Annotated in this window: 103 protein-coding genes (1 of these 103 cut by a window edge); 51 read left to right on the plus strand and 52 right to left on the minus strand. The window is 72.6% G+C overall.

All coding sequences use genetic code 11. The features are described 5' to 3' along the window. Positions 1-330 precede the first annotated feature (330 nt). The 4 genes from ACWDX6_RS09370 to ACWDX6_RS09385 all read left to right on the plus strand — a co-directional run bounded on the left by ACWDX6_RS09370 (position 331) and on the right by ACWDX6_RS09385 (position 3433). Entirely contained in the window at positions 331-1026 is a 696-nt protein-coding gene (locus ACWDX6_RS09370; protein ID WP_451484338.1) for a type 1 glutamine amidotransferase domain-containing protein, read from the plus strand. 41 nt (positions 1027-1067) lie between these two features. After that, on the plus strand, positions 1068-2036 hold the full coding sequence (locus ACWDX6_RS09375; protein WP_451484339.1) for a LysR family transcriptional regulator: 969 nt from the start codon (positions 1068-1070) through the stop codon (positions 2034-2036). 51 nt (positions 2037-2087) lie between these two features. After that, positions 2088-3098 (plus strand): DNA topoisomerase IB, encoded by a 1011-nt coding sequence (locus tag ACWDX6_RS09380; protein WP_451484340.1) that lies wholly within the window; start codon positions 2088-2090, stop codon positions 3096-3098. 149 nt (positions 3099-3247) lie between these two features. Next, positions 3248-3433, plus strand: a complete 186-nt coding sequence (locus ACWDX6_RS09385; protein WP_451484341.1) for a DUF2795 domain-containing protein — start codon at positions 3248-3250, stop codon at positions 3431-3433. Positions 3434-3522: 89 nt separating this feature from the next. On the opposite strand, the gene ACWDX6_RS09390 is transcribed toward ACWDX6_RS09385, so the two are convergent. After that, the gene (locus tag ACWDX6_RS09390; RefSeq protein WP_451484342.1) at positions 3523-4332 is read right to left on the minus strand and encodes an SDR family oxidoreductase; all 810 of its coding nucleotides are present in this window, start codon (positions 4330-4332) and stop codon (positions 3523-3525) included. 77 nt (positions 4333-4409) lie between these two features. After that, positions 4410-5156: an SDR family oxidoreductase gene (locus ACWDX6_RS09395; protein ID WP_451484343.1), complete on the minus strand. Its 747-nt coding sequence runs from the start codon at positions 5154-5156 to the stop codon at positions 4410-4412. Positions 5157-5761: 605 nt separating this feature from the next. Between ACWDX6_RS09395 and ACWDX6_RS09400 the strand changes: the two genes are divergently transcribed. Next, a complete protein-coding gene (locus ACWDX6_RS09400) occupies positions 5762-7054 on the plus strand; it encodes an MFS transporter (protein ID WP_451484475.1) in 1293 nt (430 codons plus the stop codon). A gap of 56 nt (positions 7055-7110) precedes the next feature. Here the strand turns inward: ACWDX6_RS09400 and ACWDX6_RS09405 are convergent, their stop codons facing one another. From ACWDX6_RS09405 to ACWDX6_RS09450, 10 genes are all read right to left on the minus strand, one after another. Next, complete coding sequence (locus ACWDX6_RS09405; protein ID WP_451484344.1) at positions 7111-8217, minus strand: glycosyltransferase family 9 protein; 1107 nt, start codon at positions 8215-8217, stop codon at positions 7111-7113. Between the two features lie 17 nt (positions 8218-8234). Then, positions 8235-9635, minus strand: a complete 1401-nt coding sequence (rfaE2, locus tag ACWDX6_RS09410; RefSeq protein WP_451484345.1) for a D-glycero-beta-D-manno-heptose 1-phosphate adenylyltransferase — start codon at positions 9633-9635, stop codon at positions 8235-8237. Beyond that, complete coding sequence (locus tag ACWDX6_RS09415; protein WP_451484346.1) at positions 9632-10366, minus strand: D-sedoheptulose-7-phosphate isomerase; 735 nt, start codon at positions 10364-10366, stop codon at positions 9632-9634. Before ACWDX6_RS09415 ends, rfaE2 begins: the two co-directional genes overlap by 4 nt. A 103-nt stretch (positions 10367-10469) precedes the next feature. Beyond that, complete coding sequence (locus ACWDX6_RS09420) at positions 10470-11714, minus strand: glycosyltransferase (protein WP_451484347.1); 1245 nt, start codon at positions 11712-11714, stop codon at positions 10470-10472. Continuing rightward, positions 11711-12676: a glycosyltransferase gene (locus ACWDX6_RS09425; RefSeq protein ID WP_451484348.1), complete on the minus strand. Its 966-nt coding sequence runs from the start codon at positions 12674-12676 to the stop codon at positions 11711-11713. Before ACWDX6_RS09425 ends, ACWDX6_RS09420 begins: the two co-directional genes overlap by 4 nt. Next, positions 12673-13752: a glycosyltransferase family 9 protein gene (locus ACWDX6_RS09430; RefSeq protein ID WP_451484349.1), complete on the minus strand. Its 1080-nt coding sequence runs from the start codon at positions 13750-13752 to the stop codon at positions 12673-12675. The genes ACWDX6_RS09425 and ACWDX6_RS09430 overlap by 4 nt, the downstream gene beginning before the upstream one ends. Continuing rightward, positions 13749-14495, minus strand: coding sequence for a D-glycero-alpha-D-manno-heptose-1,7-bisphosphate 7-phosphatase (locus ACWDX6_RS09435; protein WP_451484350.1), 747 nt, complete (start codon positions 14493-14495; stop codon positions 13749-13751). Before ACWDX6_RS09435 ends, ACWDX6_RS09430 begins: the two co-directional genes overlap by 4 nt. Then, positions 14492-15559 carry a glycosyltransferase family 2 protein gene (locus ACWDX6_RS09440; protein WP_451484351.1) on the minus strand — a complete coding sequence of 356 codons (1068 nt, stop codon included), beginning with the start codon at positions 15557-15559 and terminating at the stop codon, positions 14492-14494. The genes ACWDX6_RS09435 and ACWDX6_RS09440 overlap by 4 nt, the downstream gene beginning before the upstream one ends. Further along, on the minus strand, positions 15556-17220 hold the full coding sequence (locus ACWDX6_RS09445; RefSeq protein ID WP_451484352.1) for a carbamoyltransferase family protein: 1665 nt from the start codon (positions 17218-17220) through the stop codon (positions 15556-15558). The genes ACWDX6_RS09440 and ACWDX6_RS09445 overlap by 4 nt, the downstream gene beginning before the upstream one ends. A 79-nt stretch (positions 17221-17299) precedes the next feature. Then, positions 17300-18262 carry a UDP-glucuronic acid decarboxylase family protein gene (locus ACWDX6_RS09450; RefSeq protein WP_451484353.1) on the minus strand — a complete coding sequence of 321 codons (963 nt, stop codon included), beginning with the start codon at positions 18260-18262 and terminating at the stop codon, positions 17300-17302. A 325-nt stretch (positions 18263-18587) separates the two neighbouring features. Between ACWDX6_RS09450 and ACWDX6_RS09455 the strand changes: the two genes are divergently transcribed. Both ACWDX6_RS09455 and ACWDX6_RS09460 read left to right on the plus strand, forming a co-directional pair. Then, positions 18588-18788 (plus strand): hypothetical protein, encoded by a 201-nt coding sequence (locus tag ACWDX6_RS09455; RefSeq protein ID WP_451484354.1) that lies wholly within the window; start codon positions 18588-18590, stop codon positions 18786-18788. A 9-nt stretch (positions 18789-18797) separates the two neighbouring features. Next, entirely contained in the window at positions 18798-18992 is a 195-nt protein-coding gene (locus tag ACWDX6_RS09460) for a hypothetical protein (RefSeq protein ID WP_451484355.1), read from the plus strand. A 115-nt stretch (positions 18993-19107) separates the two neighbouring features. On the opposite strand, the gene ACWDX6_RS09465 is transcribed toward ACWDX6_RS09460, so the two are convergent. The 3 genes from ACWDX6_RS09465 to ACWDX6_RS09475 form a co-directional block, all read right to left on the minus strand. After that, positions 19108-19344: a DUF6480 family protein gene (locus ACWDX6_RS09465; protein ID WP_451484356.1), complete on the minus strand. Its 237-nt coding sequence runs from the start codon at positions 19342-19344 to the stop codon at positions 19108-19110. A gap of 107 nt (positions 19345-19451) precedes the next feature. Further along, positions 19452-21179, minus strand: a complete 1728-nt coding sequence (gene polX, locus ACWDX6_RS09470) for a DNA polymerase/3'-5' exonuclease PolX (RefSeq protein WP_451484357.1) — start codon at positions 21177-21179, stop codon at positions 19452-19454. A gap of 125 nt (positions 21180-21304) precedes the next feature. Next, positions 21305-22381 carry a lactonase family protein gene (locus ACWDX6_RS09475; RefSeq protein ID WP_451484358.1) on the minus strand — a complete coding sequence of 359 codons (1077 nt, stop codon included), beginning with the start codon at positions 22379-22381 and terminating at the stop codon, positions 21305-21307. 177 nt (positions 22382-22558) lie between these two features. Here ACWDX6_RS09475 and ACWDX6_RS09480 point away from each other — a divergent pair, with 177 nt between their 5' ends. After that, positions 22559-23731, plus strand: a complete 1173-nt coding sequence (locus tag ACWDX6_RS09480; protein WP_451484359.1) for a polysaccharide pyruvyl transferase family protein — start codon at positions 22559-22561, stop codon at positions 23729-23731. 32 nt (positions 23732-23763) lie between these two features. Then, the gene (locus tag ACWDX6_RS09485; RefSeq protein ID WP_451484360.1) at positions 23764-25173 is read left to right on the plus strand and encodes an FAD-dependent oxidoreductase; all 1410 of its coding nucleotides are present in this window, start codon (positions 23764-23766) and stop codon (positions 25171-25173) included. A gap of 72 nt (positions 25174-25245) precedes the next feature. Here the strand turns inward: ACWDX6_RS09485 and ACWDX6_RS09490 are convergent, their stop codons facing one another. Further along, complete coding sequence (locus ACWDX6_RS09490) at positions 25246-25899, minus strand: GntR family transcriptional regulator (protein WP_451484361.1); 654 nt, start codon at positions 25897-25899, stop codon at positions 25246-25248. 183 nt (positions 25900-26082) lie between these two features. On the opposite strand from ACWDX6_RS09490, the gene ACWDX6_RS09495 reads away from it, so the two are divergent. From ACWDX6_RS09495 to ACWDX6_RS09510, 4 genes are read left to right on the plus strand one after another with little or no spacing between them, the layout of a single operon-like run. Next, a complete protein-coding gene (locus ACWDX6_RS09495; RefSeq protein WP_451484362.1) occupies positions 26083-27324 on the plus strand; it encodes a sarcosine oxidase subunit beta family protein in 1242 nt (413 codons plus the stop codon). A 26-nt stretch (positions 27325-27350) separates the two neighbouring features. After that, complete coding sequence (locus tag ACWDX6_RS09500) at positions 27351-27677, plus strand: sarcosine oxidase subunit delta (protein ID WP_451484363.1); 327 nt, start codon at positions 27351-27353, stop codon at positions 27675-27677. Next, complete coding sequence (locus tag ACWDX6_RS09505) at positions 27674-30544, plus strand: 2Fe-2S iron-sulfur cluster-binding protein (RefSeq protein WP_451484364.1); 2871 nt, start codon at positions 27674-27676, stop codon at positions 30542-30544. The genes ACWDX6_RS09500 and ACWDX6_RS09505 overlap by 4 nt, the downstream gene beginning before the upstream one ends. Next, the gene (locus ACWDX6_RS09510) at positions 30534-31148 is read left to right on the plus strand and encodes a sarcosine oxidase subunit gamma (protein WP_451484365.1); all 615 of its coding nucleotides are present in this window, start codon (positions 30534-30536) and stop codon (positions 31146-31148) included. Before ACWDX6_RS09505 ends, ACWDX6_RS09510 begins: the two co-directional genes overlap by 11 nt. A gap of 61 nt (positions 31149-31209) precedes the next feature. Here the strand turns inward: ACWDX6_RS09510 and ACWDX6_RS09515 are convergent, their stop codons facing one another. The 5 genes from ACWDX6_RS09515 to ACWDX6_RS09535 all read right to left on the minus strand — a co-directional run bounded on the left by ACWDX6_RS09515 (position 31210) and on the right by ACWDX6_RS09535 (position 37928). Beyond that, entirely contained in the window at positions 31210-32055 is an 846-nt protein-coding gene (locus ACWDX6_RS09515) for a carbohydrate ABC transporter permease (protein ID WP_451484476.1), read from the minus strand. Positions 32056-32069: 14 nt separating this feature from the next. Beyond that, positions 32070-33434 (minus strand): carbohydrate ABC transporter permease, encoded by a 1365-nt coding sequence (locus ACWDX6_RS09520; RefSeq protein WP_451484366.1) that lies wholly within the window; start codon positions 33432-33434, stop codon positions 32070-32072. Positions 33435-33444: 10 nt separating this feature from the next. After that, complete coding sequence (locus tag ACWDX6_RS09525) at positions 33445-34770, minus strand: ABC transporter substrate-binding protein (protein WP_451484367.1); 1326 nt, start codon at positions 34768-34770, stop codon at positions 33445-33447. 2 nt (positions 34771-34772) lie between these two features. Further along, positions 34773-36422 carry a glycoside hydrolase family 13 protein gene (locus ACWDX6_RS09530; protein ID WP_451484368.1) on the minus strand — a complete coding sequence of 550 codons (1650 nt, stop codon included), beginning with the start codon at positions 36420-36422 and terminating at the stop codon, positions 34773-34775. A 231-nt stretch (positions 36423-36653) separates the two neighbouring features. Next, the gene (locus ACWDX6_RS09535) at positions 36654-37928 is read right to left on the minus strand and encodes an ABC transporter substrate-binding protein (protein WP_451484369.1); all 1275 of its coding nucleotides are present in this window, start codon (positions 37926-37928) and stop codon (positions 36654-36656) included. Positions 37929-38051: 123 nt separating this feature from the next. On the opposite strand from ACWDX6_RS09535, the gene ACWDX6_RS09540 reads away from it, so the two are divergent. From ACWDX6_RS09540 to ACWDX6_RS09550, 3 genes are read left to right on the plus strand one after another with little or no spacing between them, the layout of a single operon-like run. Then, positions 38052-38567: a PadR family transcriptional regulator gene (locus ACWDX6_RS09540; protein ID WP_451484370.1), complete on the plus strand. Its 516-nt coding sequence runs from the start codon at positions 38052-38054 to the stop codon at positions 38565-38567. After that, positions 38564-39319, plus strand: coding sequence for an ABC transporter ATP-binding protein (locus ACWDX6_RS09545; protein ID WP_451484371.1), 756 nt, complete (start codon positions 38564-38566; stop codon positions 39317-39319). Before ACWDX6_RS09540 ends, ACWDX6_RS09545 begins: the two co-directional genes overlap by 4 nt. Before the next feature lie 3 nt (positions 39320-39322). After that, complete coding sequence (locus ACWDX6_RS09550; RefSeq protein WP_451484372.1) at positions 39323-41611, plus strand: ABC transporter permease; 2289 nt, start codon at positions 39323-39325, stop codon at positions 41609-41611. A gap of 117 nt (positions 41612-41728) precedes the next feature. Here the strand turns inward: ACWDX6_RS09550 and ACWDX6_RS09555 are convergent, their stop codons facing one another. Continuing rightward, positions 41729-42946, minus strand: a complete 1218-nt coding sequence (locus ACWDX6_RS09555) for a PP2C family protein-serine/threonine phosphatase (protein WP_451484373.1) — start codon at positions 42944-42946, stop codon at positions 41729-41731. A gap of 147 nt (positions 42947-43093) precedes the next feature. Between ACWDX6_RS09555 and ACWDX6_RS09560 the strand changes: the two genes are divergently transcribed. Beyond that, a complete protein-coding gene (locus ACWDX6_RS09560) occupies positions 43094-43231 on the plus strand; it encodes a hypothetical protein (protein WP_451484374.1) in 138 nt (45 codons plus the stop codon). A 31-nt stretch (positions 43232-43262) separates the two neighbouring features. Here the strand turns inward: ACWDX6_RS09560 and ACWDX6_RS09565 are convergent, their stop codons facing one another. From ACWDX6_RS09565 to ACWDX6_RS09600, 8 genes are all read right to left on the minus strand, one after another. Then, positions 43263-43775, minus strand: a complete 513-nt coding sequence (locus ACWDX6_RS09565) for an Hsp20/alpha crystallin family protein (protein WP_451484375.1) — start codon at positions 43773-43775, stop codon at positions 43263-43265. A gap of 152 nt (positions 43776-43927) precedes the next feature. Beyond that, on the minus strand, positions 43928-45124 hold the full coding sequence (locus ACWDX6_RS09570; RefSeq protein WP_451484376.1) for a site-2 protease family protein: 1197 nt from the start codon (positions 45122-45124) through the stop codon (positions 43928-43930). Positions 45125-45199: 75 nt separating this feature from the next. Next, positions 45200-45628 (minus strand): Fur family transcriptional regulator, encoded by a 429-nt coding sequence (locus tag ACWDX6_RS09575; RefSeq protein ID WP_451484377.1) that lies wholly within the window; start codon positions 45626-45628, stop codon positions 45200-45202. Positions 45629-45782: 154 nt separating this feature from the next. Then, positions 45783-47048 carry an MFS transporter gene (locus tag ACWDX6_RS09580; RefSeq protein WP_451484378.1) on the minus strand — a complete coding sequence of 422 codons (1266 nt, stop codon included), beginning with the start codon at positions 47046-47048 and terminating at the stop codon, positions 45783-45785. Next, on the minus strand, positions 47045-47866 hold the full coding sequence (locus ACWDX6_RS09585) for a Rossmann-like domain-containing protein (RefSeq protein WP_451484379.1): 822 nt from the start codon (positions 47864-47866) through the stop codon (positions 47045-47047). Before ACWDX6_RS09585 ends, ACWDX6_RS09580 begins: the two co-directional genes overlap by 4 nt. A gap of 107 nt (positions 47867-47973) precedes the next feature. Continuing rightward, the gene (locus ACWDX6_RS09590) at positions 47974-49008 is read right to left on the minus strand and encodes a pyridoxal-phosphate dependent enzyme (protein WP_451484380.1); all 1035 of its coding nucleotides are present in this window, start codon (positions 49006-49008) and stop codon (positions 47974-47976) included. A gap of 16 nt (positions 49009-49024) precedes the next feature. Next, positions 49025-49795: a methyltransferase gene (locus tag ACWDX6_RS09595; RefSeq protein WP_451484381.1), complete on the minus strand. Its 771-nt coding sequence runs from the start codon at positions 49793-49795 to the stop codon at positions 49025-49027. Positions 49796-50024: 229 nt separating this feature from the next. Then, on the minus strand, positions 50025-50159 hold the full coding sequence (locus ACWDX6_RS09600; protein ID WP_451484382.1) for a hypothetical protein: 135 nt from the start codon (positions 50157-50159) through the stop codon (positions 50025-50027). 435 nt (positions 50160-50594) lie between these two features. Here ACWDX6_RS09600 and ACWDX6_RS09605 point away from each other — a divergent pair, with 435 nt between their 5' ends. From ACWDX6_RS09605 to ACWDX6_RS09640, 8 genes are all read left to right on the plus strand, one after another. Continuing rightward, on the plus strand, positions 50595-51491 hold the full coding sequence (locus ACWDX6_RS09605) for a class I SAM-dependent methyltransferase (RefSeq protein WP_451484383.1): 897 nt from the start codon (positions 50595-50597) through the stop codon (positions 51489-51491). Positions 51492-51778: 287 nt separating this feature from the next. Continuing rightward, entirely contained in the window at positions 51779-52798 is a 1020-nt protein-coding gene (locus tag ACWDX6_RS09610; protein WP_451484384.1) for a FecCD family ABC transporter permease, read from the plus strand. Position 52799: 1 nt separating this feature from the next. Beyond that, a complete protein-coding gene (locus ACWDX6_RS09615; RefSeq protein WP_451484385.1) occupies positions 52800-53573 on the plus strand; it encodes an ABC transporter ATP-binding protein in 774 nt (257 codons plus the stop codon). Between the two features lie 16 nt (positions 53574-53589). Beyond that, positions 53590-54600 carry an ABC transporter substrate-binding protein gene (locus tag ACWDX6_RS09620; protein WP_451484386.1) on the plus strand — a complete coding sequence of 337 codons (1011 nt, stop codon included), beginning with the start codon at positions 53590-53592 and terminating at the stop codon, positions 54598-54600. Between the two features lie 482 nt (positions 54601-55082). After that, positions 55083-56420 carry an L-fuconate dehydratase gene (locus ACWDX6_RS09625; protein ID WP_451484387.1) on the plus strand — a complete coding sequence of 446 codons (1338 nt, stop codon included), beginning with the start codon at positions 55083-55085 and terminating at the stop codon, positions 56418-56420. Further along, positions 56417-57190: an SDR family NAD(P)-dependent oxidoreductase gene (locus ACWDX6_RS09630; protein ID WP_451484388.1), complete on the plus strand. Its 774-nt coding sequence runs from the start codon at positions 56417-56419 to the stop codon at positions 57188-57190. The genes ACWDX6_RS09625 and ACWDX6_RS09630 overlap by 4 nt, the downstream gene beginning before the upstream one ends. After that, the gene (locus ACWDX6_RS09635; RefSeq protein ID WP_451484389.1) at positions 57187-58215 is read left to right on the plus strand and encodes an aldo/keto reductase; all 1029 of its coding nucleotides are present in this window, start codon (positions 57187-57189) and stop codon (positions 58213-58215) included. The genes ACWDX6_RS09630 and ACWDX6_RS09635 overlap by 4 nt, the downstream gene beginning before the upstream one ends. Next, entirely contained in the window at positions 58212-59102 is an 891-nt protein-coding gene (locus ACWDX6_RS09640; RefSeq protein ID WP_451484390.1) for an amidohydrolase family protein, read from the plus strand. Before ACWDX6_RS09635 ends, ACWDX6_RS09640 begins: the two co-directional genes overlap by 4 nt. A 34-nt stretch (positions 59103-59136) precedes the next feature. On the opposite strand, the gene ACWDX6_RS09645 is transcribed toward ACWDX6_RS09640, so the two are convergent. Beyond that, the gene (locus ACWDX6_RS09645; RefSeq protein WP_451484391.1) at positions 59137-61980 is read right to left on the minus strand and encodes a glycoside hydrolase family 3 C-terminal domain-containing protein; all 2844 of its coding nucleotides are present in this window, start codon (positions 61978-61980) and stop codon (positions 59137-59139) included. A gap of 322 nt (positions 61981-62302) precedes the next feature. On the opposite strand from ACWDX6_RS09645, the gene ACWDX6_RS09650 reads away from it, so the two are divergent. From ACWDX6_RS09650 to ACWDX6_RS09685, 8 genes are all read left to right on the plus strand, one after another. After that, the gene (locus ACWDX6_RS09650; RefSeq protein ID WP_451484392.1) at positions 62303-63976 is read left to right on the plus strand and encodes an extracellular solute-binding protein; all 1674 of its coding nucleotides are present in this window, start codon (positions 62303-62305) and stop codon (positions 63974-63976) included. Beyond that, the gene (locus ACWDX6_RS09655) at positions 63976-65040 is read left to right on the plus strand and encodes an ABC transporter permease (protein ID WP_451484393.1); all 1065 of its coding nucleotides are present in this window, start codon (positions 63976-63978) and stop codon (positions 65038-65040) included. The genes ACWDX6_RS09650 and ACWDX6_RS09655 overlap by 1 nt, the downstream gene beginning before the upstream one ends. Further along, the gene (locus tag ACWDX6_RS09660) at positions 65037-65963 is read left to right on the plus strand and encodes a carbohydrate ABC transporter permease (RefSeq protein ID WP_451484394.1); all 927 of its coding nucleotides are present in this window, start codon (positions 65037-65039) and stop codon (positions 65961-65963) included. The genes ACWDX6_RS09655 and ACWDX6_RS09660 overlap by 4 nt, the downstream gene beginning before the upstream one ends. Before the next feature lie 154 nt (positions 65964-66117). Next, entirely contained in the window at positions 66118-68340 is a 2223-nt protein-coding gene (locus ACWDX6_RS09665; RefSeq protein ID WP_451484395.1) for a 1,4-beta-glucanase, read from the plus strand. Continuing rightward, positions 68340-70307 (plus strand): beta-galactosidase, encoded by a 1968-nt coding sequence (locus ACWDX6_RS09670; RefSeq protein WP_451484396.1) that lies wholly within the window; start codon positions 68340-68342, stop codon positions 70305-70307. Before ACWDX6_RS09665 ends, ACWDX6_RS09670 begins: the two co-directional genes overlap by 1 nt. Beyond that, positions 70304-72529 (plus strand): glycosyl hydrolase family 95 catalytic domain-containing protein, encoded by a 2226-nt coding sequence (locus tag ACWDX6_RS09675; protein WP_451484397.1) that lies wholly within the window; start codon positions 70304-70306, stop codon positions 72527-72529. Before ACWDX6_RS09670 ends, ACWDX6_RS09675 begins: the two co-directional genes overlap by 4 nt. 37 nt (positions 72530-72566) lie before the next feature. Next, positions 72567-73283 (plus strand): glycoside hydrolase family 12 protein, encoded by a 717-nt coding sequence (locus ACWDX6_RS09680; protein WP_451484398.1) that lies wholly within the window; start codon positions 72567-72569, stop codon positions 73281-73283. Between the two features lie 364 nt (positions 73284-73647). Beyond that, entirely contained in the window at positions 73648-74370 is a 723-nt protein-coding gene (locus ACWDX6_RS09685; RefSeq protein ID WP_451484399.1) for a FadR/GntR family transcriptional regulator, read from the plus strand. A 58-nt stretch (positions 74371-74428) separates the two neighbouring features. On the opposite strand, the gene ACWDX6_RS09690 is transcribed toward ACWDX6_RS09685, so the two are convergent. The 9 genes from ACWDX6_RS09690 to ACWDX6_RS09730 all read right to left on the minus strand — a co-directional run bounded on the left by ACWDX6_RS09690 (position 74429) and on the right by ACWDX6_RS09730 (position 84004). Further along, a complete protein-coding gene (locus ACWDX6_RS09690) occupies positions 74429-75253 on the minus strand; it encodes a multinuclear nonheme iron-dependent oxidase (protein ID WP_451484400.1) in 825 nt (274 codons plus the stop codon). Continuing rightward, the gene (locus ACWDX6_RS09695) at positions 75250-75891 is read right to left on the minus strand and encodes a hypothetical protein (protein ID WP_451484401.1); all 642 of its coding nucleotides are present in this window, start codon (positions 75889-75891) and stop codon (positions 75250-75252) included. Before ACWDX6_RS09695 ends, ACWDX6_RS09690 begins: the two co-directional genes overlap by 4 nt. Beyond that, a complete protein-coding gene (locus tag ACWDX6_RS09700) occupies positions 75888-76781 on the minus strand; it encodes a multinuclear nonheme iron-dependent oxidase (protein WP_451484402.1) in 894 nt (297 codons plus the stop codon). The genes ACWDX6_RS09695 and ACWDX6_RS09700 overlap by 4 nt, the downstream gene beginning before the upstream one ends. After that, positions 76778-77338, minus strand: a complete 561-nt coding sequence (locus tag ACWDX6_RS09705; RefSeq protein ID WP_451484403.1) for a GNAT family N-acetyltransferase — start codon at positions 77336-77338, stop codon at positions 76778-76780. The genes ACWDX6_RS09700 and ACWDX6_RS09705 overlap by 4 nt, the downstream gene beginning before the upstream one ends. Continuing rightward, the gene (locus ACWDX6_RS09710; RefSeq protein WP_451484404.1) at positions 77335-78207 is read right to left on the minus strand and encodes an arginase family protein; all 873 of its coding nucleotides are present in this window, start codon (positions 78205-78207) and stop codon (positions 77335-77337) included. Before ACWDX6_RS09710 ends, ACWDX6_RS09705 begins: the two co-directional genes overlap by 4 nt. Further along, entirely contained in the window at positions 78200-79966 is a 1767-nt protein-coding gene (locus ACWDX6_RS09715; RefSeq protein ID WP_451484405.1) for a B12-binding domain-containing radical SAM protein, read from the minus strand. The genes ACWDX6_RS09710 and ACWDX6_RS09715 overlap by 8 nt, the downstream gene beginning before the upstream one ends. After that, positions 79963-82065 carry a B12-binding domain-containing radical SAM protein gene (locus ACWDX6_RS09720; protein WP_451484406.1) on the minus strand — a complete coding sequence of 701 codons (2103 nt, stop codon included), beginning with the start codon at positions 82063-82065 and terminating at the stop codon, positions 79963-79965. Before ACWDX6_RS09720 ends, ACWDX6_RS09715 begins: the two co-directional genes overlap by 4 nt. A 2-nt stretch (positions 82066-82067) precedes the next feature. Then, positions 82068-82337 (minus strand): hypothetical protein, encoded by a 270-nt coding sequence (locus ACWDX6_RS09725; protein ID WP_451484407.1) that lies wholly within the window; start codon positions 82335-82337, stop codon positions 82068-82070. 131 nt (positions 82338-82468) lie between these two features. Next, complete coding sequence (locus ACWDX6_RS09730; protein WP_451484408.1) at positions 82469-84004, minus strand: methyltransferase; 1536 nt, start codon at positions 84002-84004, stop codon at positions 82469-82471. 360 nt (positions 84005-84364) lie between these two features. Between ACWDX6_RS09730 and ACWDX6_RS09735 the strand changes: the two genes are divergently transcribed. The 3 genes from ACWDX6_RS09735 to ACWDX6_RS09745 all read left to right on the plus strand — a co-directional run bounded on the left by ACWDX6_RS09735 (position 84365) and on the right by ACWDX6_RS09745 (position 87453). Then, positions 84365-84748 (plus strand): hypothetical protein, encoded by a 384-nt coding sequence (locus ACWDX6_RS09735; RefSeq protein ID WP_451484409.1) that lies wholly within the window; start codon positions 84365-84367, stop codon positions 84746-84748. A gap of 504 nt (positions 84749-85252) precedes the next feature. After that, complete coding sequence (panD, locus tag ACWDX6_RS09740; protein WP_451484410.1) at positions 85253-85678, plus strand: aspartate 1-decarboxylase; 426 nt, start codon at positions 85253-85255, stop codon at positions 85676-85678. Positions 85679-86124: 446 nt separating this feature from the next. Further along, complete coding sequence (locus ACWDX6_RS09745) at positions 86125-87453, plus strand: transglycosylase family protein (RefSeq protein ID WP_451484411.1); 1329 nt, start codon at positions 86125-86127, stop codon at positions 87451-87453. Here the strand turns inward: ACWDX6_RS09745 and ACWDX6_RS09750 are convergent. Both ACWDX6_RS09750 and ACWDX6_RS09755 read right to left on the minus strand, forming a co-directional pair. Continuing rightward, positions 87334-88314 carry a DMT family transporter gene (locus ACWDX6_RS09750; RefSeq protein WP_451484412.1) on the minus strand — a complete coding sequence of 327 codons (981 nt, stop codon included), beginning with the start codon at positions 88312-88314 and terminating at the stop codon, positions 87334-87336. The genes ACWDX6_RS09745 and ACWDX6_RS09750 overlap by 120 nt on opposite strands. Positions 88315-88431: 117 nt before the next feature. Continuing rightward, entirely contained in the window at positions 88432-89178 is a 747-nt protein-coding gene (locus tag ACWDX6_RS09755) for a carbonic anhydrase (RefSeq protein WP_451484413.1), read from the minus strand. A 289-nt stretch (positions 89179-89467) separates the two neighbouring features. On the opposite strand from ACWDX6_RS09755, the gene ACWDX6_RS09760 reads away from it, so the two are divergent. The 3 genes from ACWDX6_RS09760 (at position 89468) to ACWDX6_RS09770 (ending at position 92172) form a co-directional block, all read left to right on the plus strand. Beyond that, positions 89468-90235, plus strand: coding sequence for an IucA/IucC family C-terminal-domain containing protein (locus tag ACWDX6_RS09760; RefSeq protein ID WP_451484477.1), 768 nt, complete (start codon positions 89468-89470; stop codon positions 90233-90235). 62 nt (positions 90236-90297) lie between these two features. Next, the gene (locus ACWDX6_RS09765) at positions 90298-91767 is read left to right on the plus strand and encodes an SDR family NAD(P)-dependent oxidoreductase (RefSeq protein WP_403289932.1); all 1470 of its coding nucleotides are present in this window, start codon (positions 90298-90300) and stop codon (positions 91765-91767) included. A gap of 234 nt (positions 91768-92001) precedes the next feature. Then, a complete protein-coding gene (locus ACWDX6_RS09770) occupies positions 92002-92172 on the plus strand; it encodes a hypothetical protein (RefSeq protein WP_403289934.1) in 171 nt (56 codons plus the stop codon). 70 nt (positions 92173-92242) lie between these two features. Here the strand turns inward: ACWDX6_RS09770 and ACWDX6_RS09775 are convergent, their stop codons facing one another. The 3 genes from ACWDX6_RS09775 to ACWDX6_RS09785 all read right to left on the minus strand — a co-directional run bounded on the left by ACWDX6_RS09775 (position 92243) and on the right by ACWDX6_RS09785 (position 94389). After that, a complete protein-coding gene (locus ACWDX6_RS09775) occupies positions 92243-93664 on the minus strand; it encodes a lipase maturation factor family protein (RefSeq protein WP_451484414.1) in 1422 nt (473 codons plus the stop codon). A gap of 91 nt (positions 93665-93755) precedes the next feature. After that, complete coding sequence (locus ACWDX6_RS09780; RefSeq protein ID WP_403289936.1) at positions 93756-93920, minus strand: hypothetical protein; 165 nt, start codon at positions 93918-93920, stop codon at positions 93756-93758. 61 nt (positions 93921-93981) lie between these two features. Next, positions 93982-94389 (minus strand): DUF1990 family protein, encoded by a 408-nt coding sequence (locus ACWDX6_RS09785; RefSeq protein WP_451484415.1) that lies wholly within the window; start codon positions 94387-94389, stop codon positions 93982-93984. 187 nt (positions 94390-94576) lie between these two features. On the opposite strand from ACWDX6_RS09785, the gene ACWDX6_RS09790 reads away from it, so the two are divergent. The 8 genes from ACWDX6_RS09790 (at position 94577) to ACWDX6_RS09825 (ending at position 104731) form a co-directional block, all read left to right on the plus strand. Further along, complete coding sequence (locus tag ACWDX6_RS09790; RefSeq protein ID WP_451484416.1) at positions 94577-95806, plus strand: DUF6777 domain-containing protein; 1230 nt, start codon at positions 94577-94579, stop codon at positions 95804-95806. A gap of 339 nt (positions 95807-96145) precedes the next feature. Next, complete coding sequence (locus ACWDX6_RS09795) at positions 96146-98143, plus strand: SpoIIE family protein phosphatase (RefSeq protein ID WP_451484478.1); 1998 nt, start codon at positions 96146-96148, stop codon at positions 98141-98143. A gap of 63 nt (positions 98144-98206) precedes the next feature. Continuing rightward, positions 98207-99541, plus strand: coding sequence for a wax ester/triacylglycerol synthase family O-acyltransferase (locus ACWDX6_RS09800; protein ID WP_451484417.1), 1335 nt, complete (start codon positions 98207-98209; stop codon positions 99539-99541). Positions 99542-99578: 37 nt separating this feature from the next. Then, positions 99579-100454: an Fpg/Nei family DNA glycosylase gene (locus ACWDX6_RS09805; RefSeq protein WP_451484418.1), complete on the plus strand. Its 876-nt coding sequence runs from the start codon at positions 99579-99581 to the stop codon at positions 100452-100454. A gap of 40 nt (positions 100455-100494) precedes the next feature. Further along, positions 100495-101256: a LytR/AlgR family response regulator transcription factor gene (locus ACWDX6_RS09810; RefSeq protein ID WP_451484419.1), complete on the plus strand. Its 762-nt coding sequence runs from the start codon at positions 100495-100497 to the stop codon at positions 101254-101256. A gap of 121 nt (positions 101257-101377) precedes the next feature. Then, positions 101378-101788, plus strand: a complete 411-nt coding sequence (locus tag ACWDX6_RS09815) for a hypothetical protein (protein WP_451484420.1) — start codon at positions 101378-101380, stop codon at positions 101786-101788. A 16-nt stretch (positions 101789-101804) separates the two neighbouring features. Continuing rightward, positions 101805-103526, plus strand: a complete 1722-nt coding sequence (locus tag ACWDX6_RS09820; RefSeq protein WP_451484421.1) for a sodium/solute symporter — start codon at positions 101805-101807, stop codon at positions 103524-103526. Further along, positions 103523-104731, plus strand: coding sequence for a sensor histidine kinase (locus tag ACWDX6_RS09825; protein ID WP_451484422.1), 1209 nt, complete (start codon positions 103523-103525; stop codon positions 104729-104731). Before ACWDX6_RS09820 ends, ACWDX6_RS09825 begins: the two co-directional genes overlap by 4 nt. 19 nt (positions 104732-104750) lie before the next feature. Here the strand turns inward: ACWDX6_RS09825 and ACWDX6_RS09830 are convergent, their stop codons facing one another. The 3 genes from ACWDX6_RS09830 to ACWDX6_RS09840 form a co-directional block, all read right to left on the minus strand. Beyond that, positions 104751-105245: a hypothetical protein gene (locus ACWDX6_RS09830; RefSeq protein ID WP_451484423.1), complete on the minus strand. Its 495-nt coding sequence runs from the start codon at positions 105243-105245 to the stop codon at positions 104751-104753. 250 nt (positions 105246-105495) lie between these two features. Continuing rightward, complete coding sequence (locus ACWDX6_RS09835; RefSeq protein ID WP_451484424.1) at positions 105496-105909, minus strand: PaaI family thioesterase; 414 nt, start codon at positions 105907-105909, stop codon at positions 105496-105498. A gap of 4 nt (positions 105910-105913) precedes the next feature. Further along, positions 105914-106471, minus strand: a complete 558-nt coding sequence (locus tag ACWDX6_RS09840; RefSeq protein WP_451484425.1) for a sigma-70 family RNA polymerase sigma factor — start codon at positions 106469-106471, stop codon at positions 105914-105916. Between the two features lie 261 nt (positions 106472-106732). Between ACWDX6_RS09840 and ACWDX6_RS09845 the strand changes: the two genes are divergently transcribed. Together ACWDX6_RS09845 and ACWDX6_RS09850 are read left to right on the plus strand one after the other, a co-directional pair. Then, complete coding sequence (locus tag ACWDX6_RS09845) at positions 106733-107947, plus strand: CapA family protein (protein ID WP_451484426.1); 1215 nt, start codon at positions 106733-106735, stop codon at positions 107945-107947. 98 nt (positions 107948-108045) lie between these two features. Continuing rightward, positions 108046-108894 carry a polysaccharide deacetylase family protein gene (locus tag ACWDX6_RS09850; protein WP_451484427.1) on the plus strand — a complete coding sequence of 283 codons (849 nt, stop codon included), beginning with the start codon at positions 108046-108048 and terminating at the stop codon, positions 108892-108894. Positions 108895-108946: 52 nt separating this feature from the next. Here ACWDX6_RS09850 and ACWDX6_RS09855 read toward each other — a convergent pair whose 3' ends face one another. Next, on the minus strand, positions 108947-109606 hold the full coding sequence (locus ACWDX6_RS09855) for a class F sortase (RefSeq protein WP_451484428.1): 660 nt from the start codon (positions 109604-109606) through the stop codon (positions 108947-108949). 379 nt (positions 109607-109985) lie between these two features. Between ACWDX6_RS09855 and ACWDX6_RS09860 the strand changes: the two genes are divergently transcribed. Then, entirely contained in the window at positions 109986-110516 is a 531-nt protein-coding gene (locus tag ACWDX6_RS09860; protein WP_451484429.1) for a hypothetical protein, read from the plus strand. 164 nt (positions 110517-110680) lie between these two features. Here the strand turns inward: ACWDX6_RS09860 and ACWDX6_RS09865 are convergent, their stop codons facing one another. From ACWDX6_RS09865 to ACWDX6_RS09875, 3 genes are all read right to left on the minus strand, one after another. Continuing rightward, on the minus strand, positions 110681-111250 hold the full coding sequence (locus tag ACWDX6_RS09865) for a hypothetical protein (protein ID WP_451484430.1): 570 nt from the start codon (positions 111248-111250) through the stop codon (positions 110681-110683). Positions 111251-111450: 200 nt separating this feature from the next. Then, positions 111451-112215 carry a bestrophin-like domain gene (locus ACWDX6_RS09870; RefSeq protein WP_451484431.1) on the minus strand — a complete coding sequence of 255 codons (765 nt, stop codon included), beginning with the start codon at positions 112213-112215 and terminating at the stop codon, positions 111451-111453. A gap of 21 nt (positions 112216-112236) precedes the next feature. Further along, the gene (locus tag ACWDX6_RS09875) at positions 112237-112818 is read right to left on the minus strand and encodes a hypothetical protein (protein ID WP_451484432.1); all 582 of its coding nucleotides are present in this window, start codon (positions 112816-112818) and stop codon (positions 112237-112239) included. 207 nt (positions 112819-113025) lie between these two features. Here ACWDX6_RS09875 and ACWDX6_RS09880 point away from each other — a divergent pair, with 207 nt between their 5' ends. Further along, positions 113026-113578, plus strand: partial view of an SCO0930 family lipoprotein gene (locus ACWDX6_RS09880; protein WP_451484433.1) — the 5' portion only. It continues 464 nt past the right edge of the window; 553 of the gene's 1017 nt are visible here — the first part of the coding sequence; the start codon lies at positions 113026-113028; its stop codon lies off the right edge, out of view.

Below are 113578 nucleotides of genomic sequence, written 5' to 3' on the forward strand. Positions count from 1 at the left end.
ACTCGCCGCGGCGGCCGTCGTCGGCCGCCGCGTCCAGACCCAGGCCGCCCAGCCGGAACCCGCGCCGGAGGCGGACGCCGACGAGCAACCGTGAGCCGCCGCCCGCCGCCCGCCGCCCGCCGCCCGCCGCCGCACGCCGACGGCGGCTCCTCCCGGGCACTCGCCCGGGTCCTCCACGGGGAGCCATTGGTCTTCCCATGGCAGGCATCGGGTTCTCCATTGGAACCCCGCCTTCGCACGTCCTAGTGTCGAGGGCATCGCAGCGCTGACGACCCGGACTTCCGCCCGCGGGCCCCACCGGGCCCGCCCCACTCCTCGGAGAACCCCCTCATGTCGAAGATCCTTTTCGTGATGACCGGCGCCGACCACTGGACGCTCGCCGACGGCACCAAGCACCCCACCGGATTCTGGGCCGAAGAGGTCGTCGCCCCCTACGAGGCGTTCAAGGCCGCCGGCCACCGGATCGTCGTCGCCACCCCCGGCGGCGTCGTACCGACCGTGGACAAGGGCAGCCTGACGGCCGAGGTCAACGGCGGCCAGGAGGGCGCCGACAAGGTCGCCCGCGCGCTCGCCGAGATCGCCGAGCTGCGGGACCCGATCGCGCTGGAGGACGTGGACGTCGACGAGTACGCGGCCGTGTTCTACCCCGGTGGCCACGGACCCATGGAGGACCTCGCCGTCGACCGGACCTCCGGCCGGATCCTGACCGACGCCCTGGCCTCCGGCAAGCCGCTCGCGGTCGTCTGCCACGGCCCCGCCGCGCTCCTCGCCGCCACCACCGAGGACGGGACGAACGCGTTCGCCGGCTACAAGGTCGCCGCGTTCACCAACGCCGAGGAGACGCAGGGCGGCCTCGCGGACCGGGCCGAGTGGCTGCTGGAGACCCGCCTCACCGAGGCCGGCGTCGATGTGCGGGCGGGCGAGCCCTGGGCCCCGCACGTGGTCGTCGACCGCAACCTCGTCACCGGCCAGAACCCCGCCTCCTCCGCGCCCCTCGCCGCCGAGGTGGTCAAGAGGCTGGCGTGACGCCGTCGGCACCCCGGCGGGCACCCCGATAGGCTCCCGGAGTGAGCCGTAGGACGAGCCAGGACGAGGGGAGGGGGAGGACGACACCGCCGCCGGTCGGTGCGGCGCCCCCCGACCTCGATCTGCTGCGTACCTTCCTCGCGGTGTACCGGTCGGGGTCCTTCACCGCGGCCGCCCCTCTGCTCGGTCTCTCCCAGTCCACCGTGACGACCCGGATCCAGGCCCTGGAACGGCAGCTGAACCGGGAGCTCTTCGAACGCCGGCCGCGCGGGGTCCGGCCCCTGCCCACCGCCGACGAACTGGTCTCCCGGATCGCGGAGCCGATGGACGCCCTCGGCGCGGCCCTGGGCGACGGCCGGCCGGGCGGCGGCCGGACCGTCGCACCCGTCCACCTGGCGGGCCCCGCCGAGTTCCTCTCGTACTGCGTCCTCCCCCGACTGGCGCCCCTGACGGAGCGAGGGGTCCGGGTGCGGATCGCCTTCGGGCTGACCGACGACCTGCTGGAGGAGCTGCGTGCCGGCCGGCACGACCTGGTGGTCTCCACCGTCCGGCCCCGGGGCCGCTCCCTGGACTCGGTGCCCCTCACGGACGAGGAGTTCGTCCTGGTCGCCACCGACGCCTGGGCGCGGCGCATCGGCGGCCCGGACCGGATCGCCGCCGACGGCCCCGCGGCGCTGTCCGGCGTCCCGCTCATCTCGTACGCCGAGGACCTTCCCATCGTCCGCCGCTACTGGCGGCACGTCTTCGGCCGCCGGCTGTCCGCCCACGCCGCCGTCACCGTCCCCGATCTGCGCGCCGTCAAGGCGGCGGTCGTCGGCGGCAGTGGATTCAGCGTCCTGCCGCGCTACCTCTGCGCCGGCGAACTCGCCTCCGGCGAGCTGGTGCTGCTCCACGACCCGGCCGACCCGCCCATCAACACCAGTTTCCTCGCGCGACGCCCCGGTTCCTGGGACAACCCCCATGTCGCCCTCGTCCGCGACCACCTGCTGGAGGCGGCCCGCGCCTGCTGACGGAGGCACCGAAGTGCGCCTGAACCGGGCCGGAGCGGGCACAGTGGAGAGGTGCGACTGAGGACGAGCGATCCCTCCCGGCCGGGGTGGCGACGGGTACGCCACGGCCGCGGCTTCCGCTACCTGGACGCCGACGGCCGGCCCCTGTCGGACGAGGCCAAGGAGCGCGTCAAGGCGCTGGTCATCCCGCCGGCATGGGAGGACGTCTGGGTGTGCCCGTGGCCCAACGGCCATATCCAGGCCACCGGGACGGACGCCGCGGGACGCCGCCAGTACCTGTACCACGAGGCGTTCCGCCGACGGCAGGAAGAGACGAAGCACGCGCACGTACGGGAGGTGGCGCGCAGCCTGCCGAGGCTGCGCGAGGGGATCGCCGCCGACCTGGCCCGGAAGGGTCTGTGCCGCGAGCGGGTCCTCGCTTGCGCGGCACGCCTGCTCGACCTCGGCTTCTTCCGGGTCGGCGGCGAGGGCTACCGGCGCGACAACGACTCCTACGGACTCACCACCCTGCGACGGGAACACGCGCGGTGCGCCCGGGGCGAGGTCTTCCTGAGCTATCCCGCCAAGTCCGGCCGTCAGCAGACCCACGCCCTGGCCGACGCCCCGACCTGCGAGGTCCTGCGCGCCCTGCTCCGGCGGCGCGGCGGCGGTGACCATCTCTTCGCCTACTGGGAGAGCGGAGCGTGGCACGACGTCCGCGCCGACGAGCTCAACGCCTATCTGCGCGAGCGCTCCGGAAGCGACATCACCGCCAAGGACTTCCGTACCTGGCACGCCACCGTCCTCGCGGCCGTCGCCCTCGCCGTCTCCGAACCGGCGGCCAGGGAGTCACGGACCGCGCGCGCCAAGGCGGTGAGCCGGGCCGTGCGGGAGGTCAGCGGCTACCTCGGCAACACGCCCGCGGTCTGCCGTAATTCCTACATCGCCCCGGCCGTCGTCGAGCGGTACGAGGACGGCGTCACCGTCGCGGCGGCGCTCGACCGCCTCGGCGAGGACGGGGTGTTCGGCCGGCCCGCCACCCAGGGGGCGGTGGAACGGGCGGTCCTGCGCCTGCTGGACTGAGCGCCGCGGCGCACCACCGGCCGACCCCCCCGGCGTACCCCGCGCCCCGTACCGCGTACGCCACGCGTCTCCTCATCGAGTACGGCGAGACTCCACAGACCGCACCGAATGTCTATGTTTGTCCGCCCCTCGATGGGTACCTGCCCGGTATGAACGTGAACCCCATCGCCATGCAGAAGGCCCTGTCCGGGATGAACTACCCGGCCTCGAAGAAGGACATCGTCGACAGGGCGTCCCGCAACCACGCCGACCGGGAGGTCAAGGAAGCGCTCGAAAGGCTGCCGGACAAGGAGTACGACTCCCCGGCGGAGGTCAACAAGGAAGCGGCGGACTGACGCCGCGCCCCACCCGGCCCTGATCCCGGACGAACCCTGACCCGGTGTTCCGCCCCCGTACCGCGCGGGGCGGAACACCGGCGCGTGCGTCAGGGCCTGCGCCAGTCGTCGCTGTCCAGGTGCGAGCCCGCCATCGGTCCCATCCGCAGCATCCCGCCGTCGACCGTCCACGACGCCCCCGTCACGTACGAGGACTCCCGGCCCGCCAGCAGCGCGACCACGGCAGCGACCTCGCGGGCGTCCCCCGGCCGGCCGAGCGGGATGCCCGGCCGGGACGCGGCGAGAACGTTCTCGTCCTCCTGGCCGGTCATCGGCGTGGCGATCTCGCCCGGAGCGACCGAGTTGACCGTGATGCCGTGCTCCGCCAGCTCCAGCGCCATGACCTGGGTGAGCAGACCGAGCCCGCCCTTGGCCGCGCAGTACGGGCCCGCGCCGACCCGCGGCTGGTGCTCGTGGACGGACGTGACGTTGACGATCCGGCCGCCTCCCCCCTGGGCGATCATGCGCCGTGCCGCGCGCTGCGAGCAGAGCAGAGGTCCCACGAGATCCACGTCGAGGACGTGCCGGACCAGGGGGAGATCGAGATCCAGGAAGGGCGTCGCCGTACCGGTTCCGGCGTTGTTGACCAGCACGTCGATCCCGCCGAGCTCCTCCGCGAGCAGATCGATCACGTCGGCCGCCTCCGGCAGCCGCGCGAGGTCGAGGTGCGCGGCCACGGCCCGCCGCCCCCGGGCGCGCACCTCGTCGGCCGTGGCGGCCGCGCCCTCCTCGTCGCTGTGCCAGGTGATCCCGATGTCCATGCCGTCTTCGGCCAGCCGCACCGCCACGGCGCGGCCGATGCCGGAATCCGAACCGGTCACGATCGCTGTCGTCGGACTGAAGCCGAGTGTGTCGGCCATGAGGGGCGCCTCCTCCAGGAGAGATTCCGTCGATCGGTCGGGCGATCGGTCGGGTCGGATGTCGAGCGGCCGGCCGCTCAGGGCCAGGAGGGCTCGCGTCGCGGCACCACCACCACCTCGGCGACCGCGCTTCCCGGCGGCACCGACAGGGCGTACATCACGGTGTCCGCCACGATCTCGGGACTCTGCAGCAGGGACACGTCCGCGTCCGGGAAGCGGTCCAGGATGAACGCGGTCTCCATACCGCCGGCGACGACCCCCGTGATGCCGATGCCGGGGCAGTCGCGCTGCGCCTCCTTGAACAGCGTGTGCGTGAAGGTGCGCAGTCCGGTCTTCCCGGCGGCGTACGGACCCGCCTCGGTCCATGTGCGGATCGCCGCCGTCGAAAGGATGTTGACGATGTGTCCGCCGCCCCGCGCCACCATGCGCCGGTAACCCTCGCGGCACAGGTACATCGGGCCGAGCAGGTTGGTGGTGATGACCCGGGTCATCTCCTCGGCCGTCAGCTGTTCCACGGCCTTCGTGACGTCGACGGCGGCGTTGTTGACCAGGATGTCCACGGCCTCGCCGGCGTCGTCCAGATCCCGGAAGACCTCGGCCACCGCCTCCGCGTCCCTGACGTCCAGGACGACCGGCCGCGCCTGGCACCCCTCGGCGAGCAGGCTCTCGCACAGCTCCTTGGCGAGATCCTGACGTACGTCCGCGACCAGGACCGACGCCCCGGCCTGCGCGAGCCGCCGCACGATCGCGGCACCGAGCCCTCGTGCGCCGCCGGTGACCAGTGCCTGCTTTCCGTCCAGCTCGACCTGTACCCCGCTGTTCATCGCTCTCCCTCCGGTGTGATCTCCGAGACCGGTGCCCGGTGTGCCACCGGCTCTCGACTTCCTTCACTGTGCGTACGTGGGGCGCTTCCCAGCGCGCCGGATTACGCCGCCGGGCCCAACCGCGTCATGGGACCGGGTCCCCGTGCGGGGCTCCAGGGGCCTGTGGCGCGCGTCTCGCCCGGACTGCCCGGACCGGCCGTTCGCGACCGGTGTGAGCAAGCCCACCAGAAGCGCGGACACCCTTGCCGCACAAGGGCGTCGGGCCCCTCGCGGACCCCGCCCGCGCGGCCCCGCGCGATCGGCGGAACGCTTCTCCAGAACCGTCTGCCACGATGGTCGCCGGGACCGCCCCGCCGCTCAGAGCCGAGCGCTCGCGGAACGTCACTCCGGCACACGGGGAGGCACGGCGGGTCCCTGCCGCCTCCCCCGTCCGCGCCGCCGCGCGCCTCCCTGGTACTCCTGTGTCTTCCTCCACGCCGCCCTCGTCCGTCACGCCGCCCCCGCCCGGCGCCGCTCCCGCCGCCCACCCGGCCTCCGCTCCCGCCGCCACTCCCCGAGACGCTCAGAACGACCGTTCGCCCTGGCGCTCGCTGCGCGGCCGCAGCATGCGCTGGTGGGCCGTCGCGAACTTCGTCTCCAACGCCGGCACCTGGATGCAGCTCACCGTCCAGAACCTGCTGGTGCTCCAGATCACCGGGTCCGCCGCCGCGACCGGCCTCTCCATGTCCGTCCAGGCCGCTCCCGGCCTGCTCCTCGGACCGCTCGGCGGGGCGATCGTCGACCGCTGGCCCAGGAAGCTCACGGCCGCCGTCGGCCAGGCGCTGCTCGCCGCCGTCGCCGCCCTCACCGCCGTGCTCGTGGCGCTCGACCAGCTGAGCCTGCCCGTGCTCCTGGGCCTGGCGGCCCTCACCGGTCTCATCGCCACGGTCGACGGCCCCGCCTGCTCGCTGCTCGGCAACGACCTGGTCCGTACCGAGGACGTGCCCTCGGCCATCGGGGTCGGCTCCCTCGCCCACAGCGGCGGGCGGCTCGTCGGAGCTGCGCTCGCCGGCGTGACGGTCGGGGTCCTCGGCACGGCCGCCGCCTATGTCGCCAACGGGCTGTCGTTCCTCTTCGTCGCCTGTGTGATCCCCTTCCTCAAGCCCGTACGGCGCGAGGAGCCGGCGGTGGCGGAGAAGGCCGCCGCCACCCTGACCGTGTCCCCTCCCGCCTCCACCGGCGGCATGCGCGAGGGCCTGGTCTTCTTCGCCCGCCGCCCGCGCCTGGTCGCCCTCGCCGGCCTCAACGCCGTCAGCGCGCTCTTCGGCCGGAACTACTCGCTCACCCTGGTGGTCCTCGTCACCGGCCCCCTCGCGGGCGACGCCGGCACGTTCAGCACGGTCGCCACCGTGCTGGCCGTGGGCGGCATCGTCGGCGCGGTCCTCGGCGCCCGGCTGCACCGGCCGGGCGTGCGGCTGGTCGCCCTCCTGACACTCGCCGGGGCGCTGCTCCAGATCTTCGCGGGCGTGGCGCCGTCGGTGGCCGTGCTGCTCGTCCTCGTCCTGCCCATGGCCGTGGCCGAGTCCGTCGCGGACACCGCGCAGAACACCGTCCTGCAGACCGACCCGCCGCCCCACCTGCGCGGCCGGGTGCTCGGCGCCTGGAACAGCATCCGTACGCTGTGGGGCCTCGCGGCGCCCCCCACGCTGGGGCTCCTGATGGAGCTCCTCGGGGTACGGGGAGCCCTCGTGGCCGGCGGCCTGGTCGTCGCGGCCACCGTCGGCACCGCCCTGCTCACGCGCCGGCGCCGCACCGCCCCCGTGCGGATCGCGCCGGTCGTGGACGCCCCGATCGCAGAGGTCCTGACGGTGAAGGCGCACGCGCCCACCACGCGCCCCGAGGTGAGCACCGCCGTCTGACCGACGCCGCCCCGCCCGGCCCCCGGGGACGGCGGCCCCAGGGCGGGTCGGGACGCTCACGGCAGCGCCCTCGCGGGCGCCCGGCCGGCCCCCAGGCCGGGGTCGGCGGTCAGGGCCCGTACCGCCCGCCGTACCTCCTCGACCGTGATGCGCAGCAGCCGCGGGTCCGGCACCGGGCCGTGCGCGTCGCCCGGCCGCAGCGGGTCGTCGCCGGGGGAGGGGCGCCACAGCGCTCGGTGGGGGCCGCCCACGGGCGGACCCCAGAGCAGGGGCGCCACCGGCCCGAACAGCACCACGGACGGGGTCCCCAGGGCCGAGGCGAGATGGGCCAGGCCCGTGTCGCCCACCACCACGCAGCGCGCCGTCGCGACCAGCGCGCACAGCTCCGGGAAGGGCACGTCGTCGCGCCCCCCGATCACCGACGCGGCGGGCAGCCCCGCCCGTTCCGCCACGGCCCGGGCCTGCGGCCCCTCGCCCCGCCCCGCCGTCACCACCACCGGGTGCCCCGCCTCCCGCACACTCGCCGCCACGGCGGCGAACCGGTCGACGGGCCAGCGGCGGGCAGGGGCGTCCGCCCCCGGATGGATCACCACGGCGCCCGGCACGGGCGAGGCGACGGGCGGCGGCGGGATCCGCAGCTCGTCCGGGTCGGCGTCGAGGCCGTACCAGCGCAGCAGCCGGCACCAGCGTTCCCTCTCGTGCTCGTCCGGGCGCCACCGCGGGCCAGCGACGCCCGGCAGCTCCGCATGGCCGAACGCCCAGAGCCCGCCCGGCGCCAGCCGCTGGAGGAGCCGGTGGCTGAGCGGGCCGCAGCCGTGCAGATCGACCGCAAGGTCGGGCGGCGGGCCCCGCCACTCCAGGGCGGCCGGGACCTCGCGCCCCGGGGCGTGCGTCGGCAGCAGCCGGTCCACCGCGCCGGTGGCCCGCGCGACCTCCGCCAGCCGTTCGGGGGCGGCGAGGACGATCTCGTGCCGGGGAAATCCCCGGCGCAGCGCCCGCAGCGCGGGCACGGCGGTCAGCAGGTCGCCGAGACCGAGCGCCCGCAGCACCAGCACCGCCGGCCGCTGCCCGCCGCGCTCGTACGGCCCCGCACCGTCCCCGTACGGCGCCTCGCCGTTCTCGTACGGCGCGTCGGCGCGCCGGGCGGTTTCGCCCAGGGGCATCGCTTCCTCCCGGGCCGTCATCGCGCGGCCGACGGTGGCGGGGAGGTCGCCGCCCGGGCGGCCCGGTCGGCGAGGGACGTCGTGGAACGGCCGTCGAGGTAGGGCAGCACGACCGCCTGGCCGTCCCATTTCCGCAGGACCTCGGCCTCCGGCAGGTCGTCGGCCGCGTAGTCGCCGCCCTTGACCCACACATCGGGGCGCAGTGACTCCAGGAGCCGTACGGGCGTGTCCTCGTCGAAGGCGACGACCGCGTCGACGCTGCCCAGGGCGCTCAGCACCCGGACGCGGTCGGCGAGCGGGTTCAGCGGCCGCCCCGGGCCCTTGAGCCGGGCCACCGACGCGTCCGAGTTCACGCACACGATCAGGCAGTCCCCGATCCGTGCCGCGTTCTCGAGCAGTCCCACGTGCCCGGCGTGCAGCAGGTCGAAGCATCCGCCGGTGGCCACGACCGTGCCGCCGCGCGCGCGGACCTCTCGGGCCAGCTCGAACGCGTCGCGCGGCAGCGGGCGTTCGGCCTCGGGGGCGTCGGCCGGTTCCCACAGCCCCCGACCGCCCGCGCCGCCCGCGTTCACGAACGCCGCCGCCTCGGCGACCGCGCGGGCGACCGCCTCCTCGGGCAGGGCGCCGTCGGCCAGCGCGGCGGCCGCCGCCGCGGCGAAGCAGTCGCCCGCTCCGCACGGGTCGCCCTCGGCGCGGTACGGCGCCGGGACGAGCACCGGCGCCGCACCGGGCCGGGCGAGGAGCGCGCCCCGCTCGCCGAGCGTGACGGCGACGGAGCCCGCGGCCCACCGCTCGGCGAGATCGGCGCCCCGATCGGCGTGGGCGCGCAGGGAGGCGCCGGCCAGGGCGCTGAGCGTGCTCGCCTCGGCCGCGTTGGGGGTGACCAGACGGGCCCCCGGCACGGGCGGGCCGCCCCGGGGGTGCGGATCCCAGACCAGAGGCACGCGGGGGGCCGCCGCGGCCAGCGCCGCACGCAGCACGTCCGCGGTGCCGCGGCCGTAGTCCGCTACCAGGATCGCCCGGGCGGACGCGAGAGCGGCCAGTGCCCGCTCGCCCGGCCGACCCGGCGTACCGCCGCCTCGGTCGATCCGGACCAGGGGGCGGCCGCCGGCCAGGACGCGGGTCTTCACGGGCAAGGTGCCCTCCAGCGGGATCCGCGCCAGTGCGACCCGGCCGTTCAGCGCGCGGCGCGCGGTGTCGCTGGCCGGGTCCCGGCCGAGCGCCGTGATCAGGACGACGTCGTCGCGGTACCGCGACGCCAGGAAGGCGGCGAGTCCGGCACCGCCGGGCCGGGACCGCTCCCCGGCCACGTCGACGACGGGGACGGGGGCGTCGGGGGCGAGCCGGGTGGCCGCGCCCTCGATGTCCTGGTCGAGCAGGAGGTCGCCGACGACGACGAGGGGTCCGGACGTGTTCACGGCGACCTCCGGAGGATCGGGACCGCGGGGACGCCGGGATCGTGCGGCACGCCGTTGTGGCCGCCCCGGCCCCCCGATGGCGCCGGGGCCGGGGAGGACGGCGGCCCCTCCGCCCTGACCGGCGGCCGCGCGCCCTGGGCGGACGCCTCCGCCGCGACCGCCGCGTCGAAGAACTCGCAGAGCAGATGGACCGCGACCAGATGCGCCTCCTGGACGGTCGCCGTCGTGGCCGCGTCGACGCACAGCGCCTCGTCGGCCACCTCGGCCAGGGGGTTGGGCCCCGGGCCGGTGAGGGCCCAGACAGCGAGCCCGGTCGAGCGGGCGGTCATGGCGGCGGAGAGCAGATTCGCGCTGCGGCCGGAGGTCGACAGCAGCATCAGGACGTCGCCGGTGCGGCCGTGCGCGGCGACCTGGCGGGCGAAGACGTGCTCGAACCCGTAGTCGTTGCCGATGGCGGTGACGCTCGACGTCTCCGCGTGCAGCGAGATCGCCGAGTAGGCGGGCCGCTCCTCCCGGTAGCGCCCGACCAGTTCGGCCGTGAGGTGCTGAGCCTGGGCGGCGCTGCCACCGTTGCCCGCCGCGAGCAGTCGGCCGCCCGCGGGGAGTACCTCGGCGAGACGGTCGCCCCACCGCGCGAGCCGCCCGAGCTCCCCGTGGCGCAGGCGTTCCACCGCGGCCTGGAGCGACCGGCAGTGGCGCTGGGCGGTCTCGTACGTGTGTGATTCGCTCATGGTGTGCCGGCCGGGCGCTTCGCCGAGCGCCTGCCGCACCTCCTTCCGGCTTCGTGACTCCGACGGCGGTCCGGCCACCGGGCCGGGTTGCCGCCGCGGGCGGTCAGAGCGCTCCCGCGACGGGGACGCGCGCGGCGAGCGCCGTGCGGTACGACGCCTCCGTGGCGGACGCCACCCGCGCCCAGCAGAACCGTTCGAGGACGCGTCGGCGGCCGGCCTTCCCGTAGGCGGTGCGCAGGGCGGGATCGGCGAGCATCACGGTCACCGCGGCGGCGAGCGCCGCGGGGTCCTTCGGCGGCACGAGCAGCCCGTTGACGCCGTCGGCGACGGTGTCCAGCTGGCCGCCCACGGCGCTCGCGACGACCGGCCGTCCGCAGGCCATGGCCTCCAACGGCACGATGCCGAAGGGTTCGTAGTCCGCCGGGCAGAGCACCACGTCCGCGCTGCGCATCAGGGCGGGCACCTCGGCGGTCGGCACTCCGCCGAGGAAGCGGACGCGGTCCGCCACGCCCGCTTCCCCCGCGAGGGCGCGCAGCCGCCGTACCTCCGGATCGCCGTCGAGCCGGTCGGGGGGCGGGCCGCCGACGACCAGGAGCTCCGCCGTCCGCAGCCGGGCCAGGGCCGCGATCGACACGGCGGCTCCCTTGCGCGGCACGAGCCGCCCCAGCTGCAGCAGCCGGTGCGGGTGGGCGCCGCGCGGGGCGACCGGACCGTCCGGGCGGAACACCTCGGGATCGACGCCGCACGGGACGATGTCGACCTTGCCGCGCGGAACACCCATGGCGGCCAGTTCGTCGACCTCGTCCCGGCAGGTGGCGATCACCCGGTCGCACCCCGTACCGACGTCGGTCTCGCAGGCGACACGGGCGGGCGGGCTGGTGTCCGCACGGCCCTGGTTCCGCCGCTTGACCGTGCCGAGGGCGTGGTACGTGTGCAGCAGCGGGACCGGGGTCTCCCGCGTCGCCCACAGCGCGGCGAGCCCCGACATCCAGAAGTGCGAGTGCACCGCGTCGGGCGCGCGCGCCCGCCACTGGCCGGCCAGATAGCGCCCGAACTCGCGCATGTACGGCAGGAGTTCGTCCTTCGATATCGGTTCCGCGGGACCGGCGGGGACATGGTGCACCTCGACGCCAGGCCGCAGCGGCGTACGGTCCGGCAGGTCCGGGTCGTCGCGCCGCGTGTACACCGTCACGCGGTGGCCGCGGTCGGCGAGCGCCCCGGCCAGCTGGGCCACGTGCACGTTCTGGCCGCCGGCGTCGACTCCGCCCAGGGTCGCGAGCGGGCTGGCGTGCTCCGAGACGAGAGCGAGGGCCAGGGGGCGGCCGTCGAGCGAGGAGCAGGATGTCATGACCGTACCTCCGCGATGAGGCGCTCCCAGTCGTCCAGGAAGCGTTTGAGGCCGTACCGTTCGAGGGCCGCCTGCCGGGCGCGGGCACCGTCCTGGGCGGCCGCCTCCGGTTCGGCGAGGTAGTGCCGGGCCGCCCGCGCGAGGACCTCCGGGCGGGTGGAGAGCGTCCCGGCGCCGGCGGGGACGGCCTCGACGGCCTCCGTGGTGGCCAGCGCCACCACCGGCATGCCCAGATGCATGGCCTCCAGGAGGGAGAGCCCGAGGGAGGTCCAGCGCACCGGGTGCAGATACAGACGGCGTTCGGCCATGGCGCCGTGCAGGCGCTCCTGGGGGAGATCGGCCGTGCGGCAGCGGTCGGGGGTGAGGCCGAGATGGGCGGCGAGCCCCTCGGTCCGCATGCCGAAGACATCGAGCGGCGCCGCCTCGGCCAGCAGCGGCAGCAGGTCCGTCCCCACGTAACGGCGGCGCCTGACCGGCTCGTTGACCACCACCGCGGCCCTCGGCAGACGGCCGGTGTACTGGTGGCCCGGGTCGACGATGCCGTGCTCGATCACGGCGGTGCGGGTGGAACCGCTGTCCCAGAACAGCCGGTTGAAGTGGGTGACGTGGACGAGCGTCAGATCCCGGCGGTCGGCCGCCGGATGCCGGGTGTCGGGCACGTCGCCGCGCGGGGCGTTGTGCTCCAGGTACACCGTCGGCACGTCCTTCCCGGGGCGGCGGCCGCCGAGCCAGCGGGTGGCCAGTTCCTCCTCGTGCGGCCGCTGGAGCACGAGCAGGTCCACCGGCGTGTCCGCGAGCTGCTCCGGTGGGACCTCGCGCACGGCCGACGGCCAGGTGAAGGTCTCGGCCCGGCCCCGCCCGTCGGCTCCCCGGTCCGGTGTGACCGGGACCAGATAGGTGTGGGGGCCCTGGACGAACGCGGTCGTCCAGGAACCGTGCACATGCCACAGGAGGATGTTCATACGGTCGCTCCTCGCTCCGTCCCGTACGCGTCCTCCGGTCGGACCGGAGCGGCACCGGGAGCCGGTCGGCCGAGGAGCGCGGCCACCGCCGCGATCACCTCGGCATCGCTCACCGCGTCGAGGCAGGGATGTCCCTCGACCGGGCACGTTCTCGCCCTGCTGAGCGCGCAGGGGGCGTTCTGGTCGCCGAGCAGCACCTGCGGCACCCGGAAGGGGCGCCAGCGCTCGGCGGGGACCACCGGCGCGAACAGACAGACCACCGGGGTGCCCACGGCCGCCGCCAGATGCGCGGGGCCGCTGTTGCCCGCCACCACGCACCGCGCACGTCCGAGGACCCCGGCGAGGGTGTGCAGACCGGGGGTCGCTCCGCCGAGGTCGAGACCGTGCCGCCCCGCGACGCGGGCCGTCAGCGCCTTTTCGGCGCGGCTGCCGGTCACCACCACGCGATGGCCCGCCTCGTGCAGGGCGGCGGCGGCCCGCTCCGCCCGTGCCGGGCTCCAGGCGCGCGCCGGCACCGCCGCGCCCGGATGCAGCACGACGTACGGCTCCGCACCGGTGAGGTGCGTGGTGTCGGGCCGCTCGGTGACCCGCAGCGCCCCGTCGTCGCCCGGCGGGAGCCCGAAGCCGCACGCGTGGGCCAGGTCCAGCGCGGCCTCCGCCTCGTGTCGGCCCGGCAGCCGGCGATGGCGCAGGTCGAGCAGCGAGCCGGGATAGTCCTCGCTGTCCGCGGCGATCCACGGGACCCCGGCGAGCCGCAGCAGGAGCGCCGCCGGAAGGGGGCTCTGGTGGTACGAGACGAGGATCAGCGCACGGTCGAACCGACCGGCGCGGACCGCGTCGACCAGGGCCGCGCAGTCGCGGCGCGAGACCGCAGGCGGCTCCAGGCCGACCCAGGGCGCGTCGTGGACGAGGACGTCGTCCACCCCGGGCAGCACCTCGGCGGCGGGGGCGCCGAGCGGGCCGCACAGCATCGCGGTCCGCGAGGAACCCGCCGCGACCGCCCGGACGGCCGGGCCCGCCAGCAGGACGTCCCCGGCGCTGTCCAGACGTACGACGAGGGTGCGGGGTGCGGTCATCGGACACCGCCCCGCAGCCCCGTGCCGGCGGCGGAGTCGGTGCCCAGCAGGATCATGCGGACGGTGGCCGGGAGGTCGGCGGCCGTCTCGGCGGCCGCCTCGATCTCGCCGGCCAGGGTCACCGGCGTCGGGACGAGGATGCCCCGGGCGCCCGCGGCGCGCGCCGCCTCGACGTCCGCCCCGATGTCGCCGATCACCACCGTGCGGGACGGCCGCACCCCCAGCCGCGCGCAGGCGGCCAGGACCAGACCCGGCGCCGGCTTGCGGCACTCGCAGCCGTCGCCCGGACCGTGCGGGCAGACCGCCCACACGGCGAAGGGGCCGAGGTGCTCGTCCACGCGGCGCCGTACCGCCTCGACGTCCTGACGGGTGATCAGACCGCGGGCCACGCCCGACTGGTTGCTCACCACGCCGACGGGGATGCCGAAGCTGCGGACGGCCGCGACGGCTTCCGCCGCGCCCGGCATGAGCGTCACCCGGTCGGGGTCCCCGTTGTACGGCACGTCGACGACCAGGGTGCCGTCCCGGTCGAAGAGAACGGCCTCCGGCAGCCGGGCGTACGGGCCCCGGGCCCACGCCGGCCTCGGCGGAAGCGGCGCGCCGGCCACGTCACCGTCGAACACCCACGGCCCCCCCTCCCGCGTGCCGTCGACGGCGCCGGCCGGGCGCACGTCGTCGCGGGAGCGGGCCTGGAACCGGCTCGCGCCGGCGGACCGGGCCCGAGCCGCCGAGGGGGCGCTCATGATCCGACCTCCTCGCGCAGCGGCTCGTCGGGCAGTGCCGGAGTCATGGCCGGCGGACGGGCCGGGTCGCGGGGGCGGGCGCCGCGGTGGACGACATGACCGCGCAGCCGGTGCCAGGTGGCGGCGGCCGGGATGACCGCGCTCGTCAGGACCATGCGGGTGATCTCCTCCCGCGTGCGGGGACCGGGGGCGATGCGGGCGACGGCGAACTCGGCCGTGCCGGCCAGCCAGGCCACCGCGCACACCGCCGCGGCCGCCGGTCTGCCGAACGCGGCGCAGCACAGGGCCCCGGCTCCCGCGGCGGTCACCGCCAGGTGGCGGGGGATCCGGCCGCGCGGGGCATGCGCCCGGGACCACCAGTCCGGCCCGTGCAGCCGGCGCATCAGCACGTCGTCGGCGTTGCCCGCCTGCTGACGCACCGAGATCCAGCGATCGGCGGGCCGGACCGGATGGGTGGTCCGGCGGGTTCCCGCCGCCAGGATCCAGCCGCCGGCCAGCAGCCGCAGCGCCAGGTCCGCGTCCTCCCGGAACGCGCGGCGGAAGCGCTCGTCGAAGCCTCCCGACGCGTCCAGCGCCTCCCGGCGGAAGGCCATGTCCGCGGTGATCCAGCGGGCGGTGGCCAGACCCGCCGTATTGCGTTCCCAGTCGGTGGGGCGGCGGTCCACCGGCAGCGGTACGTCGATGCGGGCCGTGATCGCCCCCGTGTCGAACGACGCCGTGGAGAGGTCCCGGGCCAGGTCCTCGCCCCACGTGGACGAGGGCACCACGTCGTCGTCGAGGAAGACGATCCACGGGACCGGACCGGCCGCCGCGGCACCGGTGTTCCGGGCCGCCGCCGGGCCGCGCGCCCGGCCCGGCACCACGACCGTCACCGGCCGCAGGACCTCCGGGATCTCCAGGCCGGGCACCGTACCGCCGCCACCGGGGCGGTCGTGGACGATCACCACCCGCGCCGGCCTCGGCCCCGGGGAGGCGGCCAACGCGGCCAGACAGCGGCTGAGACTCGGCCGGCCGAGGGTCGGGACGACGACCGCGTACGACGGCACCGGGCGGGGGCCGTTCACCGCGACCACCCGTTCGCCCCGGGCCGGAACATCTCGCCGCGCCGGACCGCGTACGGCCCGATGGCCAGCAGGTCGACCGGCGAGGAGCCGAAGCACTCCAGCGCGTCACGCGGGTCGTCCACCATGGGCCGGCCCGCGGTGTTGAGGCTGGTGTTGACGACCACCGGAAGCCCGGTCCGCCGCTCGAACTCGCCGAGCATCCGCGCCACCAGCGGCTCCAGGGAGGGGTCGACGGTCTGGACGCGTGCCGTGCCGTCCACGTGCACGACCGCCGGGATGCGCTCCCGCCACTCCGGCGTGACGTCGTGGACGAAGAGCATGTACGGGCTGGGCAGCGGCCCGTCGAAGATCTCGGCGGCCCGGTCGGCGAGCACCATCGGCGCGACCGGCCTGAACTGTTCGCGGCCCTTCACGTCGTTGAGGCGCTCCAGATTGCCCGCGTGACCGGGGTGGGCGAGCAGCGAGCGATGACCGAGCGCCCGGGGGCCGTACTCCGAACGCCCCTGGAACCAGGCCACGATGGCGTTGTCGGCCAGCGCCTCGGCCACGGTGGCCGCGATGTCCGGCGGACGCTCGAACGGCACCGCCGCCGTCTTCAGCCAGCCGCCGAGCTCCGCGTCCGACCAGTCCCGGCCGAGGGCCGCTCCGGGCATCGGCTCCGGGTCGTCCCCGGCCTCCGCCGACAGCAGCAGGGCGGCGCCGAGCGCCGTGGCGGCGTCACCCGCGGCCGGCTGCACCCACACCCGTGCGAACGGGCCCTCGCGCGCGATCCGCGAATTGGCCACGCAGTTGAGGGCGACGCCGCCGGCCAGCGTCAGGACCCGGTCGTGCGTGCGCCCGTGCAGCCAGCGCACCAGGTCCAGCATCGTCTCCTCCAGAACGGCCTGCGCGCTCGCCGCGACGTCGGCGTGGGCCTGGGTCCACGGCTCGTCGGGCCCGCGCGGCGGGCAGAACTCGTCCCAGGGCACGCCCCGGGCGCGGAAACCGCCGTCGCCGGTCGGATGCACGTACCGGCGCAGCTCGGCCAGCATGCGCGGAGAGCCGTGCGAGGCGAGGGCCATCACCTTGAACTCGTCGGAGGAGCGCAGGAACCCGAGATGCGCGGTGAGGTCCTCGTACACCAGGCCGAGGGAGTCGGGGAGCCCCTGCGCGTGCAGCGGCTCGATGCGGTCGCCGGTCCGCCGCGCCGCCAGGTGCGAGCTGCGCTCTCCCCGCCCGTCGAGGACGAGGACCGAGGAGGACTCGGCGTCCTCCGCGGCGAAGGCGCCCGACGCGGCGTGGGCCATGTGGTGCCCCACGAAGCGGACGATGCCGGGGTCGAGCCCGGGGAGCGAGGTCTTCAAAAATCCGGGGACCTCGCGCGCGTAGGTCTGCCGGAGGTGGTCCCAGGGGTCGTCGAGGCCCATGGCGTCGGCCGGCAGGGCCAGCGCGGGATCGTACGAGTACGCGACGGCGTCGAGATCCTGCGGTCGCAGTCCGGCGCGTTTCAGGCACCACCGGGCCGCCTGCTCGGGCAGCTCCCAGGCGGAGAACGGCACCGGGCGCTTGCCGTGTTTGCGCCGGGAGAAGCGTTCCTCCTCCGCGGCGGCGACCGTCCTCCCGTCGATGACGAGCGCGGCGGCGGGGTCGTGGAAGAGGGCGTTGATTCCGAGAACTCGCATGATGGCGGGGGCCTTTCCGCTGTGGGGACACGGCCGCCTCGAAGGAGGGCGGCGCGGGACGCGGGCTGGTCGGTGGTCCTCAGTCGTCCTGATGGGCGCGGAACCAGGCGATCGTGCGGCGCAGCCCGTCCTCCGCCGGGACGGTGGGCTCCCACTGGAGCTTGTCCCTAGCCAGCGTGATGTCGGGACAGCGGACGGCGGGATCGTCGGTGGGCCGCTCGATGAACCGGATCTCCGAGCGGGAGCCCGTGAGTTCGACGATCCAGCGGGCCAGGTCCAGCATGGTGATCTCGGCCGGGTTGCCGATGTTGACGGGGCCGCGCATCCCGTGGGCGGCCGCCGCGAGGATGCCCCGGACGGTGTCGTCGACGTAGCACAGCGACCGGGTCTGGCGCCCGTCACCGGTGACCGTCAGGGGCGCGCCGGCCAGGGCCTGCCGTACGAAGGTCGGCACGGCCCGGCCGTCGTAGCCGCGCATCCGGGGCCCGTAGGTGTTGAAGAGCCGCACGATGGCGGTGTCGGTGCCGTGCGCCGACGCCTCGGCCGTGGTGAGCGCCTCGCCGAAGCGCTTGGCCTCGTCGTACACGCTGCGCGGTCCGACCGGGTTCACGTTGCCCCAGTACCGCTCGCTCTGCGGATGCTCCTGCGGATCGCCGTACACCTCGGAGGTGGAGGCGAGGACGAAACGCGCTCCGGAGGCGCGGGCGAGGGCCAGGGCGTTGCGCGTGCCCAGGCTGCCGACCTCCAGGGTGTGCAGGGGCAGGCGCAGATAGTCCGCCGGGGAGGCGGGTGAGGCGAAGTGGAGCACCAGGTCGGGCGGCCGGTCGAGCTGGAAGGGCTCGGAGACGTTCGCCTCCAGCAGGGTGAAGTCCGGGTGGTCGAGCAGGGGGGAGATGTTCGACCGCCGCCCGGTGCTGAAGTCGTCGACGCAGGTCACCGCCGCTCCCGCGTCGAGCAGTGCGGCGCACAGGTGCGAGCCGACGAAGCCGGCGCCACCCGTGACGACCGCGTGCTCCCAGCGGGACGCGAATGAAGTTGCCATGGTGATCTCCTCCGGCGGATGTGAGGGGAGACGAGCCGCAGCTCCGGAGCGGCCGAAAGCCGGCGGCACCCCCGCGCGCCCGAGGGGCGCTGTCCGGGGGAGCTGGTAGGGAGCTCCAGCGTGCTTCACACGGATCCGCTCCGCCACGCGAAACCGGCTGACCGGGTGAAATGCCGCGATGGGGCGTGGTGCGGATGCGGGAGCGCGCCCGGCGTCCGGACCGGCTGCTACCGCGTCCAGCAGCGCTACTCACCGCAATCGCTTTTTCACCCCGGTTTACCCCCTTTCGCACCGGGCACGGGAGCCTGAGGAGGAGGTGGTCGCCGTGCCCGAGCCCGGAAGCAAGAAGTACGACACACGGCGCGCCAGGCTCCGCAAGGACGCGGAATCGTCCGGGGTCTCCGACCAGCAGGCGAACGGCCGGGCCAACGAGACGCTGCGGCGCGACGAAGGCCTGCGCGGCAGCGGACCGCGGTCGGAGCGAGGTCGCGGACCCAAGGGCGAGCGTCGAGGCGAAGAGGACTGAGGAGACGTGATGAGCAATCCCCAGAGCCGTGAGCAGCGGCGCAGTGACAAGGGAGGCGCGACCCCGCAGGACAGCGCCGAGCTCAAGGCGCGGCAGGCACCCGGCACGGGTGGGCGGGGCAGGGCCCACGGTACGGACAAGGGCGGCAAGGGCGGCGGCGAAGGCGGCGGGGTCCCGCCGGACCAGCGCCGCGACCACCCCTGACGCGAGGCTTTCTCAGCCGGACGGACGGCACCTCCGGGGATTCCGGAGGTGCTTGCCCCTGCCGTCCCTCGGCGTCCACGCTGTTTCCCGGACGGTCAGCCACCCGGCCGGTCGGTCACCGGGTCGCCAGCACGATGGCGTACACGAGGAAGAACAGCGCGCACACGGCGGCGAGGATCCACACGATGAGCAGGGGTCCTCGCCCCCAGCCGCGCCGCGGCGGCCGGTAGGGGCCGGTGCCGGTGCCCGTACCGGCTTCGGCCGGAGGGGTCTCTCCGGGCGGGACGCCGCCGCCCGGTTCGAGTCCTGGGGTGGCACGCGGGTCCGGGTCCGGGTTGCTCGGTGTGCTCATGGGAAAACCTCCCTGTCGCTCCACGAGAAGCCGGTCGGCGCCTACCCAGCGAGGCACGAGATACTCGGCCCGCCGAAGGGCCCGCTCACACCCGGCCCCATCCCGCCTCAGCCGTCCTTCTTGGCGAGGAACCGGCGCAGCCTCGGGAGCGGCCAGGCGTTGATGACGTCGTCCTTCGTCAGCCAGCCGCGCTGCGCCGTCGCCACCCCGTACCGCAGGTAGGGCAGATGCGTGGTCGTGTGCGCGTCGGAGTTCACGGCGAACTTCACGCCGTACCGTCTCGCCCGCAGGATGTCCTCGTCGCACAGGTCGAGACGCTCGGGATGCGCGTTGATCTCCAGAGCGGTGCCCGACCGGGCGCAGGCGGCGAAGACCGCGTCGAAATCGGCGTCGATGCCCGGGCGTTTGCCGATCCGGCGGGTGGTGGGATGGCCGATGACCGCGACGTGCGGGTTCTCGCAGGCGCGGATGAGACGGCGGGTGAGCTCCTGTCTGCTCTGGTTGAAGTGGGAGTGGACCGAGGCGACGCAGATGTCGAACTCCCCGAGGAACTCGTCCGGCCAGTCCAGGGCGCCGTCGGGCCCGATGTTGAGCTCCGTGCCGTGCAGCAGCCGCATCCTGTGGCGGGTGCCGTCGAGGGCGCGTACCCGCTCGCGCTGGGCGAGGATCTTCTCGCTGGTCATACGCTGCATGTACAGGTTCGGGGCGTGGTCGGTCACCGCGTAGTACGCGTAGCCCCGGGCCGCGGCGGCCGCGATCATGTCCTCCAGCGGCGCCAGCCCGTCGGTGAGGTCGGTGTGGGTGTGCAGATCGCCGCGGATGTCCTTCTCGGTGACCAGGTCGGGCAGTTCGCCGCGCAGCCCGGCCGCGATCTCGCCCCGGTCCTCGCGCAGGGTCGGGGGTATCCAGGGCAGTCCGAGCCTCGCGTAGACCGCCTCCTCCGTCTCGGAGGTGACGCTCTCGCCGCTCTCCACGTCGAAGAGCCCGTACTCCGAGAGCTTGAGACCCTGCCGTACGGCGAGTTCGCGCGTACGGATGTTGTGCGCCTTGGAGCCGGTGAAGTACTGCAGTCCGGCGCCCCAGGAGGCGGGGGGAAGGACCCGTAGATCCACCTGGAGACCGGTGGTGGTCCGAACGGACGTCTTCTTCTGTCCGTGCGCGATGACCTCGGCCGTGTGCGGGAACGCCGTGAGGGCTTCCATGAACGGGCCGGACCGGTCCGCCGCCACCAGGATGTCCACATCGCCGATGGTCTCCCTCATTCGGCGCAGGGACCCGGCGTACGCGCACCGCTCGCAGCCCGGGATGCCCGACAGTTCGGCCACGAGCTGTTCGGCGACGTCCATGGCCGCGTTGACCAGGATCCGGCCGCTGCCGGCGCCGCGCAGTACGGAGATGCCGTGCAGGATGTTGGCCTCGGTCCGCTCGCCGAAGCCCTTCAGCTCGCGCAGCCGTTCCCGGTGGATGGCGTCGAGCAGCTGGTCGACGGAGCTGACGCCCAGCTCCTCGTACAGGACCATGGCCTTACGCGGCCCGAGCCCGGGAATCGTGATCAGCTCCCGTACGCCCGCCGGTACGGACGCCCTGGCCTCCTCGACGACGGTCATGCGGCCGGTGCGCAGATACTCAAGCACCTTGTCGGCGACCGACCTGCCGACGTTCGGGATCTCGCGCAGCGCCTTGGCGTCGAGTTCCGACACGTCCTCCGGATGGCCGCCGATGGCGCGGGCGGCCTTCTCGTAGGCGCGGGCCTTGAAGGCCTCCCCGCCCCTGATCGCGATGAGGTCGGCGTACTCCTGGAGCAGCGCCTCGACCTGGTCGTTGGCTCGTGCCATGCCTCCAGGGTCCCGCGCACACCCTGGGCGGGCACGCGGGACGGCCGACGGGGGAGCCCGCCGGCCTGACGCGGCCTGCCGGTTCTGCGGACATGCCGAGACGACCGGCTGCTCCCGCCTCCGGCTCAGGCGAAGACCACGCAGGCGGCCGCCGGCACCTCCACCGCGCCCGCACGGCGCAGCCGCCCGGTCCGCGGGTCCGCGTCGAACCAGGTGATGTCCCCGGACCACTCGTTGGCGACGTACACCCGGCGACCCGACGGGTCGGTCACCAGATCGCGCGGCCAGCTGCCGCCGCAGTCGACGCCGTCCACGAGCTGCGGCTTCTCCGCGTTCTCGGCGACGGAGTACGTCAGGATCCTGTTGCTGCCCCGCACCGCCGCCCGGAGGAACCGCCCGTCGGAGGAGACGGACACGACGGAGGGGTAGGCACGTTCCCCCTCCGGGACACCGTCGGAGTCGACGGCGACCTCCGACAGCGGTTCCAGGTGCCCGGACTCCGCCTCCCAACGGCAGACCGTCATCTGCGGTTCCAGTTCGTGGAGCACGTACACCACCTCGCCGTCCGGATGGAAGGCGAGGTGACGCGGGCCCGACCCGGCCCGGAGCACCGTCTCGGTGTGCGCCCTGAGCACTCCGGTGGTCCGGTCGAGCGCGCAGACCCGTACCGAGTCGGTCCCCAGGTCCACGCTCACCACCCACCGGCCGCCGGGGTCGGGGAGCACCTGGTGGGCGTGGGGCCCCCGCTGCCTCTCCGGGTCGGGGCCGGAGCCGTGGTGCGCCAGCACGAAGGGAGGACCGCAGACGCCGCCGTCGGGGCCCACCGGGAGGGTGCTGACGCTGCCGGAGGCGTAGTTGGCGGTCAGCAGCCGTCCCCCCGCCACACTGAGATGGGTGGGACCGGACCCGCCCACCTCCACCACCGGGCCCAGAGCGGTGAGCCCGCCGGCTTCCGCCCGGAAGGCGGCGACCCCGCCCTCTTCCGTGTCGCTCACCGCGTAGAGGACCCCGGTCTCGGGTGCGAGCGCGAGACACGCGGGGTTCCGCACGGTGCCGACGGTCGTACGCGGGGCCAGGGCGCCGCCGGCCTCGTCCACGGTCGCGACCGTGATGCCCTTGCCGCCGCCCGAGGTGAACGAGCCGATGTACGCCCATCGGCCCGTGCTCCGGTCCGTCCCGTTCCTACGTTCCGCGCCGTCCACAGAGTGACCTTTCGTCGTTCCCGATCCGCTCAGGCTGAACGACGGGGCGGGTACGGGGTCACCACCCCTTACTCCGTTCGTCACGCTCCCGGCCCCCGCCGTATCTCGAGATGCGTAAATCTCGCGATGGGGTGAACTGGTGGAGGAGCGCGCAAACAGGTTCACGAGGGGCCGATCATGGGCGACGGAAACGGCGTCACCGTAGGAGTGCTGGGTTCCTACGGCGGACGCAACGTGGGCGACGAGGCGATCCTCACCGCCATGCTGGACCGCATCGGGGCCGGACGTCCGGACGCCCGCGTGGTGCTGTTCTCCCGCAACCCCGACCACAGCCGCGTCGCCCATCCGGGCGTCGAGGTGGTGGCGTGGGAAGGCGTGAACAGGGAGCGGATCAGCGGACACCTGCGGGACCTCACCGTGCTCGTGCTCGGCGGGGGCGGCATCCTCTACAACACCGAGGCACGCCGGTACCTCCGGCTGGCGCGAACCGCTCAGGACCACGGCGTGCCCGTCTTCACCTATGCCGTCGGCGCCGGCCCCCTCACCGACGAGGTCGACTGCACCTGGGTCCGCACGACCCTCTCCGAGGCGGCCGAGGTGACGGTCCGCGACGAGGAGTCGAAGCTGGTCCTCGAAGAGGCCGGGCTGAACCGCCCCATCACGGTCACCGCCGACCCGGCGCTGCTCCTGCGGCCCGGCGACGGCGGCGGCGAACTGCTCCGGGCCGAGGCCGTACCCGGCGGAGTGCGGCTCGTCGGGATGAGCGTGCGCGAGCCGGGCCGCGCGGCGGAGCACCTCGACGAGGAGGGATACCACCAACTCCTCGCCAACGTCGGCGACTTCCTCGTCAACCGGCTGGACGCCCATGTCGTCTTCGTCCCCATGGAACACGACGACATCCGGCACTCGCACGCCGTCGCGTCCCACATGGCCGACGCCGGACGCTGCACGGTCCTGCACGGCACCTACCGCCCGCAGCAGGTCATCGACATCGTCCAGCGGCTGGACCTCGCCATCGGCATGCGGCTGCACTTCCTGATCTTCGCCGCGCTCGCCCAGATCCCCCTGCTGCCCCTGCCCTACGCCGGAAAGGTCTTCGACTTCGCCCAGCAGATCGGCGCCCCCGCCCTGCGCGGCGTCGTCCGGGAGAACGCGGGACTGCTCCTGGCCGAAGTGGACCGCCTGTGGGACGAGCGGCCCGCCCGCGCGGCACACACGGCCGCCCGTACCGCGGCGATGAGGCTGCGGGCCGCCCAGACCGCCGATCTGCTCCTCGCCTACCTGGACCGCACCGCCCCCCGACCCCTGGCACTCCGCACCGCGCCGACGTCCGCGTTCCCGGCCGGCTGAACCTGCCGGCCACCGGCCCCGAGGGAGACAACGTGTCCTACCTGATGCCGCCCCGCGTCCCCCGGAGCGTGGAGCTGCCGCCGCGCCAGGCTCTGCACGCCGGCTCCACCCAGGTGCTCGTCGTCGGCGGCGGCCCGGCCGGCATCGGCGCGGCCCTCGGCGCCGCGAACGCGGGCGCTCAGGTCACCCTCGTGGAGCGGTACGGATTCCTCGGCGGCAACGCCACCGCCGCGCTCGTGATGCCGCTGATGAGCTTCCACAACGAGGTCAAGCAGGCCGTGACCGGTGACGCCGCCCGCCTGCTGCCCCCCGACCACGGCGAGGGCGAACCGGTCGTCGGCGGCGTGCTGTGGGTCCTCCTCGACCAGCTGGTGCGCGCCGGGGCGGCGATCCGCCCGTCGGTCGAGACCGGCTACACGGTGCCGTTCGACGCGGAGCTCTTCAAGCTGGTCGTGTACGAGCTGCTGGAGACGCACGAGGTCCGCACCCTGCTGCACGCCTTCGCCTCCGGGGTGGTCCCCCTGCCCGACCGCGCACGGGCGGTGTTCGAGACCAAGTCGGGGCCGCTCGTCATCGACGCGGACGTGATCGTCGACTGCACCGGGGACGGTGACATCGCCGCCGCGGCCGGAGCCGCCTACGAGATCGGCCGGCCCGAGGACGGCTGGACGCAGCCCATGACCCTGATGTTCCGCATGGTCCGCTTCGACCAGGAGGAGTTCGCCGCGTACGCCCGGGCCAACCCGGACCAGTGGAAGGGCGTGCACGGGCTGTGGGACCTCGTCCGCGCCGCCACCGACGCCGGGGAACTGGACCTTCCCCGCGAGGACATGCTCTTCTTCGCCACCCCGAACACGGGGGAGGTGGCGGTGAACTCCACCCGCGTCACCGAGGTCGTCGGCACCAGCGTGTGGGACCTCACCCGCGCCGAGTTCGCCGCGCACCGCCAGATGGCGCAGATCGCGCGCTTCCTGCGCGGCCGCGTGCCGGGCTTCGCCGACTCGTACGTCGTCCAGAGCGGTGTCCAGGTCGGTGTCCGGGAGACGCGCCGGATCGTGGGCGAGTACCAGCTCACGGGCGAGGACGTGCTGACCGCCCGCACCTTCGACGACGCCATCGCCCGCGGCGCCTACCCCGTGGACATCCACAACCCGAGCGGCCGCGGCACCACGCTGAAACGGCTTCCGCGCGGCGAGTCCTACGACATCCCCCTTCGCTGCCTCTTCCCCCGTGACGTGGACCGCGTGCTGGTCGCCGGACGTTGTATCTCCGGTGACCACGTGGCCCATTCCTCCTACCGCGTCATGCCGATCTCGATGGCGACCGGCCAGGCCGCCGGCGTCTGCGCGGCTCTCGCGTCGGTCCAGGGCAAACGGCCCCGGGACGTCGCGCCCGACGCGGTCCAGCGGGAACTCCGCTCACAGGGCGCCAGCCTGCGCTGAAGCGGGCGGACGGCCGTGCACGGGGGTGTTCCGTCCGTGCGTCCGCCTGGCTCCGGCGCGCGCCGCGGTTCCTCAGATGACGCCGCGGATCGCCGCCTCGAACCCCGCCACGTGGCGCGCGGCGAGGTCCGCCGCCTTCTCCGCGTCGCGGTCGATGATGGCGCGCAGCAGCGGCCCGTGCTCGTGCACGTGGCCCGCGAGGCCCGGCAGCCGGTCGATGAACAGGCACCAGATCCGGGTGGCCAGGTTGTCGTACCTGACCAAGGTGTCCTCGAGGTACGGGTTGCGGGTCGCGGCGTAGACGGCGCGGTGCAGGGTCATGTCGACCCGGATCAGGTCCGCGCCGCCGTCGGGGGTGTCCGCCAGCTGTGCCAGCAACCGGTCGAGTCCCTCGCGGTCGCTCTCGGTGGCGCGTTCGGCCGCCAGGGCCGCGGCGAGCGGCTCGAGCCGCTGACGGACCTCCGAGATGTGGCCGAGATCGGCGATCTGCACCTCGGTGGCGAAGGTGCCGCGCCGCGGATAGGCGACGATGAGGCGCTCGTGCTCCAGCCGCTTGAGGGCCTCGCGGACCGGGGTGCGCCCGAAGCCGAGCTCGGCGGCGATCCGCTCGTCGTTGAGGGGCTCCCCGGGCCGGATCCGAAGGGTCACGAGCCGGTCGGAGAGGGAGCGGTAGGCCTGGTCGGCCAGCGTTCCCCGGCCGTCACCGGCCGCGGTCGAAGAAGTCACCGCACCCTCCCTTGACGCGCCCGGTCCGCGCTCCTAGTGTCGCACACGCCGCAATTGATATATCAGTCGTCTTTCAGTCGGTCCCGAGGGAGTTCCCATGACCGCCCACACCCCCGACCCGCGAGCGGCCCGCCACCTGACCGACCGCCTCCCGCTGTCCCCCGCCGCCCAGGAGGCCGGCCAGTGACGCACCCGTACACCGGCGCTTCCGGTGACGCCCTGCCCGACCACCCCGACTTCCTGTGGCGCAACCCCGGCCCCAAGCCGTCCTACGACGTCGTCATCGTCGGCGGCGGCGGGCACGGCCTGGCCACCGCCTACTACCTCGCCAAGAACCACGGCATCACGAACATCGCGGTCCTGGAGAAGGGATGGCTCGCGGGCGGCAACATGGCCCGGAACACCACCATCATCCGCTCCAACTACCTGTGGGACGAGAGCTCCGGCATCTACGAGCACTCGCTGAAGCTGTGGGAGACCCTCGAAGAGGATCTCGACCACCCGATCATGTTCAGTCAGCGCGGCGTCCTCAACCTGGCCCACAGCCCGCAGGACATCCGCGACAGCAAGCGCCGGGTCTACGCCAACCAGCTCAACGGCATCGACGCCGAGTGGCTGGAGCCGGACGAGGTCGCCAAGGTCTGCCCCATCGTCGACATCTCGCCCGATGTGCGCCATCCGGTCCTCGGCGCCACCTACCAGCCGCGCGCCGGCATCGCCAAGCACGACTACGTCGCCTGGGGCTTCGCCCGCAGGGCCGACGCCTACGGCATCGACCTCATCCAGGACTGCCAAGTCACCGGCATCGACATCCGGGGCGGCCGCGTCACGGGAGTGCGGACCACGCGGGGCGACATCGCCGCCGGAAAGGTCGCGCTCGCCGCCGCCGGACACTCCTCCGTCCTCGCCTCCATGGCCGGCCTGCGCCTCCCGCTGCAGAGCCACCCCCTGCAGGCGCTGGTCTCGGAACTGCTCGAACCGGTGCACCCCACCGTGGTCATGTCCAACGCCGTGCACGTGTACGTCTCCCAGGCCCACAAGGGCGAACTCGTCATGGGAGCCGGCATCGACAGCTACAACGGCTACGGCCAGCGCGGCGCGTTCCACATCCTGGAGCGCCAGATGGCCGCCGCACTGGAGCTCTTCCCCGTCTTCGCCCGCGCCCACATGCTGCGCACCTGGGCCGGCGTCGTCGACGTCACTCCGGACGCCTCTCCCATCGTCGGTACGACCCGCGTCGAGAACCTCTACCTCAACTGCGGCTGGGGCACCGGCGGTTTCAAGGCCACCCCCGGGGTCGGCTGGTGCTACGCCCACACCATCGCCACCGGCGAACCGCACCCGTACAACGCGCCCTTCACCCTCGACCGGTTCACCACCGGAGCCCTGGTCGACGAGCACGGCGCCGCCGCCGTCGCCCACTGACGCCCGCTCCGGTCAAGGAGGTTCACATGCAACTCATAGCCTGCCCCTGGTGCGGTGAGCGCGAGGAGACCGAGTTCCACTACGGCGGACAGGCGCACGTCGCCTACCCCGCCGACCCGTACGCGCTCGACGACGAGCAGTGGGCGCGCTACGTCTTCTTCCGCGACAACCCCCAAGGCCCCTTCGCCGAGCGGTGGGTGCACGCGGCCGGCTGCCGGCGCTGGTTCGACGCCCTGCGCGACACCGCCACCCACCAGTTCCTGACGGAGCACCAGCCCAGCGCCGAGCACCCCCTCACCCCGAGCACCGCACCCGCAGCACCGCGGCGGGAGAGCCAGGAGGCCGGCCGATGAACAACCCGTTCCGCGCCCCCGGTCGATCCGAGCGTGGCCGCATCGACCGCGACACCACCCTCTCCTTCACCTTCGACGGCACCGCCTACACCGGGCACCCCGGCGACACCCTCGCCTCCGCCCTGCTGGCCAACGGGGTGCACCACGTGGCGAACAGCATCAGGTACGGCAGGCCGCGCGGTGTCCTGGCCGCCGGAGCCGAAGAGCCCAACGCGCTCGTGCAGATCGAGGCCCCCTTCCCCGAGCCCATGCTCACGGCCACCACCGTGGAGCTGTACGACGGCCTCGTCGCACGGGGCCTGTCCGGCCGGGGCCGGCTGAGCGGCGAGCCGGACCCGGCGCGCTACGACTCCCTGCACGCCCACTGCGACGTCCTGGTCGTCGGCGCCGGCCCGGCGGGAGTGTCCGCCACCCTGGCGGCCGCACGCTCCGGGGCCCGGGTGATCCTCGTCGACGAGCTCCCCCAGCCCGGCGGATCCCTCCTCGGCAGCCGGGAACTCCTCGACGGCGCACCGGCGACCGCCTGGGTCGACGGTGTCGTCGCCGAGCTCGAATCCTGCCCCGACGTGCGGATCCTGCGACGCACCACCGCCTTCGGCCACTACGACGACGGACTCGTCCTCGCCCTGGAGAAGCGCACCGACCACCTCGGCGCCGCCGCGCCCGCCCACCTCTCACGGCAGCGGATCTGGCGCGTCCGCGCCCGGCAGGTCGTCCACGCCACCGGCGCCCACGAACGGCCCGTCGCCTTCGACGACAACGACCGGCCCGGCGTCATGCTGGCCGGCTCGGCGCGCACCTACCTCAACCGCTTCGGTGTCCTGCCCGGAGAGCGGGCCGTCGTGTTCACCACGAACGACAGCGCCTATCCGGCCGCGCTCGAACTGGCCGACGCGGGGATCGTGATCGCCGCGGTGATCGACGCCCGCGAGGAGGCGCCGGCCCACTGGCGCGCCGCCTGCGGCGAGCGCGGCATCGACGTACACGCCGGTCACGTCGTCACCGGAACCAGCGGCATCGAGCGCGTCTCCCGCGCCCACGTCGCCCCCTACGGCCAGGACCGCCTCCTCGGCGGCCGGCACGGCATCGACTGCGACCTGCTGCTCGTCTCCGGTGGCTGGAACCCGTCCGTGGCCCTGTTCAGCCAGGCGCGCGGCGCCCTGCGCTACGACGCCGGCATCGGAGCCTTCGTGCCCGCGCAGGCGCTGGACAGCGTCCGTACGGCGGGAGCGGCGAGCGGCACCTTCACCCTGGTCGGCTGTCTGGCCGACGGCGCGGACGCCGCCGGGCAGGCGCTGACGGCCCTCGGCCGGGCCGCCCCGACGATCGGCCAGCCGGCCACCGCGCCGCTACCGGACGCGGTGCCCGGCCGGGTGCTGTGGCGCGTCCCGAGCCGGCGGGACCCGGACGGCGCGCACCAGTTCGTCGACCTCCAGCGCGACGCCGTCGTCGCCGACGTGCTGCGGGCGACCGGGGCGGGCCTCAGGTCGGTGGAGCACGTCAAGCGCTACACCACCATCGGCACCGCCCACGACCAGGGCCGCACCTCGGGCGTGATGACCTCGGGCATCGTCGCCGAGGCGCTGGGAGTCGACGTCGCCGACCTGGGCACCACGCGCCTGCGTCCGCCCGCCGTGCCCGTGGCCTTCGCCGCCCTCGCCGGCCGCAACCGCGGAGAGCTGTTCGATCCGGTCCGGGTGACCGCGCTGCACCCCTGGCATGTCGAGCACGGCGCCCTGTTCGAGGACGTCGGCCAGTGGAAGCGTCCCTGGTACTACCCGCGGGCGGGCGAGACCATGGACGAGGCGGTGCTGCGCGAGTGCCGGGCGGCCCGCACGGGCGTCGCCATGATGGACGCCTCCACGCTCGGCAAGATCAATGTGCAGGGCCCGGACGCCGGCGTACTCCTCGACCGGCTCTACACGAACATGATGAGCACGCTCGGGACCGGCCGGATCCGCTACGGCGTGATGTGCGGCGTCGACGGCATGGCCCTCGACGACGGCACCGTGATCCGGGTGGCCGAGCAGGAGTTCCTGCTGACCACGACCACGGGCAACGCCGCCAGGGTCCTGGAGTGGATGGAGGAGTGGCTCCAGACGGAGTGGCCCGACCTGCGCGTCCACCTCACCTCCGTCACCGAGCACTGGGCGACCATCCCCCTGGTCGGCCCCCGCTCCCGCGACGTGCTGGCCCTGGTGGCCCCCGGGCTGGACGTCGACAACGACGCCTTCCCGTTCATGACCTGGCGCGACACCAGCGTCGCCGGCATCCCGGCGCGGGTGTGCCGCATCAGCTTCTCCGGTGAACTCGCCTACGAGATCAACGTGCCCGCCTGGGACGGCATCACCGTGTGGAAGGCCCTGTACGCCGCCGGCGGCGCGTTCGGCATCACCCCGTACGGCACCGAGGCCATGCACGTGCTGCGCGCCGAGAAGGCGTACCCGATCATCGGGCAGGACACCGACGGCACCGTCACCCCGCAGGACCTGGGCATGGCGTGGGTGGTGTCGAAGAAGAAGCCGGACTTCGTCGGCAAGCGGTCCTTCTCCCGCCGGGAGAACCGGCGCGACGACCGCAAGCAGCTGGTGGGCCTGCTGCCGGCGGACGAGCACGTGCTGCTGCCCGAAGGAGCCCAGCTCATCGCCACCAGCACCGTTCCCGCGCCACCGGTCCCCATGCTGGGCCATGTCACCTCCAGCTACCGCAGCGACGCCCTGCGGCGGACCTTCGCCCTGGCCCTGGTGCGCTCGGGAACCCGGCGCATCGGCGAGACCCTCTACGTCCCGCTGGACGGCCGGACCGTCCCGGTGACCGTGACCGACCCCGTGCTCTTCGACAAGGAGGGAGCTCGCCGTGACGGTTGAGACGCCCACGCGCCACAGCCCGCTCTCCGCGTGGCGGGACCGCCTGGCGGGGCTCCCCGCCGGCCTGCGGGCGCGGGAACTGCCCTTCCTGACCCAGCTCACCCTGCGGGCGCGACCCGGCGGCCCGGCGGCCCGGGCCGTCGAGGCCGCGCTGGACACCACCCTGCCGGGCCCCCTGCGCGCCGGGACGGCGGGCGAGGTCGAGGTGCTGTGGATGGGCCCGGACGAATGGCTGCTCGTGGCCCCCGAGGACCGGCAGGATGCCCTCGTCGGGCGGTTGCGGGCGGCCATCGGTGAGGAGTTCGCCACCGTCACCGACGTCTCGGCGCAGCGCACCACACTGGCCCTGTCCGGGCACCTCGTCCGCACGGTCCTGGCCCACGGCTGTGCCATCGACCTGGACCCGCGGGTGACACCCGTCGGCTCGTGCCTCACCACGCTTCTCGCACAGGCCCCGGTCACCCTCGTCGTATGGAGAGAGGCGGCCGCCGACGTCCGGCTCCTGGTCCGCTCCTCCTTCGCGTCCTACCTGGCCACCTGGCTCGTCGACGCCTGCACGGAGTACGGCGCGGGCGACGGCGACCGGACCGCCGTCTCCCCCTGAGGCGGTCGCCGCACATGGCCGGGGGGCCCCGCGCCGGCGCGCGAGACCCCCGACCGTGCGGTCACTTCACCGAACCCGCCATCACTCCCTGCACGAAGTGGCGCTGGAAGGCGAAGAAGACCACCACCGGCACGATCAGGGAGAGGAAGGCACCCGGCGCGAGGACATCGATGTTGCTGCCGAACTGCCGTACCTGCGACTGGAGTTCCACCGTCAGCGGCTGCGAGGAGCTGTCGGCGAAGAGCAGCGCCACCAGCATGTCGTTCCACACCCAGAGGAACTGGAAGATCGCCAGGCTGGCGATCGCCGGGCGGCCCACCGGCAGCACGAGCCGCGTGAAGATCCGCCACTCGCCGCCTCCGTCCATCCGCGCCGCCTCCAGCATCTCGCGCGGGATGTCGGCGAAGTAGTTGCGCAGCAGGAAGACGGCGAACGGCAGCCCGTAGGCGACGTGGAAGAGCACCACGCCCGGGATCGTGCCGAACAGCCCCAGCTGCCCGAACAGCTTCGCCACCGGCAGCAGACCCACCTGCACCGGCACCACGAGCAGGGCCACCACGCCCAGGAAGATCCAGTCCCGGCCAGGGAACTCCAGCCAGGCGAAGGCGTATCCGGCGAGCGCCGCGACGACGACGACCAGGACGGTCGTCGGCACCGAGATCAGCACCGTGTTCCAGAAGGCCCGGGTGATGCCCGCGTTGCCCAGGAGGGCGGTGTAGTTGTCCAGGGAGAGCTGACCGGGCCCGGTCAGCGCCGTCCACCAGCCGCCGGCCGCGTTGTCGCTCGCCGAGCGCAGCGAGGACAGCAGCAGCCCGGCGACCGGGGTCACCCAGACCAGGCCGACCACGGCCAGGAACGCCTGGACCAGGCCGTTGCCCAGCCAGCGGCGCAGCCTGCCGCCCGGCATCGTCGCGGTCGCACTCATGACTGACTCCTGCGGAAGCGTCGGACGTTGAACACCATCGCGGGGATCACGAGGAGCAGGAGCAGCACACCGAGCGCGCTGCCGAGCCCCTGGTTGTTGCCGCCGCCGAAGGAGACGAGCCACATCTGGGTGGCGAGGACCGTGGCGTCCTCCTGCACCGGCCCCGGCGCGATGATGTAGATCAGGTCGAAGACCTTCATCACATTGATCACCAGCGTCACGAAGACGACGGTCAGCACGGGTGCGAGGAGCGGCACGGTGATCCGGCGGAAGACCTGCCACTCGTTCGCCCCGTCCATCCGCGCCGCCTCCAGGGCGTCGCGCGGCAGGGACGACAGACCGGCGCCGATGAGCACCATCGCGAAGCCCGTCCAGATCCACAGGTACGCGCCGATGATGGCCGGAGTGACCAGCGCGGGACCGAGCCAGGAGACGCCTTCGTACGGCGGCGCGAAGTTCTCCGCCGGCAGCCGGACCGTGTACGCGCCCGCCCCGAGGCCGGGGAAGCGGAACGTTCCGTCGGCCGCGGTGGTCGCGGTGGCGACGGTCTGCCCGTCGCGCGCCGCCTCCACCGTCATGCCGGGAAGTCCCCGCTCCCCGGCGTCGACGGCACCGGGCCGCCCGCCGCCGCCGGGCGTGAAGTCGAGGTAGACCGTGCCGGCCACGTCCTTCGGACCGGCCGTGCCGCCCGCCGCCGGCTTCGCGTCGGCGGGCAGCTCCTTGGGCGGCACGCCGACGAAGCCGAGGGCGACGCTCTGCCCCGGGGAGACCGTGCCGGCCGTGCCGTACGAGCCGTCCGGCCGCTTCTCGAGCCCCTGGCCCTCGCGAGCCCGGGCCTTCGGGTACGACGAGGAGTCCTGGAACACGTCGTGCACGCCGACCACCGCCGCGTTCAGCACGCCCTTGTCCGGGTCCTCCTCGTACGCGAGGCGGAAGATGATGCCGGCCGCGAGGAAGGAGACGGCCATCGGCATGAACAGCAGCAGCTTGAACGCGGTCGCCCAGCGGACCTTCTCCACCAGCACCGCGAGGATCAGCCCCAGACCGGTCAGCAGCGTCGGTGCGACGACCACCCAGACGGCGCTGTTGCGGATGGCGGTCAGGGTGGCCGGGTCGCGGAACATCTCCGCGTAGTTGCCCCCGCCGACGAACTCGGTGCCCGACGCGTCGAAGAAGCTGCGGCCCACCGAGAACAGCACGGGATAGACGACCAGCGCGCCGAGCAGCAGCAGCGCCGGCAGCACGAACGCGACGGCGATGATCCGCCTGCGCCGCCGGGCCCGGTCCCGGGGACCGGAGTCCCGCCGGCCGTCCTTCGCGGCGTCGGCCCGGGGTGGCGGGGGAGCGGTGACTGTGGTCATGACGGCCGCCTCAGCTCTTGTACGCCTTGGCCGCCGCGGCCTCCAGCGCCGCGGCGGTGCCGGCCGGGTTCGACGCGTCGCGCAGGAAGTCCTGGAGGATCTTCCACTCGCCCACGCCCTTGGTGCCGCCGAACGCCGCCGGAGCCTGGTCCGACATGTCGAAGCGCACCGAATCCCCGGCATTTATCAGCGACTTGGCCGTCTCGCGCAGCGTGTCGTCGCCGTAGGAGCCGAGGTCGAGCTTCTTGTTCGGCGACAGGAAACCGCCCGCCTCGGCCCACACCGCGGCGGCCTCCGGCGTCGCGAGGTACTCCATGAACGCCATCGCGGCCTTCTGGTTCCTGCCGTCCTTCAGGACGACGGCCGCGTCGCCGCCGCTGACCACCGGCGCGGTGCCGCCCGCGACCGCGGGGAAGGGGAAGAAGGTGGCGTCCTCGCCGATCTTCCTGCCGAACTGGTCCTTGGCGATGCCGGCGACGAAGTCGCCCTCGTACACCATCCCGGCCTCGGGCTTCGGGCCGAAGACCTTCTCGACCGAGCCGGGGAAATCGGTGCCGAGCGCGCCCTTCTGGCCGCCCGCGATCAGCTTCTTGTCCGAGAAGAGCGCGCCGAGGGTGGTCAGCGCCTTCACCACGGTCGGGTCGGTCCACTTGATCTCGTGCCGGGCGAGCTTGTCGTACTTCTCGGGTCCGGCCTGGGAGAGGTAGATGTTCTCGAACCAGTCGGTGAGCGTCCAGCCGTCCTCACCGGCGACCGCGAAGGCCGGCAGGCCCGAGTCGGAGACCGCCTGCCCGGCCTTGAGCATCTCCTCGTACGTCTTCGGCGGCTCCACGCCCGCCTGCTCGAACGCCTCCGGGCTGTACCAGACGGTGGACTTGTGGGCGGCCTTGAAGTACAGGCCGTACAGGGTGCCGTCGACGGAGCCGTAGTTCTTCCACACCGGCGCGTAGTTGGCGTCGACGGACTTCTTCGCGGTGTCCGAGAGCGGCTTGAGCCACTTCTGCCGGGCGAACTGCTGGAGCACACCGACCTGGGGGACCATCACCACGTCGGGTGCGTTGCCGCCCTCGATCTTGCTGCCGACGACGGTGGAGACATTGTCGCCGGTCGAGGTGAACTGGGTCTTGGCACCGGTCTTCTCGGTGAAGGCGTCCAGCACCTTCTGGAAGTTCTTCTGCTCGGCGCCGGACCAGACACCGGCCACGTTCAGGGTCTGGCCGCTGAGCTCCTTGCCGCCGCCGCCCGCGCTCACCGGGCCGCCGCCGCAGGCGGTCGCCCCGAGTGCCAGGGTGAGCGCCGAGCAGCACGCCATCGCCGTCCGTCGTCGCAACGTCATCGTCATACCTCCGAGGTGGTGTGGTCACTGATCCACCAGGCGGCGGTGGATCCGGGCAGTACGCCGGCCGGGCAGGGGCCGCTGGACAGCAGGGGGGCGCCGGCGGCCGGTGCGGGCACCGACGCGGCGGTGAAGTTCACGGCGCAGACGAGCCCGTCGCCGCGCAGGAAGGCCAGGACGCCCGGTGGCGCGTCCAGCCACCGCAAGGTGCCCTCGCCCAACTGCGGCAGTCCGTGCCGCAGTTGAAGGCCCTCGCGGTACAGGTGCCAGAACGAGCGGGTGTCGGCGAGGGCCCGGTCGGTGGCGTGCTCGGCGAACCAGCCGGGCTGTGGCAGCCACGGCTTGGCGCTCTCCGCCCCGGTGCTGAAACCGAACGGGGACGCGTGCCCCGACCACGGCAGCGGTACGCGGCAGCCGTCGCGGATCCGGGCCCGGCTGCCGGTGCGCCGGAAGATCGGGTCGGTGAGCACCTCGTCCGGCAGGTCCACGACCTCCGGCAGGCCCAGCTCCTCGCCCTGGTAGATGTACGCGGCACCGGGCAGGGCCAGCATCAGCAGGGCGGCGGCGCGCGCCCGGGCGACCCCGAGCCCGCTGCCCTCGGTGCCGGACTCGCCGTACCGGGTGACCGTGCGCACCTGGTCGTGGTTGTTGAGCACCCAGGTGACGGTGGAGCCGGTGCCCGCGATGTCGCGCATCGCCTCGTCGATCACCTTGCGGAAGGCGTCGGCGTCCCAGGGCGCGCCCAGCAGGTCGAAGAAGAACGCCTGGTGCAGCTCGTCGGGGCGGACGTACTGGGCGTGTTCACGTGCGGTCGGTACCGACACCTCGCCGACCAGCAGCCGCTCGCGGCCGTCGCGGGCGGTGTACTCCTCGCAGACCGACCGCCAGTGGCGCCACACGTCGTGCACCTCGGGCTGGTTCCAGGCGAGCGGGTTGACCGAGTCACGGGTACGGGCGTCGGCCTCGGGATCGGGGGAGTCCGGCAGGTCGGGGTGTTTGAACAGTCCGGCCGCCACGTCGATGCGGAAGCCGTCGACGCCCCGGTCGAGCCAGAAGCGCAGGGCGTGGTTGAAGTGGGCGCCGACCTCGGGGTTGCGCCAGTTCAGGTCCGGCTGCTCGGGCGTGAACATATGCAGGTACCACTGGCCGGGCGTGCCGTCCGGCTCGGTGACCCGGCTCCAGGCGGGGCCGCCGAACATGGCGTGCCAGTTGTTGGGCGGCTCGTCGCCGTGCGGGCCGCGGCCCTCGGCGAAGTGGAAGCGTGCGCGGGCCCGGCTGCCGGGGGCGGAGGTGAGCGCCTCGCGGAACCAGGCGTGCTCGCTGGAGCAGTGGTTGGGGACGATGTCCAGCAGCACCTTGATGCCCAGGCGGTGGGCGTCGGCGACGAGCAGGCCGAACTCGGCGAGGTCGCCGAAGACGGGGTCCACGTCGCAGTAGTCGGCGACGTCGTACCCGTGGTCGTGCTGCGGCGAGGGGTAGAAGGGGCTGAGCCAGATGCCGTCGACCCCGAGCTTCTTGAGGTACGGCAGGCCCGCCCGGACACCGGCGAGGTCGCCGATCCCGTCGCCGGTGCTGTCCAGGAAGCTGCGGACGTACACCTGGTAGATCACCGCGTCGCGCCACCAGTGACGGCGGCTTGGGGCTGTGAGCATCACCCGTTGACCTGTTTCTGCGTGAAGGGTGCGCGCCACCCAGAGCGGGTAGCGGTTATGCATGCATGTTAGGTATGCGTGTCACGTAGGTGTCAACGAAGTTGCCAAAAAACGACGGACGTTGGGGGAGTGTGTGCCGGTTTGCGCAGGTCGCTCAGGTCTAGGCACCGCGGCGCCGGTAGCTAACGGATATCTAGCGAGCCGGGAGGTGACAGAGCGATGAGAGGGACGTCAGCGACGACGGGCGATGGCCGCGAGCTCGTCCGCCAGCCGGCGCACCGCCGCCTCGGGCGTCTGGTGCTGCGCCATCACGTCATGCGCCACGGCCTGCACGGCCAGGCTCACCTGCTCGTAGTGCGGGCTCTTGGGACGCGGCGCGGCCGCGAGCACGCTCTCCCGGAGGGCGGGCAGATACGGGAAGCGCGCCACCAGTGCCGGATCCCCGTACAGCGCGGCCCGCACCGGCGGCAGGGCGCCCTCGCCCAGGACGCGGCGCTGCACCCGCTCGCTCGTGAGATACGCGATCAGGTCGCGCGCCGACTCCGGATGCCGGGCGTGGCTGCTCACGGCCAGATTGGAACCGCCCAGCACGCTCGCGCCCGGGCCCTCGGGACCCGGCAGCGGCACCGCCCCGAACCTCCCCGCGACCTTCGACCGCGCGCCGGAGGCGCTGGCGTACGCGTACGGCCAGTTGCGCAGGAAGAGCAGCCGGCCGTCCTGGAACGCCTGCCGGGACTCCTCCTCCTTGTACGCCAGGGCTTCCCTCGGGATCCAGCCGTCCCGCACACCGCGGGAGAGGAACCCCAGCCCTTCACGGGCGGCCGCCGAGTCGACCGTGACCCGCTCGCCCTCGTCGCCGAGGATCGACCCGCCCGCCGAGTACACCGCCTCGGCGGCGTTGACCGTCAGCCCCTCGTACGGCAGGAACTGGCCCGCGTATCCGCCGAGTCCGTACCTCGGGGCGATGGTGCGGGCCTGCCGCTCCAGCTCCGCCCACGTCCGCGGTGGGCGCTGCCCCTCGCGGTCGAGCACGTCCTTGCGGTAGAAGAGCATGCCGGCATTGGTCACGTACGGGACGGCGTAGAGCCGCCCGTCGTACGTCGCCGTGTCCACCACCGGCGGCAGGAAGCTCTCCAGCGGGAACCGGCCGCGCTCCAGCGGCGCGATCCATCCCGACGCGGCGAACTCCGACGTCCACGCGACATCGATGTTGAGCAGATCGAACCGGCCCTCGCCCGACCTCAGATCCGTGATCATCTGGGCCCGGGTCTCGTCGGCCGAGTCCGGCAGCTCCACCAGCGTGACCCGCTCGGCCGGGTGCGCGCGGTTCCAGCCGTCCAGGACACGGCCGAGATAGCCGGTGAGGTCACCGGCCGTCGCCAGCGTCATGGGGCCGCGCCCGCCCTCGCGCTCCGCGCCGCCCGACGGGGAGCCGGAGGCCACATAACCCGTCAGTACGACCGCCAGAGCCAGGAGACCCCTACCGGCGGCATGGATCCACCGCATAGGTTCCTCCCAGAGCGCCGCGCCGTACACCTTCGTCCGGCGACAGGGCATGTATACCCGTTAGGCATGGGCGATACTAGAGCCCACATCACACCGGGAGCACGCCAAGGGAGGACAGCACGGGTGCGCCTTCCCCTCCTCGCCCTCCTGGCCAGGGGCCCCGCCCACGGCTACGAGCTCAAGCAGGAGCTTGAGCAACTGCTGGGCGCCGCGTACCCTCCCACCAACGTCGGCCAGATCTATGTCACCCTCGGCCGGCTGGAGAAGTCCGGGCTGATCGAGGGCGAGGAGATCGCCCAGGAGAGCCGCCCCAACAAGAAGATCTACCGCCTCACCGACGCCGGGCAGGAAGCACTGCGCGCCTGGTTCGAGGAGACGGCGGACGAGCCGAGGGTCCGGGACGAGTTCTTCATGAAGCTCGCCCTCGCCCCGCACACCGGTCTCGCCGACCAGATCGCCCTCATCAACAAGCAGCGACGCGAGTACCTCACCACCATGCGCAACCTGTCCAAGCTGGCCGCCACCGAAGACCGGGACAACCGCATCGCCCACCTGCTGATCGAGGGCGCCATGCTGCACCTCCAGGCCGACCTCGACTGGCTGGAGCGGTGCCAGGAGGAACTGGAGGAGCTGCGATGACGGACTCCGCCGTACCCGTGCCGCTGCTGCGTGCCGAGGGCCTCGTCAAGACCCACCACGGCGAGGGCGCGCCCGCACACGCCGTGCGCGGTGTCGACCTGACCGTGCGGCGCGGCGAGTTCGTCGCCGTCACCGGCCCCTCCGGCGCCGGGAAGTCCACCCTGCTGCACCTCCTCGGCGGCCTCCAGCGCCCCGACAGCGGCTCGCTCCGGCTGGACGGCGAGAGCACCGACGGCTGGACCGAGGCGCGCTGGGCGGTGGAGCGCCGCCGCCGCATCGGCATCGTCTTCCAGTTCTTCAACCTCGTCTCCAACCTCACCGTCGCCGACAACGTCGAACTGCCCGCCCTGCTGGCCGGCGCCTCCGCCAAGCGCGCCCGCGCCGAGCGCGAGGAGCTCCTCGCCGAGCTGGGCCTCGACGGCAAGGCCCGCAGCATGCCCGGCGAGCTGTCCGGCGGCGAACAGCAGCGCGTCGCGCTCGCCCGCGCCCTGGTCAACCATCCGCGGCTGCTCCTCGCCGACGAACCGGCCGGCAGCCTCGACAGCAAGGGCACCCGCGAGGTGATGCGGCAGCTGACCCGCTTCCACCAGCGCGGCCAGACCATCGTCCTCGTCACCCACGACGCCCGGCTCGCCAGCGCGGCGGACCGGGTGATCAGCTTATTCGACGGCCGGATAGCCGACGACGCCGAACTCGGCGACACCCCGCCACGCGGCCACGGCCTCGCCGGCGTGATCGAACTGAAGGACTGACCGGTGCGGGCCATGCTGCGCTGGGCGCACGCCGATCTGCGCACCCACCGGGGCGAGGCGCTGTTCATGGTCGTCGCCACCGCCGGCATCGTCGGCTCCCTGCTGCTCGCCACGGCGCTCTTCGGCTACGCCACCAACCCCTGGCAGCGCGTCTTCACCCAGTCGCGAGGCGCCCACGTGTGGATCCACGCCGGCCCCGCCGCCGACACCCGGCCCCTCGCGACGCTCGACGGAGTCGAGCAGCTCTCCGGCCCCCACCGCACCGCGGCCGCCACCGTCGCCTCCCGGGGCGCCCGCGCCGGCGTGGAACTGCGCGCCACCGGCGCCGAACCCCCGGCCATCGGCCGGCCGCAGGTGACGTCGGGCCGGTGGCTGGACGACGCCGCCCCCGACGGCGTCGTCCTGGAATCCGGCCTCGCCCGCGCCCTGTGGGCCGAACCGGGCGACCGCCTGACCCTGCCGACCGGCCGCACCCTCACCGTCCTCGGCGTCGCCGACAGCGCGGAGCCCCGCTACCGCCCCGGCGAGCGGCCCGGCACCGTCTGGGCCCTGCCGCGCGCCGTACCGGAAGGCCGCGGCGGCGGCCAGGTCGTCGGACTGCGCCTCACCGACCCGGACGACACCGACTACACCGTCCAGCGCGCGGTCACCGCGCTCGGCGCCGGCGCCGTCACCGACGTCTCCACCTGGCAGCAGGCCCGCGCCGAGGCCCAGGGCGACACCCGGCTCCTCGGCCAGGTCCTCGGCCTGTTCGGGCTCGGCGCGCTGATCGCCGCCGCCCTCGCGGTGTTCGGCGCCATCAGCACCCGCGTGCGCGGCCACCTGCGGGACATCTCCGTCCTCAAGGCCATCGGCTTCACCCCCGGCCAGGTCGTACGCGTCTTCCTCGTCCAGCACCTCGCCTTCGCCGCGGCCGGGGCGGCCCTCGCCACAGCGGCCGTCCAGACGCTCGGCAACCGCCTGCCCGGCCGGCTCGGCGACGCCGTCGGCGTCTGGCAGGGGCTCCAGGGCCACACGGCCGCGCTGCTCGCCGTGCCCGTCGCGGCGGTGCTGTTCATCGGGGCGGCCACCTGCCTGGCCGCGTGGCGGGCCGGGCGCGTGGAGCCCGTGCCCGTCGTCCCCGCCGCGGTCGCCCCGGGCGGCGGCCTGTCCCGGGCCGCCCGCGGAGCACTCGGCCTGCGCGTGCCGGCCGCGCTGGTGCTCGGCTGGCACCAGGCCTTCGGCCGAGGCCGGCGCGCCCCGGCCGCCATCGTCCGCCTCGCCCTGCCGCTGCTGCTGATCACCGTGGCCCTCAGCGCGTGGACCACCATCGAACGCTTCGACAGCCGCCCCGAACAGCTCGGCCACGCCGCCGCGCTCACCGCCCGCCCCGACGCCACCCTCACCGACCGCGAGACCGCCGCGCTGCTCGGGACCAACGACCAGGTCACCGCGGCCCACCCCGGCCTGGAGGTCGCCGCCCTGGTCCCCGGCCAGACCGGCACCATCGCGCTGCGCGGCCTCGGCACCCGCGACGAGCCCTACCCGTACTCGATCGCCGAGGGCCGCCCCGCCCACGGCCCCGACGAGGCCGTCGCCGGCCAGGGCCTGCTCGACCTCCTCGGCGTACGCGTCGGCGACTGGGTCCGCGTCACGGTCGGCGGCCACCCGCAGGTGCTGCACCTCGTCGGCCGCAGCATCGAACCGGAGAACGGCGGCCGGGTCATCTCCACCTCGCTCGACACCCTGCGCGAGAACGACCCCGCCCTGCGGCCCACCCTCTACCAGCTCCGCCTCGCGCCCGGCGCCGACCCGCGCGCCGTGCGCGCCGAACTGGCCGAGGCCTCCGCGGGCCACCTCGACGTCCACGAGGTCACCACCCCCGCCGACCGGCTCTCCACCCTGCGCGGCGTCGTCCTCGGCCTCATCGCCGTCCTCGCCCTCATCGGTCTGACCGAACTCTCCACGGCGATCGGTGGTGGCATCCGCGACGGCGAACGCGACCTGCTGGCCCTGAAGGCCATCGGGCTCTCCCCGCGCCAGATCACCGCCGTCACCGTGACCGCCATCGGCTGCACCGCCCTCGCCGCCGCCCTCGCCGCGACGGCCCTCGGTGTCCCCATCGCCCACTGGCTGATCGACCACGAGGCCCACACCACCGGCGTCGGCTCCGGCATCGCCGAGACCCCGCCCGCCGGGCACCTCACGGCCATGAACGCGGCCGCCGTCCTCGGCGCGATCGCCCTGACGACCCTCCCAGCGGCCCGCGCGGCCCGCCGCCGCCTCGCGGACAACCTGAGCGCGGTCGCCTGACGTCCCGCCCTCGACCGTCTCCGGCCGGCTCAGCTCACCACCCGGTCACCGGCACGTCCCAGGACCGGGTGAGCGCCCGCCACTCGTTCCGTGCCGCGGTGGCCCCACCGGGGCAGCTCACCTCTCGCCGTGAGGCTGGGCCGATCGGGCGCCGTGCCATTCGGCGAGGAGGACGGTGGCGTCGTCGTTGAGCTGCCCGTCGTGGTGGTCGAGTACCGCGCGGACGAGGCGGCGCAGGGTTTCCGGGACGGGCAGCGCGGCGGCCTGCTGGCGGACGATGAAGTCGACGAAGTGGTCGAGCCCGAACTCCCGGCCGTGACGGTCGCGGGCCTCCGTGATGCCGTCGGTGTAGAGGATGAGCCGATCGCCCGCCTGAAGCTGCTCCTGGTGGACCCGGGCCGGGAGATTGAGCTCGGTTCCCAGCGGGTGCGTGGGCGGGCGGTCGAGCGCGGTGATCCAGCGTCCTTCGCGGATGAGGATGGGCGGCAGGTGCCCGCAGTTGAGCCATGACAGGACGCCCGTGCCCAGGTCGAGGTCGGCGAGGATGGCGGTGGCGTAGCGGTCGTGGGTGAACTGCTCGATCAGGATGCGCTCGATGCTGTCGCGCGCGCGGGAGAGGCCCCGGCCCTGGCGGCGCTCGCTGCGGCAGGTGGCCATCGCCAGATTGGCGGTGAGGCCGGCGGCCGTGTCATGGCCCATGGCGTCGAAGATCGCCAGATGGGCGGTATGGCCCGAGATCGCGTAGTCGAAGGCGTCTCCCGCGGTGGCGTAGGCGGGCTCCATGGCGGCCGCGATGGTGACCTCGGGGCCGGTGTAGGTACGCGGGGGCATCAGCGTCCACTGCATCTCCGCCGACACCGACATGGGCTGCAGGCGGGTGAGCCGGGCGTAGGAGTCGCTGTGCGGCCGTTGGGACACGAGCATCAGCCCGACGACGGAGGCGAGGTCCTCCATGGCCTGTTCCGCCTCGTCGTCCGGTTCTCCCTCGACGGTGAGGCCCAGGACGCCCAGGCGCTCGGTGCCGTCGAGGAGCGGGAGCCAGTACTGGGTGCCCGACCCGCTGGGAGCGGAGTGGACCTTCATGGCCTGGAAGACCCGTCCCGCGAGCGTGCCGTCGACCTTCAGCTCCTGACCGCCCTGGCCGGCGTCGATGCCCTCTCCCGTGACCTCACGCAGCGTGTCCTCGCGCAGGTCCACCACATAAAGGCGCGCGTGCTGGAAGCCCGCCGGCCGGGCATACCGCCTCACCAGCGCCGGAAGCTGTTCGAAAGCGGCCGTGTGGCTGGCCCTGAGCAACCCTTTCAGCATGCGCGCGTAATCGGTGCCAGCGGCCATGGATTCATCCTGCTGCGAAAGGCCGCGGGCCACCACTCACGACTGTGACGAGGATTATGGCGAAAGGGTGCCTGCGGGGTGTTGTGGCGGCCGGGACGACCTGCACACAATGAGCCCCCTTTATCGCTTTCAGGAAGTTGCTGCCTTATGGGCGAACATGTTCATGTCCGGCTCAGGAACGACGTACGGGTCTCCGCGAGCGGAGAGCTGAGCGAGACCTTCCACTGCCGCTGCGGTGAGACCTGGACCAAGACGTACGACGGGAGTGGCACGGAGCCGGAGTAGCGGTGCCCCGGCCCCGTACCCCTGCTCTCCGCTACTCCCCGCCGGTCTGCGGGTCCGTCCGGCCGGGCTCGGCCCTGCCCTCGATGGTGCGGCGGCCGCCGCCTATCTCGATCTTGCGCCGGCCTGCCCGCTGTTGCGTCTTGGGGACCGTGACCGTGAGGACGCCGTTCTCGAAGTCGGCGTCGCACTGCTCGCTGTCGGCGCCCGGCGGCAGCGTCGTGCGGTACATGAACTTCCCGGTTCTGCGGCTGAGCACCTTGCCCGTGTGCTCCTCGGCCACCTCACCGCTGATGACCAGCTCGTCCCCCTCCACCTCCAGGTTGATGTTCTCCGGCGAGAAGCCCGGCAGTTCGACCTTCACGGTGTAGGAGCTTTCGTCGTCCCGCTCCTCCGCCATCGGCATCCACGCGCCGCCGCCCGCCGGCGTGGCCGCGCGTTCGAGCAGCCGGCCCATCTCGTCCCACATGCTCTCGAAGTCCCGGATCGGGTCCCATGCCGCCGCGCGGCCCAACCGGCCGCCGGCCCGCCGTATCGGCAGTCCCATGGGGACACACCTCCTGCCTCCTGACGTGTGTCCGGAGGCCCGAGCAGCCCCCGGCGTACGCGCGGCTAACCCGTGGAGCGGACGGCAAACCACTCCGGCGCGGGAAACGGGGGAACACGGTCGGCCGGCAGCGGCGGGTGGGCCCGCGCCCGTCATTCTCTGTCTCGTGTGGCCGAGAGCCAGGTGATGGCTCTGTTGATGTCGGTGGGGGAGAGGATGCCGACGAGCTCGCGGCCGTCCGGGGCCAGGACGAGTACGCGGTTCTCGGTCGCCGCCTCCAGGCGGGGCAGGACGTCGCCGATGGGCTCGTCCGGGGAGGCGGTGGCGACTTCGTCGAGAGGAGCCATGACCTCGGCGACGGTGGTCGAACCCCGTTGGGCCCACGGAGTCCGGTCCATCCCGGCGGCGGTCACCAGCCCTACGGGTCTGCCGTCGGCCGCCACCACGGGGAACGCCGTGTGCCGGTGGTGGCCGAAGGGCGCGGCCGCCAGGAAATGTTCGAGGGTCGTGTCCGCGGGCACGGTGACAGGGTCGGGCGTCATGATGTGGCGCACCGTGATTCCGGCCAGTGTGCCGCGCATCTGCGCCTGCTGACCCTCCGCCGTGGCCGCGGCGATCATGAATCCGCCGATCAGGGCCGTCCACAGCCCGGAGAACGTGCCGGTGACGAGCATGGACACGAAGCCGTAGATCACCAGGATCCACCCGAACCCGCGCCCGGCCGCCGCCGCGATCACCGCCGCGCGCATCGGGTCGCCGGTGAACTTCCACAGCGCCGCTCGCAGCAGCCGGCCTCCGTCGAGAGGAGCGGCGGGAATGCTGTTGAACAGTGCCAGCAGGACGTTGATCCCGGCGAGCCAGGCGAGGGACTCGACCACGAGCCCGGGCGCCGACAGCAGGCCCAGCAAGCCGGCCAGGAAGGCGAAGAGAACGCCGAGCAGGGCGCTGACCAGGGGTCCCACTCCGGCGATGCGCAGCTCCGCACCGGGGCTCGGGGCCTCGCTCCTCAGCCGGGCGACGCCGCCGAGCATCCACAGGGTCATGTCCTCCACCTCGACGCCGTTGCGCCGCGCCACGACCGCGTGGGCCAGCTCGTGGGCCAGGATGGAGGCCACGAACACCACGGCCACCGCGAACCCCAGCCCCCAGTAGGCCCCGGCCGGGTGGCCGGGGTAGGTGTGAGAGAGCCGCCCCTCGGCGAGGCTGACGGTCACCAGCCAGAAGATGACGACGACACTCCAGTTGAGGGCGACGCGTACTCCGGCGATGCGTCCCAGCGTGAACGTTGCCTTCACCGTCTGCCTCCGCTCCTCCGCGGTGCCGGGCGAGATGCGGTCATGGTGGCCCATACCCCCGGATCGTTCCGGGCAACAGCGCGGCCCGGTCCGGTCGGCCGAGGTGGAAGCCGGGGGCAGGAGGAGGATTCAGCGGTGAGCCATGGCGGGAGGAGGCGACTGCGCGCCGCCGTGGTCCTCGCCGTTCCGGCACTCGGCGCAGATCCCGGTGAGTTCGAGGGTGTGCTCGACGTCCGCGAAGCCGGTCGACCCTACGACGGCGGCGACCCAGTCCTCGACGACCTCCGTGTCCAGGGGCTCATGGCGGCGGCAGCGGCGGCACAGGAGGTAGTGGCGGTGCCCGGTCTCGGGGCGGCGGTAGCGGTAGAGCCTCTCGCCGACGTCGTCGCGCACGACGTCGGCGGCGCCGGACCGCTCCAAGCCCCGCAGTGCGCGGTAGACGGTGGTGAGACCGACGCGGATGCCCGACTCGCTCATCGACCCGTGGAGCTCCTGGGCCGAGACGAACTCGGCGCGATCGGCCAGCGCCTCCCGCACGGCGGCGCGTTGACGTGTCATGCGCCTGTTCGTCTCCACTGCTGTGACGGTCACGCCCGACCCCCTGCCGAAGGCTGTTCCTGTTCGTCGAAGCCCGGGTCCCACGGAGCGTTCCGAGGGACCCGGGCCGTGCGGACCTCCGTGTGCCGTGCCCCGGCACGCGGAGGCCGTCCGCTCAGTCCCCGGCGGAAGTGGCGGGCCGGGCCGCGACCCGGGCGAGGACGAGTGCCACGAGCGTCAGTCCGCCGAGGGCGGCCGCCGTGCCCGGGAAGCCGCCGAGGGCCAGGCCGACGCCGCCGAGTCCGGCGCCCACGAAGACACCGAAGCTCATACCGGCGGCGTTGACGCTCAGCGCCGTCCCCCGCAGGGAGCCGCAACGCCGTACGAGCAGGGTGGTGACACAGGCCGCGACGGTCGCGTGCCCGGCGCCGACGAGAGCCGTCAGGGGCAGGGCCAGCCAGAGCGAGTGGGCGAAGAAGACGCCGACCAGCGCGGCCAGGGCCACCATCAGCGCGGTCGTCATCAGGCGTTCCGCCGTGATCTTCGTCCTCTCGGCGCTCAACAGCCGTCCGGCGAACAGGTTGCCGAGGAAGAAGGCCGTGCCGCTGAGCGTCCACACCATCGCGAACGGCTCGGGAGCGAGCCCGAACCGCTGGTCGTAGAAGGCGGCGAGATAGGCGAGATAGCCCATGAATGCGGCCGTTCGCAGCATGGCGACCAGGACCAGCGGCACGACTCCGGGCAGGGCGCCCAGAAGCCGGAACGACTCCACGTAGCCGGGGCGCTTCGCCTCCTCGGCGCTCTCGGCGCCGGGCTTGCGCCGGCCGCGCAGCAGGAAGTACACGGCCAGTACGGAGCAGAGCGCCGCGATCGCCCACAGGTCGCCGCGCCAGCCCCACACCAGGGCCGGCAGCGCCACGAGCGGAGCCGCGAGGAGCGCGGTCAACGACTGGGTGGCCGTGATGAGGGTGGCGGCACGGCCCGCCGAGGCGTCGTCGACGAAGCGGTCGGCCGCGGCCGCGGTCAGCGCCGGGTTCAGTACGGCCGTACCGGCGCCGACCAGCAGGCAGAAGGCGGCGAGCAGGAGGAGATCGCCGCTCGCGCCGAGCGCCGCCGACACCGCGAGCACGGCCAGGCCGCCGGCGGCGGCCCACTCCCTGCGGACGCGGTCGATCAGCGGAGCGAGCGCGGTGCCCACCGCCAGGGCGGCGAGGCCGCCGAGACCGCGCAACTGGCCGAGCGCCGCGACGCCGCTGCCCGACTCGTCGGCGATGGGGACGAGGAAGGTGCTGTAGACGGTGAAGGGCACCAGACCCACGGCGGAGGCCAGCATGAAGGGCCACAGGAGGCGGGTCATCCGCAGGTCGCCCGGCACGGTCCCGGCCTCCGTGCCCGCCTCGTGCCCGGGGGCCACGGCGGGCTTCCGGGTCTCGCTGCTCATGCCCGCTCCGCCCGGTACCGGTAGAGCGGGGTCTCGTCGGCGCTGAACTGGGAGAAGGGGAACGGCTCGGCGGACAGCGCGGTCACGCCGGCGCCGAGGAAGGCCCGCGCGACGGCGCTGCCGGTCTGGGCGTACACCACCAGCGGGAGCTCCCGCTTGCGGCAGTGCTCCAGGATCTGGTCGAAGCTGCCGTTGCTGAGGGTCATGCCGGTGGCGACGACCGCGTCCGCCTCGGCGAGCACCTCCGTCATGTCGTCGGTGACCGGGTCGCCCCAGTTGGTCGTGCGCAGGTTGAAGTCGCAGGGCAGCGGAACGCCGCCCTGCTCGCGTATCGCCGCGACCAGCGGGTTGACGACGCCGATGAGGGCGACCTTCGCGCCGGGGGCGATGTCGAGGAGCCCGGCGACGGCCGCGTCCCTGGCCCCGGCCCGTACCTCGGGCGTTCCGGTCGGCAGGGTGACCGTCTCGGCTTCCGCCGCGTCGCGGTGGGGCCGCACGCGGCCGAGGTAGGCGTCGAGCGCGGCGATGCGCACCGGGGCCGACTCGTGGCGGATCAGCGTGTCGAGGGTGTGTCCGGAGGCGTCGGCGCAGAACTCGGGGGCGATGGCGCCGGCTTCGAAGGAGCAGGCGCCGAAGGCGTCGCCCGAGCGGAGCAGCAGGTAGTGGTTGCGGTACGTGACCTGGCTGCCGGCCAGGCGCGTGGTGTGGTGGAGCCAGAAGGCGCTGGTGACGGCCAGCTCGCCGGGGAGCGGCCCGAAGGCGCCGTCCAGGACGGCCTCGCGGAGTTCCGGTACGGACTGCGGCTGTAGAGGAGACATGGCGGTTCTTTCTCGGTGTGTACGGGCACGGGGTGTGCCCCGGGGGTGTCGGTACGGGCGGCGCGGTGGCGGGCCGCCGCCCCGCGACGCTGCTGAGCCCTCGGCCGCTAAGCCCTCTCGGCCACCAGGGCGGGGGCGCCGCGCAGCAGCGCGCTGTCGACCGGCGGCCAGTCCATCGCGGACCAGGGGTGCCGGAGCTCGTCCTGCGCGGTCACCTCGTGGGGGCGCATGGCGCCGAGGCCCTTGGCGTCGCAGTGGTGGGCGTAGGCGCTGTCGACGTAGCGGTGTCCGGTGTCGGCGGCGAGGAAGACGTACGTACGGTCGGTGTCGCGCTCCCGCTCCCAGAGCGTGGCCAGGTACGCGGCCCCCGCCGACAGGCCGGCGAAGATGCCGCTGGCCCGGAGGAGTTCGACGGCGCCCGACATGGCGTAGTCGAAGTTGACCCAGTGGATCCGGTCGTACAGATCCCGCCGCACGTTCTGGAACGGGATGGAGCTGCCGATCCCGGCGATGATCATGTCGGGGTCGGAGACGTGCTCGGCGCCGAAGGTGACGCTGCCGAAGGGCTGGACCCCGACGAGGGTGACGTCCCGGCCCGCCTCGCGCAGGTAGGTGGCGATGGCGCCGGTGGACGCGCCGGTGCCGACCCCGCCGACGAGCGAGAGCGGGCCCTCCGGGACCTCCTTGCGGATCAGGTCGGCGACATCGCGGTAGCCGAGGTAGTGGATGGCGTCGTGGTACTGCCGCATCCAGTGGTAGTGCGGGTTCTCGCGCAGCAGTTCGCCGATCCGCTGGACGCGGAGGTTCTGGTCCAGGCGGAGGTTCTGGGACGGCCGGACCTGCTCCAGGGTCGCGCCGAGGATCTCCAGCTGGACGCGCAGGGTGCGGTCCACGGTGGTGGAGCCGACGATGTGGCAGTGGAGGCCGTACCGGTGGCAGGCCAGGGCGAGCGCGTGGGCGTAGATGCCGCTGGAGCTGTCCACGAGGGTGTCACCCGGCTTGATCTGCCCGGTCTCCAGCAGGTGGCGTACGGCCCCGAGGGCCGAGTACAGCTTCATCGTCTCGAAGCGCAGACAGACCGCGCCCGGCGGGACGGTGATGACGTCCGGTTCCTTGACCGCCTCGGCTATGTGCTCGTGCATGTCCTTGTCCTCCCGGTCAGGCGGCGTCGCGGCGGATGAGCTTGAACAGGTACGCCTGGCAGTTGTCGCCCTCCCAGGTCTGGCGGTGCAGCACGACGGGACGGAACCCGGCGTCGATGCCGTGGCCGACGATCCGCTTGAGCTCGGCGGTGTTGGACACGATCAGGTAGATCTCGCCGTCCGGCGCGAGCAGGTCGCGGGTGACGATCTGGTCGAAGAAGCGCAGGACGATCTCGGCGCCCACGCAGACGTTCCGCACCACGGTGGGGTCGTCGCTCGTCCGCGTACTGACGGCGGGCGGGTTGAAGGTGATGACGTCGAGCCGGGCGGAGTCCGGGAACTCCTCGAAGAGGTTCGACACCAGCGGCCGGAAGACCGTCTCCGGCCGGTCCCCGACGATGCGCGCGTAGTGCCCGGCCGCCGTGGCCACGCTGTCCGGGTGGACGTCGGCCGCGTAGATCTCCCGCGCCCCGAGCGTGCCGGCGACGACGGCCTCGACGCCGAGGCCGACGCCCATCGCCGCGTACGACCTGCCCTTGACGGGGATCGTGCCGTCCAGGAGGCGGTCGTGGACGAGACGGCTGGTGTCGCCCGGCTTGAAGACTCCCGGGGGCAGCGTGAAGGTCCAGCCGTTGTAGTCGTACGTCCGCTCGGTGTGTATCTCGGACTTGGAGCCGCTGTTGATGGCGAGGATCTCGTCGCGGGGCAGCGTGTCGGGCAGCGAGTTCAGCAGGGCGCGGACGTCGTCCTGGGACGCGGCCGAGTCGGCTGCGGTCCGGTCGGTCATGGGTCCTCCGTTGTCGGATGGGGATGGGAAGCCTGTGGATTCAGGGACCGGACGGGGGGCGGTCAGTCCGTGACCGCCCGGCCCGCACCCGGGTCCATGGCGCTGACGAGCCGTCGGGTGAGCGTGGCCGGGAACGCGCGGCACCTGGTCGAAGTGCTCCGGTGTCGACGATCCGCCGTCGAGAACGACGGTGTGGTGCGGGGTGACGTGCGAAGTCCGAGGTGCCGGCTCACTCGAAGGAGCGCGGTGCCCGCTCCTCGCGTAACCGGGTGAGCCGGGCGAGGGCCGCTTCGGCGGCGGCCGGGTCCGTCGAAGACCTCAGGCGCGACGAGGGCGGCCCGTCCCAGCCCCCGCCCGTTGCCATCCGGTCACCTTGCCGCCCGCCGTGGGGCCGCCGCCGGAGCCGACACCGCACCCGGTGAGCGTGGGGGCGCCGGTGAGGGCGAGGAATTCTCGGCGGCTGTGAAAGACCGACATGCTGCTCCCAGGAGATCACATGGAGTGGTCCCCGCACCGCGGCCGCTGGACGGGGCGGAGGGTGCGGGGCCCGAGCAGCATCCATCAGATGAAAATGATTGTCAACATCGTTTGACAATCACTCAGTGGGTAAGCGCTCCCGTGGCAACGCGCGTTGGGTGATCCCGCTCCGTACGCCGCTCCTTCGGTGCCCCCTTCCGTCACCGCTTGCCGAGTCTCCGTGACGACTTCGGCGGTTCGATCCGCGGTCACCGAAAGGGGTAGTACTGATTATCATTTTCATATACGCTGCCGTGGCTGTCACCTTCGGACGGGAGTTTGCATGGAACCGCGCGACGTGGCCGCCGGATCGGCAGAAGGGAGGGAGAGCTCCGACCGACTGTTCAGCGCGCTGTGGTCGCCGCTCGGTGCGGCGACCGTCAAGGCCGCGCGACTGCGCCCAGGTGTGCATGTGCTCGACGCGTGCTGCGGCTCGGGGGCGTCCGCGATTCCGGCCGGCGAGCAGGTCAGCCCGCACGGCGTGATCGACGCGGTCGACCTCGCGGAGCCCTCGATCGAGCGGGGCCGCGCCGAGGCCGCGGTCCGCGGTCTCTCCAACGTGCGCTTCCTGTGCGGCGACGTCCTCGACTGGCCCGCGCCTCCCGGTGGTTACGACGCCGTGGTGTGTTCGCTCGGTGCCGCCACGTTTCCCGACGTGGCGGCAGGAACAGAGCGACTGCTGCGACTGATGCGGCCAGGTGGTCGGCTGACCGTGGCCACCTGGTCCCAGGGCGCGCTCGAGCCGCTGACCGAGTCGATCCACCGCGCCGTCGCGCCGGAACGGCCGGGCCCCGCCGACATCCCACGGCCGGCCACCCCGCTCCAACGCATCGGCACGCCCCGGCTGTTCCGGGACTGGCTCGCCGCCCGCTCGCTGTCGTTCATCGATGTGCAGTACGTCCCGCTCGCTGTGCCCGGTGACCCCGACCTGTTGTGGTCCCTGGTCTCGGGCACCAGCTTCAGGGGCCTGCTCGACGGCCTGCCCGCCGCCGCGGTGGACCGCGTTCGTCGGCGGTTCGCGACGGAACTGCTCGCCGAGGGGCGCGACACGATCGACTTCTCCGCGCTCGTGGGCACGGGGACCCTCCGCCGCGTCGCCCCGCCTCGCCGTCCCCGCCGTGGGGCGGCCCTGGGCGGCTACCGGGCGTCACCGTCGTCTTCGACGTCCTGCTCGTCGTAGCGCGGAGGCTGTCGCTCCACCGCATCGCCTCGCTCGGGCGGATGCGGAAGAGGCGAGCGGCGCGCCTGTCTCCGCGTCACCGGTGCGCTCATGGCGTCCCCCGAGGCCACGGGCGAGCGCCATGCCCCTGATCAGTACGTTCCGTTCAACCTGGAAGGCCCAGTTCTATGTCACCGCCAGCGATCACCGCGCCATCGGCGAGCAGCGGCGCCGATACGTCAGCCGGCGCGGCACCCCCCGAACCCGCAACGGGGGTGAAGAGCCGGCTCGCCTCCCGTAGGGGTCTGGTGCTTGCCTGCGCCGTTCTGCTCGTCGTTCTCCTCACCTCGATCGTGGTGGCCATCGGTCTGGGGGCCGCCGTGATCACGCCGGGGGAGACCGCCCGGTATCTGTGGGCGGCTGTCAGCGGCGGCCGCATCGCCGAGGACGAGGTGACCACGTACCAGATCATCTGGCAGATCCGTACCCCACGGGTGCTGCTCGCGGCGCTCGTGGGAGCCGGGCTGAGCGCGATCGGTGTGGCCATCCAGGCCATGGTGCGCAACGCGCTCGCCGACCCCTTCGTGTTGGGCGTCTCCTCCGGCGCGTCCGTCGGAGCCGTCGGTGTCACGGTCACCGGAGGGCTGGCGGCGCTGGGCATCTACGCGGTGTCGGCCGGTGCCTTCATCGGGGCCCTGGTCGCGTCGCTCCTGGTGTACGTCGCCTCCTCCAGCCGGGGCTCGCTCTCCCCGCTGCGTCTCGTCCTGACGGGCGTGGCCATGTCGCTGGGCTTCCAGGCGGTGATGAGCCTGATCATCTACTTCGCGCCGGACAGCGAGGCGACCAGCATGGTCCTGTACTGGACCATGGGCAGCTTCGGCGCCGCGAGCTGGGGTGCGCTCCCGGTCGTCTCCGCGGTCGTCGTTCTCGGCCTGGTCGTGTTGTACCGGTACGGCCGGGCGCTGGACGTGCTGGCCCTCGGGGACGAGACCGCCGCGAGCCTGGGCATCAGCCCCGACCGGCACCGAAAGGCCCTGCTCGTCCTGGCCTCGCTCGTGACGGGTGTGATGGTCGCCGTCAGTGGCGCCATCGCCTTCGTCGGGCTGGTCATGCCCCATGTGGTGCGCATGGTCGTCGGCGCCACCCACGCACGCGTACTGGCCGTGGCGCCACTGGCCGGAGCGATCTTCATGGTCTGGGTCGACCTGGTGTCCCGGACGCTGGTGGCACCGCGCGAGCTGCCCCTGGGCGTCATCACCGCTCTCGTCGGGGTGCCGGTGTTCGTCACCCTGATGCGCCGCAAGGGCTACATGTTCGGAGGTCGCTGAGATGGAACTGCGACTTGACGGGCTGTCCGTCGTGACCGACGGCAGAAGCCTGGTACGCGACCTGTCCCTGGACGTGGGAAGTGGCCAGGTCGTGGGCCTGGTCGGGCCCAACGGAAGCGGCAAGTCCACCGCCCTCAGGTGCGTGTACCGTGCGCTGCGCCCCAGCTCCGGCACCGTCTGGATGGGCGAGGAGGATCTCTCCCGCCTGACCGTGCGCCGCTCCGCGCAGGTCATCGCGGCCATGACCCAGGACGGCGCCGTCGATCTCGACTTCACGGTCGAAGAGGTCATCGCACTCGGACGCGCGCCGCACCTTCAGGGCAACCAGGCGCTCAGCCGCCGGGAGTGGGAGCTGTGCGAACGCGCGATGGACCAGCTCGACATCCGGCACCTCGCCCGGCGCGGAGTCCTGACGCTCTCGGGCGGGGAGCGCCAGCGTGTCCTGCTGGCTCGGGCGCTCGTCCAGGAGCCGAAGATCCTGGTGCTGGACGAGCCGACCAACCATCTCGACGTACGCCACCAGGTCGAACTGCTCTCGCTCCTGCGCGGCTCGGGACTCACCGTCCTGGTCGTGCTGCACGATCTCAACCTCGCCGCGGCCGCCTGCGACCGCCTCGGGGTTCTCCGCGAAGGCCGCCTCGTCACCACCGGCACGCCCGAGGACGTCCTCACCACGGATCTCGTCCACGAGGTGTTCGGCGTCAAGGCCAGCATCGTGTCCCACCCGCTGACGGGTGACCCGCAGTTGTTGTACTCGCTCGATCCCTCCCTGTGAAAGGCACCACCAGGTCATGACCATGACTCGATCTCCCCGCTCGGCGCGGCAGCACGCCGTCCTCGGCTCCGCGCTCGCCGCCACCCTGCTGCTCAGCGGCTGCGGCGCGGAAGTGGAAACGGACGCCAAGGCGGCCAAGAAGGTCACCGTCAAGAGATGCGGTGAGCCCGTCGAATACACGGTTCCCCAGCGCGCCGTGGCGTACGAAGGCGGAAGCGCCGACAAACTGTTCAGCCTCGGGCTGGTCGACCACGTGCACGGCTACGTGATGCCGCCGGCGAACCCGCCGGTGGAGGAGTCGCCGTGGGCGGGCGACTACGCCAAGGTGAAGATGCTCAGCAAGGATCTCCTCAACAAGGAACTCGTGGTCGAGGCCAAGTCCGATTTCGTACTGGCCGGCTGGAATTCGGGCTTCAAGGACGAGCGGGGCATCACCCCGGAAATCCTGGACAAGCTCGGGATCCAGAGCTTCATGCACACCGAGAGCTGCTTCAACTACCCCAAGTACCCGGAGAAGCTCACGCCGTTCGAAGCCCTTTACGCCGACCTCGATCGGCTGGGCGAGATCTTCCAGGTCGAGGACAAGGCGGATGAGGTCGTCGGTGGGCTGAAGAAGCGGGTGGAGGCCGTCAAGGCGAAGGCACCCAAGGGCGATCCGGTCCCGGTCTTCCTCTACGACTCGGGCACCGACCAGCCCTTCACCGCGGGCAACCAGGTCCCGCCCAACGACATCATCAAGACCGCCGGCGGCAAGAACGTCTTCGACGGCCTCGACCAGCGGTGGACGCAGGTGAACTGGGAGGCCGTCGCGAAGGCGGAGCCGGAAGTCATCATGATCCTCGACTACGGGGACCTGCCCGCCCAGAAGAAGATCGACTTCCTGAAGAACTCCCCCCACACGAAGGAACTGCCTGCCGTCAAGAAGAACAACTTCTTCATCCTCGACTACAACGAGGGCATCAGCGGTCCGCGCAACATCGACGGCCTGGAGAAGTTCGCGAAGTACCTGGGTGGGCTCAAGGGCTGACCGACTCCCAGCGCGCCAGGGCCGTGTCCGATCCGCACGGCCCTGGCGCTCCGAGCCGCCAAGCCCCGAGCCCGGCCGGAAACGACCTGCCGCCGGCCGCCGCCGCCCAGCTGGGCAACGCCCCCCGGTCCTGGTGCCGAAGGCCGCTGAAGCGGCCGTTTCATCCGATGTATCTCGTCAGGCCGAGAACGTGACGACGGTGTCGCCGACGTCTATGAAAGCCCTCGACCAGCTGGCATGTGGTCCCAACTCCGTTGCGTAGAACGGTATCCGGCCGCAGGGTGGTGGCGAGGAGACGCTGTCCGTGGAATCCATTGCCAGCTGTGATCTCCGCGTCTAAGGTCGCTGTGCCCGCGATACATCCCATGACTGGGCCGGACCGACGCGCCTCACGTCGCCCGGTCGGTGCGACGTCGAGGTCTCCGTCGGCGGCCTCGGCCGTCGGCGTCAGACCTTCACCCGCGTGTGAAAGGCAGCACCACGTGACCCCTACCTCCGCCCGGATCACCGCCGTCGACACCTACGACGTCCGCTTCCCCACCTCGCGTGAGCTCGACGGCTCCGACGCGATGAACCCGGACCCGGACTACTCCGCCGCCTACGTCGTCCTGCGCACGGACGCCGGCGACGGGCAGGAGGGGCACGGCTTCACCTTCACCATCGGACGCGGCAACGACGTCCAGGTCGCCGCCATCGACGCCCTGCGGCCCCATGTCCTCGGCCGCTCCGTCCAGGAACTGTGCGCCGATCCGGGATCGGTCAGCCGGGATCTGATCGGGGACAGTCAGCTGCGCTGGCTCGGCCCCGAGAAGGGCGTGATGCACATGGCGATCGGCGCCGTCGTCAACGCCGTGTGGGACCTGGCGGCCAAGCGGGCGGGCAAGCCGCTGTGGCGGCTGCTCGCCGACGCCTCGCCGGAGTGGCTGGTCTCCCAGGTCGACTTCCGCTACATCGCCGACGCCCTCACCCCCGAGGACGCCCTGACGCTCCTCCATACGGGCCGCACGGGCCTCGCGGAACGCGAGGCGATCCTGCTGGAGCGCGGATATCCCGGTTACACCACCTCCCCGGGCTGGCTCGGCTACACCGACGACAAGCTCACCCGGCTGGCCGAGCAGGCCGTGGCCGACGGCTTCACGCAGATCAAGCTCAAGGTCGGCGCCGACATGGGCGACGACATCCGGCGGCTGCGCACCGCCCGTGCCGCCGTCGGTGACGGCATCCGCATCGCCATCGACGCCAACCAGCGGTGGGACGTGGCCGAGGCGATCCGGTGGACCAACGCGCTCGCCGAGTTCGACCCGTACTGGATCGAGGAGCCGACCAGCCCCGACGACATCCTCGGCCACGCGGCCGTGCGGCAGGCCGTCGCTCCCGTGAAGGTGGCCACCGGCGAGCATGTGCAGAACCGCATCGTCTTCAAGCAGCTCCTCCAGGCCGGCGCCGTCGATGTCCTCCAGATCGACGCGGCGCGCGTCGGCGGCGTGAACGAGAATCTCGCCATCCTGCTGCTCGCCGCGGAGTTCGGCGTGCCGGTGTGCCCGCACGCCGGCGGAGTGGGGCTGTGCGAGCTGGTGCAGCACCTGTCGATGTTCGACTACCTCGTCCTCTCCGGAACCACCGAGAACCGCGTCATCGAGTACGTCGACCACCTCCACCAGCACTTCGTCGACCCGGTGGTGATCCGAGGCGGCCACTACACCGCGCCGCTCGCCCCCGGCTTCTCCGCCACCATGCGTGAGGAGTCCATCGCCGCATACCTCTACCCGGACGGCACGTTCTGGGTCGCCGACCGCGCCGCGCAGGAGGAAACGGCATGACCGAACTGACCGGACTCAGGGCTCTCGTCACGGGCGGCGCGTCCGGCATCGGCCTCGCCACCGCCCACGCCCTGGCGGCGCGCGGCGCGGCCGTCGCCGTGCTCGACCTCCATCCGGGCGGTGTACGCGACCCGCTGCTCGGACTGAAGGCCGACGTCGGCGACGACGCCTCCGTACGCGCCGCGGTGGAGGAGGCGGCCACGCGGCTCGGCGGCATCGACATCCTCGTCAACAACGCGGGCATCGGTGCCACCGGCACCGTCGAGGACAACCCCGACGAACAGTGGCACCGCGTCCTCGACGTCAACGTCCTCGGCATCGTCCGCACCACCCGCGCGGCCCTGCCCCACCTGCGCCGCGCTGCCACGGCCCGTCCGGGCACCGCGTCCGTGGTCAACACCTGCTCCATCGCGGCCACCGCCGGACTGCCGCAGCGCGCCCTGTACTCCGCCAGCAAGGGTGCCGTGCTGTCCCTCACCCTGGCCATGGCCGCCGACCACGTCCGTGAGGGCATCCGGGTCAACTGCGTCAACCCCGGCACCGCGGACACCCCGTGGGTGGCCCGGCTGCTCGACGCCGCCGACGACCCCGAGGCCGAACGGGTCGCGCTCGACGCCCGCCAGCCCATGGGACGTCTGGTGACCGCCGACGAGGTGGCGGCCGCCATCGTCTACCTGGCCGGTCCGGCCGCGGCGTCCGTCACCGGCACCGCGCTCGCGGTGGACGGCGGCATGCACGGACTGCGCCTGCGCCCGGCGGCCCGGTCGTGAGGACCACCGGGCTGGGCGGCAGCGCGGTAGCGGTCTCGGAGGTCGCCCTGGGCTGCGCGGCCCTCGGCAACCTCTACCACCCGGTCACCGACGAGACCGCCCAGGCCACGGTGGACGCGGCCTGGGACGCCGGCGTCCGCACCTTCGACACCGCCCCCCACTACGGCCTCGGCCTGTCGGAACGGCGGCTCGGTGCCGCCCTGCGGGGCCGCCCCCGCGACACCTACACCCTCTCCACCAAGGTGGGCCGGCTCCTCGTGCCGACCCCGCGCAGCGGCCACGGGGACGACCTCGCCCACGGCTTCGCCGTACCGGCCACCCACCACCGGGTCTGGGACTTCAGCGCCGACGGAGTGCTGCGCTCCCTCGACGCGAGCCTGGAACGCCTCGGCCTCGACCGCGTCGACATCGCCCTGCTGCACGACCCGGACGACCACGCCGAGCAGGCGCTGCGCGAGGCGTACCCGGCGCTGGAGCGGCTGCGCGCCGAGGGCGTGATCGGGGCGATCGGCGTCGGCATGAACCAGTCGGCCCTGCCCGCCCGCTTCCTGCGCGAGACCGACATCGACGTGGTGCTCCTGGCCGGCCGGTACACCCTCCTGGAACAGGACGGGCTCACCGAACTGCTCCCCGAGGCGGCCGCCCGCGGCCGCAGTGTCGTCATCGGCGGAGTGTTCAACTCCGGGCTGCTGACCGGCCCCCGGCCGGGCGCCACCCACGACTACGCGCCCGCCCCGCGGCCGCTGCTCGACCGGGCACTGCGGCTTCGTGCGGTCACCGAGCGCCACGGCGTGCCGTTGCGGGCCGCCGCGCTGCGCTTCCCCTTCGGCCACCCCTCCGTGGCGAGCGTCCTGACCGGTGCCCGTTCCCCCGAAGAGGTGCGCGACACGATGGAGCGGCTGCGACGCCCCGTCCCGGACGCCCTGTGGGACGAGCTGCGCGCCGAGGGCCTGCTGCACCCGGACACTCCCGTACCCGTCAACGCGCCCATCGGGGAGGCCCCGTCGCCGAAGGAGCCGTGGTGACGGGGGCGGACCAGGAGCCGGGAATCGTGGACGCCCACCACCACGTGTGGGACCTGTCGGTCCGCGAGCAGGACTGGATCACCGGGCCCGAACTCGCCTCGCTGCGCGGAGACTTCTCCCTCGACGACCTGTCACCGGAGGCCCGCGCGGCCGGAGTCACCGCCACCGTGCTGGTGCAGACGGTCACCGTGCCGGAAGAGACCCCCGAGCTGCTGGCGCTGGCCGCGGGCAGCGACCTGGTCGCCGGGGTCGTCGGCTGGACCGACCTGACCGCACCCGACGTCGCCGGCACCCTCGCCGGGCTGCGCGCCGGCCCCGGCGGGGAGCACCTGGTCGGGATGCGCCACCAGGTGCAGGGCGAGCCGGACCCCCGCTGGCTCGTGCGCCCCGACGTGCTGCGCGGCCTGACCGCGATCGCCGAGGCGGGGCTCGTCTACGACCTCGTGGTGAAGCCCTACCAGCTCGCGGCCGCCGCCGAGGCCGCGCAGCGCCTGCCCGGCCTCACCTTCGTCCTCGACCACCTCGGCAAGCCGCCCATCGCGTCCGGCGAACTCGCACCCTGGGCGGAGCCGATCAGGCGCCTCGCCGCTCTCCCCAACACCGTCTGCAAACTCTCGGGCATGGTCACCGAGGCCGACTGGGACACCTGGACGGTCGACGACCTCAGACCGTACGCCGACACCGTCCTGGACGCCTTCGGCCCCGGGCGGCTGATGTTCGGCTCCGACTGGCCCGTCTGCCGGCTCGCCGCCACCTACGCCGAAGTCGTCGCCGCCGCCGGCGACGTGACGGCCGGACTCGGCCCGGCCGAGCACCGCGACGTCTTCACCGGCACGGCGGTGCGGACCTATGGCCTGCCCCCACCCCAGGAAACCCCCCGCGCATAGCGCTGCTGTACCCCTGGCGCGGCCGATGCGGGCCTCAGGCGGAGAAGGCGACGCGCGCGAGCCGCAGCGGGCCGCGCAGGCCGAGGCGGACGTCGTGCACACCGGCCGCCACGACGACGGGGGCGCTCACCGTGGCGTAGTCGTAGGGCCCGGCCGTACCGGGGGACAGCGTGAGCACCGCCAGGACCGGGCCGTCGCCCAGCGAGAGTTCGACCGTTCCCTCGCCCGCGGCCTCCACCGTGATCCCGGCGGCCCCCTCCCCGAAGTCGCAGTCACGGAACACCAGCTCGCCCCTCCGGCCGGCCGCGGGGGCGACCGCGTCACCCGACGTCTTCGCGCGGTCCACGATCTCCGTGCCGCTCTGGTCGTCGAAGTCCACCGCCTCCAGGCCGCCCACCATGACCGGCCGGGGGACGGCCGGTTCGCCGTCGAGGTCGACGGCCAGGGTGAGCCGGATGTCCTCGCTCGACGCTCCGACGAGGATCTCGTAGCGGCCCGGCGCCACCCGGTGACGCCCCTGCGCCACGTCCCAGAACGCGAAGGCCGGCATCGGCACCCGGAAGGCGAACTCCCTGACCTCGCCGGGCGCGAGCGTCACCCGCTGGTGCGCGGCCAGCTCCCTGCGGGGCCGTGGCACCGACGGTTCGATGGCACGGGTGTACAGCTGGGCGACCTCGTCCGCGGTGACGTCACCGGTGTTGGCGACCGTGAAGGACACGTGCAGCGCCCCGTCCTCGACCCGGGTCGTGAGGCCTTCGTAGGAGAAGGACGCGTACGACAGGCCGTGGCCGAACGGGAAGAGCGGCGTGCCCTCGAAGTAGAGGTACGTCTGGCGGCCGCCGATCACGTCGTAGTCGAGGAGGTCGGGCAGGTCGGAGTCGTCGGCGTACCAGGTCTGCGGGAGGCGGCCGGCGGGGGAGACGTCGCCGGCCAGGATCCTGGCCAGGGCGGTGCCGGCCGCCTGGCCGCCGTGGGCCGTCCACAGCAGCGCCGGCACCTCCGTGTGATCGACCGCGTACGGGTACGCCGAGACCAGCGCCAGCACCGTGTTCGGGTTGGCGGCGCGGGCCGCGCGCAGGAGGCGCTCCTGGTGCGCGGGCAGGGCCAGGGTCGTACGGTCCTCGGTCTCCCGTCCGTTGATGTGCGGATCGTTGCCCGCGGCCACCAGGACCACGTCCGCCCGCGAGGCGACCCTGTTCACCGCGTCCTCGCCGCTCTCGACGACGACGACCTCGAGAATCTCCCCGCTCCCGGCGGCAACCTGGAGGCCGTCGGCGGCGACAGACAGGGCGTGACCCGTACCGATGTGCCGAAGAAGGTGCCCGTTCTCCCGCGGTTCCAGGCGGAAGGTCTCCTGGACGACCCAGCCCCCGGGCTGGTCGGCGGAGGCGCGGACACGGCCGTCCTCGGCGACGGAGAGATAGCGGCCGTCGGGGGCGCGCAGGGTCAGCACGCCCCCGCCCCAGTCGATCAGGGAGAGCTCGGTGCCGGTCGCGTCGGTGGTGAGCGGGGGCAGGTCCGTCCGGCCCGCGAGCAGGGCCGGGTCGAGGGCGCCCTCGGCGCCGCGCACCTCGTCGTCGGCGTCCGCCTCGGGGACGTGCAGGAAGGTTCCGGCCGAGGTCTTCAGCAGGATCCGGTCCACGCCCTCCGCGAACTCCACGCGCTCCGTTCCGAACCGCTCGTACAGGCCCTCCAGCGGCGTGCGGCGGTGCAGGAACGTGCCGCTGTACCAGTCGCGCTTGCACTCGTCGGCCAGCAGGCCGACCACCGCGAGCCGGGTGTCCGGCGCGAGCGGCAGCAGACCACCGTCGTTCTTGAGCAGCACGACCGCCTGCTCGGCCGCCTCCTGGGCGAGGGCCCGGTGGGCCGGGGTGTCGAAGGCCGTGGTGAGCGCGTGCGGGTCGTACTCCGGGTCGAACTCGCCGAGACGGAAACGGACCGAGAGCTGGCGGCGGACCGCCGCGTCGACGTCCGCCTCGGTCAGCAGCCCCTGGTCCAGGGCGCCGCGGACCCGCGCGGTGATCTTCGAGCTGTCGGTGCCGTGGTCGGTGAAGCTGTCGACGCCGGCCAGCAGCGCGGCGGCCGTCGCCTCCTCGTGGGTGTCGAAGTAGTGCTCGGAATCGACCAGGTTGGAGGGCGCGCCCGCGTCCGAGCAGACCAGCAGCTCCTCGTCGGTCCAGGTGCGCAGATGCTCGCGCAGATACGGCGAGAGGTGGTTCGGGCGGCCGTTGACGAGGTTGTACGCGGGCATCACGCCGGCCACGGCGCCCGCCTCGACCGTCTCGCGGAAGGCGCGCAGGTCGTACTCGTGCAGGACGCGCGGGCGGACGGAGGAGGAGGTGACGTCGCGGCCCGTCTCGTGGTTGTGGGCCAGCCAGTGCTTGAGGACGGGCGCGGTGCGCCAGTACGTCGGGTGCTCGCCGCGCAGTCCGCGCGTGTAGGCGGTGGCGATGGCCGAGGTGAGCTTCGGGTCCTCCGAGTAGCCCTCCTCGTTACGGCCCCACAGCGGATGGCGCAGCAGGTTCACGGTCGGGGACCAGACGTTCAGGCCCACGCGGTCGTCGCGGCCGCGCATCGTCCTGACCTCCTTGGACACCGCCTCGCCGACCCGTCGTACGAGATCCGTGTTCCAGGTCGCGCCCAGGCCCACCGCCTGCGGGAAGACAGTGGCCGGACCCATCCAGGCCACGCCGTGCAAAGCCTCCTGGCCGGTGCGGAACGCGGCGACGCCGAGCCGCTCCACGGCGGGCGCGAACTGGTGCAGGAATCCGGTCTTCTCGTCGAGAGTGAGCCGCGACAGAAGGTCGTCGATGCGCTTCGCGAAAGGCAGCTGCGGGTCGCGGAAGGGCGGCGGTGTGTGCGGCGGGTGTGCGGACACGTGGGATCCCCTTGGGATGGAGCGGCAAGTGCTTTCGAAGCGCTTCGATGCTCATCAGGCACTGGGGTAGGTGTCAAGAGATCGGCACCATTACTTCAATCCGGGTACAAGCGTCGGCTACCGCGGACCGCGCGGGAATCTTGGAAGCGACCCTTGTGCACCCCTGGGTGTTCACTTAACCTCGCTGCAACATCGAAGCGCTTCGATTGCGCATCGCGTCGCAGTGGTTGGATGTCCCCTCAGCTCAGCCAGTTCCAGTCACGACACCGCAGCCGACGGCCCCACCGCCGGATGTCCAGGTGTGCCATGAAGGGTTGACGCAATGACGCCGAACTCCGCCCCCTCCGGACCGAGCCGGAGAAGCTTCCTCGCCTCCACGGCGGTCGCCACCGCAGCGGTGGCCGGGGGAATGCCGCTGCTCACCGCCTGCAGCGGTTCGGACAGCGGGACGCGAGAAGGCAGCACGTCGGGCAAGGCCGCGGACAAACTGCTCCCGACCTACGTCGCCAGCACGGTCGCCGAGCCCGACATCCCGTCGAAGAACGGTTCGGCGGCCGGCTACACCGGCAAGGCCGACCTCGCGACCCTCCCCGCCTCGGCCCCGGACAAGCTCGGCACCGGCGCCCCCTTCAAGATCATGTCACCCTTCTGGGGCTCTCCGCCGAGGCCCGGAAACGCCTACTACACGGCGGTCGACGCCGCCGCGGGCACCAAGGTCACCTGGCAGAACCAGGACGGCAACACCTACGGCGAGAAGCTCGGCGCCGTCCTCGCCTCCAGCTCCCTACCCGACATGGTGGTCGTGCCGGGCTGGGAACTGGTCGGCAAGATCTCGAACGCGGTCACCGCCAAGTTCATGGACCTCGGCCCCTACCTGGCGGGCGACAAGGTCAAGAAGTACCCGAACCTGGCCGCGATCCCCTCCGACGCCTGGCGCATGAGCATCTTCGGCGGCGAGCTGCGCGGCATCCCGATGCCGTCCGCGGCGGCGACCTTCATCGTGCCCTACTACCGCAAGGACATCTTCGACAAGAGGGGCTACACCGTACCCAGGTCGCCCGAGGAGTTCCTCAGCTGGGCCAAGGACGTCACCAGTGCCAAGGCGAAGGTGTACGCCTGCGGTGACATGACCTGGTGCTCGGCCGGCATCTTCGGCGTCCGGCCCTCCGGGACGCTCGGCTGGAACATCGGGGACGACGGCAAGCCGACCTACCGCATCGAGCAGCCCGAGTACCTCGAGGCCCTGGAGTGGACCCGCAAGCTGTTCGACGCCGGCGTGGTCCATCCCGACGACAAGGCGCGCTCCGGCGACGGGGGCCAGCGGTTCACCTCCGGACAGATCCTGGTCTTCAACAGCGACATGTCCGCCTGGTACGGCAAGACCGCCGAACAGGCCCAGTCAAACCCCGAGTTCCGGATCGAGGCCATGGACTACTTCGGCGCCGACGGCGGCGACCCGAAGCTGTACGCGTCCCAGCCCGCCACCATCTGGTCGCTGATCCGCAAGGGCGCCTCGAAGGAGACCGTCGAGAACGCGCTGGCCGCCGCCAACTTCTCGGCCGCGCCCTACGGCACCAGGGAGCGGATGCTCGTCGACTACGGCGTCGAGGGCACCCACTACACGGTCGAGGACGGCACACCCGTCAAGAACGACCGGGGCAACTCCGAGGTGGTCAACGCCTGGTCGATGCTGTCGGCCCCGGCCCCCTACTTCGCCCACCCCGACCTCCCCGACGTCGCCCGCAAGCAGGTCGAGTGGCAGCAGCGGATGGGGGCCTTCATGAAGAAGACCTCCACGTACGGCATGAACATCGTCGAGCCGACTCGCTACGCCAACCTCGCCAGCCAGTTCGAGCAGCTGGAGATCGACTACGTACGGGGCAACAAGAAGCTGTCCGACGTGCAGGCCGCCATCTCCACCTGGAGGTCCTCCGGCGGCGACAAGCTGCGCGACTGGTACAAGGAGCTCCTCGACAAGAACGGCAGCGGCAACTGATGTCCCTCACGGCCGGCAGCCGGCCCGACGGAACCCGTCCCCCCGAGGCCGTCGAGGAGCCGACGGCCGCGGTCGCCACCGTCACCGCCACCACCGCGGCGAAGGCGCGGGCGCCGCGCGGGACGAGCAGGGCCGGCAAGGTCCCCTGGCGGATCCGGCTGCGCCGCGACCGGACGCTCATTCTGATGACCTTGCCCGTCATCGTCCTGCTCCTGCTCTTCAACTACGTCCCGCTGCTCGGCAACGTCGTCGCCTTCCAGGACTACGATCCGTACGTCTCCAGCAACGGCATCACGGCGATCTTCCACAGCCCCTGGGTCGGCGTGGAGCAGTTCTCGCGGATGCTCGACGACCCGCTGTTCTGGAGCGCCACGAAGAACACCCTCGTCCTGTTCGCGCTCCAACTGGTGCTGTTCTTCCCCGTCCCCATCGCCCTCGCGCTGGTCATCAACAGTGTCATCCGGCCCCGGGTGCGGGCCGTGGCGCAGGCGATCATGTATCTGCCCCACTTCTTCTCGTGGGTCCTCGTGGTCACCGTCTTCCAGCAGATCTTCGGCGGCGCGGGCATCATCGCGCAGACGCTGGAGAAGCACGGGTGGAGCGGCTTCGACCTGATGACCAACGCGGACCTCTTCAAGTACCTGGTCACCGCACAGGCCGTGTGGAAGGACGCCGGCTGGGGGATCATCGTCTTCCTGGCGGCGCTGTCCGCCGTCAGCACCGACCTGTACGAGGCCGCCGCCATGGACGGCGCGGGGCGCTGGCGACGCATGTGGCATGTGACGCTGCCCGCGCTGCGCCCGGTGATCGCCCTGCTGCTGGTCCTGCGGGTGGGCGACGCGCTGAGCGTCGGATTCGAGCAGTTCCTGCTCCAGCGGCACGCCGTCGGCGTGGGAGCCAGCGAGGTCCTCGACACCTACGTGTGGAACATGGGTATCCAGAACGGCGACTTCAGCTACGCGGCCGCGGTCGGCCTGGTCAAGGGACTCATCGGAGTCTGTCTCGTCCTGGGCGCGAACAAGTTCGCGCACCTGCTGGGCGAGCAGGGGGTGTACAAGAAATGAGCCTCAACACGCAGCTCGTCCGCAGCCTCAAGGCACCCGCCCGCCCGACCTGGGAGGAGCCGCCGAGCAGGGCAGGGCTCACCGCCAAGGCCGGCTTCCTGCTCCTGTGCTGCCTGGGCGTGCTCGGTCCGCTGTGGATCGTGATCGTCACCAGCCTCTCTCCCAAACCGGTGATCGACCGGGTCGGCGGCCTGGTCGTGATCCCCCAGGGCATCACGTTCGTCAACTACACCGAACTGCTCAGTGGTGGCCAGGTCAGCCGGGCGATCCTGGTCTCGGTCGGGGTCACGCTCTTCGGCACCGTGTTCTCGATGACGGTGTCGGTACTGGCGGCCTACGGCCTGTCGCGGCCGGGGAGTCTGGGCCACCGGTTCTTCCTGATGACGATGATGGCGACCATGTTCTTCGGAGCCGGACTCATTCCGACGTACCTTCTGGTGCAGTCGCTGGGCCTGACCGACACCTATCTGTCGCTGGTCCTGCCGAGCGCGGTCAGCGTCTTCAACATCCTCGTCCTGCGGGCCTTCTTCATGGGCATCTCACCCGAGCTCACCGAGTCCGCCCGCATCGACGGGGCCGGTGAGCTGCGCATCCTGCTGACCATCATCATGCCGCTGTCGCGCGCGGTGCTGGCCGTCATCTCGCTCTTCTACGCGGTCGGCTACTGGAGCGCCTGGTTCAACGCCTCCATCTACCTCACCGACCAGCAGATGATGCCGCTGCAGAACGTGCTCATCCAGCTGGTCCAGAAGAACACCGAGGCGCCGACCGGCCTCCAGCAGGCCGTCCGCACCGGACAACTCTCCGCGCTCGGGTTGCAGATGGCCGTCATGGTCCTCGCGCTGATCCCCGTCGCGGTCGCCTCCCCCTTCGTCCAGCGGCACTTCAAGAAGGGCATGCTCACCGGAGCCGTCAAGGGCTGAAGCCCTTCTGTCCGGACCCCGCCGCAGCGCCTTCCGCCGTACGGCGTCACGGCTCCGCCCGGCCGGTCGCGCCCACGCGGCGGAGCCGCACATCGATGAGGTCCCGCGCCTCCCGATCCCCGCTAGCCCCCCTCCGCAAAGACCGAGGTATGTCATGAGCACGTTTTCCCTCAGCAGACGTTCCGTGCTTGCCGGTTCCGCGGCCGCCGCCGCGGTCGTCTCCCTGCCCGCCGTCTCGGGGCAGGCTCAGGCCGCCACCCCCGTGGCCGTCGCGAAGAGCGGCTACCGCTGGCGCAACGCCGTCATGGGCGGCACCGGGTTCATCACCGGGGTGCTGTTCCACCCGTCGGAGCGAGGGCTCGCCTACGCCCGGACCGACATCGGGGGCGCCTACCGCTGGGACGCCCGTACCGACCGCTGGACCCCGCTGACCGACCACCTCGGCTGGGACGACTGGAACCTCCTCGGCGTCGAGGCCATGGCCGTCGACCCCGCCCGCCCCAACCGGCTGTACCTGGCCCTCGGCACGTACACCCAGCCCTGGGCCGGCAACGGAGCCGTACTGCGCTCCGAGGACCGGGGGGCCACCTGGAAGCGCACCGATCTCACCGTGCGGCTCGGCGCCAACGAGGACGGGCGCGGCTGCGGTGAACGGCTCCTTGTCGACCCGCGGAACGGCGACACCCTGTGGCTCGGCACCCGGCACGACGGGCTGCTCAAGTCGACCGACCGGGGCGCGACCTGGAAGGCCGCGAGCTTCCCGGCCACCCCGAGCGCCACGGGCCAGGGCATCACCCTCCTCGTCGCCGCGGGCCGCAGCGTCTACGCCGGCTGGGGCGACTCCGACGGCACCGCCGACCACCCCCACCTGTACCGCACGTCCGACGGAACGACCTGGGAGCCCGTACCCGGGCAGCCCACCGGCGCCGCCGCGAAGGTCCCGGTCCGCGCCGCGTACGACCGCCAGACCCGCGAGCTGTACGTGACGTACGCCAACGCCCCCGGCCCCAACGGGCAGACCGACGGCAGCGTGCACAGACTCCGTACGACGGACGGGAGGTGGACCGAGGTCACCCCCGTGAAGCCCGGCGGGGCGACGGGCGACGGCGGGACCGACGCCTTCGGCTACGGCGGTGTCGCCGTCGACGCCCGCCGCCCCGGGACGCTCGTCGTGTCCACCAACAACCGCTGGGCCGAGATCGACACCCTCTTCCGCTCCACCGACGGCGGCCGCACCTGGACGTCCCTGAAGGACCGTGCCGTCCTCGACGTCTCCGAGACGCCCTACCTCACGTGGGGCAAGGACAAGCCCAAGTTCGGCTGGTGGATCCAGGCCGTCGGCCTCGACCCGTTCGACTCCGAGCACATCGTCTACGGCACCGGCGCGACCCTGTACGGCACGCGCGACCTCGAGCACTGGGCTCCGAGGGTCCGCGGTCTCGAGGAGGCGTCCGTACGCCAGCTGATCTCGCCCCCGGTCGGCAAGGCGCACCTGATCAGCGGGTCCGGGGACATCGGCGTGATGTACCACGAGCGGCTCACGGCATCGCCCTCGCGCGGCATGGCGTCGAATCCCGTCTTCGGGTCGGCGACGGGGCTCGCCCAGGCCGCGGCGGAGCCGGCGTACGTGGTGCGCAGCGGCTGGGGTGACAACGGCAACGGCGCCTACTCGAACGACGGCGGAAAGACGTGGGCCCCCTTCGAGGCGCAACCCGCCATCGCCAAGGACGCGCCGGGTCCGATCGCCACCAACGCCGACGGCAGCGTGCTGCTGTGGTCCTTCGTGCACTGGGACGGCACCACCCACCCGGCCCACCGCTCGGCGGACAACGGCGCCACCTGGACCGAGGTCACCTCCTACCCGAAGGGCGCCGCCCCGGTCGCGGACCCGGTCGATCCGAACCGCTTCTACGCCTTCGACACGACCGCCGGCACCCTCCACGCCAGCACCGACGGCGGCCTGACCTTCACCGGTCGGGCCACCGGCCTGAGCTCGGGCGACGCCGAGTTCCGGCTCGTCGCGGCCCCGGGGCGCTCCGGAGACCTGTGGCTGAGCCTGAAGTGGAACGGGCTGTACCGCTCCACCGACGGCGGCGCGACCTTCACGAAGATCGGCAGTTGTCGGGCCTCGTACACCCTCGGCTTCGGCAAGGCCGCCGAGGGCGCCTCCTACCCGGCGGTCTACATGGTCGGCTCCACCGAGACGATCACCGCCGTGTACCGCTCGGACGACGAGGCGAAGACCTGGGTGCGCGTCAACGACGACCAGCACCAGTGGGGCTGGACCGGCGCGGCCGTCACCGGCGACCCGCGCGTCCACGGCCGGGTCTACCTCGCCACCAACGGGCGCGGTGTGCAGTACGGGGACCCCGTCTGATGCCCGGCCTGAGCGACGCGACACGAGGCCGTCTCCTCTTCGGCGGCGACTACAACCCGGAGCAGTGGCCCGAGGAGACCTGGCACGAGGACGTCCGGCTGATGAAGGCGGCCGGGGTCAACTCGGTCACCCTCGGTGTCTTCTCCTGGTCGACGCTGGAGCCCGAGCCCGGCGCCCGGGAGTTCGGATGGCTGGACACGCTGATGGACCTGATGCACGAGAACGGCATCGGCGTCGTCCTCGCCACCCCGACCTCCTCGCCCCCGCCCTGGATGGGCCGGCTGCACCCGGACACCCTGCCCGTCACCGAGGACGGCCGCACCGAGTGGTGGGGCGGCCGGCAGCACTTCTCGCACTCCAGCACCACCTACCGGCGTTACGCCGCCGCCATCACCGAGGACCTGGCCGCCCGTTACGGCGCCCACCCGGCCCTCACCATGTGGCACATCAACAACGAATACTGCACCTTCGACTACGGCGACGAGGCCGCGGCAGCCTTCCGCCGCTGGCTGCGCGAGAAGTACGGCACCCTCGACGCCCTCAACGACGCCTGGGGCACCGCCTTCTGGAGCCAGGGCTACGACACCTGGGACGGCATCCTGCCACCGCGCCTGCCGCACTACCTGCGCAACCCCGGCCAGGTCCTGGACTTCCGGCGCTTCACCTCCGACGCGCTCCTGGAGTGCTACGTCGCCGAGCGGGACATCGTCCGCCGCCACACCCCGCACACCCCGGTCACCAGCAACTTCATGCCGCTGTGGTTCGGCCAGGACGCCTGGCGCTGGGCGGGGGAGGAGGACGTCGTCTCCGTCGACATCTACCCCGACCCGCGCGACCCGCTGGGCGCCCAGAGCGGCGCCCTCGTCCAGGACATGACCCGCTCCCAGGCGCGCGGGCCGTGGATGCTCATGGAGCAGGCGGCCGGGTCCGTGAACGCGCGGGGGGTGAACCACCCCAAGCCGCGCGGCCTCAACCGGCTCTGGTCCCTCCAGGCCGTGGCCCGGGGCGCCGACGCCGTCTGCTACTTCCAGTGGCGGCAGTCCCGGCAGGGCGCGGAGAAGTTCCACTCCGGCATGGTCGGTCACGCCGGGGAGGAGGGCCGGACCTACCAGGAGGTCAAGCGGCTCGGCGCGGACCTCGCGCGGATCGCGCCGGAGGTCTCGGGCCGGCACGGCGCCGCCGACATCGCCGTCCTGCACGACTGGCACGCCTGGTGGGCCGGGGCCCAGGACGGCCGCCTGTCCCAGCGGGTCGAGCACGCGGACGTCCTCAGGGCCTGGCACCGTGCCCTGTGGCAGGCCCACCTCACCACCGACTTCGCCCACCCCGCGCACGACCTGTCCGCGTACCGACTCGTCGTCGTACCGCAGCTGTACCTCCTCGACGACGCGGCGATCGAGAACCTCCTCGCCTACGTCCGCCAGGGCGGCACCCTCGTCTGCGGCTTCCTCACCGGCGTCGCCGACGAGGACGACCGCGTGCGCCCCGGCGGCATGGACGCCCGCCTGCGCGAGCTGTTCGGCATCCGCACCCTGCACGAGTGGTGGCCGCTGGACGCGGGGGAGACCGTCACCTGCGAGGGCTTCACGGCGTCCCTGTGGTCCGAGGAGCTGGAGGCCGACGGCACCGCTGAGGAGACGCTGCCGTACGACGGAGGTGAACTCGACGGACTGCCCGCCGTCCTGCGCAAGGGACGGGCCTGGTACGTCTCCACGCTCCCCGAGCCGGAGGCGCTGCGCGACCTGCTGGCCCGGATCGCCTCCGGCGCGGGCGTCCGGCCGGTGCTCGACGGCCTCCCCGAGCAGGTCGAGGCCGTCCGCCGGGGCGAGGTGCTGTTCGTGCTCAACCACGGCCGCGAGCCGGTGACCGTCGAGGTGCCCGGCACGCACCGCGACCTCCTGACGGGGACGGCCGTCACCGACCGGGTCACCCTCGGCCGCTACGGCGTGGCGGTGCTGAAGCCATGACCGCGGTCGACGGGCCCGTCCACGGCACCGCGGTCGACGGGCCGGTCCACGGCACCTGGGAGCCGCGTCCGGCAGCCCGCTGGGAGGACGGCTTCCTGAGCGGCAGCGGCCATCACGGCGCCCTCGTGTTCGGTGATCCGAACGCGGAGCGGGTCGTCGTCACGCATCACACCCTGGTACGGCCGAGCGGGAACGGCGAACACCGGCGGCCGCCCCGGCTGGCCGCCGAACTCCCCGCGCTCCAGGACCGCCTCCTGGCAGGCGATCGCACCGCCGGGGAGGGCTTCACCGACGGCCGGCCGCACCAGTGGGCGCAGCCCTTCCACCCCGCCTTCCAGGTCAGCCTGGTGCGGCCCGCCGGCGACGGTGGCGACTACCGTCGCGACGTCAACTTCACGACGGGCGTCGTGCGCGCGACCCGCGCCGGCTGGACCAGCCGGGTCTTCGCCTCCCGCGCTGACGACGTGATCGTGCAGCACGTGACGGCGCCCGGTCTCACCGTCGGCGTCTCCCTCGACCACCGGCTCCCCGGCGCACCCGCCGGACTGGCCGTCGGCCACGGCGCCGTCGTCGTCCCCGAAGGCGCCCTGCTGAGCCTGCGCGCCCGCTACCCGGAGGGTGACCGCTCCTTCACCGGCGTCACGCTCGTCGTCGTCACCGGCGGAACGACGACCCTCGCGCCGTCCGGCGCGCGCGTCGAGGGAGCCCGGTCCGTGCTGCTCCTCACCCGTGTCCGGCGGCACACCGGCGAACTGGACGTGACCGCGGAGGGCCGCGCGCTGCGCGACCTGGCCCTGGACTACGACAAGCTCCTCGACCGCCACGCCGCCCTCCACCGACCCGCCTACGAGCGCGCCACCCTCGACCTCGCCGCGGGCCCCGCCGAGCGGGCCCTGCCGGGCTCGGAGCTGCTGAAGCGGCCACGTGACCCCGCCCTGCTGGAGCGGCTGTTCGCGGCCGGCCGCTACCACCTGCTCTCCTCCGCAGGCCTCTTCCCGCCCCGCCTGACCGGCCTGTGGACCGGCGACTGGAACACGGCCTGGTCGGGGGCGTTCACCAACGACGCCAACCTCAACCTCCAGACCGCCTCCGCCGCGGCCGCCGACCTGCCCGAGGTCACCGAGGCCCACGCCGCGCTGATCCACCGCCAGCTGCCCGACTGGCGCGACAACGCCCGCGCGGTCTTCGGCACCCGGGGCGTGGTCGCCCCCGCCCACACCGACGGCGACTCCGGGCACTCGTACCACTTCAGCCGCGAGTACCCGCTGCACCTGTGGACCGCGGGCGCCGACTGGCTGCTCAAGCCCCTCGTCGACCACGACGAGACCCACGGCGTCCGCGACCCGCGCACCGCCACCGCGCTCGCCGAAGTCGCCCTGTTCTACGAGGACTTCCTCACCCGCACCGACGACAAAGGGCAGCTCGTCCTCGTGCCCTCCTACTCGCCCGAGAACCGCCCGGCAGACGCGAGCTGGGTGACGGTCAACGCCGCCATGGACCTCTCGGCGGCCCGCCACGCGCTCCTGACGGCCGCCCGGTACCACCCCGAGCACGCCGACCGCTGGCGCGCCCTCGCCGACCGGCTGCCGCCGCACCGGATCAACGAGGACGGGGCCCTGGCCGAATGGGCCTGGCCAGGCTTGGCGGACTCCTACGACCACCGCCACCTCAGCCACCTCTACGGCGTCTGGCCGCTCGACGAGATCACCCCCTACGACACGCCCGACCTGGCGGCCGCCGCGCACCGGGCGCTCGAACTGCGCGGCGCCGAGAACGACTCCGCGCACGGCCACCTCCACCACGCCCTCATCGCGGCCCGGCTCCGGGACGGCGAACGCGTCGCCCACGCACTCCACCAGGTCCTGGACGGCGACTTCTTCCACGCCTCCCTGATGAGCGCCCACTATCCGCACCGCGACGTCTACAACGCCGACGCCGCCCACACCCTGCCCGCCGTACTGATCGAGATGCTGCTCCAGTCGACCCCCCGCCGACTGGTTCTCCTGCCCGCGCTGCCGCCCTCCCTCCCGGCGGGCCGGCTCACGGGCGTACGTACGCGGTTCGGCGCCGAGGTCGAACTGACCTGGGCGCCCGGCCGGGCGACGGCGGTGCTGAAGCCGACGCGCACGGTCCGTATCGAAGTCAGGACTTCTACCGGTGACACGCAGCCGATCGATCTCGTCGCCGGAGAGGACCACGTCCTCCGTCAGGAGGAGTGGTAGCGACCCCCACAATCCCCCCACCCGTGAAAGGGACACCATGGCAAACAGCATGGTCCGCAAGATCACCATGGCGGTGCTCGCGCCGGCGATGGCTCTCGGCGCCACCGTCGGCCTCGCCTCCGCCCCCGCTTCGGCCGCGGTCTGGAACACCTGCGACCAGTGGGGCAACACCAGCCTGAACGGCTACAAGCTCTACAACAACATCTGGGGCTCCGGCGCGGGAAGCCAGTGCGTCTGGGCCAACTCCGGCACCAACTGGGGTGTCTGGGCCAACCACCCCAACACCGGCGGCATCAAGTCGTACCCCAACTCGACGAAGACGATCAACAAGACGATCGACTCCCTCGGCTGGCTCACCAGCACCTACAACGTCAGCGTCCCGTCGTCCGGCGCCTACAACACGTCGTACGACATCTGGGACACCGACCACCAGTACGAGATCATGCTCTGGGTCAACCACAACGGAGCCGTCGGCCCGATCGGCAGCTGGCAGGCCGACGTCACGCTCGGCGGCCACAGCTGGAACGTCTACAAGGGCAGCAACGGGTCGAACCAGGTGTTCTCGTTCCTGCGCACCTCCGACTCCAACTCCGGCACCGTGGACGTCAAGCCGATCCTCCACTGGATCGCCCACACCAAGCGCTGGATGCCCGGCAACGAGACCATCGGCGACGTCCAGTTCGGCTACGAGATCACCTCGTCGTCCGGCGGCCTCGACTTCAACACCAACAACCTGACCATCAGCGGCGGCTGACCGTCACGCCAGGGGGCCGGGGTCGGTCCGCGTCCTTCCTCGGACGCGGTCGGCCTCGGCCCCGTGGCGCGTTCTGATCGTCAGGAGACCGTGCCGGTGGCGGCTGTCGGCTCCTGCAACGGCGATCGTCGCCGTCACCAGCCTGTCGGCAGACCGGCGATGGCACGTCTCCCAGCGCTTCCCGCCCCGTGCGAGCAGGACGGAGGGCGGCGGCCCGGCCGGCGGCGTGCCCCACCGCAGCGGCCCGTACCGGCCTGCGCATCGCTCCGGCGAACTCGACCCCCGTATCATCGGCGTCACCCTCGGCAGACGGACTCCGGAACAGGTCGGACGTGCTCCGAGGCGCGGCGGGGGAGGGGGAGCGGTGTCTCTGACGGACAAGGCCATCGAGCGGATCCGTGAGCTGATCCGGACCGGTGCCCTGCCGCCGGGCTCGAAGCTCCCACCCGAGCCGGAACTGGCCGCTCGGCTGGGACTGTCCCGCAACCTCGCCCGGGAAGCGGTCAAGGCGCTGGCCGTCGCGAGGGTCCTGGAGGTCCGGCGGGGCGACGGCACGTATGTGACGAGCCTCCGGCCGAGCCTGCTGCTGGAGGGTCTCGGCGGCGCGGTGGAACTGCTGCAGGGCGACTCGGTCGCCCTGCGGGACCTCATGGAGGTGCGGCGGCTCCTCGAACCGATCGCCACGGCGCTGGCCGCGACCCGGATCTCCGACGCCCAACTGGCCGAAGTGAAACGGCACCTGGACGCCATGCGCGAGTCCCGCGACGACGCCGAACAGCTGATCGCCCACGACGCCGCCTTCCACCGCGCCGTCGTCTCGGCCACGGGCAACGAGACCCTCCTCACCCTCCTGGAGGGCATCTCCGGCCGCACGCTGCGCGCCCGCGTCTGGCGCGGCCTGGTCGACGACGAGTCCGCGGGCCACACTCTCGCCGAGCACGAGGCGATCTTCAACGCGCTGTCCACCCGTGACGCCGCCCTCAGCCAGGCCGCCGCGCTGCTGCACGTGAGCAACACCGAGCAGTGGCTGAGGAAGCACCTGCGCTCCGGCGAACCCCTCCCCTTCGGGACGACTGCCCGGACGTGACGCGCGGGCACCGCCCGCGACCCTGCCCCGAGCGCCGACAAGGTTCCGGCCCACCACGTCAGACGGCGACGCCGAGGGCCGTGCGGATGTTGTCGACGGCGGAGACGAAGGCACCCGGCTCGCGCGGCTCCATCTCCAGACAGATGTCCAACGGGCGTTCCGGACCCCGCACTTCGACGACCTGCGCGAGCAGCCGGAATTCCTCGGGCGGGATGTCGGCGAGGTGCTGGTCCAGATACATGGTCCGGCCCGCGAATTCCGCCTTCACGTATCCCGCGAGGTGGATCTCCGCCACACGTTCCCAGGGAAAGGAGCGCGGCAGGAGGGGGCTGCGCCCGTGCACGTTGCGCTCGAACTGCAGGACGTGGGACAGGTCGAGACAGATCTGCACACCCTCGGCGTCCGACGCCTCGTCGAGGAACGACCACAACGAGGGGGCGTCGGGAAGCCACTCCAGGGGCGGATTCTCGACCCGGAACGGGATCCCGCACGCCGCGGCGATCGCCCCGGCGCTCTCGCGGCAGCGCGGGGCGGCGACGCTCATGCGCGGCGGACGGAACCAGGTGCCCTCACGCCGCCCGTGGTACCAGAAGCCGGCGTCGCTGATGAGCGCCGAGACCTCGTGCTCCCGTACCAGGGAGGCCAACGACTCCAGCCAGGGCCCCGTCCCCTGCTCGGGCTGGGCCATGTTCATGTCCAGAGGGTGCAGGGTCAGACCGCAGCCCAGGGCGCGGCGGGTGTCGGTGACCCAGTCCGGGATGCCGGTCGCCATGTGGACGCCGTACTCCACGAACCCGGTGGTCCAGCCGCCCGCCGCCTCCCCCTGCGCGTACTGGTCGCACGCCGCCTCGACCGCCACCCCGATCCGGACACCGCCGGTCACCGCGTGCCCCCCGCGGGGACGTACGACATGGAGACGGCCTCGCCGCCGCGCTGGAAGACGACGATCCCCGGACGTGCCTCCGGATCGGGTGTCACGTCCAGCGGCGGCACGCGCAGCAGCCACATCAGCGGCGCGGAGCGGACGAAGGTCATGTCGCGATAGCCGATGACCTGCTGGATCGTCTCCAGGACGTCGTGGCCGACGATCACGAACTCCTTGCCGGAGCGCTCCTGGACGCCCAGCGCCTCTCTCAGAGCCGCCCGCTCCGCGTCGTCGAGCTGGTGCGTCCGGGGACTGGCCCACATCTCGCAGCGGGCGAGGTCCTTCAGCCACGCCGGGTGCTCCTGAGCGAGGAAATGGCGGACGAAGTTCACGGCGTGGGCGACGGGCTCGGTGTAGGCCCGCTCGAAGTCGCCGGACTCGCAGTAGGGGCGCAGGCCGTCGAGGGACCGGAACGAGGAGGCGACGGCGGCGGCGAAGTTGGGTGCCCACCGGTGGAGGTCGTCGACGACCTGCGCCATCAGCCGGGCCCAGGCCAGGTACTCCGTCGTCTTCTCGTCGCGCGGAGGCGTACGGACCAGGGTCCGGAAACAGTCCTCGGCCGGCACGTCGTGGACGAGCTCTTCCGACGCGGTCATGCCATCGCCCTTTCTATCGCGTCAAGTCCCCGGTGCTGGACCTCGGTGGGGGCCAGCTCGGCTTCGTACGTCACCCAGCCGAGGCCGGGCGACTGCTCCTTCACGATGCGCAGAACGTCGAGGCAGCCCTTCAGGGGTGGGACGTTGTGGTTGTCGAGCAGCAGCGGCCGGCCGCTGTAACCGACTCGGCTCAGGCCCGCGATGTGCGCGACCCGGATGGCCTCGAAGGGCACCTGCTCCAGTTCCCGCCACACGTCCACGCCCTCGTTGACGCACGCGGCGTAGAAGTGCCCGATGTCGAAGCACAGCGTCGCTCCGCGCTCGGCGAGTTCCCGCATGAACGCGGCGGGACGCAGCTCGCCGGCGTGCGTCAGGCTGAAGGGGTTCTCGGCGTGGACCGGAGCTCCCAACTCCCTGGACAGACCCTCGACGTTACGGGCGATCCGGGCGGCGACCTCGCGGCTGAGCAGTGCGGGACGGAACCACAAGTTCCGCTCATCTCGCCCGCCGAGCCTCCAGAAGCCGAAGTCGGTCACCATGTACCGGGGCGAGGTTCCCGCGTGGTTCTCGGCGATACGCCGGGCCTCGTCCTCGATGTCGAGGACGTCGGGCAGCTCCACCGACACCAGATGCCGGCTCAGATCGCGGACGATGCCCTCGTCGAGGAGGCGCCGTACCCCGGGGTCCTTCGCCGGCGGGTGATGCCCGCCGTACTCGACGTACGAGACCCGCCGGTACACCGCCGCGTCCATCTGGCCGCGGGCCGGCACGAAGTCGGACAGGCTGATCCCGATCCTGACCGTCCCCGGCTCCGCCTCGGACTCCGGCGCCCGGACCGGCGCCGACTCCGCGCGCACCGGCTCGGTACGCACCGCCTCTGTTCTCGTCACTTGTGCCCCTTGCTCCACTCGTGCCGCAGCAGTCCGTACACCAGCTCGTCGACGCGCCGCCCGTCGCGGAGGATGCTCTCGCGCATCACGCCCTCCCGCACGAAACCGGAACCTTCGAGCAGGCGCACGGAACGTGGGTTGTCGGCGAAGACCTCGGCGGTGATCCGCTCGAGCCCGAGCACATCGAAGGCGTGGCCGACCGCCCGCACGACCGCCTGGTGTCCGTAGCCGCGCCCCCACAGTTCCTTCTCGCCGATGACGATGCCCAGCCGGCACCGCTGATGCGCCTGCTCGATGAGCGCCAGGTGGAGGAATCCGATGGGCTCCGCGCGGCCGGCGAGGCCGATCGCGAGATGGACGATGTCCTCACTCGGCCGCATCCACCGCTCCAGCGTCGCGGCGACCTGTTCGCGGCTGTAGGTGTGTGTCTCGTCGTCGCTCAGCCGCTGGATCTCGAGGTCGTTCTTCCAGCGCAGCAGCGGTTCGAGACTTGCCGGGCTGTGGGGCCTCAACTCGACGACGTCGTCGCTCACCGGGGACGTCGGGCTGTCGTTCATCGGGTCTTTCGCTCCTTGACGAGTTCATGGGCACAGCGCATCGCGATCTCGGCGGTCGTACGGTGCGCGGGGTCGGGCAGGACCTCCGACACATCGGCGCTGACGACGGCGCAGTTGTCCGCCAGCCAGGTCAGCACGTCCCTGACCTGCTGGGGGGAGGCCCCGAAGGGCTCCCGGCTGCCGGTGTTGGGCACGTACACCGGGTCGAGTACGTCGATGTCCAGGCTGACGTGCACCTTTCTGCCCCGCAGCGCCGACAGGCCGGCCGGATCGACCTCACGGACGACGGTGACCGGACAGCCGGCACCGTAGACGTCGTCGTACGTGGTCCACGCCCGCGCGCCGATGTTCACGATCTCGCGGAAGGCGCCGCCGGCGGCCATCGCGGCTACGAAGTTGCCGTTGTGCACCCCTTCGGAGCCGTCGTCGAGATGCAGTCCCAGGTCGAGATGAGCGTCCAGATAGACGTACGTCAGATCCTCGTGCCGTCTGGCCGCCGTCATCGCCACGGGATAGCTCACCGTGTGGTCGCAGCCCACCGCGACGGGTACGTACCCGGAGGCGAAGGCCCGCGACGCGATCTCCGACGCGCCGCGGATCACGTCCGCCGGTTCTCCGGACAGGACCCCCACGTCGACGGCCGAGGGCCGGTGCACCCGCGCCCAGGGGTGCATCCGGGCCGACCACTGCCGCACGAAGGCGGCGGCGCCGTCGGAGCTGTCCCCGAACCGCTTCGACAGGTCGACGTCGACCCCGAAGAAGCAGGCGGCCGGGGACACCGTGGGCACGAGGGCGTCGAGGGCCACGACCGGCGCGCCCCCGAACCCCACCAGGTCGGTGCCGCGGGGATCGTCGAGCTCCTCACCCATCCGCGCGGCCCTTCACGAAGTACGAGAAGGGCGCGACATCGCCCGGGATGCTCACGCTCAGGTCGGCGGCGGTGTCCCTGACCGCGCGGTGGCCGTCCCAGCGGTAGGGAAGGTTGACGATCTTTCGCGGACGCGCGGCCTCGTCACCGCCGGCCCGGGCAGCCTCCAGACGGTAGGCGGCCGTCTCCACGGCCGTCCGCAGCTCCGCCAGCCGGCTCTGCAGATCGGGCGTCATGTCGGTGCGCACGAACCGGAGATGATGCTCCCCGTGGTCGTTGGTCGTCTTCTGGTCCTTGAGGATGACGAGGTTCGCGCTCTCGGGAGTGAACGCCAGCGGCGCATGCGGCGTCAGTCCGAACGAGTGAACGCCGAGGGACTCCACGTAGGGCAGGACCTCCTCCAGCCGCTCAAGTGTCTGGTCGACATGGCGCAGCTGCATCCGCGGGTGATCGAAGATGAGATTGGCCTTCACTTTGATGCCGTGCTCGCGCGCCAGCCGCATCGCCCGCATGATGTCGGCGTACGTATTGCCCTTCTGCATTCCGTCCAGGACCTCGTCGGCCAGTGACTCGACGCCGATCGTCACCAGATCGACACCGGCCGCGGCCATCGCCTCGAAATGATGGGCCTTCGCCTTGGGCTCCGCCCGGATCGAGCATTCGAGCCGCGCGCCGAGTTCCCGCAACCGGTCCGCACCGGCGTCGGCCATCAGACGGAAATATCCCATCGGCACCGCGTCCGAGATCAGATCGATGCGCGACACGCCGAATTTCTCGACGAGTATGCCGATGTCGTGGACCACATCGGGCGCCTTCCTGAAGAAGGCGCTGACCTTGAACGGGTCCTGCGAGGAGAGGAAAGGGTAGTCGCAGAAGTCGCACTTTCCCCAGTAACAGCCCTCCGAGAGCAGGACCGGATAGATGTGTTCCGGAAGGTAGGCCACCCCCTGGACCAGGTCGTAGGACAGGGCGCGAACCATGGACCGGACCGCGCCGCCCTTCGCCGAGGCGTGGCGCAGCCTGCCCGTCTCGTCGAGATACGTGGCGTTCGCCACCTCGCCGGCACCGCATTCGCCCCGCAAGTACGCCGCGAGTGTGGGGAATTCCCCGTAAAGGCTGTACTTGTAGGAGAGGTCGGCCGAGCAGGTGGTCATCAGCTGTTCGAGCGCCATGTCGTCGGTCAGTTTGATCGCCGCTCCACCGAGGATGATCCGCCCCGCGAATCCGGCCTCGCGCAGCCTCCGGCACAGCTCGGCCGTCGCCTCGGTCTGCGTGTGGAACAGCGTCGAGAACGCGACGTGGTCCGGCCCGCGCCGCAGGATCTCCTCGCACAGCCCGTTCATGGCCGTGGCGAGCCAGGTGTCCCGGAACTCCGGATCGGGCACGGCGGCACGCGGGTTGACCAGCAGTTCGTGCGCGGCCTCCCAGTCCATGCCCGCCCGGGACGCGCTGACCTCCCCGCCCCGGCAGTAGTCGCTCTCGAGGAACGACAGGTACCGGCCGATCCGGGTGAGGTCCGCCGATTCCAGGACATCGGGGGACAGCTCGGCGACGGCGAGCTGCTTCAGCCGGCCCGTCACCGCCGCCCTCACCTCGTCGCCGCACAACCATCCGAAGAAGCTCAGGTTGGCGTCGAAGAACTCGACGTCCACACCATGCGGCGTGAGTGCGTAATCGAGCAGGAGCGGGGCCAACGGCGGACCGTTGACCATGCTCACCGCCTGCGGCGGGACGACGACGAGAAGCCTGGGCCGCGTCATGCCGCGTTCACCGGCAGGAACATCGCCAGGGAGTTCTTCACCAGGAAATCAAGCAGCACGCGCACCTGTCGGGAAAGGCCTTCCTTCGTCTGGAGCCGCAGCCACCGGCCGCGGTCGAACAACGCCGCGAACACCTTCGCCTGCTCGGGACGGAGTACGACCGCACGCCCTGTCAGTCCGCTCAGCAGCGTGGTCGTGCCCGCGTCCTCGTGGGCGTGGTAGAAGGGAATGACGTCGAATGACTTCCAGGTGTCCGTGTATCCCCACTGGGGGATGGGAAACGGCGCCTTGGGATGCCGCTCGAAATACAGCAGGCTGTGCAGCGTGGAGGTGGCCCCCAGGAAGGGGTACGGGAAGCCTCTGATCAAACGGAGCGAGTGCGCGAAGTCGTCCTCGGGATAGACGTCGATCTCCTCGCGATGCGTCCAGTTCAGTTCCCACGGAATGGCCGCGTCGCCGGACGGATCGTAATGGACCTCGATCCCGTACTCGTCGGGGCGCCGAGCGATGTCCGCGCCCGGGGTCAGCCCGAACTTCCCCAACGCCACGGTCGCGGCGGTCTCGAGCATCGCCTCCGCCATGTCCAGCGTCAGCTGGGCCTGCCTGCGCGTCTCACCGGGATGCCCGGTGAAACCCATCAGCTGCACGGGGATGCCGGCGTCCGCGAACGCGCCCACCAGAGTCTCCAGGCGCCGCACCTCGGTGCCCTTGTTGATGAGGTCGAGGACTTCCTGGTCCGTGCTCTCCATGCCGAACGCCGCACCCAGGCATCCGGCCCGGGCGAACACCTCGGTGTTCTCCATCCGGAAGCTCTTCTCGAGCCGGAAGTCCGCCATCCACTTGATGTCCAGGCCACTGTCGATGAGCGCCTCGGAGATCTTCAGCGCATAGGCCGGCGACAGCACGTCGACCGCGAAGAAGAAGTGCCGGGAGTACTGGGACGCCGCCTTGAGGTCCGCGATGACGGTCTCCGGCTTGCGCGTACGCCAGGGCGACGTCGGCGCGTTCATCGCCAGCCCGTAGTCACAGAACGAGCACTTGTTCCAGTAGCACCCACGGGTGGGCGAGTAGAGCGCACCCGGCTTCGGCGACGCGTACAGGCTGTAGTCCCACACCCCGTAGTTCGGCGGCGGAAGAGAGTCGACCTTCTCGAAGAAGAAACGCTTCAGCGGACGCGGATCTCGCACGTCGACAAGGTTGTCGACCTCGCCCAGCTCCTCGCCCTTCTGGCAGTGGTCCGCCAGCTGCGCGATGAGCGTTTCGCCCTCGCCCGTGACGAGGTAGTCGACGGCGAAATCCAGCACCTTCAGCTCGTTCACCTCGCCGAGGTACTTGTAGAACTTCGCCGCGATCGGTCCGCCGATCGCCACCGTGACACCCCGCTGCTTCAGCCGGGCCGCGAGGGCCAGCGAATGCTCCAGCTGCGAGATGAACGGGATCGTCAGACCCACCAGCCCCGGCCGCAGAGCCGCGATCCGGTCGGCATGATGATCGTAGAAGGCATCCACGACAGCGATCCCGAACCCGGCCTCGATCTCGCGACGCAGGGTCACCAGATTGATCCGGTCCTCCTCCGACCCCGGCGGAGAGGCGCTGCTGAACGTACGGTAGGTCGCGCAGCGGGACAGCAGAGTCAGCAGCCGCGGCAGCAGACTCAGCTCGCGTACGGCGTCCAGGTACGCCGGCAGCTCGTAGAACGCCGTCTCGTCGCGCAGCGTCGCGAACGCGCGCTGGAAGCGCTGCGCGTCCGCGAGCAGGTCGATGAACAGGGGGAGGAGCGAATCCTCCTCGGGAGCCTCTTCATAGCGCTTCACACACTCGGCGCGCAGCTGCTCCACCACCGGAGGCGACATCATGAAGTGCCAGAACTCGATGGCGAGATCCCGCACGACATAAGAATGCCCGGAGTGATCCAGCGCACCCGCGAGGTACGAAAGGCTGTGATAGGGCTGCGTGATGTCGGTCGTGCCGCAACATGCCAGGTAGATGACCGACCCGTCACCGGTGACGTGCGCGAAGCGTGACGTCCAGTCCTTGTCCTGCCGGTCGAGGACCTCCGTGACGGTGCGGGGCAGGACGCCCTCGAACCGGACAGACATGATCAGCGGTCGTACTGCTTGGCGATCATGGCGCCAGGGCTGACCTCAAGGGCCTGCACGACGCGCACGTTCTCCGCGTTCTCCAGGTCCGCGGAGGCCAGCATGTCGTCGAGCTGCTCCACCGTGAAGGCGGGCCGCTCGTCCTGGGCCTGAGTGGCGGCGACGGCCGGCGTACCCATGGCCGTCACAGCCGCAGCGGCGACCGCCGCGGTCGCGGCGGCACGAGCGATCTTCTTCCTGCCGCCACTGGGAGTCTGCTCGTCCTCGCTCATGACGGTTCCCCTTTCCCCTCGTTCGTGACGTCACTCGGACGAGTGACGCCCGCCTTGTATAGCAGCACCCCACATGCCACACCAGGGTGCCTTCGCCCCCCAGGGAGACGTCAACTCCCCCTGACCTGCGCCTACTTGATTACATTCATCTGTGATGAGGACATCGATTCGGGCGCCGGCTCCGCGCGTGGGTCCGCCAAGGCGAGCGCACCGTGCCGTACGAGATCCCGGGCAACGGGTTCGAGCGCGCTGCCGCGTATGACACTCCAGCGCACGTCGCTCGCCAGCGTCGCCTCCCACAGCTTCCTCGCCAGATCGCTGATGTCCATGTCGGCCACGTAGTCGTCGTCCGGCGCGACGAGCCGGTACGTCCGACGGCCATCGGGCAGGGCCGTCGTCACGAGACGGACCTCGGGGTTGGGCCGCAGCACCGCGTCCGCGCCGCCGTCGAGATCACGGTCGAGGAACCGGAAGTGGTCCGCCACCCGGCTCCCCGCCGGTCGCGTCACCGCGGGAGCGACGGGGACGGTCTCGACCGTCCCCGGGCGCGAGGAACCGTCCGCGCGCTTGCGCACGACGATGTACCCGGTATGGACGGACTCGATGCCGGCCTCGTCCATCGCGTCCACCATGCGCGCGGCGTACGCCGTCCGTTCCCCGGCGGTCGGCGCGTGCGCGGCATGCGTGTCCGCGTAGGACCACAAGGGCAACTCCCGCTCCACCAGGACAAGTACGTCGAACGCGTCCTTGGCCCCGAGCCACTCCCCGATCCTGCCGGGCAGACCGGAGAGGTTGAACAGGTCGGTCGTGATCGGCATCAGTCCACCCGGCGCCAGCACCTGCCCGGCCCCGGCCACGATCCGCGCGAGCAGCCGCTCCCCGTCGGGACCGCCGTCCCGGTAGCGCAGATGGCTCTCCCCGGGAACCTCGGGCACGAACGGCGGATTGGAGAGCACCCGGTCGAACTCCCGTCCCTGGACGGGCCCGAACAGGTCTCCCCGGACGAAGGTCGCGTTCTCGACACCGTTGAGCGCGGCGTTGAACCGGGCGAACCTGATCGCCCGGGGGTTGAGGTCGACGCCCACCACCTCGTCGCTGTACCGGCTCGCCACCAGTGCCTGGATTCCGCTGCCGGAGCAGAGATCCAGCGTCCGCCCCACCCGGTCGCGCGGCGCGACCTGGGCAAGGCCCACGCTGTCGTAGCCGATGTACATGACCCGGTCACCCAGATCGTCGACGCCGTCCCACCACTGCGAGTAACGGCCGGTGTCGGTCGCCAGCAGAAGACCGTCCGCGCAGGTGATGTGGACCTGGGAGCGCAGATCCCCGCCGCTCCGCGCGAGGACGCCCAGTTCGAGCAGTACGTCCACGGACGCCTCGCTCAGGAAGGACGAGACGGACTGCTCGTCCACGGCCCTGTCGAGCAGGAAGAGCCTGATCGCGGCCGACAGCGGGTCCGTCCCGAGGACATGCCGGTCGAGATAGTGGAACGTCGCGGGATGGATCTCGAGCAACGGCATCCCCGCCAACGCGCGGATGCCGTCCTCGTCATAACCCGCGGCGAACAGTTCCTCACGGACGGCACCGATGGCCGCCCGGTGGTCGGGCTCCATGGCGGCGAACACGGCACGGCCATGGTGGCGTTCGCTGAAGCTGTCGAGCGTCACGGTTTCACGTCACCTTAACTCGGAGGCAGCTGACCGGCGTTGCCGTCACGGATGGTCAAGTCGACTGGCCAACGCTGGCGTTCATGGTCATCGCTGCCCCGACCGAGGTCAATCACGCGACCCGATCCTCACCTCCGACAGGAGGCGTCGGCCGCGCTCGCCCGGTACGGGCGGTGGCGACCTCTCCGAGGACAGGTTGTGATCAAGAGCAGGTTCGAGCCACGGACGAGGGCCAGATCCGACTGGACCCGGACCTCTTCGACCATCTACCTGTGGTCCGACGTGCACGACACCGGGTGCACACAAGCCACGTCCGCCGGCCCGACAGGGAAAAGCGACTTCTTCCCCGAGGATGCGCCCATGCGCATTCCCACTTCTCTGCCCTGCCGTGCCCTTGTGCCGTTCGTGGCCGCCGTCGCGTTGCCGACCGCAGCCGGCTCCTCCGTGGCCGCGGCGGGGGAGAGCCGCGGCTCGATCATCACCGCCCCGCTCTCCCGCCCGGTCGCCGCCGACGATCCCTGTCCCAGCACGGACCCGGTCGCGTGCCGTATCCGTGTCATGCCGATGGACGAGAAGGTCGAGGCCCAGCGGACGCGGTTGCGGTATCACGACCTCCTGGAGGACATGCACCGTACCGAGGCCAACATGCGTGCGGCGGGAGCCGGCTCTACGCCAAGTACGGCGCGTGGGAGAAGGTCACCGACGCCTCGATGCGCACGAGTTACGCCGTCGACCGTGAACTGAGCTTGGAGTACCGTCCCTGCCCGGTGTAGTCCCTGCCCGCCGACCGACCGCCGAAGACGAGTCCGGCGGTGTCCCGGACGGCGAGGTTCTTGACCACAGTCTGCCGGACGAGGACGGAGTCAGGCCGCGATCCGTGCCGCCGAGGACGGGCGGCGCGGTCACATCGGCCGCCGGGTGTCGCCGTGGTTGCGCGGCTGCGCAGGCCGGCTTCCGGTCGACCGCCCTCGCTCCCGACCGCCGTCCAGGCCGACAGAGTGACGGTGATCACGGACGCCGTTCGCAGGGTGCTGCGTACGCTTGTGTCGTCGTCGCGGTGGGGCCGGGAGAGAGCGGGCGAAGCCCTCCCACAGCCACCTGACGAGCGTCGGAAAAGTCGGCAAGCGGTCAGCATGAGTCCTGAGAAACCTGGGGAATGCTGCCGGACACGCGACTCGTTGTAGGGTAGGGAAACCGCCCTTGACCTGCAAAAACGCAGGCAGGGAGCCTAGATCCAGGAGTACCTCGATGCTGCGCACCATGTTCAAGTCCAAGATCCACAGGGCCACCGTGACGCAGGCCGATCTTCATTACGTCGGTTCCGTCACCGTCGACGCCGACCTCATGGAGGCGGCGGATCTGTTGCCCGGGGAGTTGGTCCACATCGTCGACATCGACAACGGCGCCCGGCTCGAGACCTACGTCATCGAGGGTGAGCGCGGGTCCGGTGTGATCGGGATCAATGGTGCCGCCGCGCATCTCGTGCACCCCGGTGACCTGGTGATCCTCATCAGTTATGCCCAGGTCGAGGACGCCGAGGCGCGGAGTCTCGTGCCGCGGGTGGTGCACGTCGACGCGGACAACCGGATCGTGGAGTTGGGCGCGGACGCGTCCGCGCCGGTGCCCGGCAGTGACACCCGGCGCAGCCCGCAGGCCGTCGTCACCCACGCCTGAGCCGGGGGACCATCACACCCGCCCACGGCTTTCGACCGGCGGCGCCCGTGGCGGCGGTGCTCCGACCCGGATGAATGGTTCCGGCGCGCGGGGGCACGCGCCTCGGGAGAACCTGGTGCAGAAACGGCCCGCCGACCGAGAGGTCCGTCATGACCCACCCGTACCCCGATCCGGTACCCCCGTCGCCGGTTCCGCCCCCCGGCCCCGTGCCCCCGCCCACGCCAGGGCCCGAGCCCGGACCGGCTCCGGTCCCGCCGCCGAACCCGGTTCCGGAGCCTCCTCAGCCCACCCCCGTACCGGAACCCGAGCCTCAGCCCCAGCCAGGTCCCGCCGGCCCCTGACCACCAGGTGACACAGAGGAGTTGAGGTTCCGCTCGGACCCTTGCCACGGCCTGACGATGCCCCTACCTTGGACGGCTGCTGACGCGTTCAAGGGGGGCGGGGCCATGGCCGTACGCGGACGACACCGCAGACAACAGCCGAGCAGGATCAACCGTGCCTCGCTCACGGTCACCGCGGGCGGTGCCGGGATCGCGCTGCCGCTGGTGGGCGCCGGCTCCGCCCAGGCCGCCGGGCTCGACGTCTGGGAGAAGGTCGCCGCCTGCGAGTCCTCCTCCAACTGGCGCATCAACACCGGCAACGGCTACTTCGGTGGGCTGCAGTTCACCCAGTCGACCTGGGAACGGTACGGCGGTACGCACTACGCCCCGCGCGCGGACCTCGCCTCCAAGGACCAGCAGATCGCCATCGCCGAGAAGGTGCTCAAGGGCCAGGGCCCCGGCGCCTGGCCGACGTGCTCCCCACGGGCCGGACTGGCCAGGGGCGGCGACGCCCCCGACGTCCGGCCCGCCTCCCTGCCCGGCCAGCGGGGCCCGGTGCAGACCGGACGGGCGGCCGAGCGGCCTCCGGCCGCCACGCCGACCACCGTGCCCGCGGTCCGTGAGATGTACACCGTCACGCCCGGCGACTCGCTCTCCCGGATCGCCCGCGAGGAACGGGTGGGCGGCGGCTGGCAGCGGCTGTACGCGGCGAATCGCACCGTGGTCGGCGACGACCCGGACCTGATCCACCCGGGGCAGAGGCTGACCCTTCGGATCACCGCGCCCGCCAAGCCCTCGCCCGCCCCCGAGAGGCCTGCGGCCGATACCTCGGCGGGCAAGACCGCGAAGGGCAAGACCCCGGCGGCCCAAGCGCCGACCACCAAGCCTCCGACCACCAAGTCGCCGGCCACTCAGGCGCCGACCACCAAGCCCCAGAAGCCCCAGGCCCCGGCCGCCAAGCCTCCCGCCACCAAGGCACCCGCCGCCAAGCCTCCCGCCGCGCAGGCCAAGACACGGCCCGCCACCCGGCCCGCCGCCGCGCCGCAGGCCGGCCGCTTCAGCGCGCCCGTCTCGGGGTCCCTCGGCACCCGCTACCGCGTGTCCGGTTCCTCCTGGTCCAGCGGCTATCACACCGGCGTCGACTTCCCCGTCCCGACCGGGACCTCGGTCAAGGCCGTGGCCGGTGGCACGGTGGTCTCCGCCGGCTGGGGCGGGGCGTACGGCTACGAGATCGTCGTCCGCCACGACGACGGCCGCTACAGCCAGTACGCCCACCTCTCGGCGCTCCACGTCCGTGACGGCCAGCGGGTCAGCGGCGGCCAGCGGATCGCCCGGTCAGGTTCGACCGGCAACAGCTCCGGACCGCATCTCCACTTCGAGGTGCGGACGGGGCCCGGGTACGGCTCCGACATCGATCCCCTGGCCTACCTGCGTGCGCGGGGGGTCTCGATCTGACACGCCCGGATCTGACACCGCGAGCGAGTCCTCCGCCGTCGTCAGGCGGTCCAGCGTGAGCTGGACGAGTCCGCCCGCCGCCACGGCGCCGCAGACCAGCGCCGCCACGGTGCCGGCGGCGCCGTAGCGGAAGGTCTCGCCGAAGAGGGTGAGCCCCACCGCCGCCGCCACGACCGGGTTGACGACCGTGACCGTGGCCAGCGGCGCGGCGAGGCCCGCCCCGCGGTACGAGGCCTGCGAGAGCAGCAGACCGGTGATCGCGAGCGCGGAGAGGACCAGCAGGCTCGGCCACTGGGCGAGGGGCGCGCTCGCCGTCCACTCCACCGCGACGGTCTTGGTGAAGACGGAGGCGAGGCCGAAGGACACGCCCGCGGCGGCCGCCAGGACCACGCTGCGCACCACCGGACGGCCCACCGCCCGCGCGGCGGTGAACAGCGCGACGACCACGCCGAGCGTCCCCGCGGCGAGGAGCGACCGCTCGCTCCCGCCCAGGGACCCGGCCTGGGCACCGCCGGTGAGGCTGAGCAGGCCCGCGAGGCCGACGGTGGCCGTCAGCGCGCCCCGCCAGGCCGTGCGGCGGGCCCGGCGGCCGACGAAGAGTGCGGCCAGGGGCAGCGCGAACACGATGGTGAGGGCGCCCAGGGGCTGGACGACGCTGAGCGGCCCGTAGGCGAGCGCGGCCACGTGCAGGGCGGCACCCAGGCCGTTGAGCATCACCGACCCCCACCAGGCCGGGCTCCGCAGCGGGGCGTACGTATGGCTGCCGGCGGTGGCCGCGACCCGCTCCTGCACGATCGCCGCGGTCGCGTAGGCGACCGCCGAGACCAGTGAGAGGAGCACGGCCGCGAGGAGGGGGCTCATATCTTCAACGATCTCTCGTTCCGGCGCCCCCGTCGTCCTACCCCAGGCCCCTCCGGACGTACCACCGTCGCGGTACCGGCCGCCCGCCGTACGCCTGGGGACGTACGCCGCCGCAGGTCAGGAGGGGTGAAAAGCCACCTTTCCGGTGTCCAGGTCGAAGCGGGCACCCACGATCAGGGCCCGGTCGAACGCCGTGTCCCGAGCCAGTCTTCGCCGGATCATGGCCACATTGGCCCGCACCGTGTGTTCCACCCAGTCGCCGGGCAGGTGGCGTGTCTCGCGCGCGGCGGGGGCGATCTCCTCCACGACCCGGGCGAGGTGTCCCTCGACCGGACGTCCGGTGCGGACGTACTCGACGGCGGCGGTCGCGGCCCCGCACCGCTCGTGTCCGAGTACCACCACCAGGGGTACGCCCAGCTCCTCCACGCCGAACTGGATCGACCCGAGCACCGCTTCGTCCAGGGCCTGCCCGGCGGACCGTATGGCGAGCAGATCACCGAGGCCCTGATCGAAGACGAGCTCGGGCGGTACCCGGGAATCGACGCAGCCGAGTATCAGGGCGAAGGGGTGCTGGGCGACGGCCACGGCGGTGCGCCGTACGGCGTCCTCGTGCGGGTGGGTCTGCCGCATGGCCGCGAAGCGGGCGTTTCCGGCCCGGAGTTCGGCGAGCGCGCGAGCGGCGGTCGGCGGCTCCTCGGCGCGCGGGCGAGCCGCCGGGGCCGTGGCGGCTCGGGCGGTGGGAACGCCCGCCGCCATGGTCGCGGCGGCCGTCAGGGCCAGCACGGCACGCCGTCGGGGAGCGCGGGGATCCTGCGGGGAGGCGGGAGGAGGGGAGAGGGAAGGAGTGGGAAGGGAAGGAGTCATGCGCCTGAGCGTTACGGTGATGCGTGGTCACCGGAACCGGCTTGGTTCCGTCATGACCCGATCATGACCGGGCGCGTCCCCGGCCTTGACCGGAGACGATCCCGGCTTGACCCGGGGCGACCCCAACCTTGACCGGGCGCGTCCCGGCCTTGCCCCGGGGCCACCCCAGCCTTGACCGGGCGCGTCCCCGGCCTTGAGGCGGAGGGGTCCCAGCCTTGACCGGGGGTGACCGACCTTGACCGCGCTCTGCCGGACGGCCGGGCGCAAGCGGCGGCCGGGAGGCGGTGCGGTGGATCTCGTCGAGAGCGCGTCGGTGGGTGGCTTCTTCGCCTTGCGGACGAGCGCGCCACCCGCCGCCGTACCTCCGGCCGCCGTACCTCCGGCCGCCGTACCGCCCGTCGGCGCGCCCCCGCCGCTCGCGCGTCTGTACGCGGGGGAGACCGGGCCGCTGACCGCCCGCGTCGACACGGTCGCGGCCCGACTCGGCACACCCGAGCGGCGGGTCGCGGCCTCGCTCGCCCAGCTCGGGCTCGCCGCCCGGCTGTGGTCGGTCGCCCTCGGGCCGGCCGCCCTGTACGGCCGGTTCCCGGACCTCGACCCCCGGGACGTGTACTGGAACGGGTCGCTCACCTCGCCCGACGATCTGTGGTGGACGGGCACGGCCACCCGCCCCGGCACGGTGGAGGAGCTCCGCGAGGCCGTCCAGGAGGCTCATCTCGTACCGCTGGCCCGGGCCTTCCACGACGACAGCCGGATCTCGCCCCGGCTGCTGTGGGGCAACGCCGGCTCCGCCCTCGCCGGGGCGCTGCGCGAGCTGGTCCGCTGGGCCCGCGCCCGGGAACGCCCCGAGGTCGGCGAACGCGCCGCCGCGCTGGTTTCCGGGCTCCTCCGCCACCCCGACCTGGCCCGCACGGTCCGGGGCCCGGCCCTGCGCCGCACGAGCTGCTGCCTGTACTACCGCAGCCGCGCGGGCGGCCTGTGCGGCGACTGTGTCTTCGACCACCCGCCCGCGCTCAGGGGGCCGACGGGTTTGGAGACACGGCCCCCGGCTCCGTAAAGTTCCTCTTTTGAGATATGGGCGCGCGCGAGCGTACGAGCGATCGAGGAACGGCAGAGGCCATGACGGTGACTGAAGAGACCCAGGAGTACGGGCCGGGCATCGACCCCGAGCGCCTGGCCGTCTGCCTGAGCGTCCTCGACGAGCTCGACAAGCTGGACGTGGACCACCCGGACGCGATCGCGGTCCGCCGCGCGACGGCCGGTATCTACCGGACCGTGAAGCAGCGCCGCCGTCAGGAGCGCCGGGCCGCCAAGACCGCGCACGACAAGGCCGTCACGGAGTCCACCGCCACCGGCTCCGCTCAGCGCATCGACGACGAGACCGAGGGCATCCTGCCCTCGTCCGTCACCGAGGCCGGCCAGATCGCCGGGATACTCCAGCGCCCCCGCTCCTGCTACATCTGCAAGACGCGGTACGTCGAGGTCGACTACTTCTACCACCAGCTCTGCCAGAACTGCGCGGCCGAGAACCGCGCCAGGCGGGACGCCCGCGCCGACCTCACCGGCAAGCGCGCGCTGCTCACCGGCGGCCGCGCCAAGATCGGCATGTACATCGCGCTGCGGCTGCTGCGCGACGGCGCGCACACCACCATCACCACCCGTTTCCCCAACGACGCCATCCGCCGCTTCAAGGCGATGCCGGACAGCGACGAGTGGATCCACCGCCTCAAGATCGTCGGCATCGACCTGCGCGACCCCGCCCAGGTCGTCGCCCTCGCCGACTCCGTCGCGGCCGAGGGCCCGCTGGACATCCTGATCAACAACGCCGCCCAGACCGTCCGCCGCTCCCCGGGCGCGTACAGCGAGCTGCTCGCCGCCGAGTCCGCCCCGCTGCCCGCGGGCGAGCTGCCGCCCGCCCAGGTCATCGGCACCTTCGGCTCCGGCGCCGTGGACACCATCCCCGCGCTGCCGTCCGCCCGCCACGGCGACGCCCTGACCGCGCAGGACGTGACCGAGCTGGCGCTCGTCGGCGGCTCGGCCTCCCTGGAGCGGATCGCGGCCGGTACGGCGATCGACGCCGGCGGTCTCGTCCCCGACCTGCACGACACCAACAGCTGGATCCAGACCGTCTCCGAGGTCGACCCGGTCGAGCTGCTCGAAGTGCAGCTGTGCAACTCCACCGCGCCGTTCATCCTGATCAGCAGGCTGCGCCCGGCGATGGCGGCCTCCGCCGCGAAGCGCACGTACGTCGTGAACGTCTCCGCCATGGAGGGCGTCTTCAGCCGTGGCTACAAGGGCGCGGGCCACCCGCACACCAACATGGCCAAGGCGGCGCTGAACATGCTGACGCGGACCAGCGCGCAGGAGATGTTCGAGTCCGACGGCATTCTCATGACCGCCGTCGACACCGGCTGGATCACCGACGAGCGCCCGCACCCGGACAAGATCCGGCTCGCCGAGGAGGGCTTCCACGCCCCTCTGGACCTGATCGACGGCGCGGCCCGGGTCTACGACCCGATCGTGCGCGGCGAGGCCGGCGAGGACCTGTACGGCTGCTTCCTCAAGGACTACGCGCCCGCCAACTGGTAATCGGCCATCCGGTCGACTTTCACCCGATCGCGTCACACTTCCGAGCCCCATAGAGCGCCGGTGCGCTCATTTGGTTACTCTGATGTCCACGGTCGGCCACCGGGGTTTCACCAAACCTCCACGGCCCGCCTGGGGACTGGCCTTCCACCAAGGCCGCGGTCCCGCCCGAAGAAACGGCGCCACCGCGACCGAACGGCCATGTCCTCATAGGTACGCGACACAAGGGAGTGCGCGGTGACACCAGAACTGACGAAGCAGGAAAAGCGACCGGCCGAAAGTCCGGAGCGGCCCCGCCGGTCCGGCGAGCTGGGCAGCCTGGAAGTGTGGGCCCGCTCGGCGCCCATCCGACTGGCGGGCTACGAGGACGACCTCGCGGAGCCGCACATTCTGCCCGGCATCGACTGAGTCGTAGCCGTCGCTTCGCCTGTGCCCCCGGCCGACCCCTCGGCCGGGGGCACAGGCGTGTCCCGCCGTCCTACCGACGCACGGGCTCGCGCAGCCGGACCGGCGGCATGTACTCCCGCAGCAGCGTCCGGTGCCACCAGGCGCCGGTCTCCCGCAGCTCCCGCCACGTCGTGTACCGGTAGCGGTAGAGCCGTGCCCGGACATGCGTCGGCGGCGCGTCGGGGAAGGGATTGTGCCGCAGCAGCCGCAGCGTGTCCCGGTCTCCTTCGAGCAGCCGCTCGACGAAGCCGCCGAACCACTCGCGGGCGTACGCGGGGGAGAGCGCGGCGAACCACATCAGCCAGTCGAGCCGCAGATGGTACGGGGCGAACTGGCGGGGCAGCCGGCGCGGATCGCCCGGCTTGCCCTTGAAGCCGTACTCCCGCCACACCGTGCCGGGGTGCGGCTCCGGGTCGTCCGTGCCCTCGATCACGATCTCGTCCCGGACCCGGCCGATCGACCCGAACGCGCCGTACGTGTTGACGAGGTGGAACGGGTCGTACGAGCGGTTCATCGCCTGGTGCCTGGAGAGCAGGTTGCGGGCCGGGCGGTAGCTGAGGACCAGGACCAGCGCCGTCGCGGCGACGACCACGACCACGTACCAGAGCGGCGGGTCGGGCTGCGGGTGGTCACCGACCAGCAGTGAGCCGTCCACGGCGGAGAGCGCCAGGACGATGGTGATCCAGTTCAGCCACGCGAAGTTGCCGGAGAGCACCAGCCACAGCTGGGTGGCCACCATCAGGCCGGCGGCGATCGTCGCCACCGGCTGAGGGGCGAAGAGCAGGAACGGCACGGCCAGCTGGACGACGTGGTTGGCGGCCACCTCCACCCGGTGCAGAGGCCGCGGCAGATGGTGGAAGAACCAGCTGAGCGGACCGGGCATCGGCTGGGTCTCGTGGTGGTAATACAGGCAGGTCAGGTCGCGCCAGCAGCGGTCGCCGCGGAGCTTGATCAGGCCCGCGCCGAACTCGACGCGGAAGAGCAGCCAGCGCAGCAGGAACAGCACCAGGATCGGCGGCGCGGTGTCGTCGTTGCCCAGGAAGACGGCGAGGAACCCCGTCTCCAGGAGCAGCGACTCCCAGCCGAAGGAGTACCAGGTCTGGCCGACGTTGACGATGGAGAGGTAGAGCGCCCACAGGACCGCCCACAGCAGCATCGACACGGGCAGCGGGACCGCGTCCCCCGCGCCCGCCACCAGGGCGAGTGCCAGGGCGGCGCCCGTCCAGGCGACCGCGGCGAACAGCCGGTCCGAATAGCGCCAGTGGAAGAGGCTGGGCGCCCGGCGCGGATCCACCCGGCGCACGTACTCCGGTACGGGGAGCATGCCGCGTTCGCCGATGAGGGCCCGGAACTGCAGAGCGGCGGAGACGAACGCGACGAGGTAGAGCCCGGCGAGCCCGCGCTGGAAGACGATCCGGCTCAGCCAGTAGTCGGGTGCGGTGAACCACTCCATCTTTTCCAGTATCGACCCGGGGCCGCAGGGCGCTCACCCCGTCCGCTCAGGGGCGCGTTCCCTCAGGGGCGCCGGGCTACCGCCGCGGGCGTCAGCCCTTCTCCTCTTCGTCCGCGGTGCGCTCGCCCTCCGCTTGCGACGGGGTGGTGCGCATCGTCTGCGGATGGCGCTGCGTCCGCTCCTGGGGGTCCATGTCCTCGTCGAGCCGCTCGCCCTCGGCCTGCGAGGGGCTCGTGTATTCGTCGTACTGGCTCATCGCCGGCTCCTTGAATGGAACGACTACCTACAAAAGGAGCGTAACGCCCGAGGTGTGCCGCTCACTTCTCCCCTTCGACGATTCGCCGGAGCGTACGGCCGAGGCGGCGGGCGTACGCGCGCTGGAAGGCGGGCGCGAGAGGTCCCGCCAGGCGGGTGTACAGGGCGGCGGGGCGGCTGAAGGCGGTGACCGAGACCTCCACCAGGGCGCCGGGCTCCGCGCGGGCCGCTTCGGCGTGGACCCGGGCGCCCGAGGCGCGGTGCATCCGCCAGGTGGTGACGGCTGCCCCGGCGGTCTCGAAGGCCTTCCTGCCGTGGCCGATCCGGACGGTGTGGTGCAGGTGCCGGTATCCGTCGGGCAGCCGCCCGGACCCGGTGGCGCCGACCTCGGGATAGGTGAGGGCGCCCGGGGCGGCGGCTCGCCGGGGAGCGGCGGCGGGGTGGGCGAGGGCGCGGATCAGACGGACCATGAGGCGTTCTCCTCGCTCTTGAACGCGTTCAAGCGTTTCGCCCCTGAGCGTAGACCTCCCCTTGAACGCGTTCAAGAGGAGGGGGTCGGGGGTCACGGATGGATGTACTCCATTTGCGGGGTCGGGTGGGGTGCGACAGACATGGAGGATGTCGCGATTGTCTCGGGCGGAAGAGGCGGGAGATCACGTGCGCTCATCCATACGCCGGTCACGACGGCCCCTCGCCACGCTTGCCGCACTCGCCGCGCTGACCTCGGCGCCGGTGCTCGCCGGTTGTTCCTCCGGCGACGGCCGCGACGGCGGCGGGGGCGGCGGCGAGCAGGCCGCGGCCGCCTCGCGGCAGGTCCTCCTCCAACCGGTGGCCGCTCCGGGGCCCGACCCGTTCACCCCCTCCACCGCGCGAGGCACCGCCCGGCAGACCACCCCGCCGGACGCGTCCCCGCCCAGGACTCCCGCCCCGGAGGGCACGGTCCGTGCGGTCACCGGCTCCACGCCCGGCCTCTACGGCGGAACACGCTCCGTCGCCAGCTGCGACGTCGAGCGGCAGGCCGCACTTCTCACCGCCGACCCGGCCAAGGCTCGGGCCTTCGCCGAGAGCGCGGGCATCCCCGACTCCGGCGTCCCGGACTGGCTGCGCGGACTCACTCCGGTCCTGCTGCGCGCCGACACCCGGGTCACCAACCACGGATACCGCGACGGACGGGCCACCGCCTTCCCGTCCGTCCTGCAGGCGGGCACGGCCGTCCTCGTCGACCCGTACGGCGCGCCCCGTGTCCGCTGCGCCTGCGGCAACCCGCTGCGCTCGCCCGCCATCGACCGGGGAGCCGTGCACAGCGGCCGGCCCTGGAGCGGCTACCGCCCCGACCGCGTGGTGGCCGTCAAGCCCACCGCGGCGGTCGTCCACAGCCTCGTCATCGTGAACGTCGCGGACGACACCTGGATCGAGCGACGCACCGGATCCGACGGAGAACGGGACCGCGCGCCCGCCGTCGTACCGCCCTGCGCCCCCGACGACTGCCTCGCCGCGCCGCCGGACGCCTCGCCGTCCGGGACGCCGACCGCCCCCGACGGCTCGGTCACGCCCGAGGCCCCGCCGCCCCCGGGTGCGTCCCCGCCGTCCGACGCCCCCAGCGCGCCGGGCGACACCGACTCGCCCGGTGACCCGCCGAGCGACTTGCCACCGCCGTCCGCGACCGACTGCCCCTCACCGCCCACGGTCCCGCCCACGCAGATCGCGCCGGGCGAGCCCGACCCGTACGACACGGTCCCGCCGAACCCCGAGGTCCCGTCCGACTGCCCGCCCTGGATGCCGCCCGAGCTGCCGGAACCTCCGGTCGAGCCGGAGGAGCCACCGCTGCCGGAGGACCCGTTCCCGCTGGAGACCGGACCTGAACAGCCGGAGACCTTCGAAGGCTGACGGCCGGAACCCGGTGCGCGCCGTCGCCCCAGGCTCCGCCGCGCACCGCGACCCGAGCCGAGCCCCGGGTTCCGCCATGCACTGCGACCCGAGCCGAGCCCCCGGGTTCCGCCGTGTCGCGCCGGACCCGAGTCACGCCCCGGGTTCCGCCGTGCCGCGCCCGACGCGGGCCCCGGCCCGTGCCCCGGTCTCCGCCGTGCGCGCCGCCGGGGCTGCGCCTAGCGTGGCCCCATGGACGCGGGCCGAGGGGGCGCCGAAGCGGCGGAGACCTGCCGCTGCGAAGCAGGGACAGGGGGCGTGACGTGCTGCTTCCTGCGCGCCCATGGCGAGCGGTTCGGCATGGGCAGCTTCGACTGGGATCTGATCAGCGGCACCATGATCATGGACGCGGGGGCGCTCAAGGTCTTCGACCTGGACCCCGACGAATACGACGGCAACCCCACCACCCTCGGCTCCCGTGTGCTGCCCGACGAGGGACGCCGGCTCGACACCCTCGTCACCCACGCCCTCAAGGACGGCAGCGACCGCTACGGCGCCTACTTCCGCATCCGCCGCCGCGACGGCAGCCAGCGCTGGACCCACACCCAGGGCCTCATCCACCGCGACGAGACCGGCCGCCCCCACCGCATCCTCGGCATCGTCCGGGACGCCTCCGAGGAGCTCAGCGAGTCCGCCGCCCGGCTCGGCCTCGACGAGGGCCGGCGCAAGCGCACCAGCGTCGTGGAGAGCACCACCGCGGCCCTCGCCCACGCCCGGACCGTCCAGGACGTCATCGACCTCCTGAACGACTCCCACGGCCTGGAGTACTTCGGCGCCACCAGCCTGGTCATGGGGCTGCTCGAATCGGGCCGGATCCATCTGGTGGCCGAGGGCCCCGCCGGCGCCTTCGTGCCCGGCACCCGGTTCACCCGGGTGGACGAGCCCTACCCGATGAGCGAGGTGGTCCGGACCCTCACGCCCCGGTTCATCGAGTCGGCCCAGGAGTTCGCCGACTCGTACCCCGTCCTCTGGCCGCACATCAGCGGCCTCGGCATCACCTCGGCCGCCTATCTGCCGCTGATCGCGCAGGCCCGCCCCATCGGCGCGCTCGGCCTCCTCTACAGCGACAGGACCGGCTTCAGCGCCGACGAGCGCAACCTGCTGGTCGCGCTCGGCAGCAGCATCGCCCAGAGCCTCCAGCGCGCCATGCTCTACGAGCAGGAGCACGATCTGGCCGAGGGGCTCCAGCAGGCCATGCTGCCGCGCCGCATCCCCGACGTGCCCGGCGCCCACATCGCCGTCCGCTACCGCTCGGCCCGGATGGGGCGGGACATCGGCGGCGACTGGTACGACATCATCCCGCTGCCCGGTGGCCGGGTCGGGGCCGTGATCGGGGACGTCCAGGGGCACGACACCCACGCGGCGGCCGTCATGGGACAGCTCAGGATCGTGCTGCGGGCCTACGCCGCCGAGGGCCACACCCCGGCGACCGTGATGGCCCGGGCCTCCGTCTTCCTCCACGAGCTCGACACGGACCGCTTCGCCACCTGCACCTACGTGGAGGTGGACCTCGCGACCGGGGTCATGCAGATGGTGCGCGCCGGGCATGTGGATCCGCTGATCCAGGACGCCGACGGCAACTGCCGACGGCTGCCCGTCGAGGGCGGGCTCCCGCTCGGGCTCTCGGCGGAGTTCGGCCGGCTGGACTTCCCGGTGACCGCCCTGGAGCTGGACCCCGACCAGACGCTGCTGCTGTACACCGACGGACTGGTGGAGAAGCCTGGGTCGGACCTGGACGAGGGCATGCGGTGGCTCTCCTCGCTGGTACGGCGGGGGCCGCGCGACCTCCAGCGGCTCGCCGACGAGCTGTGCGAGGTCGTGGACGAGCAGGGTGGCGACGACGACGTCGCGATCCTGCTGCTGCGCCGCCACGGGGCGTACTTCCCGCGGACCGGCGGGCGGCTCCAGCAGCATGTGGGGCAGAGCGACCCGGAGGCGCTGAGTTCGGCCCGGCACATGATCAGGGCCGCCGTGCGGGCGTGGGGCGCCGCGGACCGCTCGGACGAGATCGAGCTGGTCGCCGACGAACTGATCACCAACGCGCTGATGCACACCGACGGCGGAGCGATCGTGACCCTGCGGATGCTGGCCGGGCCCGAGCGGCGGCTCCGGGTGGAGGTCGAGGACCGCTCCAGCGCGCTGCCCCGGCGCCGCGAGGCGGGGGAGTCCGGCGTGTCCGGCCGGGGCCTGCTGCTGGTCGAGCAGATCTCGGACGTCTGGGGCGTGGAGTCACGCGGCAGCGGCAAATGCGTCTGGTGCGAGTTCGTTGTTGACTCTGCGTACATGGATCATGCTTGACCGTAACCGACTGTGCGCGATTGACTTCGGTCTTCTGCTGCCCTCCTAGGACATGAGGATCCGTTGAGCAGTGAGCTTCTGGCCCCCCTCGATCTGGCCTTCTGGCACCTCGAGTCCGCCCACCACCCGATGCATCTGGGCGCCCTCGCCCACTTCGGCCCGGCGCCCGCCGAGCCGGACGTCCTCGCACTGCTGGCCTGCCGGGCCGCGGCGATCCCCCGGCTGCGCATGCGGGTCCGCGACGTCTGGCTGCCCGTCGGAGGCGCCGCCTGGGCTACCGACAAGGACTTCGACGTACGACGGCACGTGCGGGAGATCGCCCTGCCGGGCGCCGGCTTCGGCGCCGAGACCGCCCGGCTGGCCGGCGAGCTGATGGAGCGCCCGCTGGAACGAGGACGCCCGCCCTGGGAGATGTACCTGCTCACCGGCGCCCCCGACGGCTCCTTCGCCGTCCTCGTCAAGCTCCACCACGCCCTCGCCGACGGCATGCGGGCCGTCGCCATCGGCGCCGGGATCTTCGACGAGATCGCCGCCGGGCGCGGGGCCGGCGTCCGGCGCGTCCGTCCCGTGCCCCCGCGCTCCTGGCTGCCCGGACCCGCCCGGCTCGTCGGCGCCGCCCGCGACCGCATCGAGGACCTCGGCCGGGCCGTCGAGGTCGGCGCCAGCGTGCTCCGCGCCAGCCGGCTCGACGTACGCGGCACCGACGCCCTCGCCGCCCACTCCAGCGGCACCCGCCGGGTCGCCACCGCCACCCTGGACATGGACCGGATCCACCAGGTGCGCCGCACCTCGGGCGGCACCGCCAACGACGTCCTGCTCACCGTGGTCGCCGGGGCCCTGCGCCGCTGGCTCGACGGACGCGGCGACCCGCTCCCCGGCACCGACCCGCGCGCCCTCGTGCCCGTCTCCCGCCGGCGCCCCGGAACCCCGGCCGCCGCCGGCAACAGCTTCTCCGCCTACCTCCTGACACTGCCGGTCACCGAACCCGACCCGGCCGCCCGGCTGACCGCCGTCCGCCGGGCGATGGACCGCAACAAGGCCGACGGGCCGCTGCGCGGCGCCGGGGCCCTCGCCGTACTCGCCGACCAACTCCCCCCGCTCGCCCACCGCTTCGGCGCACCGCTGGCCTCGGGGGCCGCCCGCGTGCTCTTCGACGTCCTCGTCACCAACGTGCCGCTGCCCCGCTCGGCCCTCTCCCTCGCCGGAGCGCCGCTGCGCGCGCTCCACCCGATGGCGCCGCTCGCCCGGGGCCAGTCCCTCGCCGTCGCCATGTCGCCGTACGGCGGCCGGGTCCACGTCGGGCTCGTCGCCGACGGCGAGGCCGTCCCCGACCTCAACGCGCTGGCGGACGCGCTCGCCGCCGAACTCGACCTGCTGGAGCAGACGGGAGCGAGCTGAACGCGCGGCGCGGCGGCGGCCCTGGCAGGGTGGAGCCATGCCCGAACTGCCCGAGGTGGAAGCGCTGCGAGAGTTCCTCGACGAGCATCTCGTCGGCAAGGAGATCGCCCGCGTGCTGCCCGTCGCGATCAGCGTCCTCAAGACGTACGACCCGCCCCTGAGCGACCTCGACGGCGCCGAGGTCGTCGCGGTCGCCCGGCACGGCAAGTTCCTCGACATCGAGACCGCGGGCAGGACGGGCGAGCTGCTCCACCTCCTGGTCCATCTGGCCCGGGCGGGCTGGCTCCAGTGGAAGGACCCGCTGCCCTCGGGGCCCCCGCGTCCCGGCAAGGGCCCGCTGGCGCTGCGTACCGCACTGACCACCGGCGACGGATTCGACCTCACCGAAGCCGGCACCACCAAGCGCCTCGCCGTCCACCTGGTCCGCGACCCGCTCGACGTGCCGGGCGTCGCCCGGCTCGGCCCCGACCCGCTCGCCGACGACTTCGACCTGGCCGCGTTCACCGCGCTGCTCGCCGGCGAACGGCGCCAGATCAAGGGGGCTCTGCGCGACCAGAGCCTGATCGCCGGCATCGGCAACGCGTACAGCGACGAGATCCTGCACGCGGCGCGGATGTCGCCCTTCAAACCGACCCAGAACCTCGACGAGGCGGACACCGCCGCCCTCTACGAGGCCATGCGGACCACCCTGCGGGAGGCGGTGGAACGCGCGCACGGCATCGCGGCCGGCAGGCTGAAGGCCGAGAAGAAGAGCGGCCTGCGGGTGCACGGCCGCACCGGCGAGCCGTGCCCGGTGTGCGGGGACACCATCCGCGAGGTGTCCTTCAGCGACTCCTCGCTCCAGTACTGCCCCACCTGCCAGACCGGCGGGAAGCCGCTCGCCGACCGCAGGATGTCCAAGCTCCTGAAGTAGCCGGTTCTGCGGCGGCCGAGGCCCGCCTACACTCCGCTGCATGCTGCGCGTACTGGCCGTCGACGACGAAGAGCCGGCCCTCGGGGAACTCCTCTACCTCCTGCGTGCCGACCCCCGGATCCGCAGCGCCGAGGGCGCCACCGACGCGACCGGGGCGCTGCGCAGGATCGGGCGGGCCCTGGATGCCGGGCCGGATGGGGAGGAGGCCATCGACGTCGTCTTCCTCGACATCCACATGGCCGGACTCACCGGGCTCGACGTCGCCCGGCTGCTCGCCGGATTCGCCCGGCCCCCGCTGATCGTCTTCGTCACCGCCCACGAGGGCTTCGCCGTGCAGGCCTTCGACCTGGAGGCGGTCGACTACGTCCTGAAGCCGGTACGCCGGGAACGGCTCGCCGAGGCCGTCCGCCGGGTCCACGACCTGGTCCACGCCGCCCCGGCGCCCGTCGCGCCCCTGGGCACGCCGGAGCAGGTGCCCGTCGAACTGGGCGGAGTGACCCGGTTCGTGGCCGTCGACGACATCGCCTACGTGGAGGCGCAGGGCGACTACGCCCGCCTGCACACCGAGCAGGGCAGCCACCTCGTCCGCATCCCGCTGTCCACCCTGGAGGAACGCTGGGCCGACCGCGGCTTCGTGCGGATCCACCGCAGCCATCTCGTCGCCCTCGACCGGATCGACGAGCTGCGCCTCGACGGCGGCGCGACCTCCGTACGGGTCGGCACGGCCGAACTGGCCGTGAGCCGCCGGCACGCCCGTCAGCTGCGGGACCTCCTGATGCGCCGCGCGGCGGGCCGCCCCTGACCGTCCGGTGCCCCTGCCACCTGGCCGGCCCCCGCCGGCCCGCGACGCGTCTACCGCCCGTCATCGCTTCTGCGTAGACTCCACGGGCCCAGCAGACCGAGAGACGCCGGAGCGGACGCCGATGCCCCAGCAGCCACCGCCGCGCAGGCCCCGGCGCGAGACCGTCACGCACGCCTCGGCCCTCCGCGACGGTGCCGCCGGTCCGCCCCGGCAGCCCGCGGGCCCCCGCCCGGCCGCCCGGACCGGTCATCCGCCCGCCCGCTTCGAGATCAGCGAACAGACCACCCTCGGCCACACCTACGTCCGCTCCCTGATGCGCAGCCAGCTCAGGGCAGCCCTCACCGCCCTCGGCGCGCTCGCCCTCCTCGTCGGCTCGCTGCCCCTGCTTCTCGCGCTCCCCGCCCCCGAGACCGTCGTCTGGGCCGTCCTCGGCGTCGGCGTGTACCCGGTCGTCTGGGCCGTCGCCCACTGGTACGTCCGCCGCGCCGAGCGGAACGAACGCGACTTCACCGGCCTCGTCGAGGGCCGCTGAGCGCGGGGGACGGCACGTGAACCACACCTACGCGGTGGCCGCGGTCACCACCGTCGTCCTGGCGACCGTGCTCATCGGCGCGCTCGGCCTGCGGATATCCCGCACCACCTCCGACTTCTACGTCGCCTCCCGCACCGCCGGGCCCGGCCTCAACGCCGCCGCCATCAGCGGCGAGTACCTCTCCGCCGCCTCCTTCCTCGGCATCGCCGGCCTGGTCCTCGTCCAGGGCCCCGACATGCTGTGGTACCCCGTCGGCTACACCGCCGGCTACCTCGTCCTGCTCACCCTGGTCGCGGCGCCGCTGCGCCGCTCGGGCGCGTACACGCTCTCCGACTTCGCCGAGGCCCGGCTCGAATCCCCGCCCGCCCGCCGTCTCGCCAGCCTCCTCGTCGTCGGCATCGGCTGGCTCTATCTGCTTCCCCAGCTCCAGGGCGCCGGGCTCACCCTGGAGATCCTCACCGGAGCCCCCGACTGGGTCGGCGGCGTGCTCGTCGCCGTCGTCGTCACCGGCATCGTCGCCGCCGGCGGCATGCGCAGCATCACCTTCGTCCAGGCCTTCCAGTACTGGCTCAAGCTCACCGCCCTGCTCGTCCCCGCCATCTTCCTGACCGCCGCCTGGTTCGGCGACGACACCCCGCGCGTCCGCTTCGACGCCCCGGCGGTCTTCCGCGAGCACACCGTCGTCCGCGTCGCCGACACCGTACGGATCGAGGTCGACGCCCCGCTCACGCTCACCGTCACCGGCCGGATCGACGGCACGGCGTACGAGCGGCGGCCGGTCACCCTCGACGAGGGCGCCCACCGCGTCGAGGGCGGCACAGAACTCGCCTTCCCCGAGGGCGCGACCGTCCCAGAACGGGCCTCCACGGGCGGCGACCCCCTCGGCTGGTCCCAGCCGCTGGCCGGCGGGAGCGACGGCCACCAGCTGTACGCCACGTACGGGCTGATCCTCGCCACCTTCCTCGGCACCATGGGGCTGCCCCATGTCGCCGTCCGCTTCTACACCAGCCCGCACGGACGCGCCGCCCGGCGCACCACGCTCGTGGTGCTCGGCCTGGTCGGCGCCTTCTATCTGCTGCCACCGGTGTACGGCGCGCTGGGCCGGATCTACGCCCCCGAACTCGCCCTCACCGGCGCCGCCGACGCCGCCGTCCTCGTGCTGCCGGACCGGATGCTCGGGGGAGTGCTCGGGGAGCTGCTGGGCGCCCTGCTGGCCGGCGGGGCGTTCGCCGCGTTCCTGTCCACCGCCTCCGGGCTGACCATGTCGGTCGCCGGAGTCCTCACCCAGGACGTGCTGCCCAGCCGCGGCGTACGGCATTTCCGCCTCGGCGCCCTGCTGTCCACCGCCGTCCCGCTGACCGCCGGGGTCCTCGCCTCGAAGGTTCCCGTCGCGGACGCCGTCGGCCTCGCCTTCGCCGTCTCGGCGTCCTCCTTCTGCCCGCTCCTCGTCCTCGGCATCTGGTGGCGCCGGCTCACCCCGCCCGGCGCGATCGCCGGACTGCTGCTCGGCGGTGGCTCGGCGCTCACGGCCGTGATGGCGACCCGGGCCGGCGTGCCCGCCGAGGGCTGGGCGCACACCCTGCTGGCCTGGCCGGCCGTCTGGTCGGTCCCCCTGGGCTTCGTGACGATGATCCTGGTCTCGCTGGCCACCCCGCGCCACATACCGCCCGGAACCCCGGCGATCCTGGCCCGGCTGCATCTGCCCGAGGAGCTGCTGCGCCAAGGAGCCGGCCGGTGAGCGGCATCGCGCTCGCGGCCGCGGGCGCCGCCGCCGCCGTCCTGCTCGCGGCCGGGTTCGTGCTGGGCCGGATCACCGCCCGGCGCGGCGGACGGGCCGCCGATCCGGACCTCGGCACCCCCGTCGAACGCGCCACCTTCCACACCCTGCACACCGCCTCCCTCGCCGCGCCCCCGCTGCGCGCCGGGCTCACCGAGGACACCGCCCGCAAGGCCGTCGGGCGGCTGCGGTCCCTGCTCGGCACCGAGGCGCTCTGCCTCACCGACCGCTCCGCCGTCCTCGCCTGGGACGGGCCGGGCGAGGGCCACCACCGTGACCACGTCATGGAGCAGGCGGCCGAGATCCTCGCGTCGGGGCGCAGCCGGTCCGCGCACACCGGCTGCGCGGACTTCGAATGCCCGCTGCGCTGGGCGGTGATCGCCCCGCTCACGGGTGAGGACGGAGTGCTCGGGGCGCTCGTCGCCTACGGTTCGCGGGAGTCCGCCGTCCTCGTGCGGGCCGCGACCGAGGTCGCCCGCTGGGTCTCCGTACAGCTGGAACTGGCCGAGCTCGACCGGTCGCGGACCCGCGTCGTCGAGGCGGAGATCCGCGCCCTGCGGGCCCAGATCTCCCCTCACTTCATCTTCAACTCCCTGGCCGCGATAGCCTCCTTCGTCCGCACCGATCCCGAGCGGGCCAGGGAGCTGCTGCTGGAGTTCGCCGACTTCACGCGCTACTCCTTCCGCCGGCACGGGGAGTTCGCCCAACTCGCCGACGAACTGCGCTCCATCGAGCAGTACTTGGCGCTCGCCGGGGCGCGCTTCGGGGAGCGGCTCAAGGTCACCCTGCAGATCGCCCCCGAGGTGCTGCCGGTGACGCTGCCGTTCCTCTGCCTCCAGCCGCTGGTCGAGAACGCCGTCAAGCACGGCCTGGAGGACTCGGTGAACGTCTGCCGGGTCACGATCGCGGCCCGCGACGCGGGCGCGGAGGCCGTGGTGACGATCGAGGACGACGGCGTGGGCATGGACCCGGACGTGCTGCGGTCGATCCTGCGCGGAGAGCGCCCCTCCGGCGCGGGGATCGGCCTGTCGAACGTGGACGAGCGGCTGCGCCAGGTGTACGGGGCGGAGTACGGCCTCGTCGTCGAGACGGGGGTCGGCGCGGGGATGAAGGTGACGGTACGGATCCCCAAGTACCGGGCGGGCGTGCACCGTACGGCCCTCTAGGGGCGGTCCGTGGGGGTGGTCAGTAGAGGTGGAGCGCCAGATGGCCGAGCGGCAGACCCACCTGCCAGGCGGGGATCCACACCTGGGCCGACTCGTCGACGGGGAACCCGGGCGCCGACGGCATCGGACCGCCCAGGTCGGCCGCGCGGATCTGGGTCGCCTCCAGCTGCCGCCAGGTCTCGCGGGCCAGGGCCAGATCGGGGCCGTCGTCGCCCGCGCCGGCCCGGGCGGCGAGCCGCTCGCGCACCCACCGGTCCCAGGGGTGGTCGTACGCGGTCCGCGCGATCCACTCGTCGAGCCGGTCCGCGGTCCCGGCCAGGGACCGGGCGCCCGGTCCCTCGCAGAGGTGGATCGTGAGGGCCAGCGTCCGCTGCCCGGCTCGGTACTCCAGTGAGCCGGGCGCGACCAGACAGCCCGCGCGGAGCAGATCACCGGCTGTGAACTCGGCACACAACCAGGCCATCGGGACGGCCAGTCCGCCCCCGCTGGTGCCGTTCGTACTCTCGGGCAGCAACGCTTCCACCTTCTTCGGACGTGTCGTGTCGGTCGAGGCCCCCGAGGGACCCCGGCCTCGAGGACGAGCCTCCACCGAAGAGGACGTGTGCGGGTCGCTCTTTGCTCAACTCGCCGGGGGTGGTTTCGGATACGTTCCTCCGACGCGTCGGTGCCGGTGGGAGCGGTGATGCGGGAGGAAGCGTCCGGGACGGCCGGGGAACGGCACGACGGTCTCCGGCGGGGGCGACGAGCGCGCCGGGACGGGCGGCTCAGCCGAGCAGCGCGTAGACCGCCGTCGCGTGGGCGGCGGTCTCGCTCGTCCCCTCGGCCGTCATCGCGATGTCCGCGAACGCCATCCGCTTCCCGGTCTTGGTGAGCCGCGCCCGTACCAGGACGTCCGCGCCCAGGACCGCCCGCTGGAAGGTGATCGACTGCTGCACCGTCGTCATCGGCACGAAGCCGCCGCGGGCCGCCGCGACGGCGATCACCGTCGCGGTGTCGGCGGCGGCCATCAGCGCCTGGCCGGACAGTCCACCGCCCTCACGGGCCAACCGGTCCGACCAGGGGAGCCGGAGGACCGCTTCGGCTCCGTCCAGGGAGACCACCGAGAGCCCCAGATCGAGCACCCAGGGGGCGAAGTTGTCGGCGAGAACCTTTTCCGCGCTTGCGAGAGTCAGCGTCACGCGGTCATTGTGCTGCCGCGGTCCTCGGACGGGCAACGCCCGCGCGCCGGGGCCGGTATCCCGGCAGCCGGCGGCCGAGCTGGCGCAGCGCGTAATGCGAGCGGGACTTCACCGTTCCGGCCGGGATGCCGAGGTCGGCGGCGGCCTCGTTGACGGTGAGACCGTGGAAGTAGAGCCTGACCAGGACCGCGCGGTGCTCCGGGCTCAGGCCCTCGACGGCCGCCCGTACGTCGAGCGCGGCGACCGCCGACTCGGTGACGTCCGCCGGGTCGGGCGTGGCGGCGAGCATCCCGTCCCCGATCTCGGCGGGCCGGGCGAGGCGGGAGCGCCGGGCGTCGATGGCCAGACGCCGGGCCACGGTGAAGAGCCACGGCCGCATCGACTCGTAGGGTCCGTCGAACGCCTCCGGGTGGAGCCAGGCCCGTACGAGGGTCTCCTGCGCCAGGTCCTCCGCCCGCTGCCGGTCGCCGTAGGTCAGGCCGAGCAGAAAGCCGAGGAGGGCCTGGCCGTGGTCGCGCTGGAGCGCCGCCAGGGCGCGTTCGTCGGTCGTCGCCGTTGTCATGCTTCACACCTCTCCTGCCGGCTCCCTGTTCTCGTGGCGTATACGAACGCATGCGCGCGGCGAGCGACAGGGAACGCACACGTCCGTGCGACGAGCGGTCGCACCGAGCGGCGAATGGTGCGGTGAACGGTCAGCTGAAGGTCCTGCGTCCGTTTCAGCGTGGTTTGTTGCAGTACGCGGCTTTGTTCCTTGACTGAGGCTTATATCCGCTGTGAATTCATCAGGACAGATGTTCGTCCTATGAACGGCGGAGTCCGGCAGATGACCCAGCGCACGAGACAAGGGGCGGTGGCCGTCGCCGCCGTTCTGCTCACCGCGGCGACCGGCTGTGCCGGTGCCGCCCGTACCTCCGGAGCGCCGCCCGCCGGGCAGGACTCCGCGAGCCCCGCCGCTCCCGTCGCACCGGTGGCCCCTTCGGCGGCCGCCGGCGGGGCCTCGGCCCGCACCGGCTTCACCCTGGTGGCCTCCGGCGACGTCCTGCCCCACGACTCGATCATCCGCCAGGCCGCCGCGGACGCGGGCGGCCGGGGCTACGACTTCCGCCCGATGCTCTCCGGGGTCAAGCCCGTCGTCTCGGGCGCCGACCTGGCGATCTGCCACATGGAGACGGTGTACGGGAAGGACGGCGGCCCCTACACCGGCTACCCCGCCTTCAAGTCACCGCCCGAGATCGCCGGCGCGCTCAAGGACACGGGGTACGACTCCTGCTCCACCGCCTCCAACCACACCCTGGACGACGGTGCCGCCGGCCTCGCCCGCACCCTCGACGCCCTCGACCTGGCGGGCGTGCAGCACGCCGGTTCGGCCCGCACCGCGGAGGAGGCGGCCCGGCCCACCCTCCTGAAGGCGGGCGCCGCGACCGTCGCCCAGCTCGCCTACACCTACGGCACCAACGGCTTCCCGCTGCCCGAGGGGCAGCCGTGGGCGGTCAACCTGATCGACGAGGAGAAGATCGTCGCCGACGCGCGGGCGGCGCGGAAGGCCGGCGCGGACGTGGTCGTCGTCAGCCTGCACTGGGGCACCGAATGGCAGACCGCCCCGGACGACCGCCAGCTGGCCCTCGGCAGGTCTCTCACCGCCTCGCGGACCGGAGGCCGCCCGGACATCGACCTCATCCTCGGCACCCATGCCCATGTGCCGCAGGCGTACGAGAAGGTCAACGGCGTCTGGATCATCTACGGCATGGGCGATCAGATCGCCGGTGACATGATCAACTACGAGGGCGCGTTCGATCCCCGCGGCAACCAGGGCACGCTCGGACGTTTCACCTTCACGCCGCCCGCCTCGCCCGGCGGCCGGTGGGAGGTGGCCAAGGCCGAGTTCATCCCCCAGTGGTTCGACACGTCCCGGGGCCGGGTGGTCAACCTCAACGCGGCCATCAAGGAGGGCGGCGGCCAGACCGCCGTACGCGACACCATCCGCGACGTCGTCCTCAGCAGGGGTGCGGCCGAGGACGGTCTGCTGATGGGGGAGTAGCCGGTTCGGCTCATCGGGTGTTTTCGGGCGGACGGCCGGTGTGGACGAGGGGCGCCGGCCTTCGCCCATGCGAGTCATTAGCCATGAAAAAGGATCAGATGCCCAGCGGGCGTCGTGCGGTGCTGCGCATCGCCGCCGCCCTGGGGGCCACCGCCACCGTGGGAGTCTTCGCGGCGGAGCACGCCGCCACGCCCGTACGCCCGAAGGGCGCGCCCCCCGGGCCCGTCGCCGCCCCGGGCGGGGGACCGGCCGCGGGCGCCCAGGCGAGCGCCCGGCTCAAGCCCTCCTCGTACCGGCTCCAGCCGATGACCGCGTACGCGCCGCCGGCCTTCCGCAGGGCGGTGCCGCCCGTCCGGCAGCGGCCCTTCCTGAGGATGTCCGGCGTCGGCCGTTCGATGGTGCTGACCTTCGACGACGGACCCGACCCCCGCTACACCCCGGAGATCCTCGCCACCCTGCGCCGCCACGGCTGCCGGGCGATGTTCTTCGTCTGCGGGGAGATGGCCGTCGAGAACCAGGACCTGCTACGGGAGATGGCGGCGGACGGACATGTCGTCGGCAACCACTCCTGGTCCCATCCGCTCATCCCCAAGCTGCGCCCCTCCCGCATCCGGGACGAACTCGGCTCCACCAGCGACATCATCGAACGGACCCTCGGGACGGCGCCCCTGTGGTACCGCGCCCCCTTCGGCGCCTGGAACCGGCACTCCTTCGAGATCGGCGCCGAGCTCGGCATGGAGCCGCTCGCCTGGACCGTGGACACCCTCGACTGGCAGGAACCGGGCACGGGCAGCATCGTGCGCCGGGTCCTGGACGGGGCGGCCCCCGGTGTGGTGGTCCTCTCGCACGACGCGGGAGGGGACCGCTCGCAGAGCGTGGCCGCCCTGAAGCGCTATCTGCCGGAGCTGCTCGACGCCGGCTACAGCATCACCGTGCCCCGCCGCTGAGCGCGTACGGCGAAGGCCCCCGGCGCCGTGCCGGGGGCCTGTTCCGCGCGGCTCAGCGCGAGCCGACCATGCGGGCGTAGACGACGACGTTGCCGTCGTAGCCGTGTGCCCGTGAGTAGCCGCCGCCGCAGGTGATGACCCTGAGCTCGGGCTCCCCGGTGTCGCCGTAGACCTGGACGCCGGGGAAGTTGTGCTTGGAGTACACCTCGACGCCGTAGATCTCGAAGACGGCGACCCGGCCGTCGTACCGCTCCACCTCGATGTGCTCGCCCTTGTTCAGCGATCCCAGGGAGAAGAAGACCGCCGGGCCGGTCGCGTTGTCGACATGGCCGACGACGACGGCGGTGCCGCGCTGCCCCGGCGCGATGCCGTTCTGGTACCAGCCGGCCAGGTTGGAGTCCTCGGGAGGCGGCGCCGCGATCCAGCCGTTCTCGTCGAGGCCCACCTCCATGATCGGGGCCGCGACCCTGATGGACGGGATCTTCACCCGCGAGGCCTGGGCGAACGGCAGCGGCTCCAGGCCCGTGGCGAGGGACGGCGGAACCCCGCCCGGGCGGGTCTCGGGAGCGGCGGCGGCCGCGGGCTGCGGCGGGCCGAGCTCGACATCGACTCCATTGCGCATCATCGCCAGGCCGGACAGCATGACGAGAGCCAGGACGCCCCACGGTTGGCGTCTTCTGCGCTCAAAGACGCTGAAGTCCTTGGGGCTCATGGTTCTCCCTTCGTGGCGTCGTCAGAACGGTAAGGGTGGCGGGCCGGACCGGCGATCAGGGAAAGGCGAACGGGTGGCGGGGGCGTGGCGGCCGTGCGGTGGCCGTCCGGTGCAGCGCCGGAGATCAGTCGTACCCCAGGGCGGGGCGGGTGACGAGAACGATGGCCCATACGAGTAATCATCAGATAAGCGTGCTGACGGACTGTGACCTGCGGCTCCGTCAGGTTCACCGGCTTCCCGCCCGGCGTGTCGCCTCACCGGGGTGGACCAGCGCCGAGATGCGGTGATCGTCCTGAGTTGTGATGGTTCGTCATGGAAGGCGTACTCGTCGAATTTCCCGGGGCACCGCTTTGGGGCGTCTTCCACTGGAGGTTCAACCATGCGTGCTGCACGCACTCTGGCGGTGGCCGCCACCGCGATGGCGGCGGTCGGGCTCGCGGCCCCTCTCGCCGCCGCCACGAACGGTCCCAGCAGTGTCACCGTCGGCTCCCTCGGCACCCAGCGGGGAGGCGATGCCAAGAGCGTCACCGTCACGCCCTTCGCGGTCCACCAGGGGTCGACCATCACGATCACCGTCAGGGGCTGCCACGGAGGGACGGTCACGTCCGCCGCCTTCCCGACGACCACCCTCTCCGCGAACTCCAACGGGGTCTCCAGCGCCGTCGCCCGCATCCACAACAACGCCACGCCGGGCAAGCACAAGCTGACCGTCCACTGCAACGACAGCAACCGCGTGCTCACCCAGGAGTTCGTCGTCCTGGCCGGCCAGGGCGCGCAGGGCGGTATCGGCGGCTCGCTCGCACCCAGCTCCACGGAGATGGCGGTCGGCGGTTCGCTCGTCGCCGCGGCCGCGCTCGGCGGCGGTCTGTTCATCGCCCGCCGGCGCCGTCTGAGCGGCGCGAGCGTCTGACCGGCCGAACCTCCCGGTCGGCCGGGTACGCCGGTCGCCCCCGACTCCTGACCATTCAGGACTCGGGGGCGACGGGCTTGTGCGGTGGGGCGTGTGGGTTCGGGTGGAGCGTGCGACCGCGGGTGGGGGCGGCGGGTTCCGGTGGAGGACACCGGTCCCCGCCGTCAGTGGCGCCGGGGCCGGTCGAGGCCGGACCGGCGTCGCACCACCACGTAGACCAGACCGGTGGCCGCGACGGCGACCAGTCCGGCACCGGCCGCCAGGGTGACCGTGTCGACCCCGCCCATCGAGCCGCCGAGGCCGCCCTGCACACCGCGCGGGGGAGTGAGGACGGTCGAGCCGGTCGTCGGGGTCGGGGACGCCGTGGTGCCGCTGATGGTCAGGGTCACGGTGTCCTGGACGCCGCCGGTGCAGTTGAACGAGACCGTGTAGACGGCACCCCGCTTGGCGTCCCAGTCCACCACCGCGGTGGCCGAGGCTCCGGGGGGGATGGTCACGGTGTCGAAGATGCCCGCGGAAGCGGTCGCCGTGCTGCGGCAGCCGGGAGCGGTGAGCGTCACCCGGCCGCCGGGCGCCACGAGCGAGGGGGAGACGACGAAATCGCCCGGGGCCTTGGCTCGGGGCGCGTTCTGGGCAGGGGCGGGGGCGCCGTCCGCCGCCGAGGCGAGGGGAGCGGCCAGGGCGAGGGCGGCCGCCCCCAGCAGGGCAGTGGACGCGGCACGTATCGCGCGCATGGTGTGTCCTCCGGGTCCTCGAGGAGCAGCCGCGGAAGCGGTTTCCGCGAACGGGAAGGAAATGCACCTCGACGCCCGCAACGCTAGGAGCGCACTATCACAGCCGCGATCCCAGGCGGGCGAATGGGGCATGGATGTCCACCGTTCGGCTCAGGGAGCGCCCCGCCCGGCCCCTCTCGCCGCCGTCCGCGGCGGGCCGCTCAGCCGGTGAGCCGGGGGAAGAGGTCGGTGAACGGGGTGGCCGTCGCCGACATCCCGCGTCCGAAGGGCGCGTCGAAGTCCCAGATCAGGAAGAGCAGGAACGCGATGAGCGAGCTGAACAGGCCCGCGAGGAGCAGCTCGCGGCCGGTGCGCCGGATCTGCAGGGTGAAGATCAGCCCGACCGTCACCAGGGCCCCGGTGATCAGGCCGAACCACACCACGCCCGGCATGGTCGCCCCCGCGTTCTGGCCCCGGGCGCCCCGGGCGTCGTCCGCCGCCGCGACCTGGTCCACCAGCGGCTGGTACGCCTGCCCCTCGTGGTCGTTCGCCGGCTGGTAGTCGGTGACGCTCCGGCGGACCTGCTGGAGCAGTTCGGTGCCCTTCTCGCTGAGTTCGCCGTGCTCGGACATGTGGCGCCACTCGTCGTCGACGACGAAGGCGACGTACGCGTCGACGTCGGCGCGGATCCGGGCACGGACGTCGGCCGGGTACACCTCGACCCGTTCCGAGACCTCGTGCAGCGCCTGGGCCTCCTGGCGCACGGTCTCCTGGGCGGCGCTGCGGGCCTCCCAGACGCCGGCGATGGCGAGGCCGAGCACGATCGCGTACACCACGCCGATCATCATCGTCATGTACTCCATGACGTCGGGGGTCTCGGTGGGGTCGTCGTCGTCGGGGATCCTCCGGTTGTTGATGACGACGATGGCGAGGACGACGGCGCAGGCGGCGGCCATCGCGATGGTGAGGACGAGCCATTCGGACACGGTGGGCTTCCTTCGGCGGGATCAGCGGGAGCGGGGGCGCAGGATCGCGGTCGCGAGTACCGCCGGGGCGAGGACGAGCAGCGACATGGACACGAGCGAGGGGCCGCCCTCGGGTTCGGGCCGCGGGGCGGGCCGGTAGGCGGGCAGGGCGACGGGGGCCGGGGCGGGCGGCCGCGGCCGCACGGAGGGTGTCGGCGTCGGCGCGGGCGCCGGGGCGGGCGCCTCCGGGGGAGGCATCGGGGCCCGCGCCGGGGGTGGCGGCGGCGCCGGCTTCGGCGGCGGCGGTGGGTCCGCCCGTACGGGAGGCGAGGGCTCCGGTTCCGGCGGCGGCGGTGCCGGCGGCGGGGGCTCCGGCGGCGGGGGTGTCGGTGTCGGTGTCGGGCTGGGCGCGGGGGGCGTCGGTTCGGGCGGGGTGGGGGCGGGCGGGGTGGGGGTGGGCGAACACACGCCCGGCCCGGCGACCGCGACCGAGGTGTTCGAGCCGCCGGGCCCGGTCGTGGCGTAGGCGCAGGCATCGGCGGCGGCGGGCGCCGGAGTGGCCAGCAGCCACAGCAGCGCGGCGGCCGCCACGGGCCGCGCGAGGATCGATCCGTACGGAGACACGACGACGAGCATGATCACAAAACCCGGGGACCGCGCCGGAAACGGCCCGGATTCCCCGGATGGAGGGGTTCTCGAAAGGCGCTGGTTTGACGTTCCTGCCGAAGTTTCTTCGCCGCTTCTTGAGCACGAGGCGCCCGCACCCCGTATCCAAGGCCGGGAAGGGCGCTCGACGCCACTCCAACACGTCATGAAGCAAGGGGAGTCGACATGAGGACCTGGCGGAACACGGCACTCGCGCTGACGGCGGCGGCCGTTCTGGCGCTGACGACGGCGTGCGGTCAGGAGCCGGGCGGCCAGTCGATCGGTGACGCGCCCGCGGGGGCCGCGAACCCGGCCGGCGCGCCCGCGGAGAACGGCTACGCCTCCGGCGGATACGCCTCGGGGGGCTACGGATCCGGCAGCGACTCCTCCGCCGGTGCGGCCGCCGCGCCCGCCGGGCAGCTCGTCGCCTCGGACACCAAGCGGCTCGGCAAGGTGGTCACCGACAGCAGGGGTTTCACCCTCTACCGCTTCGACAAGGACTCCGCGAGCCCGCCCCGCGCCACCTGCGAGGGCGACTGCGCGGCGGCGTGGCCCGTGGTGAGCCCGGAGGGTGCCGAGCCGCCCGCCGGCGTGGACCCGTCGCTGCTCGGCGAGGTGACCCGCGCCGACGGCTCCAAGCAGCTCACGCTCGACGGCTGGCCGATGTACCGGTACGCCAAGGACGTGCAGCCCGGTGACCTCAACGGCCAAGGTGTCGGTGGCACCTGGTTCGCGGCCG

It is taken from the genome of Streptomyces sp. NPDC003027, assembly GCF_053591435.1.

Excerpts from the sequence above, each read along its gene's own strand:
- ACWDX6_RS09370 (WP_451484338.1), top strand. The coding sequence starts at position 331 with ATGTCGAAGATCCTTTTCGTGATGACCGGCGCCGACCACTGGACGCTC.
- ACWDX6_RS09385 (WP_451484341.1), top strand. The coding sequence starts at position 3,248 with ATGAACGTGAACCCCATCGCCATGCAGAAGGCCCTGTCCGGGATGAAC.
- ACWDX6_RS09390 (WP_451484342.1), bottom strand. The coding sequence starts at position 4,332 with ATGGCCGACACACTCGGCTTCAGTCCGACGACAGCGATCGTGACCGGT.
- ACWDX6_RS09395 (WP_451484343.1), bottom strand. The coding sequence starts at position 5,156 with ATGAACAGCGGGGTACAGGTCGAGCTGGACGGAAAGCAGGCACTGGTC.
- ACWDX6_RS09400 (WP_451484475.1), top strand. The coding sequence starts at position 5,762 with ATGCGCTGGTGGGCCGTCGCGAACTTCGTCTCCAACGCCGGCACCTGG.
- ACWDX6_RS09405 (WP_451484344.1), bottom strand. The coding sequence starts at position 8,217 with ATGCCCCTGGGCGAAACCGCCCGGCGCGCCGACGCGCCGTACGAGAAC.
- ACWDX6_RS09415 (WP_451484346.1), bottom strand. The coding sequence starts at position 10,366 with ATGAGCGAATCACACACGTACGAGACCGCCCAGCGCCACTGCCGGTCG.
- ACWDX6_RS09420 (WP_451484347.1), bottom strand. The coding sequence starts at position 11,714 with ATGACATCCTGCTCCTCGCTCGACGGCCGCCCCCTGGCCCTCGCTCTC.
- ACWDX6_RS09425 (WP_451484348.1), bottom strand. The coding sequence starts at position 12,676 with ATGAACATCCTCCTGTGGCATGTGCACGGTTCCTGGACGACCGCGTTC.
- ACWDX6_RS09430 (WP_451484349.1), bottom strand. The coding sequence starts at position 13,752 with ATGACCGCACCCCGCACCCTCGTCGTACGTCTGGACAGCGCCGGGGAC.
- ACWDX6_RS09435 (WP_451484350.1), bottom strand. The coding sequence starts at position 14,495 with ATGAGCGCCCCCTCGGCGGCTCGGGCCCGGTCCGCCGGCGCGAGCCGG.
- ACWDX6_RS09445 (WP_451484352.1), bottom strand. The coding sequence starts at position 17,220 with ATGCGAGTTCTCGGAATCAACGCCCTCTTCCACGACCCCGCCGCCGCG.
- ACWDX6_RS09450 (WP_451484353.1), bottom strand. The coding sequence starts at position 18,262 with ATGGCAACTTCATTCGCGTCCCGCTGGGAGCACGCGGTCGTCACGGGT.
- ACWDX6_RS09460 (WP_451484355.1), top strand. The coding sequence starts at position 18,798 with ATGAGCAATCCCCAGAGCCGTGAGCAGCGGCGCAGTGACAAGGGAGGC.
- ACWDX6_RS09465 (WP_451484356.1), bottom strand. The coding sequence starts at position 19,344 with ATGAGCACACCGAGCAACCCGGACCCGGACCCGCGTGCCACCCCAGGA.
- polX (WP_451484357.1), bottom strand. The coding sequence starts at position 21,179 with ATGGCACGAGCCAACGACCAGGTCGAGGCGCTGCTCCAGGAGTACGCC.
- ACWDX6_RS09480 (WP_451484359.1), top strand. The coding sequence starts at position 22,559 with ATGGGCGACGGAAACGGCGTCACCGTAGGAGTGCTGGGTTCCTACGGC.
- ACWDX6_RS09500 (WP_451484363.1), top strand. The coding sequence starts at position 27,351 with ATGCAACTCATAGCCTGCCCCTGGTGCGGTGAGCGCGAGGAGACCGAG.
- ACWDX6_RS09505 (WP_451484364.1), top strand. The coding sequence starts at position 27,674 with ATGAACAACCCGTTCCGCGCCCCCGGTCGATCCGAGCGTGGCCGCATC.
- ACWDX6_RS09515 (WP_451484476.1), bottom strand. The coding sequence starts at position 32,055 with ATGCCGGGCGGCAGGCTGCGCCGCTGGCTGGGCAACGGCCTGGTCCAG.
- ACWDX6_RS09520 (WP_451484366.1), bottom strand. The coding sequence starts at position 33,434 with ATGACCACAGTCACCGCTCCCCCGCCACCCCGGGCCGACGCCGCGAAG.
- ACWDX6_RS09525 (WP_451484367.1), bottom strand. The coding sequence starts at position 34,770 with ATGACGTTGCGACGACGGACGGCGATGGCGTGCTGCTCGGCGCTCACC.
- ACWDX6_RS09530 (WP_451484368.1), bottom strand. The coding sequence starts at position 36,422 with ATGCTCACAGCCCCAAGCCGCCGTCACTGGTGGCGCGACGCGGTGATC.
- ACWDX6_RS09535 (WP_451484369.1), bottom strand. The coding sequence starts at position 37,928 with ATGCGGTGGATCCATGCCGCCGGTAGGGGTCTCCTGGCTCTGGCGGTC.
- ACWDX6_RS09545 (WP_451484371.1), top strand. The coding sequence starts at position 38,564 with ATGACGGACTCCGCCGTACCCGTGCCGCTGCTGCGTGCCGAGGGCCTC.
- ACWDX6_RS09555 (WP_451484373.1), bottom strand. The coding sequence starts at position 42,946 with ATGGCCGCTGGCACCGATTACGCGCGCATGCTGAAAGGGTTGCTCAGG.
- ACWDX6_RS09560 (WP_451484374.1), top strand. The coding sequence starts at position 43,094 with ATGGGCGAACATGTTCATGTCCGGCTCAGGAACGACGTACGGGTCTCC.
- ACWDX6_RS09565 (WP_451484375.1), bottom strand. The coding sequence starts at position 43,775 with ATGGGACTGCCGATACGGCGGGCCGGCGGCCGGTTGGGCCGCGCGGCG.
- ACWDX6_RS09570 (WP_451484376.1), bottom strand. The coding sequence starts at position 45,124 with ATGGGCCACCATGACCGCATCTCGCCCGGCACCGCGGAGGAGCGGAGG.
- ACWDX6_RS09575 (WP_451484377.1), bottom strand. The coding sequence starts at position 45,628 with ATGACACGTCAACGCGCCGCCGTGCGGGAGGCGCTGGCCGATCGCGCC.
- ACWDX6_RS09580 (WP_451484378.1), bottom strand. The coding sequence starts at position 47,048 with ATGAGCAGCGAGACCCGGAAGCCCGCCGTGGCCCCCGGGCACGAGGCG.
- ACWDX6_RS09585 (WP_451484379.1), bottom strand. The coding sequence starts at position 47,866 with ATGTCTCCTCTACAGCCGCAGTCCGTACCGGAACTCCGCGAGGCCGTC.
- ACWDX6_RS09590 (WP_451484380.1), bottom strand. The coding sequence starts at position 49,008 with ATGCACGAGCACATAGCCGAGGCGGTCAAGGAACCGGACGTCATCACC.
- ACWDX6_RS09595 (WP_451484381.1), bottom strand. The coding sequence starts at position 49,795 with ATGACCGACCGGACCGCAGCCGACTCGGCCGCGTCCCAGGACGACGTC.
- ACWDX6_RS09600 (WP_451484382.1), bottom strand. The coding sequence starts at position 50,159 with ATGGCAACGGGCGGGGGCTGGGACGGGCCGCCCTCGTCGCGCCTGAGG.
- ACWDX6_RS09605 (WP_451484383.1), top strand. The coding sequence starts at position 50,595 with ATGGAACCGCGCGACGTGGCCGCCGGATCGGCAGAAGGGAGGGAGAGC.
- ACWDX6_RS09615 (WP_451484385.1), top strand. The coding sequence starts at position 52,800 with ATGGAACTGCGACTTGACGGGCTGTCCGTCGTGACCGACGGCAGAAGC.
- ACWDX6_RS09620 (WP_451484386.1), top strand. The coding sequence starts at position 53,590 with ATGACCATGACTCGATCTCCCCGCTCGGCGCGGCAGCACGCCGTCCTC.
- ACWDX6_RS09630 (WP_451484388.1), top strand. The coding sequence starts at position 56,417 with ATGACCGAACTGACCGGACTCAGGGCTCTCGTCACGGGCGGCGCGTCC.
- ACWDX6_RS09650 (WP_451484392.1), top strand. The coding sequence starts at position 62,303 with ATGACGCCGAACTCCGCCCCCTCCGGACCGAGCCGGAGAAGCTTCCTC.
- ACWDX6_RS09655 (WP_451484393.1), top strand. The coding sequence starts at position 63,976 with ATGTCCCTCACGGCCGGCAGCCGGCCCGACGGAACCCGTCCCCCCGAG.
- ACWDX6_RS09660 (WP_451484394.1), top strand. The coding sequence starts at position 65,037 with ATGAGCCTCAACACGCAGCTCGTCCGCAGCCTCAAGGCACCCGCCCGC.
- ACWDX6_RS09665 (WP_451484395.1), top strand. The coding sequence starts at position 66,118 with ATGAGCACGTTTTCCCTCAGCAGACGTTCCGTGCTTGCCGGTTCCGCG.
- ACWDX6_RS09670 (WP_451484396.1), top strand. The coding sequence starts at position 68,340 with ATGCCCGGCCTGAGCGACGCGACACGAGGCCGTCTCCTCTTCGGCGGC.
- ACWDX6_RS09675 (WP_451484397.1), top strand. The coding sequence starts at position 70,304 with ATGACCGCGGTCGACGGGCCCGTCCACGGCACCGCGGTCGACGGGCCG.
- ACWDX6_RS09680 (WP_451484398.1), top strand. The coding sequence starts at position 72,567 with ATGGCAAACAGCATGGTCCGCAAGATCACCATGGCGGTGCTCGCGCCG.
- ACWDX6_RS09695 (WP_451484401.1), bottom strand. The coding sequence starts at position 75,891 with ATGACCGCGTCGGAAGAGCTCGTCCACGACGTGCCGGCCGAGGACTGT.
- ACWDX6_RS09705 (WP_451484403.1), bottom strand. The coding sequence starts at position 77,338 with ATGAACGACAGCCCGACGTCCCCGGTGAGCGACGACGTCGTCGAGTTG.
- ACWDX6_RS09710 (WP_451484404.1), bottom strand. The coding sequence starts at position 78,207 with ATGGGTGAGGAGCTCGACGATCCCCGCGGCACCGACCTGGTGGGGTTC.
- ACWDX6_RS09715 (WP_451484405.1), bottom strand. The coding sequence starts at position 79,966 with ATGACGCGGCCCAGGCTTCTCGTCGTCGTCCCGCCGCAGGCGGTGAGC.
- ACWDX6_RS09720 (WP_451484406.1), bottom strand. The coding sequence starts at position 82,065 with ATGTCTGTCCGGTTCGAGGGCGTCCTGCCCCGCACCGTCACGGAGGTC.
- ACWDX6_RS09725 (WP_451484407.1), bottom strand. The coding sequence starts at position 82,337 with ATGAGCGAGGACGAGCAGACTCCCAGTGGCGGCAGGAAGAAGATCGCT.
- ACWDX6_RS09735 (WP_451484409.1), top strand. The coding sequence starts at position 84,365 with ATGCGCATTCCCACTTCTCTGCCCTGCCGTGCCCTTGTGCCGTTCGTG.
- panD (WP_451484410.1), top strand. The coding sequence starts at position 85,253 with ATGCTGCGCACCATGTTCAAGTCCAAGATCCACAGGGCCACCGTGACG.
- ACWDX6_RS09745 (WP_451484411.1), top strand. The coding sequence starts at position 86,125 with ATGGCCGTACGCGGACGACACCGCAGACAACAGCCGAGCAGGATCAAC.
- ACWDX6_RS09750 (WP_451484412.1), bottom strand. The coding sequence starts at position 88,314 with ATGAGCCCCCTCCTCGCGGCCGTGCTCCTCTCACTGGTCTCGGCGGTC.
- ACWDX6_RS09755 (WP_451484413.1), bottom strand. The coding sequence starts at position 89,178 with ATGACTCCTTCCCTTCCCACTCCTTCCCTCTCCCCTCCTCCCGCCTCC.
- ACWDX6_RS09765 (WP_403289932.1), top strand. The coding sequence starts at position 90,298 with ATGACGGTGACTGAAGAGACCCAGGAGTACGGGCCGGGCATCGACCCC.
- ACWDX6_RS09775 (WP_451484414.1), bottom strand. The coding sequence starts at position 93,664 with ATGGAGTGGTTCACCGCACCCGACTACTGGCTGAGCCGGATCGTCTTC.
- ACWDX6_RS09780 (WP_403289936.1), bottom strand. The coding sequence starts at position 93,920 with ATGAGCCAGTACGACGAATACACGAGCCCCTCGCAGGCCGAGGGCGAG.
- ACWDX6_RS09785 (WP_451484415.1), bottom strand. The coding sequence starts at position 94,389 with ATGGTCCGTCTGATCCGCGCCCTCGCCCACCCCGCCGCCGCTCCCCGG.
- ACWDX6_RS09795 (WP_451484478.1), top strand. The coding sequence starts at position 96,146 with ATGGGCAGCTTCGACTGGGATCTGATCAGCGGCACCATGATCATGGAC.
- ACWDX6_RS09805 (WP_451484418.1), top strand. The coding sequence starts at position 99,579 with ATGCCCGAACTGCCCGAGGTGGAAGCGCTGCGAGAGTTCCTCGACGAG.
- ACWDX6_RS09810 (WP_451484419.1), top strand. The coding sequence starts at position 100,495 with ATGCTGCGCGTACTGGCCGTCGACGACGAAGAGCCGGCCCTCGGGGAA.
- ACWDX6_RS09815 (WP_451484420.1), top strand. The coding sequence starts at position 101,378 with ATGCCCCAGCAGCCACCGCCGCGCAGGCCCCGGCGCGAGACCGTCACG.
- ACWDX6_RS09840 (WP_451484425.1), bottom strand. The coding sequence starts at position 106,471 with ATGACAACGGCGACGACCGACGAACGCGCCCTGGCGGCGCTCCAGCGC.
- ACWDX6_RS09845 (WP_451484426.1), top strand. The coding sequence starts at position 106,733 with ATGACCCAGCGCACGAGACAAGGGGCGGTGGCCGTCGCCGCCGTTCTG.
- ACWDX6_RS09850 (WP_451484427.1), top strand. The coding sequence starts at position 108,046 with ATGCCCAGCGGGCGTCGTGCGGTGCTGCGCATCGCCGCCGCCCTGGGG.
- ACWDX6_RS09855 (WP_451484428.1), bottom strand. The coding sequence starts at position 109,606 with ATGAGCCCCAAGGACTTCAGCGTCTTTGAGCGCAGAAGACGCCAACCG.
- ACWDX6_RS09860 (WP_451484429.1), top strand. The coding sequence starts at position 109,986 with ATGCGTGCTGCACGCACTCTGGCGGTGGCCGCCACCGCGATGGCGGCG.
- ACWDX6_RS09865 (WP_451484430.1), bottom strand. The coding sequence starts at position 111,250 with ATGCGCGCGATACGTGCCGCGTCCACTGCCCTGCTGGGGGCGGCCGCC.